The 82851-nt window shown below is 54.2% G+C and carries 80 protein-coding genes, 1 other RNA gene and 1 pseudogene (1 of these 82 only partly in view); 28 read left to right on the top strand and 54 right to left on the bottom strand.

What is annotated here, in order from left to right; genetic code table 11:
- The 3 genes from M3G15_RS03410 to M3G15_RS03400 form a co-directional block, all read right to left on the bottom strand.
- The coding region (locus M3G15_RS03410) for an AAA family ATPase (RefSeq protein WP_260070068.1) at positions 1-1648 on the bottom strand (1648 nt) is incomplete at its 3' end.
- A complete protein-coding gene (locus tag M3G15_RS03405) occupies positions 1645-2964 on the bottom strand; it encodes a metallophosphoesterase family protein (RefSeq protein ID WP_260070067.1) in 1320 nt (439 codons plus the stop codon). The genes M3G15_RS03405 and M3G15_RS03410, both read right to left, overlap by 4 nt.
- An 18-nt stretch (positions 2965-2982) precedes the next feature.
- Positions 2983-4104, bottom strand: a complete 1122-nt coding sequence (locus M3G15_RS03400) for a glycosyltransferase family 4 protein (RefSeq protein WP_036643689.1) — start codon at positions 4102-4104, stop codon at positions 2983-2985.
- 337 nt (positions 4105-4441) lie between these two features.
- Here M3G15_RS03400 and M3G15_RS03395 point away from each other — a divergent pair, with 337 nt between their 5' ends.
- The 4 genes from M3G15_RS03395 (at position 4442) to M3G15_RS03380 (ending at position 8230) form a co-directional block, all read left to right on the top strand.
- Entirely contained in the window at positions 4442-5878 is a 1437-nt protein-coding gene (locus M3G15_RS03395; RefSeq protein ID WP_260070066.1) for an RsmB/NOP family class I SAM-dependent RNA methyltransferase, read from the top strand.
- A 126-nt stretch (positions 5879-6004) separates the two neighbouring features.
- Positions 6005-6100: a YjcZ family sporulation protein gene (locus tag M3G15_RS03390; RefSeq protein ID WP_260070065.1), complete on the top strand. Its 96-nt coding sequence runs from the start codon at positions 6005-6007 to the stop codon at positions 6098-6100.
- A 138-nt stretch (positions 6101-6238) separates the two neighbouring features.
- Positions 6239-6823 carry a DUF2087 domain-containing protein gene (locus M3G15_RS03385; protein ID WP_260070072.1) on the top strand — a complete coding sequence of 195 codons (585 nt, stop codon included), beginning with the start codon at positions 6239-6241 and terminating at the stop codon, positions 6821-6823.
- 135 nt (positions 6824-6958) lie between these two features.
- Positions 6959-8230, top strand: a complete 1272-nt coding sequence (locus M3G15_RS03380; protein WP_260070064.1) for an MFS transporter — start codon at positions 6959-6961, stop codon at positions 8228-8230.
- Between the two features lie 65 nt (positions 8231-8295).
- Here M3G15_RS03380 and M3G15_RS03375 read toward each other — a convergent pair whose 3' ends face one another.
- From M3G15_RS03375 to M3G15_RS03350, 6 genes are all read right to left on the bottom strand, one after another.
- Positions 8296-9099: a Cof-type HAD-IIB family hydrolase gene (locus M3G15_RS03375; RefSeq protein WP_260070063.1), complete on the bottom strand. Its 804-nt coding sequence runs from the start codon at positions 9097-9099 to the stop codon at positions 8296-8298.
- A 534-nt stretch (positions 9100-9633) separates the two neighbouring features.
- Positions 9634-10407: a pseudouridine synthase gene (locus tag M3G15_RS03370; RefSeq protein ID WP_260070062.1), complete on the bottom strand. Its 774-nt coding sequence runs from the start codon at positions 10405-10407 to the stop codon at positions 9634-9636.
- Between the two features lies 1 nt (position 10408).
- Positions 10409-11950 (bottom strand): RsmB/NOP family class I SAM-dependent RNA methyltransferase, encoded by a 1542-nt coding sequence (locus M3G15_RS03365; RefSeq protein ID WP_260070061.1) that lies wholly within the window; start codon positions 11948-11950, stop codon positions 10409-10411.
- 127 nt (positions 11951-12077) lie between these two features.
- On the bottom strand, positions 12078-12569 hold the full coding sequence (locus M3G15_RS03360; RefSeq protein WP_260070060.1) for a DUF309 domain-containing protein: 492 nt from the start codon (positions 12567-12569) through the stop codon (positions 12078-12080).
- A complete protein-coding gene (gene yjbM, locus M3G15_RS03355; RefSeq protein ID WP_260070059.1) occupies positions 12559-13374 on the bottom strand; it encodes a GTP diphosphokinase in 816 nt (271 codons plus the stop codon). The genes M3G15_RS03360 and yjbM overlap by 11 nt, the downstream gene beginning before the upstream one ends.
- 50 nt (positions 13375-13424) lie before the next feature.
- Complete coding sequence (locus tag M3G15_RS03350; RefSeq protein WP_260070058.1) at positions 13425-14519, bottom strand: quinone-dependent dihydroorotate dehydrogenase; 1095 nt, start codon at positions 14517-14519, stop codon at positions 13425-13427.
- Between the two features lie 200 nt (positions 14520-14719).
- On the opposite strand from M3G15_RS03350, the gene M3G15_RS03345 reads away from it, so the two are divergent.
- The gene (locus M3G15_RS03345; protein ID WP_260070057.1) at positions 14720-14851 is read left to right on the top strand and encodes a hypothetical protein; all 132 of its coding nucleotides are present in this window, start codon (positions 14720-14722) and stop codon (positions 14849-14851) included.
- A 1-nt stretch (position 14852) separates the two neighbouring features.
- Here M3G15_RS03345 and M3G15_RS03340 read toward each other — a convergent pair whose 3' ends face one another.
- The 3 genes from M3G15_RS03340 to M3G15_RS03330 all read right to left on the bottom strand — a co-directional run bounded on the left by M3G15_RS03340 (position 14853) and on the right by M3G15_RS03330 (position 18397).
- Positions 14853-16313, bottom strand: a complete 1461-nt coding sequence (locus M3G15_RS03340) for a L,D-transpeptidase family protein (protein WP_260070056.1) — start codon at positions 16311-16313, stop codon at positions 14853-14855.
- Between the two features lie 404 nt (positions 16314-16717).
- Positions 16718-16960 (bottom strand): ferredoxin, encoded by a 243-nt coding sequence (locus tag M3G15_RS03335; RefSeq protein ID WP_009222802.1) that lies wholly within the window; start codon positions 16958-16960, stop codon positions 16718-16720.
- Positions 16961-17089: 129 nt separating this feature from the next.
- Entirely contained in the window at positions 17090-18397 is a 1308-nt protein-coding gene (locus M3G15_RS03330; protein WP_260070055.1) for a DNA polymerase IV, read from the bottom strand.
- Between the two features lie 193 nt (positions 18398-18590).
- On the opposite strand from M3G15_RS03330, the gene cimA reads away from it, so the two are divergent.
- A complete protein-coding gene (cimA, locus tag M3G15_RS03325; RefSeq protein WP_260070054.1) occupies positions 18591-20210 on the top strand; it encodes a citramalate synthase in 1620 nt (539 codons plus the stop codon).
- Between the two features lie 64 nt (positions 20211-20274).
- Here cimA and M3G15_RS03320 read toward each other — a convergent pair whose 3' ends face one another.
- Entirely contained in the window at positions 20275-20853 is a 579-nt protein-coding gene (locus M3G15_RS03320) for a TlpA family protein disulfide reductase (RefSeq protein ID WP_260070053.1), read from the bottom strand.
- Between the two features lie 139 nt (positions 20854-20992).
- Here M3G15_RS03320 and M3G15_RS03315 point away from each other — a divergent pair, with 139 nt between their 5' ends.
- Complete coding sequence (locus tag M3G15_RS03315) at positions 20993-21475, top strand: M67 family metallopeptidase (RefSeq protein ID WP_260070052.1); 483 nt, start codon at positions 20993-20995, stop codon at positions 21473-21475.
- A 12-nt stretch (positions 21476-21487) separates the two neighbouring features.
- Here M3G15_RS03315 and M3G15_RS03310 read toward each other — a convergent pair whose 3' ends face one another.
- Genes M3G15_RS03310 through M3G15_RS03300 form a run of 3 tightly spaced genes read right to left on the bottom strand, consistent with a single transcriptional unit; the run spans position 21488 to position 24768 of the window.
- Positions 21488-22225, bottom strand: coding sequence for an exonuclease domain-containing protein (locus M3G15_RS03310; protein WP_260070051.1), 738 nt, complete (start codon positions 22223-22225; stop codon positions 21488-21490).
- Positions 22222-23313: a DUF294 nucleotidyltransferase-like domain-containing protein gene (locus M3G15_RS03305; protein WP_260070050.1), complete on the bottom strand. Its 1092-nt coding sequence runs from the start codon at positions 23311-23313 to the stop codon at positions 22222-22224. The genes M3G15_RS03310 and M3G15_RS03305 overlap by 4 nt, the downstream gene beginning before the upstream one ends.
- Before the next feature lie 54 nt (positions 23314-23367).
- Complete coding sequence (locus M3G15_RS03300; RefSeq protein WP_260070049.1) at positions 23368-24768, bottom strand: ammonium transporter; 1401 nt, start codon at positions 24766-24768, stop codon at positions 23368-23370.
- Between the two features lie 306 nt (positions 24769-25074).
- On the opposite strand from M3G15_RS03300, the gene M3G15_RS03295 reads away from it, so the two are divergent.
- Positions 25075-25500 (top strand): MerR family transcriptional regulator, encoded by a 426-nt coding sequence (locus M3G15_RS03295; RefSeq protein ID WP_198136143.1) that lies wholly within the window; start codon positions 25075-25077, stop codon positions 25498-25500.
- A 63-nt stretch (positions 25501-25563) separates the two neighbouring features.
- Entirely contained in the window at positions 25564-26244 is a 681-nt protein-coding gene (locus M3G15_RS03290) for a zinc metallopeptidase (protein ID WP_009222793.1), read from the top strand.
- A 107-nt stretch (positions 26245-26351) separates the two neighbouring features.
- On the opposite strand, the gene gltC is transcribed toward M3G15_RS03290, so the two are convergent.
- Positions 26352-27269, bottom strand: coding sequence for a glutamate biosynthesis transcriptional regulator GltC (gene gltC / locus M3G15_RS03285; RefSeq protein ID WP_009222792.1), 918 nt, complete (start codon positions 27267-27269; stop codon positions 26352-26354).
- Between the two features lie 96 nt (positions 27270-27365).
- The gene (locus M3G15_RS03280; protein ID WP_260070048.1) at positions 27366-27980 is read right to left on the bottom strand and encodes a rhomboid family intramembrane serine protease; all 615 of its coding nucleotides are present in this window, start codon (positions 27978-27980) and stop codon (positions 27366-27368) included.
- Between the two features lie 105 nt (positions 27981-28085).
- On the opposite strand from M3G15_RS03280, the gene tpx reads away from it, so the two are divergent.
- The gene (tpx, locus tag M3G15_RS03275; protein WP_009222790.1) at positions 28086-28607 is read left to right on the top strand and encodes a thiol peroxidase; all 522 of its coding nucleotides are present in this window, start codon (positions 28086-28088) and stop codon (positions 28605-28607) included.
- A gap of 81 nt (positions 28608-28688) precedes the next feature.
- On the opposite strand, the gene M3G15_RS03270 is transcribed toward tpx, so the two are convergent.
- The 3 genes from M3G15_RS03270 to M3G15_RS03260 form a co-directional block, all read right to left on the bottom strand.
- A complete protein-coding gene (locus tag M3G15_RS03270; protein ID WP_016312740.1) occupies positions 28689-29087 on the bottom strand; it encodes a DUF1499 domain-containing protein in 399 nt (132 codons plus the stop codon).
- A 179-nt stretch (positions 29088-29266) separates the two neighbouring features.
- A non-coding RNA gene (ssrS, locus tag M3G15_RS03265) (6S RNA) lies at positions 29267-29456 on the bottom strand.
- Positions 29457-29530: 74 nt separating this feature from the next.
- Positions 29531-30337: a YesL family protein gene (locus M3G15_RS03260; RefSeq protein ID WP_260070047.1), complete on the bottom strand. Its 807-nt coding sequence runs from the start codon at positions 30335-30337 to the stop codon at positions 29531-29533.
- A gap of 186 nt (positions 30338-30523) precedes the next feature.
- Between M3G15_RS03260 and M3G15_RS03255 the strand changes: the two genes are divergently transcribed.
- Positions 30524-30625 (top strand): hypothetical protein, encoded by a 102-nt coding sequence (locus tag M3G15_RS03255; protein WP_009222787.1) that lies wholly within the window; start codon positions 30524-30526, stop codon positions 30623-30625.
- A gap of 75 nt (positions 30626-30700) precedes the next feature.
- Here the strand turns inward: M3G15_RS03255 and cshA are convergent, their stop codons facing one another.
- Positions 30701-32257: a degradosome RNA helicase CshA gene (gene cshA, locus M3G15_RS03250; protein ID WP_009222786.1), complete on the bottom strand. Its 1557-nt coding sequence runs from the start codon at positions 32255-32257 to the stop codon at positions 30701-30703.
- A gap of 287 nt (positions 32258-32544) precedes the next feature.
- On the opposite strand from cshA, the gene M3G15_RS03245 reads away from it, so the two are divergent.
- From M3G15_RS03245 to M3G15_RS03230, 4 genes are all read left to right on the top strand, one after another.
- Positions 32545-33372 carry a YitT family protein gene (locus tag M3G15_RS03245; protein ID WP_260070071.1) on the top strand — a complete coding sequence of 276 codons (828 nt, stop codon included), beginning with the start codon at positions 32545-32547 and terminating at the stop codon, positions 33370-33372.
- Between the two features lie 171 nt (positions 33373-33543).
- Positions 33544-33744 (top strand): hypothetical protein, encoded by a 201-nt coding sequence (locus tag M3G15_RS03240; protein WP_009222784.1) that lies wholly within the window; start codon positions 33544-33546, stop codon positions 33742-33744.
- A 179-nt stretch (positions 33745-33923) separates the two neighbouring features.
- Entirely contained in the window at positions 33924-35117 is a 1194-nt protein-coding gene (locus tag M3G15_RS03235) for a putative glycoside hydrolase (RefSeq protein WP_009222783.1), read from the top strand.
- Positions 35118-35215: 98 nt separating this feature from the next.
- Positions 35216-36589 (top strand): MATE family efflux transporter, encoded by a 1374-nt coding sequence (locus tag M3G15_RS03230; RefSeq protein ID WP_260070046.1) that lies wholly within the window; start codon positions 35216-35218, stop codon positions 36587-36589.
- A gap of 45 nt (positions 36590-36634) precedes the next feature.
- On the opposite strand, the gene M3G15_RS03225 is transcribed toward M3G15_RS03230, so the two are convergent.
- From M3G15_RS03225 to M3G15_RS03190, 8 genes are all read right to left on the bottom strand, one after another.
- Complete coding sequence (locus M3G15_RS03225) at positions 36635-36847, bottom strand: DUF3906 family protein (RefSeq protein WP_036643682.1); 213 nt, start codon at positions 36845-36847, stop codon at positions 36635-36637.
- A gap of 126 nt (positions 36848-36973) precedes the next feature.
- Positions 36974-37993 carry an ABC transporter substrate-binding protein gene (locus M3G15_RS03220; RefSeq protein WP_260070045.1) on the bottom strand — a complete coding sequence of 340 codons (1020 nt, stop codon included), beginning with the start codon at positions 37991-37993 and terminating at the stop codon, positions 36974-36976.
- 33 nt (positions 37994-38026) lie between these two features.
- Entirely contained in the window at positions 38027-39373 is a 1347-nt protein-coding gene (locus M3G15_RS03215) for an LLM class flavin-dependent oxidoreductase (protein WP_260070044.1), read from the bottom strand.
- A 94-nt stretch (positions 39374-39467) separates the two neighbouring features.
- Positions 39468-40292, bottom strand: coding sequence for an ABC transporter permease (locus M3G15_RS03210; RefSeq protein ID WP_260070043.1), 825 nt, complete (start codon positions 40290-40292; stop codon positions 39468-39470).
- A 21-nt stretch (positions 40293-40313) separates the two neighbouring features.
- Positions 40314-41123 (bottom strand): ABC transporter ATP-binding protein, encoded by an 810-nt coding sequence (locus M3G15_RS03205; RefSeq protein WP_260070042.1) that lies wholly within the window; start codon positions 41121-41123, stop codon positions 40314-40316.
- 251 nt (positions 41124-41374) lie between these two features.
- Positions 41375-42346 carry a 6-phosphofructokinase gene (gene pfkA, locus M3G15_RS03200; RefSeq protein ID WP_009222776.1) on the bottom strand — a complete coding sequence of 324 codons (972 nt, stop codon included), beginning with the start codon at positions 42344-42346 and terminating at the stop codon, positions 41375-41377.
- Positions 42347-42395: 49 nt separating this feature from the next.
- On the bottom strand, positions 42396-43475 hold the full coding sequence (locus M3G15_RS03195) for a tetraprenyl-beta-curcumene synthase family protein (RefSeq protein WP_260070041.1): 1080 nt from the start codon (positions 43473-43475) through the stop codon (positions 42396-42398).
- A gap of 90 nt (positions 43476-43565) precedes the next feature.
- Entirely contained in the window at positions 43566-43883 is a 318-nt protein-coding gene (locus tag M3G15_RS03190) for a hypothetical protein (RefSeq protein WP_260070040.1), read from the bottom strand.
- A gap of 150 nt (positions 43884-44033) precedes the next feature.
- Here M3G15_RS03190 and M3G15_RS03185 point away from each other — a divergent pair, with 150 nt between their 5' ends.
- Together M3G15_RS03185 and M3G15_RS03180 are read left to right on the top strand one after the other, a co-directional pair.
- On the top strand, positions 44034-45227 hold the full coding sequence (locus tag M3G15_RS03185) for an MFS transporter (RefSeq protein WP_260070039.1): 1194 nt from the start codon (positions 44034-44036) through the stop codon (positions 45225-45227).
- Between the two features lie 133 nt (positions 45228-45360).
- The gene (locus M3G15_RS03180) at positions 45361-46008 is read left to right on the top strand and encodes a nitroreductase family protein (RefSeq protein ID WP_009222772.1); all 648 of its coding nucleotides are present in this window, start codon (positions 45361-45363) and stop codon (positions 46006-46008) included.
- A 63-nt stretch (positions 46009-46071) separates the two neighbouring features.
- On the opposite strand, the gene M3G15_RS03175 is transcribed toward M3G15_RS03180, so the two are convergent.
- From M3G15_RS03175 to M3G15_RS03160, 4 genes are all read right to left on the bottom strand, one after another.
- Entirely contained in the window at positions 46072-46950 is an 879-nt protein-coding gene (locus M3G15_RS03175) for a prenyltransferase/squalene oxidase repeat-containing protein (RefSeq protein WP_260070038.1), read from the bottom strand.
- Between the two features lie 23 nt (positions 46951-46973).
- Positions 46974-47396 (bottom strand): VOC family protein, encoded by a 423-nt coding sequence (locus M3G15_RS03170; protein ID WP_009222770.1) that lies wholly within the window; start codon positions 47394-47396, stop codon positions 46974-46976.
- A gap of 68 nt (positions 47397-47464) precedes the next feature.
- Positions 47465-48412: a helix-turn-helix transcriptional regulator gene (locus M3G15_RS03165; RefSeq protein WP_260070037.1), complete on the bottom strand. Its 948-nt coding sequence runs from the start codon at positions 48410-48412 to the stop codon at positions 47465-47467.
- A 180-nt stretch (positions 48413-48592) separates the two neighbouring features.
- On the bottom strand, positions 48593-48790 hold the full coding sequence (locus M3G15_RS03160) for a cold shock domain-containing protein (protein ID WP_009222768.1): 198 nt from the start codon (positions 48788-48790) through the stop codon (positions 48593-48595).
- A gap of 240 nt (positions 48791-49030) precedes the next feature.
- Between M3G15_RS03160 and M3G15_RS03155 the strand changes: the two genes are divergently transcribed.
- From M3G15_RS03155 to M3G15_RS03130, 6 genes are all read left to right on the top strand, one after another.
- Positions 49031-49264 carry a hypothetical protein gene (locus M3G15_RS03155; protein ID WP_009222767.1) on the top strand — a complete coding sequence of 78 codons (234 nt, stop codon included), beginning with the start codon at positions 49031-49033 and terminating at the stop codon, positions 49262-49264.
- Between the two features lie 40 nt (positions 49265-49304).
- Entirely contained in the window at positions 49305-49475 is a 171-nt protein-coding gene (locus M3G15_RS03150) for a hypothetical protein (protein ID WP_009222766.1), read from the top strand.
- Positions 49476-49723: 248 nt separating this feature from the next.
- Complete coding sequence (pepF, locus tag M3G15_RS03145; protein WP_260070036.1) at positions 49724-51514, top strand: oligoendopeptidase F; 1791 nt, start codon at positions 49724-49726, stop codon at positions 51512-51514.
- A gap of 85 nt (positions 51515-51599) precedes the next feature.
- Complete coding sequence (locus M3G15_RS03140; protein WP_260070035.1) at positions 51600-51977, top strand: LapA family protein; 378 nt, start codon at positions 51600-51602, stop codon at positions 51975-51977.
- Between the two features lie 43 nt (positions 51978-52020).
- Positions 52021-53058, top strand: coding sequence for a M42 family metallopeptidase (locus tag M3G15_RS03135; protein WP_260070034.1), 1038 nt, complete (start codon positions 52021-52023; stop codon positions 53056-53058).
- 22 nt (positions 53059-53080) lie between these two features.
- A complete protein-coding gene (locus M3G15_RS03130) occupies positions 53081-53818 on the top strand; it encodes a hypothetical protein (protein ID WP_260070033.1) in 738 nt (245 codons plus the stop codon).
- A 185-nt stretch (positions 53819-54003) separates the two neighbouring features.
- Here the strand turns inward: M3G15_RS03130 and M3G15_RS03125 are convergent, their stop codons facing one another.
- The 10 genes and pseudogenes from M3G15_RS03125 to hemE form a co-directional block, all read right to left on the bottom strand.
- A complete protein-coding gene (locus M3G15_RS03125; RefSeq protein WP_260070032.1) occupies positions 54004-55371 on the bottom strand; it encodes a helix-turn-helix domain-containing protein in 1368 nt (455 codons plus the stop codon).
- A 221-nt stretch (positions 55372-55592) separates the two neighbouring features.
- A pseudogene (locus M3G15_RS03120) lies at positions 55593-56305 on the bottom strand (ABC transporter permease).
- Positions 56306-56582: 277 nt separating this feature from the next.
- Complete coding sequence (locus M3G15_RS03115) at positions 56583-58565, bottom strand: ABC-F family ATP-binding cassette domain-containing protein (protein ID WP_260070031.1); 1983 nt, start codon at positions 58563-58565, stop codon at positions 56583-56585.
- Positions 58566-58580: 15 nt separating this feature from the next.
- Positions 58581-59408: a DUF92 domain-containing protein gene (locus M3G15_RS03110; RefSeq protein WP_260070030.1), complete on the bottom strand. Its 828-nt coding sequence runs from the start codon at positions 59406-59408 to the stop codon at positions 58581-58583.
- Positions 59409-59410: 2 nt separating this feature from the next.
- Positions 59411-60052, bottom strand: coding sequence for a fumarylacetoacetate hydrolase family protein (locus tag M3G15_RS03105; RefSeq protein ID WP_260070029.1), 642 nt, complete (start codon positions 60050-60052; stop codon positions 59411-59413).
- Positions 60033-60833, bottom strand: coding sequence for a glycerophosphodiester phosphodiesterase (locus M3G15_RS03100; protein ID WP_260070028.1), 801 nt, complete (start codon positions 60831-60833; stop codon positions 60033-60035). Before M3G15_RS03100 ends, M3G15_RS03105 begins: the two co-directional genes overlap by 20 nt.
- 37 nt (positions 60834-60870) lie before the next feature.
- A complete protein-coding gene (locus tag M3G15_RS03095) occupies positions 60871-62298 on the bottom strand; it encodes a CapA family protein (protein WP_260070027.1) in 1428 nt (475 codons plus the stop codon).
- A gap of 184 nt (positions 62299-62482) precedes the next feature.
- Positions 62483-63907 carry a protoporphyrinogen oxidase gene (gene hemY / locus M3G15_RS03090; RefSeq protein WP_260070026.1) on the bottom strand — a complete coding sequence of 475 codons (1425 nt, stop codon included), beginning with the start codon at positions 63905-63907 and terminating at the stop codon, positions 62483-62485.
- 6 nt (positions 63908-63913) lie between these two features.
- Positions 63914-64855: a ferrochelatase gene (hemH, locus tag M3G15_RS03085; protein WP_009222753.1), complete on the bottom strand. Its 942-nt coding sequence runs from the start codon at positions 64853-64855 to the stop codon at positions 63914-63916.
- Positions 64856-64912: 57 nt separating this feature from the next.
- Positions 64913-65974, bottom strand: a complete 1062-nt coding sequence (gene hemE, locus M3G15_RS03080; RefSeq protein WP_260070025.1) for a uroporphyrinogen decarboxylase — start codon at positions 65972-65974, stop codon at positions 64913-64915.
- Between the two features lie 253 nt (positions 65975-66227).
- On the opposite strand from hemE, the gene M3G15_RS03075 reads away from it, so the two are divergent.
- Positions 66228-67445 (top strand): MFS transporter, encoded by a 1218-nt coding sequence (locus M3G15_RS03075; RefSeq protein ID WP_260070024.1) that lies wholly within the window; start codon positions 66228-66230, stop codon positions 67443-67445.
- Between the two features lie 312 nt (positions 67446-67757).
- On the opposite strand, the gene M3G15_RS03070 is transcribed toward M3G15_RS03075, so the two are convergent.
- The 4 genes from M3G15_RS03070 to M3G15_RS03055 all read right to left on the bottom strand — a co-directional run bounded on the left by M3G15_RS03070 (position 67758) and on the right by M3G15_RS03055 (position 71958).
- Entirely contained in the window at positions 67758-69152 is a 1395-nt protein-coding gene (locus M3G15_RS03070) for an ABC transporter substrate-binding protein (RefSeq protein ID WP_260070023.1), read from the bottom strand.
- Positions 69153-69194: 42 nt separating this feature from the next.
- Complete coding sequence (locus M3G15_RS03065; protein WP_127575776.1) at positions 69195-70019, bottom strand: carbohydrate ABC transporter permease; 825 nt, start codon at positions 70017-70019, stop codon at positions 69195-69197.
- Positions 70016-70993, bottom strand: a complete 978-nt coding sequence (locus M3G15_RS03060) for a carbohydrate ABC transporter permease (protein ID WP_260070022.1) — start codon at positions 70991-70993, stop codon at positions 70016-70018. Before M3G15_RS03060 ends, M3G15_RS03065 begins: the two co-directional genes overlap by 4 nt.
- Positions 70994-71187: 194 nt before the next feature.
- Positions 71188-71958, bottom strand: a complete 771-nt coding sequence (locus tag M3G15_RS03055; RefSeq protein WP_260070021.1) for a class I SAM-dependent methyltransferase — start codon at positions 71956-71958, stop codon at positions 71188-71190.
- A 136-nt stretch (positions 71959-72094) separates the two neighbouring features.
- On the opposite strand from M3G15_RS03055, the gene M3G15_RS03050 reads away from it, so the two are divergent.
- On the top strand, positions 72095-72931 hold the full coding sequence (locus M3G15_RS03050) for a LysR family transcriptional regulator (RefSeq protein WP_260070020.1): 837 nt from the start codon (positions 72095-72097) through the stop codon (positions 72929-72931).
- A gap of 14 nt (positions 72932-72945) precedes the next feature.
- Here the strand turns inward: M3G15_RS03050 and M3G15_RS03045 are convergent, their stop codons facing one another.
- Positions 72946-74115, bottom strand: coding sequence for an alanyl-tRNA editing protein (locus tag M3G15_RS03045; RefSeq protein ID WP_260070019.1), 1170 nt, complete (start codon positions 74113-74115; stop codon positions 72946-72948).
- Between the two features lie 253 nt (positions 74116-74368).
- On the opposite strand from M3G15_RS03045, the gene shc reads away from it, so the two are divergent.
- Positions 74369-76297: a squalene--hopene cyclase gene (gene shc / locus M3G15_RS03040; RefSeq protein WP_260070018.1), complete on the top strand. Its 1929-nt coding sequence runs from the start codon at positions 74369-74371 to the stop codon at positions 76295-76297.
- Positions 76298-76604: 307 nt separating this feature from the next.
- Here the strand turns inward: shc and M3G15_RS03035 are convergent, their stop codons facing one another.
- On the bottom strand, positions 76605-76826 hold the full coding sequence (locus M3G15_RS03035; RefSeq protein ID WP_028538772.1) for a DUF2905 domain-containing protein: 222 nt from the start codon (positions 76824-76826) through the stop codon (positions 76605-76607).
- A gap of 177 nt (positions 76827-77003) precedes the next feature.
- Between M3G15_RS03035 and M3G15_RS03030 the strand changes: the two genes are divergently transcribed.
- Positions 77004-77705 (top strand): cupin domain-containing protein, encoded by a 702-nt coding sequence (locus M3G15_RS03030; protein ID WP_036700008.1) that lies wholly within the window; start codon positions 77004-77006, stop codon positions 77703-77705.
- A 60-nt stretch (positions 77706-77765) separates the two neighbouring features.
- Here the strand turns inward: M3G15_RS03030 and pfkB are convergent, their stop codons facing one another.
- The 4 genes from pfkB to M3G15_RS03010 all read right to left on the bottom strand — a co-directional run bounded on the left by pfkB (position 77766) and on the right by M3G15_RS03010 (position 82005).
- Positions 77766-78683: a 1-phosphofructokinase gene (gene pfkB / locus M3G15_RS03025; RefSeq protein WP_260070070.1), complete on the bottom strand. Its 918-nt coding sequence runs from the start codon at positions 78681-78683 to the stop codon at positions 77766-77768.
- Between the two features lie 6 nt (positions 78684-78689).
- Entirely contained in the window at positions 78690-79439 is a 750-nt protein-coding gene (locus M3G15_RS03020; protein ID WP_260070017.1) for a DeoR/GlpR family DNA-binding transcription regulator, read from the bottom strand.
- A 210-nt stretch (positions 79440-79649) separates the two neighbouring features.
- On the bottom strand, positions 79650-80999 hold the full coding sequence (locus M3G15_RS03015; RefSeq protein ID WP_028538775.1) for a lytic polysaccharide monooxygenase: 1350 nt from the start codon (positions 80997-80999) through the stop codon (positions 79650-79652).
- A 376-nt stretch (positions 81000-81375) separates the two neighbouring features.
- Positions 81376-82005 (bottom strand): O-methyltransferase, encoded by a 630-nt coding sequence (locus M3G15_RS03010; RefSeq protein WP_260070016.1) that lies wholly within the window; start codon positions 82003-82005, stop codon positions 81376-81378.
- Positions 82006-82144: 139 nt separating this feature from the next.
- On the opposite strand from M3G15_RS03010, the gene M3G15_RS03005 reads away from it, so the two are divergent.
- A protein-coding gene (locus tag M3G15_RS03005) for a THUMP domain-containing class I SAM-dependent RNA methyltransferase (RefSeq protein WP_028538777.1) crosses the window boundary here: on the top strand, positions 82145-82851 show its 5' portion. Its footprint extends 439 nt past the window's final position; only the first 707 of its 1146 coding nucleotides appear in the window; the start codon lies at positions 82145-82147; its stop codon lies beyond the right edge, outside the window.

Genomic DNA, 82851 nt, shown 5'->3' with positions numbered 1-82851 from the left:
GTGCGCTGCGGAAGGCGGCCCGCGCCAGGGCCGCGTCCAGGCCCAGCAGCGCCGCCGCTGTGGCTGCGGCCGCCCAAGGCGCATCCGCCGTCAGCCACAGGATGACGGGCAGCGCCACCGTCAGCAGGCCGCAGCCGGCGAGCAGCTTGCGGTACAGCGCACGCATCTGCGCTGCGGCCAGCGCCCTGGCGTCAGCCGCCCGCTGCTCGGACGCGAGCCGCCCTTGGCCTTCCCGCCAGCGGTCCAGCTCGCCGCGCAGCTCGCTCCAGAGCGCGCGGATTTCGCTCGGCTGCTGCGGGACCAGCATGGCGAACTGCCGCCGCCCCTCCGCCGCGCTGGCCTCAACCCGCGCGACCGCCGCCGCGGCGGCCTTCTCCGCGGTTGCCGCGGCCCGCTCCTGCTTGGCACGCTCGCTCCGCAGCAGCTCCATCTCTTTGTCGTACGCGGCAAACCGCGCCGCAAACCGGCGAACGCTCTCCCGTTCGCCCACTGTCCCGGCAAAAGCGCGCAGATCCTCCGCGCCCCATGCCGGGTTGATGCTGCGCAGGCACTCGGCCAGCCGCCCTTCGAGCTGGAGCGCTTCCGCCGCCAGCTCGGCGAGCTCGCCCTGCCGGGCCTCGTAGCCCGGCCGGCGGCCGGCCAGCTGCCGCAGCGCCGGCTCCTGCGCCAGCACCGCCGCATCCGGGCGGTGCCGCGCCAGCTCCGCCTGCAGCGCTTCCCGCCGCCGGGCCCACTCGCTGCGCTCGAGCTGCAGGCGCTCGCGTTCCGCCTGCAGCGCCTGCCAGCGCGCCGCCCCCTGCGCGAGGAAGCGGGCGACCGGCGGCAGCGCCGCCAGCTCCGCGCGGAGCGCCTCGCGCTGCAGCCAATCGGCCCGGCTGGCCGCCGCCCGCTGCAGCCGGGCCGTCTCCCGGCCCCGCGCCGCGCGGGCGGCTTCGGCTTCCGCCAGCTGCGCGGCCAGCCGCTCCAGCTCCTCCAGCACGTCGTTGTACCGCGGCAGCAGCGCTTTGGCCGCCTCGGCCTCGCGCTCCAGCCGCTCCACCGCCTGGAGGAGCTGAGCGATTTCCTGCGTGCGCCCGCGCGGCCGGTACAGCTTGTCCATGTCCTGGACCAAGCGTTTCTCCCCGCGCAGCACCGCCGCTCCGCCGCCGATCCCGGCGTGGAACAGGTAGCGGCTGAGCTCCTCCGACTGCAAGGCGCCAACTTCTTGCAGCTCCGTCAACGACACGGCGAACAGCTGCTTAAACATCGCCTTGGACAGACCGCCGAGGAGCTCCCGCTGCATCTCCTCTTGCGACGCCTCCCGCACGCCGCCGCGTTCATCGCTGCGCGTGATCCGCAGCCGGTCGCCGCGTGTGCCGGGCAGGTTCCGCCCCTCCGGCGGCTGCGAATACCGCTCGATCATCCAGCGCGTCCCGTCGTCGCCCAGGATCGTCAGCACCCCGCCATGCGCTCCGCCCCGCAGCGGCTCATACCGTTCGGCCGCCGCTGCCCGGGTGGGGATGCCAAACAGCATCGCCCGGACGAAGCCAAGCAGCGTGCTTTTGCCCGCTTCATTGGGGCCGTACAGCACCGTCACCTGGCCGGGCAACTCCACGTCGAGCCCGTTCAGGCGGCCGAAGCCGCTGATCTGCATCCGTTCCAGCTTCATGAGACGCTTCTCCCTTCCCGCGACGACGGCGTATCTTCATTCAGCAAGGTAGCCGCCAGCTCCTCAGCCCGGCGTACCAGCTCCAGCTTGGCTTCCGAATTCAGCTCCTGCAATATACGCCGCAGCTGCCGGTTGTCCGCCAGCGGGGCCAACGCGGTGCCAACCAGCTCCTCCACCCGTTCAGGCTCCGCTGCCGTCCGTTCTCCTAACCGGAACAGCTCACCGAGGAAGCTGTCCTCCGCAAGCAGCCCCTCGCGGTCCAGCTCCATCCCGGTTTCCAGCTTGAAGCCCGCTGGCCATACGATTCCTTCGCCCAGCCCTGCAGCCTCGAAGCGTCCCAATTCTTTGCGCCGCAGCTCCTGCAGCAGCTCCGCCGCTTCCGGTCCTGATTGAAGCATCCCATGCAGCAGCCCGCGCCCGGTAAAAATCAACCGAACCACCGTGATCCGATCAGGCTCGGCTTCCCGCAGCTCGTCCAGCCGCTCCTCGACGCTCACCTTCAACGCTTCTTCCGTAGCCAGACCGTCGATCGCCAGGCCGCTCTCCAGCCACAACACTTGATCGAGGCGCCGAAAGGACAACTCCGCTTCTCCGTTCTCCGCAACCTCCACCAGATAGCAGCCCTTCGGGCCGGTTTCCTTTAAGCTGCGCCCTTGAATGTTGCCTGGGTACACGACCCACGGCGAGTCGCAAAGAATCTGCCGCTTATGGATATGACCCAGCGCCCAATAGTCGTATCCCGAGGCCTGTAAATCGCGAAGCGAGCATGGCGCGTAAGCGTCATGCCCCTCCTGGCCGTCCACGTTGCCGTGCAGCAGCCCGATGTGGTAGAGCGCCGAGCCCGGCTCGCGCCGATACTGGATCGCCAAATTCTCATGCACCGCCGGGGTCGGATAAGAAGCCCCGGTCAGCACCGCCACCGGCTCCCCGTCGCTGCGCCGTACAGCGATCACGCTTTCCGCCTTGGGACCAAACTCCGTCACATGATCGGGCAAGGCTAACCTGAGCCTCCGGCCGGACAAAGGGTCATGGTTCCCCCGGATCAAATATACCGGAATGCCGTGCTCCCCCAGCTTGTCCCAGCCCTCTCGCAGGCGCAGCTGTGCGCGAAGCGAAGAATCTGAAGCGTCGTAAATATCGCCGCTGATCACCACGAAATCAACGGCTTCCTCGATCGCAAGCCGAATCAACCGCTCGAACGCGGTAAAGGTAGATTCCCGCAATAACTCGCGCAGCCGATCCGGCACACCGGACATCCCCGAAAATGGGGTATCCAGGTGCAAATCGGCCGCGTGTAGAAAACGAAAGGCTTTCATCCGCACAACAACTCTTTCCTATTTGAATTGCAGGTACAGCTTCTTCAGCTCGTGGACCACCCGGTTCAGCGAGTAATGAGTTTTGGCCTTCTCCGAGCCGCTACGGGCCAGCTGATAACGGTAATCCGGATCCACGATCACTTTCTCCAGCGCCTCGGCTAAGGCCTTCGGATCTTCCGGAGGCACCAGCAGACCGTTCACACCGTCCTCAATTTGCTCGGCAATCCCGCCGATCCGCGTTCCGACGAGCGCAAGACTGCACAGCGCCGCCTCGGCAAACACATTGCCAAATGCCTCCGCCCGGGAAGGCAGCACGAAGATATCAAAGAACGGCATAAATTCCTCGGGATGCAACGTATACCCGTAAAAAATCGTCTCGTCATAAATGCCCAATCGCTGCGCCAGCTGCTCCAGCTCCTGACGGATCGGACCGTCGCCGATGATGTGCAGCACATAGTTATGACCGCGCTTCTTCAGCTCCGCGCATGCATGCAGCAACGTATCCAGTCCTTTGGCCGGCACGAGACGGCAGACGGTGACGAGCTGAGCGACTTCATTTTCATGAGGGACCGGTTTAAACCGCTTCTCGTCAAACCCGTTGGGAATCACGCCGATGGCCGCAGGATCGTCCACGTACGGCGCCAAATATTCGGCAAAGGATTTCGATACGGTGAACAACCGGTCGGTGCGATGCTCCAGTTCGCGATACAGCGACGTAAGAAACCGGTGCTCCGGCCCGTTCTCCCGGATGCGGCCGTTTAGAATAAGTTCTTTTTCATAACTCGAATGAATGCTTTGGATGACCGGCGTCTGCGGAAACACTTCCTTCATCGCCAGCCCCGCGATCGGGTGATGGGCATGGATGAGATCGTACGGCTGCTTCAGTCGCAGCTTGGTCCACCACAGATAGTCGCGATAGGTTTGCACGTATTTTTGCACGATCGGGCTGTCCCCGTATTGCTGCCAATCAAAGGTATGAAAAATAACGGGATCGCTCCCCTTCGAACGGATCCGTTTTGGCAGAGAAAACAACTCCATCTCCCAATGAGGAGGATTAAACCGGTCTTGCAGGTACGGAATCATCGACGATACGCCCCCGGGCTGTTCCGGTGGAAAAAATAAAGCCTGCAGCAGTTTCATTGTGCTTCTCCTTTGCATGTCGTTACGTTTTGGCGAAAAGTCCGCTTCTTTTTCCATTATGCCATAGGCAGGAAGGAACATCCATTCCCCTTTTTTGCGAGTCATAAGAAAAACGTCTATCGACGTACATTCAAAGTAGACAGACCGCGTTTAGCGGATGTTTTTCTTGCGATATCACGATGCCAATCCCACGAAGTTTATACTTTCTGATATCTTCAAAAAGTCACTGCTTTATCAACTGCCTCTTTTGTGAATAAAAAGCGATATGATAAACTGCTGAAGTAGAGATGATCCGGCCTCCGATGGCCTTTTTTAGATTTTGGAAGGAGCAACAACGATGAGTAATCCATCCCTGCCGGCCGCATACCTTGAGGCGGTAACGGCCCTGCTCGGCCCGGCCGAGACCGAGGCGTTTCTGGCAAGCTATGATGCGCCTCGCACCTATGGACTAAGATTAAATACGCTAAAAATCACCCCGTCCTCCCCGGCGGCAAACCAGCTCGCGGAGCTGTTCGCCTTGCGTCCGGTGCCCTGGTGCGGGACGGGCTATTATTACGAGGAATCCACGCGGCCGGGGAAACACCCATACCATGCTGCCGGTCTCTATTATATTCAGGAGCCGTCAGCGATGTCCGCCGTGGAGCTGCTTGACCCGCAGCCCGGTCAGACGGTGCTGGATCTAGCGGCTGCGCCCGGCGGCAAAACGACCCAAATCGCTGCAAAAATGGCCGGGCAAGGCCTGCTGATCAGCAACGAAATTCACCCGCAGCGCGCGCGCATTCTAGCGGAAAACGTGGAGCGCCTGGGCATCCGGAACGCCGTCGTGACGCAGGCGGCACCGCCGGCGCTCTCCGCCCGCTTCCCGCTTGCCTTCGACCGCATCATGCTGGATGCCCCTTGCTCCGGCGAGGGGATGTTCCGCAAGGATCCCAACGCGATCAGCGAGTGGTCGCCGGAGGCCGTGGAGCTGTGCGCTGCCCGGCAATGGGACATCCTTCAGGACGCGGTCGCGATGCTGAAGCCCGGCGGCCGGCTCGCCTACTCGACCTGCACGTTTAACCGCCATGAGAACGAGGACACCATCGCCCGTCTGTTAGCGGAGTACCCGTTCCTGCGGCTGATTGCCGAGAAACGGATCTGGCCGCACCGCGAGCAAGGGGAAGGCCATTACGTCGCCCTGATCGAACGGGATAATGACGAGAGGGACAGCGCGATCACACCTGCCGGCGCCGGACGGGCGGGGGCAGACGGAGTTCGCAGCGGCGGACGTGAGCGCGACCGCAAGCGCGGCGCCCGCTCCGGTCCGTCCGAGCGAAGCGCCGCCGCGGCCTGGGACAGCTTCCGCGCTTGGGCGGCGGACGAGCTGCCTGCCTTCGCGCCTCCCGCTGGAGGCACCCCGCTCCTGTTCGGCGAGGCGCTTTATCTGCTGCCGGCCAGCGGCGGTTTGGCGCTGACGCCGGAACACCTGACCGGCCTGAAGGTTCCACGCGCCGGGCTGCACCTCGGCGACGTCCGCAAAGGCCGGTTTGAGCCCGCCCATGCGCTGGCCATGGCGCTGAGCGCGAACGAAGCCGACCCGCGTCTGTGGACGCTGGACGAGAATTCGCCTCTCGTCGCGGCCTACCTGCGCGGCGAGACGCTCGAAGTGCCCGCCTCCTTACGCGGCTGGCACCTCGTGACCGTCGCCTGCGGCGACGGCCAATACCCGCTGGGCTGGGGCAAAGCCAGCGGCGGACAGCTGAAAAATCACCTGCCCAAAGGATTGCGGCATTAAAATTTCGGATTTGCCTATTTGCAGGTCACTCCTGCCGGATGTCCAAACGTATACCTCCTTGGCAACATACAATGCACTATCTCGTTTTTAAACGGGAAACCATCCTGACGTAAGGGAGGAATAACAATGAGTGGAATCTACGGAGGGGGCTTCACTTCAACGGCAGCCATTCTGGTCCTTTTCATCTTGCTCGTTATCGTTTCCCGTTCGCTTCTGGTTTAATGCTGCAATGAGCCTGTAAAGCGGTTGGAATCCGGCCTGGATTCCACCGCTATTTTTTTATCCCTTGACAAGAAACAGCTGAGGATGAAATAATACAGTCATCTAATTAAACGATTATCGAATTAGCGAGGGATGAGTATGCAGCTCGACCGGTTAGTTAATTTTCATAAAGCCGTTGGCGATGTGACCCGCATCCGGATTATCGCCTTGCTTCAGAACGGCCCGTTGCACGGTCAGGCGCTGGCCGGAAAGCTTGGCGTCACGCCGCCGACGATTACCCATCATATGACCAAGTTAAGGGAGGCGGATTTGGTGTACGAACGCCGCGATAAGAATACGATTTATTTTTATTTGAACGAAAAAAGCCTCACCCAACAAGCCCAAGCGATTCTGAAAGTCGGCAAGGCGAATCCCGCAGCCGAGGACAAGCACGATGAGGCGGCACGTAAAGCTGCCATCCAGGACAACTTCTTTAATCGAGACGGTACCTTAAAGCATCTGCCGGCCCAACGCAAGAAGAAGCTGATCGTGCTTGAGCGTCTCGTCAAGGGCCTGGAGCCGCACCGCAAATATACGGAGAAAGAAATCAACGAATATATTCGGCAATACCACGAGGATTATGCTACGATTCGCCGCGAGTTTATCATGAACCATTTAATGTACCGCGAAAATGATATTTACGAGCTGAACCCGCCGGAGCTCTGGGACAAGAGCCCATCCTGATCGCAGCAGCAGCGCATCGGGTTATATCTCGCCATGCAATAAGGCAGTGCCTTTTCGCCTTGTTGCCTTTTTTTGCACTAGTAATTAGATGACTATTTAATTAGATTGATATATAAAAGGAGTTGGCCTCATCCCATGAAATCTTTACGAATCCTGCGCCAGGAACCCTCCTATCGCCGCCTGTTTGCGGCTGGTCTGGTCAACGGCATCGGCGACCGATTCAGCCAGGTTGCTGTCCTCGGCTTGCTATTATCGTTGACCGGCTCGGGTCTGGCCGTCGGCATCACCTTTGCGGTTCGCCTGGTTCCCTACCTCGTCTTCGGACCGCTTGGCGGGTGGCTCGCCGACCGTTTCACCAAAAGAACGATCATGCTCTTCACCGACGCGATCCGGATCTTCTTTGCGTTAACACCGCTTCTTGTCCACGATGCCGGAGACGTCTGGATCATCTATGTCAGCTCGTTTGCCTTGTCTGCGGGCGAAGCCATCTACGCCCCGGCCCGCATGTCGCTGATTCCCCGGCTCGTCCGTCGGGAGAACTTACTAGCAGTAAACAGCTTGGAGCAGGCCATGGTGGGCTTTGTGCTCATCGGCGGCTCTGTCACGGGCGGCATCCTAGCCGCTGCGGTTGGCAGCCAGGTGTCTTTTGTGCTTAACGCCCTGTCCTTCCTCGTCTCCGGCCTGCTGCTTCTTCGTTTGAATCCTGCCGAGCAGCCCGCAGCACGGGCAGACGCGACAGCAACGGATACCGCTGAGCCAAGCCCGAAACCCGCGATTCACCCGTCCACCGCATTTCGCCGGCTGGTGAGCCAATCCTTCTTTTTGCGAATTATGCTGATTGTCTTTACCATTTGGCCGATCGGGGACGGGATCTTTAATGTGCTGATCAGCGTATACGCCTCTGAAGTGTTCCACATGGGAGACGTCGGCATTGGGCTGTTGTATGGGGCGCTGGGGGCCGGGATGCTGATCGGTTCCGGACTCGCTGGCAAGATGGCCCGTCATATGCGAACTGCTGCGGTTCTTGCACTTGGGCTCGAAGGAATCTTTCAAGTGATCAGCAGCCAATCGCCTTCATTTCTCCTGCTGCTTGGGCTGCTGACTTTCTCAGCGGTCATCACCAGCGTAGGCAACGCCTGCAACGAAACGGTTCTGATGCAGTTGATTCCAAGCGAATGGCAAGGCCGGTTCTTCGGCGGCCTGGCCACCCTGCAAAATACCGTAATGGGCGTCGCCATGCTCGCTTCCGGTTTTCTGCTGGAAGCCGTGACCCCTAGAACGTTGGGACTCGCCGGGGGAACGTTCCTCGCTTTGCTGGGCTTTGGCCTAGGCCTCGTCTGGCTGCTGCACCGCCCCAAATCCCGTCCCCTGCCGGACGCCGAGCAGCCGCGAATCTCCCTAGACTGACCATTTATGAGCACCCAAAAAAGCCGAACCCGTTTCCGGGCTCGGCTTGATCTATCTTCATGCAGTTAGACTTCTAAACAATATTTTTCCAACGCCCGCTTCACGCCTTCCTCGTTATTCGTGGCAGTTACGGCATTGGCGGCAGCTTTCACCTCGAGCGGAGAATTGTCCATCGCCACGCCCAGTCCGGCATAGGTGAGCATCGTTAAGTCATTATAATAATTACCGATCGCCATGACGTTTTCCGCCGGGATTCCGCGTTTTTCCGCCAGCTTCCGCAGAGCCGCTCCTTTCGAGGCCTCTTTATGCATCAAGTCGATGAAAAAATCGCCGCTGCGCAGCATATTAAACTCCTGCGTCCACTGGCTCCAGTCGGCGTACACCCGATCCAGCTCCTCCATCCCGCCGGCCGCGGTGAACTTTACGATCGGTTTGCTGAAATCCGCCCAAGCCGGCATATCCTCCGGTTCCATAAAAAATTGGTGGTACACGTCCAGAGTCTCCTGGGTCAGCCCAGCCAAATTTTCCACATACAATGCAAAGGTAGTATTCACGTCAAAATGGACGTTGTGTTTGCGGCAATACTCCATATACGGTTCCAGCCCATGCGGATTCATCGCAAATTCGTGGACGACCTCCTCGGTCCGCACATCCACCGTGGCCGCGCCGTTATGGCAAATCACGTAACCGTCCAAGCCAATCTCGCGCATATATGGGATCGAGCTCCGAGGAGCCCGGCCGGTGCACAACACGAACTCCGTCCCTTGCTCCGCGATGGCGCGGATCGTCTCGATGGTTCCCGGCGTCAGGACGTGGTCATCCGTCAGCAACGTGCCGTCTACATCCAAAGCAATCAGTTTATATTTCATGTATGGTGGTGTCTCCTTTCTGTCTCAACCCTCCCCATCCCTCCCTTACCGTAAGGGAGGGGGCCCGAGGGCCTGCTGCCCTCTGGTCTCCCGCAATGGCGAGGAACGTGGGAGGCACAGAGGCGCTCCTGCACGCTCTCCCCTTTGGGGAATCGCTTAGGTTGGCTCGTGGAACGCTTTTCCCCCTTCGGGTACGTCTTACTTTTGGCGCTCCCGGGTTCCCTGGTGAACCGTGCTGCTCAACTCTGCTTCTGTCGGCGCACCCGGGCAGACTTCGTGCGTTTAGCCGCTTGTCGCCCTGCAGGCATGCTCTGCTTGGGGGCGCTCCTGCTAACTGGCGAACACTGCGACGTAGGGCTTTTTATCCTTCTACTCCGTGCAAACAAACCGCTGTCCCTTCGGGATTCGCTTACTGTAGCGCAAACCGCTGGTTTGTTGGGGCTACTACGTGCTTCTTTGCCTCATTCCTGCAAACCCGGCGCTCTCCCTGCGGGATTCGCTTACTGTGGTGCTAAGTTTGAGTTACTTTGAGGGCTACTTTTTTGTCGCTCCGGGGCTTTTGTATGTTCGCAGCGACTGTAGCTCGGACTCGGTCAGCTCGCGGAAGGCGCCAAGCGGCAAGCTCTCGTCGAGCACGAGCGGGCCCATCGATAGGCGCTTGAGGTAGGTGACCCGCGAGCCGACGGCCTCGAACATCCGCTTTACCTGATGGAACTTCCCTTCCGAGATCGTCAGCTGGATGCGTGAGATAGGAGTTCCGTCGGTATCTACGCGGTGCTCCAGCACCTTCAGCTCAGCGGGCAAGGTGATATAACCGTCGTCGAGCTCGACGCCTTCCCGGAAGCGTGCAGCTTCCGGATCTCCCACATGGCCGAGAACAACGGCTTCGTACGTTTTCGGCACATGCTTGCGCGGAGATAACAGATCGTGTGCCAGCTGACCATCGTTGGTCAACAGCAGCAGGCCTTCAGTATCCTTATCTAACCGCCCGACAGGAAACGGGGAGAACACTTGAAAATCCACCGGGAGCAAATCAATGACGGTTCTCTCTCTCATATCCTCCGTAGCTGAAATAACACCGGGCGGCTTATGTAACATCAAATAAACGAATTCGCGGTAAAATATCTGCTCACCATCCAGCTCCACAACATCAACTTCCGGGTCACATTGCATGCCGCTGTCCTTGACAACCGCACCGTTGATTGTGACCCGACCTTGTTTGACGTATTTTTTAATCTCCGATCGGGTGCCGTAACCCAGATGGCCTAATATTTTGTCCAACCGCTGCGTCTTCTTGCCTTTACTCATCTTATGTCCACCTCCACCCGGCGGGATATTCATTCTTCAGCAACCCTTCCTGCCATTTGCCCCAGCCCAGCGAGTAGTCGTCAACCGTGACCAGCACATAGCCTTTGGGGCTGGCGCCTTCCTGGCAACGAATCCGATCCTTGTCCACCTGCAGCGTCTCGCCTTTCAGGTATCGGATCGCCTCACCGTCCGCAGAAGAGAGATCCAATACCCGCGCCGCTTCGGTCGGAGACAGTGCCGTGGCCAAAGGTTGTCCAGGTGTCAAACGCCCGTTTTTCACAGTTCCGACGTACCATCCGGGACGCACGACTTTTAAGCCGTCCAGCCGCTCTTTAGCCAGCGGGGACAGATAGACGTTGCCGCCAAATAGCAACGGTTCCCCCGGCAATTCCGCTCCATCGAGTTGTTCCTGGGCAAAAGTCCGCCAGCTCTCCAGCACCTCCCGATCATCCACAGCCTTCGAATCACGACCAGTACCGGGACGGGACCGATGGGGGTGACGGGGATTCCGTTTATCTCGAGCGCCCCCTCCCCATTTCGAGGAGACGTTACGATCTTCTTCGGCTTCCTTCTGGAACTTCTCCGCCCCATGCCGCTCCAGTACAGCGAGAAAATGTCCCTCGCCCTCCACTTTGTGCGGCCAGAGCCTGCCGCAGCCGGCGGTTTGTGCAGCGATTTCCGGCGGATACATCTTGCCCTCACCCCACTCAGCGAGCCAAGTGAGCCACTCCGGCCGCCCGGGGGCGATGCCGTCATCTAAGCGCAAAGGCACAACCCGAAATTCCGGGTGCTCCAGCAGGAACTCGGCGATCGTCGCCTCATTCTCTTCCGGCGCAAACGTGCAGGTGGAATACACGATTCTCCCGCCCGGCGCCAGCATCGACGCAGCCGATTTCAAAATCTCCTGCTGCATGCCGGCATATTTCCGAACCCATTCCGGTTCCCAATGCCGCGCCATATCCTCGTCCTTCCGGAACATGCCCTCGCCGGAGCAAGGCGCATCGATCAGAATTTTATCGAAAAAAGAAGGAAACGCCCGCGCGATCCGCTCCGGCGACTCACCCAGCACGACGGCGTTTCGGACGCCGTACAGCTCGATGTTTTTGGCCAACGCCTTCGTCCGCTCCGCGTTGATGTCGTTGGTGACCAGCATACCGCGTCCGCGCAGCTTCGCCGCGATTTGCGTTGACTTCCCGCCGGGGGCCGCGCAAAGGTCGAGCACCCGCTCCCCGGGAGTGACGTCCAGCAGCTCCACCGGCGCCATCGCACTCGGCTCCTGAATATAATATAGCCCGGCATGATAATACGGATGTTTGCCCGGCTTTGCCTGCTCCTCGACGTAGTACCCTGTCTGGCACCAAGGGATCGGCCGCAAATCAAACGGCACCACCGCCTTAAATGCCTCCGGATCGATCTTCAGCGTATTGACCCGGATTCCTGCAAACCTGGGACTGTCATAGGAAGCGTAAAAGTGCGCAAACTCTTCCTCGCCCAACAGCTCGCGCATCCGTTCTATAAATTCCTTTGGTAGTTGTACCGCCATGCCTGTCCCATCCAATCTTTATCTCAATCCTATTGCAGCCTTGCGCAAACGGCAAATAGCAAACAGCAAACAGCATACGGCATACCGCAAAACGCCCGTCTCCCCAACACCGGGGGACGGGCCGCTCTCAGCCTTGTTCACGCGCTTTCCTTTGCTCCAGCTTCTGCTGTCGTTCCTCATGCTTCTCCCCGCGCTGCGGCGTGCGCCGCTGCGGAATGTTCGGGGCGATGTTTTTCGAGGCCTCCGCCACCAGGCGAACCAACTCCGGGTCCAGCACATGGATCGTGAGGTCGTAATAAGTAAAGGCTTGGGGATCCCCCTCCGTCAGCTGCCGGACGTACACTTCCGTGTCCCGGCGCAGCTTCCCCAGCTCAATACCAAGCGTGTGTTCCGGATAGGGTGCTAGCCGCTCTAAAGCGGAACAAAGCATCTTCCGCCCGCCGGACAAATTGCCGCGCCGCGCATGGAACAAGCCGACAGCGACCTGCAGCAGCCCCTTGTACAGCGGATCATACCCCTGCTCCAGCCACAATTCCTCGAGCACCTCATGGCACTCGAAGTAATCGCGGTCACGGTTGAAGTAAACGAGATACGCCACAAACAGCGGCTCATAGCTCATCCCCGGGCTCCTCCACTTTTTTGTGCAGCTTGATCAGATCCTTCAGTTCGACCTGCAGCTGCTTCAGCCCATCAAAATCCTTCGCCTCCCACAGCCGGTTAAACCGATCCTGTGCTTCGATGGCTTCTGAGACCAGATGGTAAAAATATAATTGATGAATCGACGCAAGCACGGAGGAAACCACGTTGGATTCATCCTCGAAGCTCTTCTGCGCCTGCAAAATCTCCTGGCGGATGCTGGACATTTCGTTATCCAGTACGAATGCAGCTTCGGCAGCCTTTTTGAGCCGGCCCCGCATTTCTTCAGGCAGACTTTCCCGATACTTGTAATTCAAAGAATGCTCAATCGTCGCCCAAAAATTCATCGCCAGCGTACGAATCTGAATTTCAGCCAGCACTTGCTTTTGACCCAGCGCGGTTTGCACCGGGTATTCCACGATCATATGGAAGCTGCGATAGCCGCTTTCTTTGTAGTTCGTGATGTAGTCTTTTTCGTAAAGAACCTTAAGATCCTTACGCATGCGAATATATTCCGCAACCCGGCGGATATCCTCAACGAACTGACACATAATGCGAATGCCCGCGATATCCTCGATCCCGGTCTCCAGATTCTCCATCGACACATTTAACCGTTTCGCCTTGTCCAAAATGCTGGAGATTTTCTTGACCCGTCCGGTCACGAATTCGATCGGTGCATACTCTTCGCGTTTCTTCAGCTCGGAGCGCATCGTCTTGAATTTAACCTTCAGTTCTTCTACGGCTTGTTCATATGGAAGCAAAAATGTTCCCCAATCCCTACTGTCCATCCTTATGCCTCCTGTCTTCTGTCCCCCGGCTTGAATCTAAGCCGGCCCGCTTATCGGTGATCTGCCCCAACCGCCTCGGAGATATGGCGATAGCCGTCCCGGCGCAGCAATTCCCGCAGGCCGCGATGCAGCCTGCGATTGATTTCCGGGCCTTCGTAGATCAACGCGGTGTAGATTTCAACCAAGCTGGCGCCAGCCCGGATTTTGGCGTAGGCATCTTCCGCCGTGAAAATCCCGCCCGATCCGATGATCGGCAAGCGGCCTTCCGTTTGCCGATAGACGCGCGAGATGATCTCCGTTGACCGCGCGTTCAGCGGCTTCCCACTTAGGCCTCCGGCTTCCCGGGCGTTCTTGTGTGTGATCCCGTCCCGCGACAACGTCGTATTCGTGGCGATTAAGCCAGAAACGCCGCTGTTGCGGATGGTGTCGACGATATATTCCAGCTCATCAAAGCTCACGTCCGGCGCGATTTTAACCAGCACTGCCTTCGATTTGCCATGCCGCTTTGCTTCGGCCGCCATCCGGTCCTTTACAGCAGTCAGCAGCGAAGCCAACTCATTACCATGCTGCAATTTACGTAAGTCCGGCGTATTTGGTGAACTGATGTTCACAACGAAAAAATCGGCGTATTCATATAAGTCCGAAATGCATTTCTCGTAATCACGGTAGGCTTCTTCGTTGGGCGTGATTTTATTTTTGCCGATGTTGACGGCGATCGGAATCGGGCGGTGCTTCAGCGCCTTCAGACGCTGTGCCATCGCCTCTGTTCCGCGGTTATTAAAGCCCATCCGGTTAATCAACGCTTCGTCGGAAGGCAAACGGAACAACCTTGGACGGTCATTGCCGGGCTGTCCCAGCGGCGTCACCGTACCCACTTCCATAAATCCGAATCCGATCGCGGAGAAACCTGGCACCGCGTCGGCATTTTTATCAAGACCGGCAGCTAACCCCACCGGGGAAGGAAAATGAATTCCAAATAAGTCCGTCGCCAGCTCCGGCGCTTCCGGCACGCCGTACATTCCGCGTAAGAGCGGCAACACTCCAGGGACGGCAGCGGCAGTATGTAATCCGTTGATAACGAGATGATGGGCATTCTCCGGATCCATCCGGAAAAACACCGGTTTTCCCAATGCGCGATACAACACGTTGTACAGTTCACTCCGATCTTACGCTTTGCATTTTTGCTATTATCAGTTTAGCTGTTTCTGTTAGAAAAGAAAAGTTTAACCTAAACCGCACGTGAAAGAAACAACAAGGTGATGGAATTTTGCCGTGAAAGCCGTTACAATAAGGGGGAAAGCATCTCTAATATCGCTTTAAACTAGGCTAGAGAGGGGAAATGTTCATGTCTGCCAAGCGCAAACCGCCTACACTCCAGAAGAAAAAGGACGAAGTCAACAAGAAAGCGCTCATCTGGTCCATTTCCATCGTTGCCGCGCTGGTCATCGTGACTACCGTCCTATTGATCGTAACCTAAGCTAGTTCAGCCAATGGTAAGTGCGGTGGGGATTAGTCTGATCCTGTCTATCGCCCAGGGCGAAACGCTCCGCCGGGACGTTCTTCAGCTTCGGCAAAATCCCCTTCCCAATCCTCACCCTCGTCCCCTTCGGAACCAGATCAAACAGCTCTTCCACATCCTTCGTGCCCATCCGGATGCAGCCTAGCGACTCATCCTTTCCAATACTGTCCGGCTCATTCGTTCCGTGAATCGCGTAGTTTGTATCCGACAGCTGCATGCCGCGGCTGCCAAATTCCCCGCTATCCCTTCCGTTCGGGTTGATCACTTTTTCGGAGATGACAAACGTGCCCTCCGGCGTTCGCGAGCCGCCCAATCCAACCGGATAACTCCGAATCAAGACGTTCCCGCTGACCACCGCCAATGTGTGCGTCTTCGTATCGACGATAATTTCATAAGGTTCGGCAAAAAAAGGCCGCTGCCCCGGAGCCATCCCCTCCGCGAGCACTTCTTGCGCATTCGCATTTCCCGTTGCGCCTGTACCCTCGAGTTTTAATTGCGCAAGCAGCGGTTTAAACGCCCGCACCATGGTCGGATCGGTCCCGGCAATCCAGTTGTCGGGATACGGCCCGGCCAGGTCTTGCAGGCTAGCAGGCCATACACCGTTAGCCTGCTTGTAGTGGATCATCGCCGAGGCAAGCACGCCCAGCGATTCCTGCTGCGGGATCCACTGCCGCGCGCGCTCCTGCAGCGCGGCCGAATCCGGCGGCGCGCATTCGCACGCGCGCGCATCATAGGCTTGGAGCGCCGTCCGACCATCAGCCGGACTCTGCTCCAAGCCAAACGCGACGGGCAGGTCGTCCGACCAGACCAGCCAGTCGCCAGCCTGCTCCATGCCCAGCGCTGCGGCATGGAGCAGGGGAACGGCGGTTTGCCGCTGCAGCGCGAGCAAACCGCCCAAGGCCTCCGCCTGCGTCCCGGCAGGGTCGCCGCCGAAGCCGATGGCGGTGAACGCCGGCTCCGAGAAGGCCGGCGTCCCCGCAGGCGCACCTTCGCCCGCCTCATCCCCGGCGGGCTTCTGCGCTTCCGCCGATGCCTCCCCGAGGTCGGCATCGTCACCGGCACCTGCATCGGCGGCGTTCACGGGCACCGCCGCCTGCCGATCCCCCGGCGCATGGGCGGAAGGAATCCACACCAGCAGCGCAATCAACAGCGCAAGACTGAGCTTGCGCAGGAAGCGGCTTCGTTTCTCCTTCCGGTGTGACTCCTGCAACAGCCCTTCCTTATAGCCGGCCAGCACTTCCTCCGGTAGCGGAATTTTGCTGGATTCAAACGCCTCGTACACGTTGCCCGCCTGAATATAACAATAGTGGGCTTTCCCCGCTTGCCCGTTCGCTTCATATTCTTTGCCCAGCAGGTACCAGGCCATTTTATTGTTCGGGTGGTTTTCCACGTATTTTTTAAGGTAAGCCGAGTTCCCCATCAGTTCCTCCAGATTAGAGAGTAGTTGAGAAATCCCCTTTCATTACTTATATCGGCAAAAAAATCCGCGTTCCTAACCCAATTCTCGCCAATCCCGCAATTTTGCGACTTAGTACCTACCAGCAGGTCGGTATCAAGGTAAAAACGCCGCCGTTCCTCAGTCGTATCACTGCACAGCTCTTTGCATGATTATCCCTTTCGTTCAGAACTCATCAGGACCCAACGGGATAATCCCTCAAAGAGCCGCACAAAGCGACCTGAGCCAGCGGGATAATCGTGCAAAGGGGGGCAGCAGAGGTAGTAGACCCCAGCCCCCCGATCGCGATCACCGCATCATCTAATAAAAAAAGAGCACCCCCGCCAAAATCGGCGCAGGGTGCTCCTTATCCCAGTTATTCCAAAGGTTTAGCCTTCTTTATTAAATGGCTCATCTGCAACTTTGATGGAATCCGTTGGGCAGCCGTCGCAAGCGTCTTGGAGATCGTCGTACAAATCTTCCGGAATCTCCGTGATCCCGCGGTTGCCGTCATTGCCGTAAATCACTTCGGCCAAACCCTCATCGTCATAATCGTAGATATCCGGTGCTGTTGCGCCGCAAGCGCCGCAAGCGATGCATGTGTCCTTCTCAACCCAAGTATATTTCGCCATCTCTTATCTGCCTCCTGAATAAACGGTACGAGTCCGGTGCTTTTTATATCACCATGACCAATATAATATAAATAGTTTACAATTTCAATGCGTTTTCCGTATTATTCCAATTCCAATACGTGATCATTCCTACTCCGAACGTGGACCGTCCGAATCGTCCCGGTTCTGGCGAAGAAAGTCGGTTTGCAGCGAAGTCCCGCGAATGCGATGATTGCGGATCAATGCCGATGGATCATCGGTCAGCATTCCTGCCGTCAGCACGGCGTCTTCCCCGAACTTGTCTCTTAGCATGTCCATTGTGCGCGTTAATGACTCTTTTTTGGGCTGCCGCTCATAATCAAACAGATCGAGCTGCAGCGCGGATTCCTCCTTTGGAACCAAATTTTGTAAAGTGATCCCTAGGAGACGAACCGACTTGTCTTCGCTCCAATGGCGGCGGTACAACTCACAGGCTTCCCGGTAAATCACCTCCGCCTGCTCGGTTACCGTATCCAGACTGTGCGAGCGGGTGATCGTCTTCATGTCCGGGGTGCGGATCGTAATTTGGATCGTCTGTGCCATCAGATTTTGCCGCCGCAGTCGGCGCGCGACTTGATCCGCGATGTTCAACAGCACGCGTTGCACGTCCTCCATCCGGCTAATATCGCGCGGCAGTGTGGTGGTGTGGCCAATCGATTTATTTCGCTCGCGCTCATCGCTCACCGGCGAATCATCCCTGCCGTTCGCCGCCTGTTTCATCCAAGAACCGGCCACCCCAAATCGCTCGATCAGCTTGCGCTCGTCCGCAGCCGCCAGCTGCCCGATCGTATAGATCCGCATCGACTTCAGCTTCTCGGCCGTCTTTCGGCCGATGCCAAACAAGTCGCTGCACGGTTTGTCCCAAAGGAGCTTCGGCACGTCCCGGATGCGCAATACAGTGATGCCGTTTGGTTTTTTCATATCTGAAGCCATCTTGGCTAACAGCTTGTTGGGAGCAATCCCAATCGAACAGGGAAGGCCCAGTTCGTGACGGATCCGCTGTTGGATTTGACTCGCAATTTCGAGCGGGGTTCCAAATTGCTTGGAGCCGGTGATATCGAGATAACATTCGTCGATGGAAACCGCTTGAAGGAGCGGCGTGTATTCGTACGCAATGTCCATAAACGCCCGGGAATATTTGCGGTATAGATGGAAATCCGGCTGGATGACGATCAGCTCGGGACATTTCTTCAGCCCTTGGCTGACGGTCATTCCGGTCGACACTCCCATTTTACGCGCGGTATACGAGCAGGTGACGATCACTCCTTTGCGCAGCTCCACGCTTCCCGCTACCGCCGTAGGACGGTTCCGATATTTCTCCGGTTCTTCCGCCTCATGGACCGAACAATAAAAGGCGTTCATATCGACATGCAAAATGACTCTTCCCCGCGCAGGGTAAAAATCAGCGGTATCTCTCATTTCCTACCCCTCGTTTATCATACGTTACTCCTAAGTTCAGCATACCTGTCCCCGGAAAGACGGTCAATATCGCCTGATATCTTAAAAAAGCGTGTTCCATTTAACATGTTGATGTTATAATTATTAATTAAAAACTAAACATTCGGGGAGAGCTAACCACCCTCATCCACGGCTAAAGGGGGATACTTCGATCATGTCAAAGCCAATATCCATCTTCGACACAACCTTACGCGACGGTACCCAAGGCGAGGGCATCAGCCTGTCGGCGGACGATAAGCTGAAGATCGCCAAAAAGCTGGATTACCTTGGGGTCCATTATATTGAAGGTGGAATTCCGGGCAGTAACGGGAAGGACATTGAATTTTTTAAGCGGGTCATGGAGCTGAAGCTGCAGGCCAAGATTACCGCTTTTGGCAGCACACGCCGAAAAGACAGCCTAGCCGAACATGATGCTGGTCTCAATAAGATGATCGAAGCCGGTGTTCCAGCGGCGACGCTGGTCGGAAAATCGTGGGATTTCCATGTGCATACCGCGCTGCAAACCACGCTAGAGGAAAACCTCGCCATGATCTCCGATTCGATCGCTTATCTGAAGCGGCAGGGGCTGGAGGTCATTTTTGACGCGGAACATTTTTTTGACGGGTATAAAAACAATCCGGAATACGCCCTCTCCGTCTTACGCAAAGCGGAGGAGGCTGGTGCCGACTGGCTGGTCATGTGTGACACGAACGGCGGAACGATGCCGCATGAGGTGTATGATATCGTCAGCGCATTGTGCGAAGTGATTCCCGGCTCGAAGCTGGGCATCCATACCCACAACGACTGTGAGCTGGCCGTCGCCAACTCGCTTAGCGCCGTCCGGGCCGGCGTAACCCAAATCCAAGGGACGATGAACGGGTACGGGGAGCGTTGCGGCAATGCCAACCTTTGCTCGATTATTCCAAATCTGCAGCTGAAGCTGGGCTACGAAGTGCTCGAGCCCGACCGGTTAAAGCAGCTGACCAATACCGCCCGTTACATCAGCGAGATCGCTAATGTGCACATGCCGGTCAACCAGCCGTATGTCGGGAACGCCGCGTTCGCCCACAAAGGAGGCATTCACGTCTCCGCCATCCTCCGCGATTCGCGGACATATGAGCACATCGCTCCCGAATTGGTCGGTAACCGCCAGCGCGTGCTTGTCTCCGAGTTGGCCGGGCAAAGTAACATCCTGTCCAAGGCGCAGGAGATGGGAATCGAATTCAATCCGGAGAACGAGAACACCAAACAAGTGATCGCCAAGATTAAGGAACTGGAGCATCAAGGGTATCAATTCGAAGGTGCGGACGCCTCGCTCGAATTGCTGCTGCGTCAGGCCAATGGCGATATGAAGGAACTGTTCGTCTTTGAATCGTTTAAGATGCTCGTTGAGAAAACCGCTGACCGTCCTGTCGTTTCCGAAGCCTTCGTCAAGCTGAAGATTGACGGAGTCAGTGTCTACACCGCTGCCGAAGGCAACGGCCCGGTTAACGCTCTCGACAATGCGCTTCGCAAAGCCTTGATCACTTATTACCCGGGCTTGAAGGATATGCATCTGTCGGACTACAAGGTGCGCGTTCTTGACGACAAAGATGCCACCGCTTCGAAGGTACGTGTACTGATCGAATCCCAGGATTATCACAACTCCTGGAATACCGTTGGCGTGTCCAGCAACGTCATTGAAGCGAGCTGGGAAGCGCTCGTTGACTCGATCCGTTACGCGCTGCTGGGGCAGACAAAACGGGAGGACTATGAAGAGATTCCTTCCGCCGGATGGGGACTCGTCAACCATTAAGCATCACCTCTTAAGCGAAAAGCCCAAATCTCCGTTACTGACGGCGATTCGGGCTTTTTACTTGTTAAATCAGGCTTTTAATCTTGGCTTCCAACTCTTCCGGCGAAATGACACCAACGATGACGTCGCGAATCACGCCTTGCTCGTCGATCAGCACGTTGGTTGGAAAGGCAATCCCGTTATATTTCCGGTAAAGCTCCTCCTTTTCGTCCAAGAGGACCGGGAAGGTGTAGCCATATTTTTTGACGAAGGCCTTAGCCTCATCCAGATTATCGTACAATGTAACGTTCACGGCATAAATGTCCAGCGAATCCTTGTATTTCTCAGATAACGCCTTCAGCTCGGGCGCTTCCTCCTTACACGGATCACACCAGGAAGCCCAGAAGTTCAGAAGCAGCACTTTATCCCGCTTGCCCCCAACCTCATATGTCTTGCCATCCAATCCTGTCAACGCGAAAGTTGGCGCAGCCGTTCCCGGCTTTGGAGCCCCTTCTGCTGCCATAGCGCTAAGCGAAGGTTCGTTATTGTCCTCCTTGGAGCCGCTGAGGAAGCTGCCAAACCAGCCCTCCTGCCCCCCGCGGTCCAGCAAGGCGATAACCAGCAACACCAGCAACCCGGCGAGTATCCATCGATTACGTTTCATCTTTTGCCCGTCCTTTTATGACCTCATCTGGTTTTGAAGATTTAGGTTTACCGTAATTATTGTACCCTTTTTTAACGATTTGTTACAATGGATCGAGAAAAAGGTGAACTCTATCATTTCATCGATGGGAGCATGCAAAATGAATCAATCCTGGATATTGCCGCCGGATATTCGTGACGAAATGCTGCAGGATGGGCAACAGCGTTACCCGGAGGAAGCCTGCGGGCTGTTGCTCGGAACATTTGACGGCCGCATCGGCAGAATCGAACGTTATTTCCCCGTGGCGAACCATTCGCAGACTCCGTTGCACGCTTTTGAACTCGACCCGGTCTCCTGGGTCCGAAGCTGCTTTGATCCGCAGTTGATCGGCGTCTATCATACCCACCCCAACTCACCGCCGCGGCCTTCGCCAGAGGATCTGCGCCAGCTTCCGAATTTTGCCGATCGCCTTCGCTTGTACCTGATCGGTGGTCGGATGCACTCGTTCAACGACAAGCCAAACGCAAATCCGTCAAACGATAAGCCGCCCGGCGAACCGGACGGCTTCACGCTTCAAGCATATGGTATAAGTGCTCATACAGGAGGTTATAGTCTGCTGCCCGTCAAGCTTCGGGAAGACTAAGACGGCAAAGGCTTACGTTCTGCTTAAAAAAGTGTACAGATCACCCAAAGTAATCACGTTTTGTTCTTTCAACCGTGCGATTAACGCAGTCCACAGCTGAGCCGTCATCTTGGAGTCCTCCAGCGCGTGATGGCGCTGGGCCACTGGAATCCCATACACTTCCAGCCATTCGTCCAGGCTGCCGGAGATCCGCCGATCCGGTTCCAGCTTACGGGCGATCATCATCGTGTCCAGCACCCGATGCCCGAGATGAGCTTTGCTTGTTTTCCATAACGCCACGTCCAGAAAAGCTTTGTCATGCGCACTGCCGTGGGCAACAAGCACCCGGTCATCCACAAATGCCATAAATTCGCGCAACGCCTCCAGCAAGGATGGAGCCGACTGGGCCATCTCCTGCGTAATTCCGGTTAGATCTATAATCCGCTCAGGAATTTGGCAAGCGGGTTTGGCAAGCGAGTAATACACCTCATCGGTGATCCGCTCCCCTTCCACTTTCACGGCTCCAAAGGACAAGATTTCATCACCATAATGGTAATGAAATCCTGTTGTCTCCAAATCGAAGACGGCCGTTTTTAATTCAGCCAGCGGAACGTGAAGCGTCTCCGGACGGCGCTGTCCTTTGGTTAATGAACGAACGAAAGCGATCTGCTGTGCGCTGGGAGCACCAAGCATCGAGGCGATCCTTGGCGACACTCCGCCGCCCTTAAAAGCATCCCAAAAACCACCATTTCCCTTCATCGGTTCTTTCATAACCATTTCCTTTCCGCATACCGGTGCTGCCTTTGGAGTGTGCGGTACATGACCTTGACCGTACTGAGCGATTCCCGCAGCTCGCGCCGGAGCTCTTTCTGTTTTAGCATGTCTTGGGGCAAGTAGTGAGAACCCGTGAGCAAGCCGTCTTCGATAACCGGCGATACAAGCGATCTCAACTTGACCGCCGTGTTAAACGCGCGACTGCACGATTCCAGCCACCGCGTCGGAACAGCCTCAAGCTGAAGCAGTTGAGCGATCCGTTCCCAGGTGTTCGAGGCTTCGATCCCGTATTGCAAAGCCAAATAACGCACGGCGTTCACGATCGGGATGTACAGCCCGTATTTCACGTCAAATTCCCCGGCATGTTCACCGCTTTGCTCTGTGATCACTTGCCCCAACACATTTAGTGCCGCTTTGTGACGGACGGTATTACGCAGAATTGCCGCCACCACATCGCGTTCTCCGCCTTGATCCGCCTCCATAATCCGCTTCATGGTCTTGCGCAAGCCAGCGGTTAGCTCCGCATTCCCGCAGATATGGCGCAAATCGGCGGCAATCATCAAGTAGCGAACCTGTTCCCAAGCCAGAATGTCCCGCCATTCCAGCAGTTGCTTCTCCCACGAAGCGAAGTTGCCGCGCCATAACGGATTGGACACCATGACCCTGCCCGGGCATGGGGGATAACCAACCTGCTCGAGAATCTCTGACAGCTTCTGACCAAAGATCTCAAAGTAGACTTCCAGCTGATCCGCATCACCATCCCCGTAGATCAAACCGTTATCCTGGTCGCTCCATAACGTGGGTTCCGCCCGACCGGCGCTTCCAAACGCAATAAAGGCATAATGCGAAGGAGGAGGGCCGAAGCCCTCCTGGATCATTTCTTCTTCACAGCATCGGCAAGCTTGGGTCATGACGGCATCATGCAGGTCCGAGACCTCACGGTTCCAATCCTGAATCGGCATCGATGTCAGCTTGCTATACAAGCGATTCTGCTCATCGATTCTGGCCGCTCTTAGCAAACCGGGAGTTGCGGCGGACCGGATCGCGCTTAAATTTGCGTTGTTCATGGCCGTCTCATGACTCATAAGCCCAACTTCCTTTCTCTTCCGGACGCCTCACGTCAGGATATCAATCTTCAATTATTCTGCAGGAATACCAGACGAAGTTGTTTTATTCAGTAAGCTCATTTGCTCCGGATATCCGTAAGTACCGTGTTCGCTGATATCCAGCCCCATCGTTTCTTCTTCTTCCGTGACGCGCAGCCCCATCGTCCATTTCATAATTCCGAGAATCAGGAACGACAGTACCAATACGAAGGCGAAAGTCCCGATCACGCCAAGCAGCTGAACCCCTAATTGTCCAAAACCGCCGCCATAGAACAAGCCTGCTTTACCTACACCTGTAGTCTCAGCCAGCTCCGGCGTTGCAAAGAGACCGGTAGAAATCGCCCCCCATACCCCGGCGATCCCGTGTACAGAGAAGGCATAAATCGGATCATCCACACCAGCGCGTTCAAACCATCTAGCCGTAAAGAAGGTCAAGATCCCAGCAACCGCACCGATGATGACGGAAGCCCAAGCATCAACGAACGCACAAGAACCAGTAATCGCTACGAGAGCCGCCAGCACACCGTTCAGCATGCTTGGAATATCCGACTTGCCCAGAACTGCCCAGGAAATGAGCAGTGCAGCAACTGCACCAGCTGCAGCAGCCAGGTTTGTTGTCATCAACACATAACCAAAGAATCCATCACCCAAAGGAGTTAATGCACTACCTGGGTTGAAACCAAACCAGCCAATCCACAAAATGATCACACCGAGTACCGTCAACACTTGGTTGTGACCTGGAATGTTGTTCGGTTTACCATCTTTATTGTATTTGCCAAGACGCGGTTTGAGCAGAATGGTTGCTGCAAGCGCCGCTGTAGCACCAGTTAAGTGAACTACCGTCGAACCAGCGTAGTCTTGCATCCCCAAGTTACCAAGCCAGCCGCCGCCCCATACCCAGTGAGCGACAATCGGATAAATCAGAACGATAAAGATCGTGCCGAAGATAATATAAACGCTGAGCTTCGCACGTTCTGCCATCCCGCCGCAAGCGATCGCCAGCGATACAGCAGCAAATGCCATTTGGAACAGGAACATCAGATTTAACGGTACGCCAATTTCAGCAAATACGCCGAACGAACCGATATCCCCTTCGCCGCCGAACAGGAACCCGGTTGTACCCAGGAAGCTGTTGCCGTCGCCAAAAGCGAAGCCAAAACCAAATAGCCACCAAGCAAGAATAGCAATTCCCAAGGTGAGGACGGTTTTGCCGGCAACGTGTCCGGCGTTCTTCATCCGAACCGTACCTGCTTCAAGAAGAGCAAAGCCTGCTTGCATGAAGAATACCAGCATGGCTGCGACGAATACGAAAAGCGAGTTCAGGCCGAGCTCCAGAACCGGAGCGGTAACCTCTCCCTCCGCTGCGAATGCCGAGACCGGAAACGCAAACGATGCAAGAAAAATGAGTACTCCGTAAAGCCATTTCTTCTTCATTTTGAACACTCCCCTAATGTTAAGTTTCCTAACACATAATGAATTGTTAATGTGATTATAAGAGAAAGCTTCAGGGATGACAATACTTTTTTCAAAAAAAATCGCTAAATTGTATGTATTATTACATTTAATGTAAGGTTTTTTAATGAATCCTCCTTTAACGAATCCTCCTATAGTTACTGACAAAAATAAAGTATGACGTTTGACTGTATGCTTGTTGTTAAGTATTATGGGGATAAATAGAATAAATATAGAACTCAATCCTTTGGAATTGTCGGGAGAGGTGATGAACTTGGAGTAAAGAAACTGTACCGGATCGGAGAGTTAGCGAAGGCAGCTGATGTGAGTGAGCGTACGATCGATTATTATACGAAGCTCGGGCTGATCTCCCCGGAGAAGCGAACCCAGACAAATTATCGTTTATACAGTGCTGAAACCTTGATCAGGCTGGAACGTATTAATCAATTGAAACAGGAGAAATATACGTTGGAAGAGATCCGTGAGAAGCTGGACCAGTGGCACCGAGTTTCTCCGGAAGAACAAGTGACGGAGAAGCTAAGCTCATTAGAGCTCCATATGCAGCAGCTGGAACGCGAAGTCAAAGAGCTGGAGCCGCTCATTTCCAGCTTGCAGCCCAACCAGGCCAAACGCGCCTTCGCGAATTTGCTGCCGCAAAGCTTGGCCTGCATGGAAGCCATCCGGCTGTTATTGAATCACGGACCCTTTTCCTAACTTTTACTCCTGAAACAACCTCAGTTACTTCTTTGATAACTAAATCATATGGAGGAATGATTCATGTATTCAGACGTGATGCTGATCCCCATTCTGCTCGCATTTGGGTTGTCCCTGTGGGCGCAGTTTCGGGTCAAAGGCACATTTAACAAATGGGCGAAGGTCCAGAACCTCTATGGCTTAACCGGCCATGATGCCGCAAGACGTATGCTGGATGCGAACGGTCTCTATGATGTCCCGATCGAGCCTGTGCACGGCGCCCTGACGGACCACTACGACCCGATTCACCGCGTGGTCCGCTTGTCAGAGCCGGTGTATTATGAGAGCTCCATCTCTGCGGTAGCCGTCGCTTGCCACGAGGTAGGACACGCAATCCAGCACAAGCAGAAGTACCCGATGCTGGTGCTGCGTCATCGGATGTTCCCGGTGGTGAACTTCGCCTCGGGGGTTGCTCCTTTCTTGCTTCTGGCTGGTTTCCTGTTCGGCGCGCTGAACCTGATCGGTCTGGGGATTATCTTCTTCTCCGCGGCCGTTTTGTTCCAGATCGTGACGCTGCCGGTCGAGTTTAACGCCAGCAACCGGGCCCGCAAGATCATGCTTCAACAAGGCTTTATTTCGCCTAATGAAGCACGCGGAGTTGGCAAAGTATTAAACGCCGCGGCTTTGACTTATGTAGCTGCCGCTTTGATCTCCATTTTGGAGCTGCTGCGTTACATCCTGATTTTCACAAGCAACCGCGAATAACAAGTAAACCAAACAAAAAGGCTGCACGGTACCGAGCCCATGGGCTCGAGATCGTGCAGCCTTTTTTTTCGTCCCCACATCTCGGAGAACGTTCCATGATGATTCAATTACTGCTGCTGGTTTGGCGGCGTATCCACCTGAAGCCCAAAGTATTCCAGCAGGAACATTCGGAACGATTGGGCTACCAGCGGCAGTTTCTCGTCGACCCGATGAATCAGCCCAATGGTGCGGGTGACCTTAGGTTCCGAAATCCGCACACGGATCGGCTGAAGCGTAAAGCTCTGAAACAGCGCCATTTCCGGCAGCAGACTTACGCCCATCCCAGCCGCAACCAGCCCCCGGATCGTATCGGTCTCTTCGCCCTCGAAGGCGATTTTTGGCGTAAACCCTGCCTCCAGGCAGGCATGCCAAACGATTGGCCGCAAGGAATAGCCTTTGCTGAACAAAATAAACTTCTCGTCCTTAAGCTGGCTGAGCTTGATGCTTTGCTCACCAGCCAAAGGATGCCCCGGCGGAAGGATGGCCACCAAATCCTCGGTTAATACCACATTGCCGGTGACTTGATCATGATTTTCCGGAAACGGAGAAATAAAGGCTAAATCCACTTCCCCTGAAACCACATCCCGAATTAACGTAGGATAAGTGCCTTGCCTAAAACGAAACTTCACATTGGGATACAGCTTGCGGAATTCCGCCACCACGCTGGGAATCATATGAATACCTAGGCTATTGGGGAAGCCTAAGCGAATTTCCCCTTGCTCCGGATCGAGAAATTCGTGCACCTCGCTCACGGCCCGGTCGAGATCCTTCAGAATCATCTCCACCCGGCTGCAGAATAGCTGCCCCACAGCGGTAAGGTGGAGATTCCTGCCCTTCTGCATAAACAAATTAACGCCAAGCTCCTGCTCGAGCTGGTGAATTTGCCGGCTTACCGCCGATTGGGCGACGTGCAGTTCCTCGGCAGCCTGAGTCACGTGCTCTTTCCTCGCCACTTTTACAAAATACTGCAGTTGTCTTAATTCCACGAATCTGATCGCTCCATTTCGCATGTGCTACGAACATCGAACATCTTCTGATGACATAATACTCTAAATTTAATGTACCATTTACAATCCATTGGTTCAACGCCGTTTTAACAAGCGGACAATGAGTCCATAGATAAAAAAGCCGCCGACAAGCCCGCCAAAATGAGCGGCCAGGTTGATCTTGGGAACCAATACCGAATAGATCACCCCGATAATGAGAAGGCTGTACAGCGTTTTTCGCGAGCTTTCATCCATCAGGTGACGCTGCAGCAAGGCAATGTAGAGAAACGCGCCATACACACCATAGACAGCGCCTGAGGCCCCAACCGAGATATGAGGGACCGAGCTAAACTGGTACACCCCCATACTGATGAGGTTTCCGACCAGTCCGCTGCCCAAATAGACCAAGGCATATCGCCACCAGCCGAGCAGACGCTCCAGCGGCGGCGCAAATACCAGGATCGCAAACGAGTTGGAAAACAGGTGATCAAACCCGTTGTGAAGAAACATCGCCGTAAACAACCGCCAGCTTTGTCCGGCAAAGGGCTCGATGTCGCTCATTGCCCCGAACCTTAGCAGGGTGAGCCCGTTCCTCGATCCCCCATTCAGCGTAAGCACGATAAACATCACGATGTTGGCCGCCAGGAGCAAGCAGGTAACGGGATAATATCGCAGGTAACTTCGCCAGTTTTCGTATCGTATGAAAATCATCGGATCCTCCTTACCGTTGTTTTTCCTAATGTTGGACATTTTCTTTTCAAAACGATTATAATTAAATTTGATTGAATAAATCCATCTGACTAGGAGGAAATAAACATGGCCCAAGAACGCGCAAATGTAGCTACATTTAAAGGCAATCCGATCACGCTGATCGGCCCGGAACTTAAAGTTGGCGATACGGCTCCGGATTTCCGCTTGAATAAAAACCTGCTGGAAGAAGCCACACTCCAGGACTTCGCCGGCAAAATCAAACTGATCAGCGTGGTTCCTTCGCTGGATACAGGCGTCTGCGACGCGCAAACGCGCCGGTTTAACCAAGAAGCTGCCGGCCTTGGCGATGACGTCGTTGTGCTGACGGTCAGTGCCGACCTGCCTTTTGCCCAAGCCCGCTGGTGCGGCGCCGCTGGCGTGGATCGCGTCATCACGTTGTCGGATTACAAAGACAACTCCTTTGGCAAAGCCTACGGCGTGCTCATCAAAGAGTTCGCGCTCGACATGCGTGCCGTGTTTGTCGTCGATAAAGACAACAAGATCCAATACGTCGAAGTATTGAAGGAAATGACCGAGCATCCGGATTATGAAAAACCGGTGGCTGCCGTTAAAGCGCTGCTTTCTTAATCGAAGGCCCTTCGGCACAAACGAAAAGCGAGTAGGAGAGGAATCTCCCTGCTCGCTTTTTTTTGTCGTAGTCAAGCGGATTTACTGGTTCGAGGACACTTTATAAGCCGCCAGCTTCTTATCCAGCACAGAGAAAAGTTGAAGAATGTTACGGTAATTTGCGCCGAGATCCCCCATCGATCCACGTGTCGCCGAGTAAATATCAATCGCGCTCCGTACCGGCCCGGTGCCCACGATCGATACGGTAATGTCCATCACGCGTCCGAGGCTGGTCCGTTTCTCCAGCGTAATCTCGCCGACGGACGGCACTTCATGCAGCACCTTATAGCCCGGAATTTTCTTTAAGGTTGAGGAAACTTCCTCCCAGCATTTCTCTTTGGATAATTGATAATATCTTGTTTTGAGTTCGGGCATCTTCGCACGGTCGCTGGTCCCTTCTTGGCTGCGGAAAATGCCGATTAACGTTCGCTTGAATGACAACTGTTCTTCCTCCTTCACGATCCTGCCCCATGTGACTTGGGTATGCGTTTTCTTAATTTCTAGTTTAACATTCTTGGCAGACAAACAAAAGCGAGGCTGAACATTTTGGCACAAACAAAAAAGCACCTTGCCCCTTTTCTCAAGCGAAAAGAGTACAAGGTACCATTCTCATGCTTCATCATAGACCCGCCTATGCCGTCCGATTACATTATCTCGAACCTGCACCCGCAGGTGGGTGACCGCAACGACGCTTTTGAAGTCCCCTCATCCGATGGATAGGGCCTTTCAGCGGCGGCGCAATGTAGGTCTCCCGAGATAACTGTCATTGGTTCAAAATAACGGAAACCGAAACGCACATCGCAGGACGTACACCTATTATACGGCTTCATTAAGCAAATGTAAACTCATCTAACAAGGAAGATGATGGCAATTTAAGCCATTTTTCAATCCTTCTCTTTTTCCTCACTCGAAGGAAGTTCAAGCGCCAGGTCCTCGTCGTCTTGCTGGGTGTTACCATTATTCGAAGCGTCTTCGTTTTGGCGCATCCGCTCCACCTTCTCCTGGATCTTGTTATAAGCGATGTAGAAGTTATAAAACGCCACGAAGGCAGTTAAGCTGCCGAACCCGAAGAAGATCAACCAGCCGAAGCGTAAAGTCAGAAAACCAAGCACACCCGCGCAGATCAGCGTGGACAAGGTCCGAAACGGCCGAAGAATCGTAAACAGGATCGCATTCTTGATCAACTGAAGCGCACCCAGATGGTAATGCGCCACCAGCGAGAAGAAGTTAAACAACGACAGGGATAAGATCAACAGGAAGAACAGCATCACCATGCCAATCATCTGCAGGTTGTTCATCTGGTTCATGTAGACTTCATAGTCCACATACATAATCGCGAACAGGATCGTATAGAAAATACCGCCGACCATGCTTTGCTTGTAGTTCTCTTTGTACCCTTTGAAGTAGACTTTGATAATACTCAAGTCGCTTTCCCCCATCACCCATTTCCGAGTCACGGAAAATAAAGCGGCGGTTGCTGGAAACAGTGTAAACGGTGCCAAAACACCCATAACCCAAATCGTCAGCGTCTCCGGCTGAGGCGTCGGTGATTGCAACACCAAGAGCAGCTTCATCGCAAGGACGATCATAAATGGCGATGAGCACAGCAGCCACAGCAGGTTACTGCCGGCAATCCGCATAATCCATTCGGTAATTTTATAAAATCCGCCCATTAAACCTTTGTATTCCAAGTAAAGTTCCCCTCTCAAGCGTTGTATAGTGGATCGCTCTGCCTATATTAACTATACATGATTCGTCCAGCTCGTTCCAGCGCCTAATTTGTACTGCTTTGGGTAAGCGTCTAATCTCAACAGGCCGCTGTGCCATAGTATATACCGTAACTTCAAACCATCAACATCATCAAAGGAGGTTATCACATGTCCGGCGTAGGATATGGCGGTGGATTCTGGACTTCCACGGGTACGATTCTGGTTCTGTTCATTCTGCTCGTAATCGTGAGCCGTACAATTCATCTGTAATGAACAAACAAGAAGAAGACGGAGGTTCCTCCGTCTTCTTTCATTTAGGATATTCGAACAACCTCCAGGATCCGCTTAATTGTCGAACGAGGAGTTGTCGTCGTATTTCGAAGGTCTGCGGTCTCCGCCGCCCGAGCTGGTACGCGGCTTGCGGTCGGAGGAACGATAGTCACGGCCGTCGCGGTTGTATCCGCCTTTGCCATAACCTCCGCGGCCGCCTTGGGAATCACGCCGGTATCCACCGCCGCGATTGCCGTAACCTGACGGTTTCCGCCCGCTGGAACGGATGTCCGGGTTGCGGCGTTTCACGCGGATCGGTTCTTCCGGTGTCAGCTCGATGCTGACTTTCTCATTCTTGTCACCCGTGATCAGCTTAAACGCAGCCGCCAACAGGTTCACCGAATCGTATTGCTCCAAGAGCTGGATCGCAATGCCCTTGTTCTCGTTCAGTTCACCGTTCTCCACCAGCTCGATCAAGCGTTCCGCAATAATCCGTTGCTTGCCTTCGATCGCTTCAGCAATACTTGGCAGCGGCTTGCGAGCAATCTTATGACGGGTAATCCGTTCGATAAAGCGCAGGTGATCCATTTCGCGCGGCGTCACGAAGGACCACGCTACCCCTTCTTTCCCGGCACGGCCCGTACGGCCGATCCGGTGAACGTAACTTTCCGGATCCTGCGGCAGGTCGAAGTTCACGACATGGGTAACCCCGGAGACGTCCAAACCGCGCGCAGCCACGTCGGTTGCAACGAGAACGTCGATGCTGCCGTCACGGAATTTACGCATGACGTTGTCACGTTGGTTCTGCGACAGGTCCCCGTGCAGGCCGTCGGCGGAATAGCCTTGCTTCTGCAGCGCTTCGGACAATTCATCGACGCGGCGCTTCGTCCGGCCGAACACGATCGCCAGCTCTGGCGACTCCATATCCAGCAACCGGGTCAAAGCATCAAATTTCTGCCGTTCATGAACCTCGATGTACGCTTGATCAATGAGCGGCGCGCTGACCTGTTTCGGAATAACGGACACGTGCTCCGGATTTTTCAGGAACTGCTGAGCCAGCTTCTGGATATTAGCCGGCATAGTTGCGGAGAATAGCATCGTTTGACGATCTTCTGGAACCAGCTTCAGTATCGATTGAATATCGTCCATAAAGCCCATATCGAGCATTTCGTCAGCTTCGTCCAGAACGACGGTTTTCACATCGTCAAGCTTGATCGTTTTCCGGTTGATGTGGTCAAGCAAACGGCCCGGCGTACCGATAATAATTTGGGGCTTCTTCTTTAATGCGCGAATTTGGCGTACGATGTCTTGTCCGCCGTAGATGGGAAGAGAGCGGGTACCCTTAAAGCGGGACAGCTTGCCGATTTCTTCAGCGACCTGAATGGCCAGCTCCCGAGTTGGGGTCATAACCAGCGCAACGATACGGTCTTCTTCCTTAGGGATCTTGTTGATCAACGGCAGGCCGAAGGCCGCGGTTTTCCCCGTACCCGTCTGGGCTTGTCCGATTAAATCGCGACCGGACAATGCGATCGGGATGGATTTCGCCTGGATCGGTGTTGCTTCTTCAAATCCAAGTTCCGTAATAGCTTGCAATACTTTAGGCTCTAGGCCGAAATCTGCAAATGTGTTCAATGTATCATACTCCTTCTATATAGTGGACATTCCACCAGCTTAACGGTATTCTTAAGTAGCGTTTAGTCCTGCTTTGCCCACACTCAAAACCTGACCTCGGGGACCTTCAAACGTATATAGGCTGTCCAATCCGCCTGTAAATTTTACATAGTACTAGCTTGGTACTAGCTTGAAAAATGGAAAAGAGTACCTACTCAAGAATATCTCAAACATTATAGCACAAAACATAAATGGAATACCAGCAAGCAGGTTGGGATACTTCCTCTATTTTCGTGAGGTGAACGATGGTGTTAAAGGAAATTCGAAATGCGGTTGTCATTGTACTCGGGGCGGCTTTGATCGCTGCGGGTTTTAATCTGTTCCTTGTACCGCTTCATTTGCTCAGCGGCGGCGTGTCGGGGTTAGCGATGCTGACAGCCTACTTCACTCCACTCGATATTAGCACGATGTATCTGGCTTATAACGTGCCGCTCCTGATCGCCGGATTGTTTCTGCTAGGGAGACGATTTATCGGACTTAGCATCCTGTCGGTTGCCGCCACGACCTGGTTCATCGCCTTGATCCCGTCGCCGGACAAGCTGCTGTCGTCGGATACCCTGCTCTCTGCGGTATTCGGCGGCGTGCTGGTCGGCATCGGCAGCGGGATCTCGTTCCGCGTCGGCGGCTCGTCCGGCGGGTTCGATATCGTGGGTTCGATCGTGACCCGTTTCCGCGATTTCCCCGTCGGCAATGTGATCGTCGGATTAAACGGCTTCGTCATCCTAGCGATGGGGTATCTCGAGGGCAACTGGGATCTGGCTTTGGCTTCCATGGTCTCCATTTATATTACCGGCAAGGTCGTTGACCTGATCCATATCAGCCATATCAAAGTCACGTTGTTCATTATCACCGACAAAACTGAAGCGCTGCTGGAACGACTGCTGACGCTGCCGCGCGGGGTAACGCTGATGAAAACCCAAGGCGCCTTTTCCCATAAGGAAAAAGATATGCTGATGACCGTCACGACCCGTTATGAGCTGGCTGAACTGCGGGAAATCATCAAGCAAACCGATCCCGCCGCCTTCGTCAATATCGTGGAAACGGTCGGGGTCATGGGCTCGTTTCGCCGTCGTTAAGTGTTTTCTTGAAAGAAGCGGCCGTTTTCAAACAGCCGCTTCTTTGTTATAATAATCACAGCGGTTCCTTCACAATTTCAAAGGGTTCAGCTTTACCCCGTATTTCACAGGCTTTTTGCTTTTTCGATTTAGGATTGATTCCGCGGCGAATGATTCTGAAAGGAAAGGGTGATGGATGTGGAAATGGAAACGGTAAGACTGGAACAAATCGTAAAGAAATGGTTTCCGGATATGCTGCCTTTTCTGAACCAAAAGGAACTGAATTCTACGATTCTCCTCCGGGATGGCCTGACCATCTTGGAACCGCAGGATGCGCTGGAGATTATCCAATTCAGCATCTGCGAGCATCAAAACCCGGCGTTGCTTCATTAATATGTAACGCTTCCATGCAGGATGAGTCGTTTCTTCTGCTTATGCAGGGGAAACGACTTTTTGCGCTTTATCGTCTATGAAACTCTGAAACTTTTTACCAATTATGACATTCCTGTTCCCTCTGAGGGCCGCTCTTCCGATATAATTAACAGCGAGTGCAAACAAGGGAGAGATATCATGTGAACATCATCTGGACATTACTACTTCTGGCCTTGGGAACAGGCAGCGGAGCAGCGCCTCAGGAGCAGGCAACGGGGAACGAAGCCATACAGGCGGACACGATGTGGGCATCGGTCGCTCACACTTTTAAGGTAAATCTAGCAGAAGGCCGCCTGGACAATCCGATCAAACCATCGGAACTGAAAGTAAACCCGCAGGTGGATGCCCCTAAAGTGAAAGGCATTTACGTTACAGCTTATAGTGCCGGGGGATCCCGTATGGATCAGCTCGTTGATCTCGTCGACCAAACCGAGCTGAATGCGATGGTCATCGACATTAAGGACGATTTGGGATATATCACGTACAAGACCGATAATCCCGAGCTGAACAAATGGGGGAAACCGCAGCCGTTCATCCGTGACATCGATGCGTTAATGGCCCGATTGCAGAAGCATGATATTTATCCAATTGCCCGGATCGTCGTGTTTAAGGATACGATTTTGGCCAAGAAGCATCCGGAGCTCTCCTTCCGCCATAAGGACGGATCGGTATGGAGCAACGGTAAAGGAGACAGCTTCGTAAATCCTTATAACAAAGAGGTCTGGGATTACAATATCGCAATCGCGAAGGAAGCAGCGGAACTAGGCTTTAAGGAAATCCAATTCGACTACGTGCGTTTCCCGGAAGGCTTCGAGAAGCGCGCAGACAGTCTGAGCTATACGAAAAATGAGATGAGCCGCGTCGACGCCGTCTCCTCGTTCGTCAAATACGCCAAGGAGCAGCTGGAGCCGTTAGGGGTTCGAGTATCCGTTGATATTTTCGGGTACGCCGCATCCGTGCCTTCGGCCGAAGGCATCGGCCAGGATTTTGTGAAGATCTCCGACAACGTGGATGTTATTTCTCCGATGATTTATCCTAGCCATTATACAACCGGTTGGTTTAATGCGAAGGACCCCGACAAAGCACCTTATCAGACCATTAAGGGTGCGGTGCAGGATACACAAACGAAGCTCGCGGAACTAGGCGATAAGCAGCCGATCATTCGTCCGTGGATTCAGGACTTTACCGCCAGCTGGCTGGGAAGCGGTCATTATATCAAATACGGCAAGCATGAAGTGGAAGAACAAATTCGGGCGCTGAAGGAAATGAAGGTGGATGAGTTCCTGCTCTGGAACGCCTCCAACCGTTATACTTCCGGCGTCGATTATGAATAATAAAGCTGCACCGCCGTCAAACCCGGGCCCGCTGCCCGGGTTTGACGGTTGGTTGGGCTTGTACTCAAGTAACTAAATGATCGGAGTTAAGTTGGTTTATGAAACAAACGCATACGCTAAAGCAAAAATACGCTCAATTTTTACGCATATTGGTTCCGATTCTGATCACCCAGGTCACGATGTCGTTGATGACTTTCTTCGATACGATGATGTCCGGCCATGCGAGTCCGGCAGACCTGGCCGGCACAGCGATCGGTTCAAGCCTGTGGATTCCGGTGCAAACCGGACTCAGCGGCATCCTGATGGGCATCACGCCCATCGTTTCTCAGCTGATTGGTGCCGGGGCGAGGGACAAAGTAGGCTATCACGTCATCCAGGCGTTATGGTTATCGGTAGCCGTGAGCCTGGTCGTCCTGCTTGCCGGTGCGCTGTCCGTCTCCCCCGTGCTGAATTCGATGGATCTGGAGCCTAAGGTCCACCATGTTGCTTTCTATTTCCTAGTGGCGATTTCCTCGGGAATCGTACCCTTGTTTGGTTACATCGTGTTGCGGTCGTTTATCGACGCGCTGGGGCAGACCCGGGTATCGATGATGATTACGCTGATCTCGCTTCCGTTAAATGTGGGCGCCGGATACTTGCTTATTTTTGGCCACGGCGGCTTCCCACGTCTTGGCGGCATCGGCTCCGGGATCGCTACGGCTTTTACGTACTGGTGCATTTTTCTCATCGCCTTGTGGATCGTGCATCGGCAAGAACCGTTCGCGGCGTACGGCGTCTTCCGCAAGCTGCATCGCGTCTCACTGGCAAAATGGCGTGAGCTGATGCGTCTCGGCGTCCCGATCGGCTTCGCCATCTTCTTCGAGACGGCGGTCTTCGCCGCTGTGACGCTGCTCATGAGCCGGTTCGATACGGTGACGATCGCCGCCCACCAAGCGGCGAACAATTTCGCCTCAACGCTGTACATGATTCCGCTCAGCATCTGTCTGGCGCTGACGATCCTCGTGGGCTTCGAGACCGGAGCCGCCCGGCTGAAGGATGCCCGGCAATACGCGGCGCTTGGCATCGGCACCGCCGCCGCTATGGCTTTGGCCACCGCCGTCCTGCTGATGCTGTTCCGTCAAGGCGTCGCCCAGCTCTACTCAAGCGAACCCGAGGTCGTATCGCTGATCAAGCACTTTCTGGTGTACGCAATCTTCTTCCAGATGTCCGATGCCATTGCAACGCCAACCCAAGGCGTGCTGCGCGGTTACAAGGACGTCAGTCCCGGCTTCTGGATCTCGCTGCTCGCTTATTGGATCATCGGACTGCCGCTGGGGTTCGTCCTGGCCAACTACACCTCGCAAGGCCCTTACGGATACTGGATTGGTCTCATTACCGGTCTGGCCGTCGCCGCCGTTCTGCTGCTGTATCGCCTGATCGTGATCCAGCGCCGCCTGGCCAACCGTCAGATTCATCCTGCGGAAGCGCAATAAAAGCAGAGAAGCCCGTGACCTTCATTCGGTCACGGGCTTCTGTCATTAGCGCGGTTCGCCGATAGCCACCACGTACCCGGCCCCGGGCACGATCCGCTTCTTCTCCACAATCGACAGCTCCGTGATTGTGGGAGCGGGCAGCACCTGCCGCTGCAAATGCTCTTCCGCCGCGGCAAACGCCTTCTCCTCCCCTTCGGCAGCAATGATGATCGTAAACGGACCGGCGGAGGTGTCAGCCTCCAAACGATACAGGTACATGTGAGATCCTCCTCTGACCCTTAAGCTCAACTTATTATAGCAAACTTCCCCATATCGTGGAGTTTCATCAACGGGCATCAAGAAGAGGCCGCCCCAACAGGGAGCGGCCTCCTTCATCCATATCGGTTACTTGGCATAGGGATTAAATTCGTTGGTATACAGATCCTCCGGTTTCAATTGCCCCTCCTTCAGTTCACCCTCGTTAACCAACCAATCGATCCAGCGCTGGTATTCCTCCGGAGTAATCACTCCTCCTTCCGTAGCAATCCCTGGACTCTTCCAGTATTTCAAATTCAGGGTTGCGTCCTTGCCGTCTCTCTTCTCTACGATGCTTTCCATTCGCTTGATCACTTCTTCCCGCGGCGTGGTGCGTTCCCATTCGATCGCTTTTGCGACGCCTTCAACGAATTGCCTTACCGTGTTCGGGTTATTCTTAATGTACTCCTCGGTAAAAAAGTAATCGCCCGCCGTAAACTCCGTCTGATAAACGTCGATATCCCTGAATAATTCCACGAGGCCGCCCTTTTCCAAAGCCCGGTCTCTGGCCACGCCGCTCAATAGGACGACTTCGATCTGCCCGCTGCGCAAAATTTGCTCCGCATTTCCAGAGGGCACCGTAACCAAGGTGACTTGGCTGATTTCTTTCTCGGTTAATCCGCCTAGACGCAAGTAATCCTTGGTCATAAATTCCAAATGCGCGCCTAACGTGTTCACTCCGACCTTTTTGCCGATAAAATCTTTGGCCGTCCGGATGGAGCTGCTCTCCAGCACATAAGCGCCGATATACGTATCTTTATCGCTGCCGTACGAGCCGACCACGGATTTGATCTTTACGTTCTGGGCCACCGATTTAATGATCGCCCCGTTAAAAGCCGATCCAAAATCGGTCTGCTTCGTCGCCGTTAATTGAATGCTTTCCGGACCACCTGTCGTACTCCCGATCGACTCCAGCTTCACATCCCCCAGATAGCCGAGGTCCTCTGCCAGCTCCGGGAATGACACCGTGCCTGGGGACGAATTGTATTGGAGGACCTTATCTTCTCCTCCGTTCGCCCCGGCCCTGCCCCCAGCGCAACCCGCCAGCAAGGCCCCGGCAACCAGCACCACCGCCAGCAGCGTTATGGATTGTCTCCTTGGTTTATGCATTTACTTACACCGACCTTTATTTTTCGTTTGGATTTAGATCAAAGCGGATGGCGCTTCTTTGCGAGAGGGATAAGCGGGAACAGATAACCCTAGATTGCCGCGTAATGTGGTGCTCTCATATTCCGTGCGGAACAATCCGCGCCGCTGTAGCTCCGGAATGACCAGTTCGACGATATCCCGAAATCCTTCCGGGAACGTAGGCGGCATGATGTTAAAGCCGTCCGCCCCTTCATTCAGGAACCATTCCTCCAGTTGGTCCGCGATCTGTCCCGGCGTGCCCACAATTTCCCGGTGCCCCCGTGCTCCCGCAATATGCTCATACACCTCGCGGATCGTAGTTAACCCTTCACGTTCGGCCAGCGCACGGATCAGATTGGAGCGAATCTGCGGATTCGTCTTGTCCTCTGACGCCGCAAATTCCGGCAGCGGTGCATCCACATCATAGCCCGTCAGATCCGTCCCGATGAAGTTGGATAAATACTCCAAGCCGACTTCAGGCAAAATGTAGCTGTTTAACTCCTTCCGCTTGGCGATCGCTTCCGCTTCCGTCTTCGCCACCGTAATGAACACCCCCGGCATGATCTTCAGATCGTCCGGTTTACGCCCATATTTCGCAAGGCGGCCCTTCACATCCCGATAGAACGTTTGGGCTTCCTCCAGCGTTTGCCATGCGGTGAAGATAACCTCTGCGGTTTTGGCCGCCAGATCTTTTCCCGCCTCCGACGATCCCGCTTGTACGATGACCGGATGCCCCTGCGGCGTCGAAGGTGCGTCAAGCAGCCCCTGAACTTTAAACCACTCGCCTTCAAAATCCAACGGGTGGAGCTTCTCTACGTCCAGGATTCGGCCGCCTTCCTTGTCAAGAACAATCGCTTCCCGTTCGATGGAGAGCCAGAGCTTCTTCACGACTTCCACAAACTCATCCGCCCGTTCATATCTGCGGGCATGCTCGAGATGCTTGGGCTTTCCGAACAGCAGTGATTCCCGCTCATTGGCAGAGGTGACGACATTCCAAGCCGCACGCCCCTTGGATAAGTGATCGATCGCCGCAAATTTGCGTGCCACTTGATAAGGTTCGTTATAGGTCGTCGTCAGCGTCGCGGTGAGGCCAATATGTTTCGTGACGGACGCGAGCGCTGCGAGAATAATCAGCGGATCCAGCTTGAGTGCCGAAGCGGCCTGGTTACCGGAAGGGCGCAAGCCAAGGACGTCGGCGAAGAAGATCATATCAAATTTCCCCCGCTCAGCTAACCGCGCCAAATCCTGCAAATACTCGAGGTCGAACGTACGGTGAGCCTCGGTTTGCGGATGCCGCCAGCTCGCCACATGATGCCCTGGCAAATTAAAGAAAGCTCCCAATTTCATTTGCTTGTTTGACATCGTTCACCACTCCTAGTTTTCCAATTTGTTTAGTCATATTTTGACTATAAGAAAAACGTCGATTGACGTTATTCCAAACCCTAAATCTCGCCAATTAACTGTTCGTCTGCGTATTCCATTTCGATAACTTGTGCTCCAAACTAACTAAACCGTAGTTAATGATCAGACCAAGCAAGGAGATGGCGAGAATCCCCGCATACATTTTAGGAATTTCGAAATTGTACTGCGAATACGTGATCAGATACCCAAGCCCTTCCTTCGCCCCGACCATCTCGGCGGCAATTAATACGAGAATCGCCCCCGTCCCCGCCATGCGGATACCGGTAAAAATCGTTGGCACGGAGGCCGGTAAAATCACCTTCAAAAACAGCTTGGAAGAGGATAACTTCATTGACTTGGCGGACTTGATGAGCAAGGGGTCAACGTTACCAACGGCCGCGATCGTATTCAGAAGGATCGGCCAGGCGCAAGCGAAAAGGACAATCGCGATTTTGGAAGTCTCCCCGATGCCGAGCAGCAGCATAAACACCGGAAGCAAGGCCAGCGCCGCGGTATTCCGGAACAGTTCAAGGATGGGATTCAGCAGTTCTCGGGCTACCGGATACCAGCCGATGATTAGTCCTAGCGGAATGGCCACAATCAGTGCTAACAGAAATCCGGACAGCGAACAGACAATACTCGCCGAAAAGTGTTGGAGCAATTCTCCCGAAGTAATCAAGTGAACCAGCGATCGGATCACATCAGTGAATGGCGGCAAAAATGCCGGATCCACCAGCCCCAACCGGGGTGCTGCTTCCCATAACAGAAACAAACCAATCAGAACAATCGATTGCCGTACCAATTTGCGCAGACCTGCAACAAGAGCCACTTTTATATTCCTTGCCGGCAGGCTTGCAGGGACGGACTTTGCGGTTTCCATTCGTACCCACTCCTTTTTCGTTTAGATATAAGCTCCTTGATACACCGGCTCGTGAAGCAAATTCCAGACTTCATGACGGATCTTTACGAAATCGGGATGAGAGCGAACATCCGCATCGTCGAGTCTCGATTTGAGCGGTACATCAACGATATGTCTTACCGTACCCGGGCCCGGTGTGAGAACGACAACGCGTTCCCCTAGATAAACGGCCTCATCAATCCCATGGGTGATAAAAATAATCGTCTTTTTCGTTTGCTCCCAGATTCTCAGCAATTCCCCCTGCAAAGATTCCCGCGTCTGAGCATCCAATGCTGCAAACGGTTCATCCATAAGCAGCACATCCGGGTTAAACGCGAGGCTGCGAGCGATGGCGACACGTTGCTTCATCCCGCCGGACAGCTCATGCGGATATCGGTCGCCGAAGGAAGCAAGCCCGACAAGGGAGAGGAAATGATCGGCTTGTTCCTTCCGTTCCTGCTTGGGTACCCCTTTGGCCTCCAATCCAAACTCGATGTTGCCCCGGGCCGTCTTCCAAGGAAATAAGGCATATTGCTGAAACACGATGCCGCGATCTAAGCCGGGACCTGTAATTTCCTCGCCGTCCATCAGAATTCTCCCGCGGGTCGGAGCGGACAACCCGCTGATCATATCCAGCAGCGTAGATTTTCCGCAACCGCTTGGCCCGACTAGCGTTAGAAATTCCCCTTCCCTGACGGTGAAGTTCAAATCTTTGACCGCCGTAAACAGTTGAGCTGCCCCGCTTTTTTTAGGGTCACGGACGGTGAAAGTTTTCGTCACGTTCTCGAACCTGATTTTTGCGTTGTCTGACATCCCATCTACCTCCCCACAGTTTTTTGGAACAAAAAAAGCCCAGAAGACAAGACGCAAGCGTCTGTCTGCTGAGCCTCCGGTGACCCGGTCAGCGATATTTCAAATTCCAACTATTTCGATGTGATTATATTAACATTTTGGATTTCATTGTCAACCCCTCTATAGATTTGCATTTACAAAAAAAGAGCCAGGTTATAAACCTGACTCCCCTTAGTCAATTAGGCCTAACTCTGAGCAATCCGTGCGGATGCTTACTGCGACAACCGCGACGCCAGCTCGTACAGTTCCATGTTAAACGGCTTCTTCGTGCTGACAACCTTCTCGATGTCGGTCAATACCATTTCGCCGCCGATCACGCCGCAGGCTTTGTTCGATTCGCCGGCAATGAGGCTGCGCACGGCGAAGTCACCGAGACGGCTGGCCAGGTTACGGTCAAACGGCGTTGGCGATCCGCCGCGTTGAATGTGACCAAGAACCGTCGCGCGCGGTTCAACGGAAGGTTGGCGCTGCTTGATCGCCTGCACAACGTCCTCGCCGCTGCCAACGCCTTCGGCTACGATCACGATGCTGTGGCGTTTCCCTTTTTCAAAGTTTTGCTTCATGCGGTCCGCTACTTCGTCCAGGTCAAACGGTACTTCCGGTACAAGGATCGTCTCCGCCCCCGCAGCCAAACCGGCATGCAGCGCGATATCGCCGCAATGACGGCCCATAACCTCAACGACGGAAGCCCGTTCGTGAGAGGACATCGTGTCGCGCAGCTTGTTGACCGCGTCCACGACGATGCTTACTGCGGTATCAAAACCGATGGTGTAGTCCGTAAAGGAGATGTCATTGTCGATCGTCCCCGGCAGTCCCATCGTCTTAATGCCCAGCTTGCTCAGCTTCTCTGCCCCTTGATAGGAGCCGTCGCCGCCGATGACGACAAGGCCGTCGATGCCGTGCTCACGCAAAATTTCCGCGCCGCGTTGTTGGCCTTCCGGTGTCTTGAACTCCAGGCAGCGTGCGGATTGAAGAATTGTCCCCCCGCGTTGAATGATATCGCCAACGCTGCGGATGTCCATTTGGAAAATGTCATTATTCAGCAAGCCTTGATAGCCGCGTTGAATCCCGTACACTTCCAGGCCGTAGTACAACCCGCTCCGGACAACGGCGCGTACAGCTGCGTTCATCCCCTGGGAGTCTCCTCCGCTGGTAAGCACTGCGATTTTTTTAACTGCTGACATGATAATTCCTCCTAATTCAGTTGTAAGTAAGTTAACAATGCACTAAATCTTAAAGATGCTTGCGAATCCACAGGCTGTTAGCGAAAAAGAACAACCGCATCAGCGGGCTCCGGCGCATCAACCGTTTGGATACCTCGCGGATTTCGTCCTGCTGGGTGACCTTCGGATCAGATAAATACAAGGCCAGCAGGCCTTCAATGATCATTTTATGAAACGAGGAAGCCGGCAGCTTCCGGATATCCTGCCGCGCTCCCTCGACGATCAACGTGATTCGGCTCAACATCGTTTCCTTGCTATCGTAGTAACTGCAAAAGTTCAAGTCCCCGCCAAGCTCATCCTCCGCTTGGTCAATCAAGTAGTCCAGCAGGATATGCAGCCCGCAGACATGCGGAAAATAAGCCGCGTGGATCGTTTGTGCGCTTCGTTCATCCAGCCCTTTGTGGCTAGACGCCAGGAACAACATAAACACCCCAAGGGTGGAGCCTGTCGCTGCCGCGAACTCATTCCATCGCAAATGCGGGGCACGGTGCTCGTGCTCAGCCCACCAGCTCAGCAGCTTCGCTTCGCGTTCCTGCGGATCGATGTGCTTGTACACCTGCAGGTCGGTATAAAGTCCTACAAGATCAACGATGTACGGCATGGCAGCCGGGTAACCCTGCAGCTCGGCAATTTGCGTCTGACAAGTCTTCACCAGCCGGTGCAAATAACCTCCATCGTCCTGCTCCTCGCGAAGGGCGTAGTAATTTCGCAGCTGTGCCGCTGGATTCACCGCGTCGAGCATGCTCTGGTGCAACAGCCGGAAATCCTCAGGATCCTTGGAGGTGCTTCGGTCGCATAAATTGTCCAAATAATCGCTGATCGTTTGAAACGCAACGATAAGCGGAATCAAGACGTGACGCATCGGTAAATTGGCGGCCGCATACACGGCACCGCCCTGGCAATGGAACTTCTTCGTCGCGATGCTGGCCAAAGCCTGTCGCCTTAGCTCAGGATCGGGAATCGCATCGGCATCCTTCCGCCAACGCTCCAACTCCTTATGGACATCCGGCAAAATAAATTTATAAACCCGACTCATCAGCCGGATCGGCTCCTTCGGGAATTGGTTTCGGCTTTGCTCAAGTTCTATCAATGGCTTGCCTCCACTGCGTTGTTAATACGGCCTGTCTGAAAACCATTCTATATTATAATATGATCCAACTTTAAGCACAAATAAACAAAATCACATATGTCTTTTGGCCGAGGGCTCTTCCTGGACCGTACGGTACCAAATCAGCAAATCGTTGATCCGGCTGGCCAGCTCGGCAATCTCCCCATTCAGACGGCAGCTGCGCTCAAAGTCGGTCTCCTCGTTCATTTCGTTCAGCTTGTGCTCAATGAACTGTTCCAGCACCATCACTTTCGTTGGAATTCGGCCGCGGACTTCCTCCCAGTAGGCGATCATCGCCAGCCGTTCATCCAGCTCATATTCGTCAAAAGGGCGCTCCAGCATCGGCACATGGATATCCAGCCGCTCATCGTATACAAATCCTTCGATCATGGCGTTTCGCCTCCTTCTTAAGATTTAGTATAAAGGATTTTCGTCAATGAAAAGGAATTTTTATTGCCGCCGAACCTCTGGATTTCTGGTATACTTGCTAGCATAACGCAAAAAAATGATGTGACTGCAGAAACGGAGTACGTAAACCCCATGAATCGGAAAACCACGGCCCGCATGGATATCGCATGGCTGCGCGCCTTTACCTTTACAATATACGGAACAAGTGTCCTTGTTTCCTCCTACTTCCCGCTGTTTTACGCCCAGCTGGGATTTTCGACCAGCCAGATCGGCTTGCTGTACGCGCTGGGACCCATGATCTCCGTCGTCTCCAATTTGCTATGGAGTCTGGCCAGCGACCGTTATCAAACGATTAAGAAAGTCCTGCTCATCCTGTTGATCGGGCAAATTGCGCTGACGTTTCTTTTATCGGCGTCGACCTCGTTTTCTCTCATCATGGCGGTTATTACGTTGTTTTACTTTTTCTTCTATCCGGTCTTTCCGCTGTCGGATACAATCTCGATCACAACCGCCAAGCAGCATGGCATCCATTTCATCTCCATCCGGCTGTTTGGCTCGTTTGGATATGCTTTCTTTGCCTTGCTTATCGGTTACGTGCTCGCCCGGATCGGCTCCTCCAATACGATGTGGGTGTCGATTGCTATCGCCGGACTTGCACTCGGGTTCATCCTGTTCGTCAAGGACCAGCCAACAACCGTGGCGAAGATGGACCTGTCGGGCATATGGGGCATTCTGCGGCAAAAAGAGCTGCTATGGTTCTTTGGCTGCGTCTTCTGTCTGGCGATCGGCATGCGGATGAACGAAGCGTTTATCTCGATCAGCCTGAAGGAGCTGGGGGCTAACGAGAATCTGATCGGCTGGGCGATGCTGGCCTCGTCGCTGTCAGAAATCCCCGTATTCATCTACCTCAGCTTCCATGGGGAAAAATATAAAGAGCTGCCGCTCCTGCTGCTAGCCAGCCTGCTGTTCGCCGTCCGGTTCCTGCTGATGGGGCTGACGGGGTCGCCATACGGCATCCTCGCGATCCAGGCGATGCACGGCGTGACGTTTGGCATCTTCTATGTCACGGCTATCCGCATGCTCACCCGGCTGATCCCCGACGAATTTCGGGCAACGGGCATGGCCTTGTACACCATCGTCTGGTCGAGCCTCGCCGGACTGCTCAGCGGAACCTTCGGCGGCGTGATGTTTGAGCAGCTCGGCCGACAGCCGTTCTACCTGACGGCGATGGGCGCGGCGCTGGTCGCGTGCGTCGGGTTCGCCAGCCGTTATTTTCAGAAGGGGCCGGGAGAGAACACCCCCTCGAAATTCGAGCATAAAGCCTAATGAATCAAGGCGAAGTGCCGTCACGGCGCTTCGCCTCTTGTTTGTCTCTGTTCAAAGGACAAGTCTTCCTATATAATAGTTATTATCAGATGATAGTACCTGGTGTTAAATTTGATAAAGCAGGTGAAAACGCATGGATTTCGCTTTGTTTCGGGACATCCTTCAAACCCGCCGCAGTATCCGGGAATTTACCCAAGAGCCTGTCAGCGTCTCCGATATCAAGGATCTCATCGACTGCGCTCGCTATGCGCCCAGCGACACGAATTCGCAAACCTGGGAATTCATCGTCGTCATGAACGCAGATAAAATCAAGCAGATCGAGGATTTTACCTGGGAAAGCCTGCATGAAATCGCAGCACGCGCCACAGCACAGGGGAAGGATCGGGAAGCCAAGCTGCTTGTGAAATCGTTTGGCCCTTACGCAACCGCCTTTTCCGGCGCTCCGGCGTTAATCGTAGTTTTGTCTACGCCGTACACCTCGAAGTTCCGTGAGCGAATTTTTGACCCGATCTCCTTCGTCACTCCTGAAATTTGGGACGAAGAAGGCCTCAAGAGCAGCTGTCTGGCCGCGCAGAACCTGATGCTGGCCGCGCATGCCAAAGGCCTCGCCAGTTGTCCGATGACCGGACCGGTACTGCTCGCGGAAGATAAGCTGCGCGAATTCCTCGACATTCCTGCCGATCGCGGAGTGAATATGGTGATCGCACTGGGCCATCCGGCGATCTCACCGAAGCCGGTGCCGCGGAAGGAAGTATCCGAGATTTTGCGGATCGTTGAGTAAAGTCCATACATGAAGAGGCTCTTTCCAGCAACATGTTGGAAACGAGCCTCTTTCTAATCTGGCTTAGGACAAGCGGCCGTAAGCCTTCAGCGTCTTCAAATTCTCTATGGTCAGCCAACCGCGCCATTCCTGCTCGCCCGCCGGGCTTACTGCCGGAAACGTGAGCGCCCAACCGCCATCCTCCTGCTGCGTGCTTATCAACCAATTCAAGTGCTTCTCGATGTCTTGCTCCGAGATGAGCTTCGCCGCGTAACTCTCCGGCGTTGGTGCGTAGTCCAGCACTTTATGGACGTACCCCTCCGCCAGCGGATCCCGCTCAATCCCGTTTGGTCCGGTCAGCCAGGCATCCAACCTGGATAGCGCCTTCGCCGCCCGCTCCTGATCTGGCACATGCTGCAGGAAGGAAATCCACTGAACCGCGTCATGATAATCCTCGGGAAGGCCTTGCTCTACACATCCCCACAGATAGGCGACATTATTTTGGAACCAATCCTCACGGAAAAAATCGGTGCGTTCCTGTTGCCCCAGCAGCATGCCGATGATGCTTCCCGTCGGGTTGATCGAGGGACCCCCGTCCTGCTCGGTCGTCCACCACGGCGCATGCGGATATCGATTCACTTCCGTCGTTGCCCGCGGCAAGCCGCCTCCCGGCAGTGTCAAACTGCGCAGATAACGGATCACTCCGTCCAGCAGATCCGACCCGAATCCGCCCACCTCGCGAATCACCAGCAACGCCGTTTCGGTTGCCACCGGCTGGCTATGCGGACCGCGCATATCCGGCTCCAGCGCATGACCAAATCCGCCATCCCCGTTCTGGTACGGGCGAAGCACCTCCTCCGCGCTCCCTCCTTCAAAGTGGTAAGCAAACCGCTTGCGATCCAACAGCCGGGCATGCGAATAAATAAAAGTACTGGCCCGTTCCAATACGTCCCGTTTTTTCATAAAACTCTCGTCCCCTTCGCCACTCAGGCTTCGAATACCCATTCAGGATTGAAGACAACCTCCCACAAATGCCCGTCGGGATCTTGAAAATATCCGGAGTACCCTCCCCAAAACGTATCGTGAGGCGGAACCACGATCTTAGCTCCAGCTGCTTTCGCTTGCCCCATCACTTGATCCACTTCCGCTTTGCTCGCCACATTATGACCCAGCGTAATTTCCGTTGGACTTGGGGCATGAAGCGTTAGACCAGTGTCATGGGCGATATCCGCCCGCTTCCACAGCGCCAGCTTCAGTCCCGCCTGCAAATCGAAGAAGGCAACCGCCCCGTGCTCGAACTCTTGACCTACGATCCCCTCCGTCGCCCAGCCAAGGCCATCTCGATAAAATTGCACCGCTCTTTCCAAATCCTCCACACCAATCGTTAACACCGACATTCTAGGTTTCATGCATCCACCCTCCGTTCTTCTTCGAAATAAATAGGTCTAAGCTAAGCGTTCAAGTCGGCGGTATCAGCTTAAGTCCGGTACCGCTCGGCCAGCTCCACCGCGCGCTGATGCAGCTCCTCGCGCATCGCCTGGGGCTCGAGGACTTCCGCATCCCGGCCAAGACCAAAGAAATAGGAAACCGCCCAATCCCATTCCGAACCCGGCAGGGTGCAGTCGAGCTGCCACTCGGCCTTCCCCACCTGCTGCACCTCCTGACCAAAATGCGGATCCTGCTCCGCCAGCAGCGAACCGCGATACGTCAATTTCACGCGCAGCCGGAAATCCTCTCTCCCGGTTGCCGCCCGGGGAGGAGTCCCTTTGGCGGCCTCTCCCCTTCCGGCACCCGCACCCGGTGGGGGAGACGTCTCGGCCGCCTCGACGAAGCGATCGACGCGGAACGTTCGCTTCTCCCCATGCTCCAGCGACTCGGCTTCGCAGTACCAGAAGCCATGCGCGGCGTACACGCGCAGCGGCTTCAACGTCAGCTGCCGGCGATAATTCAGCGAGCGGTACTCTGCTCGGATCCACTTCCCGCCGGCAGCATATGCCATCAAGGCGCTGAGGAACGGCGCCTGGATGCCGCGCTCCGGCACCTCCATTTCCACGTGCCGGAGCAATGGAGCAATTTGCCCTAGCATTTGCTCGGGCAAAGCGGAGCGGATCTTGTCGGCGACAGTCCTTTTCGCCTCGCGAAAGGGGCTGTCGGCGTATTTGCCGATGCCGTCCAAAGCCAGCAGGACGGTCAGCGCCTCGCCGGCGTCAAGCTGCAGCGAAGGCAGCAGAAAGCCGTCCATGAGGCGGTAGCCGCCGCCCGGTCCTGGAAGCGCAACCAAAGGAATGCCGATTTCCGCCAAAGCCTGCATATCGCGAAGCACCGTCCGCTTGGACACCTCCAGCTTGTCCGCCAAGGATTGTGCGGTCTCCGGGCGCTGCTGCAAGGCCATCACAATCGCCATCATCCGGTCCATTCGCTTCATCGCGTTTGGTTCCCCTCCCGTTAACATCACTATAGCAGAGTAATGGTGACAACAGATTGTCACCAATTAATTTCATTCTATCTATGTATAGAAAAAAACACAGCCCTATAAAGAGCTGTGCCTTTCATTATCGCGCTTAGTACCAAACTTTATAAGTGATCCGCTAATACGGAAGTGATCTTATAATTTGATTACGTTAGCAGCTTGAGGACCACGGTTGCCGTCAGTAATTTCGAACTCAACGGCTTGGCCTTCTTCTAGAGTTTTGAAACCTTCGCCTTGAATAGCGGAGAAGTGTACGAATACGTCTTCGCCACCTTCAACTTGGATGAAGCCATAGCCTTTTTCTGCGTTAAACCATTTAACTGTACCTTTCAAATGAACAACCTCCTAAAAATAATCGCCATCATTGACGAATACCCATATTATACTCTATGCCCACCGACAATGCAACGTGTCAGTTCGCCCATAACTTTTCGCGCCAAAAACCGCCGCCAGAATCGTATGGTTTCATTTGCTTTCCTCGGGGGCGTGAGTTATCATTTTACATAAAATATTCCCAATATCCCGCGGGTTTCATACCTGTGGTGCAAAGCCAAAGATTGGAGAACGTCAGAGATGATCAAAAAACACGAAATATACAAAAAAGACAAATGGAATATGATGACGGTAGAGGTTCAAGGCAGATACATCGTTCTCCGCGAAATTTCCGACCAATGGGGCGAGGAATCGCATACGTTCCTCAGCCGCCCTGCCATGATGGATTGGGTGAAGCGCCGGTTCCCAAAAGAGGAATATGCCGGCAACGAGGCGGAATGGAATGAAATTATGAACGCGTTTAAGCAGGTGTAGCCCGCCGTCCAATCTCGTACGAAACGGAGCATTGATTTTGATGGACACTTCCAATCTCTTGATCTTCATCATTTGCGCTTTTGCGCTGGGCGTCGTGGTCATCCTGAACAAGGATCGGCTGGAGCCGCGTCTAAGGCGCAGTCTGGCCTTGGCCTCCGTCGTGCTAATTGCACTGGCGTTTGGGCTGATGATCTACAGCTTCCTTGCTTGATCCCCTATATTTCCCGCAGCAGGCGGCCATACTAGGAAAATGCCCAAAGCGAACCGGACCCTAAGGTACGAAAATCGCGTTGGGCTCCCGACATCCATAAGGGAGGTTTTCTTGGTATGCGACCTAAGCGCATCTCACGTGCGATTCCCCTGTTGCTCACCGGCGCCCTGCTAGCTGCCGCATTCCCTGGCAGTGCTGCGATGGGCCAGCCGGCATCATCATTTTACCCAGTCCAAAGGAGGATTCCGATGAGCACCGTAATGAAACGTTCTGAAGTACCGAAGGAGCACACATGGCAGCTCCAGGATTTATTCCCTGATCAAGCCGCTTGGGACAAATCGTATAACGACCTCAAGGCGCTGAAAGACAAAGCCGCCGAATTCGAAGGCAAACTCACGGATGCACAACATATCAAAGCCGTTTTCGAGCTGGAAGATGAACTCTCTTTGCAAATTGAGCGGCTTTACGTATACGCCCATCTTCATCACGATGAGGATACCACTAACCCTACATATCAAGCCCTTGTGCAAAAAGCGAAAAAGTTAAGCGTTGAAGTCAGCGAGTCCTTGTCTTTTATTACGCCGGAAATTTTGGCCCTGCCGGAGCAGGAGCTCGACAAGTTGATCAACGACCCTGTGCTGGCGGATTACAAGTTCACCTTGCAGGAAATCAAACGCGAAAAGGCGCATGTCCTGAGCAAAACGGAAGAAGCGCTGCTGGCCCAAGTAGGCAATTTGTCGCAGGCGCCTCAGCAAATTTTTGGCATGATTAACAATGCCGATATGAAATTCCCGAAAATCAAAGACGAAAACGGGAACGAAGTGGATTTAACCCACGGCAGCTACATCCAGTTCCTGGAGAACCCCAACCGCGAAGTACGCGAGCGGGCGTTCAAAGCCGTCTACGAAACCTATCGGAAGCAGAAAAATACCATCGCCGCTACACTGAGCGCGAACGTGAACAAGAACATGTTCTACTCGCGGGTCCGCAAATATCCTTCCGTGCTGGAAATGTCCCTATATGGCGACAACATTCCGAAGGAAGTGTATACGAACCTGATCGACGCGGTGCATGAGAGCTTGCCGCTCCTGCAACGTTACATGAAGCTGCGCAAGAAGCTGCTGGGCGTTGACGAACTGCATATGTACGATTTGTTCGCTCCACTCGTTGAGGAATATAAGTGGGAAATCCCTTATGAAGACGCTAAGAAAATGGTCGAGGAAGGGCTGAAGCCGCTGGGCGAGGAGTACCTGAAGGTCCTGCGTGAAGGCTTCGAAAGCCGCTGGATCGACGTGTACGAGAACGAAGGTAAACGCACCGGCGCTTATAGCTGGGGCGCTTACGGCACCCATCCTTACGTGCTGCTGAACCATAAGGACAATCTGAACAGCATGTTCACCTTGGCGCATGAGATGGGGCACGCGTTGCATTCCTATTTTTCGGATGAAGCCCTGAAGTACCGTGATGCCCAATATACTATCTTCCTGGCTGAGGTCGCCTCGACGACCAACGAAGCGTTGCTGATGGATTATCTGCTCAAGAAATCCACCGATCCGAAGCAGAAGCTGTACCTGCTGACCTACTACGCCGACCAGTTCCGGACGACGTTGTTCCGGCAAACGATGTTCGCCGAATTTGAGAAGCTCATCCATGAGCGCGCGGAAGCCGGCGAATCGCTCACACCGCAGGAGCTGTCGGAAATTTATTACGACTTGAATGTGAAATACCATGGCAAAGACATGGTCGTTGACCAGGATATCGAAATGGAATGGGCACGGATCCCTCATTTCTATACGAGCTTCTACGTTTATAAATACGCTACCGGCTTCTCTGCAGCGACCAGCTTCTCGAAGCAAATTCTTGAAGAAGGCAAACCGGCGGTTGACCGTTACCTCGGCTTCCTGAAGAGCGGCGGCAGCGACTATTCGATTAACATTCTGAAAAAAGCCGGGGTCGACATGTCCTCGCCGCAGCCGATCCGTGAAGCGATGAGCGTGTTCGAGAACGTGATCGAGCAAATGGAACAGTTGACGAGTTAACATGTCCTGGGCCATAGCGACTACAAAATCCCTTGCTCCAAGCGGACAAGGGATTTTATACTGTCCTAGAAGGAGGTGTACCCTCATGAAAATCCAATGGTCCCTAATTCTGGCTTTGTTCTTTGCCTTGATTACCGCCGTATTTGCGGTGATTAACGTCGAGCCGGTGCAGGTCAATTTGCTGTTTGGCTCCGTCAGCCTTCCGTTGATTTTGCTGATCCTTGGCAGTACGCTGCTTGGCGGTATTATCGTCGGGGCGTTTGGCATTTACCGCGGTTATCGGCTGCAACGCGAAGTCAAGGGACTGCATGCCAAGCTTGTACATATCCAGGAGGCTACCGGCTATGTTTTCCCGGAACCGGAGAAGCCAGAGCGCGGCAAGAAGAAGAAATCTGCCGGCAATGAAGCTGAAGCTGGAACGGGAGCCGAATCGGCGGAGGAGGACTCCCCCATCCAGCCTTAACGCGTAATGAAGAGTCCGACCTAACCCATAAAGGAGGTTTCCCATGAATATCCAACCGAATGAAACCTATATTTTAAATTTGCTCAAATCCTTGCTGGACACCCCAAGCCCAAGCGGGTTTACACACAATGTCATGACGTTCATCGGGCGTGAGGCCGAAGCCTTGGGTGTACCTTGCAGCTTTAATGAAAAAGGTGGAGCGATCCTGACCGTGCCTGGCCGCGATTCGTCGCGGCGCATTGCACTCAGCGGCCACGTTGACACGTTAGGCGCCATGGTGCGCGCCATCCGTTCGAACGGTACGCTGGCAATCACCTCCGTTGGCGGGTTCATGATGAACAGTATCGAGAACGAATACTGCCAAATTCACACCCGCAGCGGCCGAGTATATACCGGCACGATTCTGTCGACCCATCCTTCCGTTCACGTCTACAGCGATGCCCGCGATTTCAAACGTGAGGAGAAGAACATGGAGGTCCGGATCGACGAGGTTGTGGAAAGTAAAGAGGACGTGCTGAAGCTTGGGATCGGGGTCGGCGACTTCATTTCGTTTGATGCCCGCGCCGTGATCACGCCAAGCGGATTCATTAAATCTCGCCACCTGGACGACAAAGCCAGCGTAGCGGCCATGTTCGGGCTGATCGAATCGATCCGCCGTGAAGGCTGGACGCCGAGACATGATCTGGTGTTCCTCATCTCCAACTACGAGGAAGTGGGGCACGGCGCCTCCTGGATTCCGGACGGCGTGAACGAAATGATCGCCGTTGACATGGGCGCTATGGGCGATGATCTGAGCTGCAAAGAGACCGATGTCTCGATTTGCGCGAAAGACTCCAGCGGCCCTTATGACTACGAGATGACCACCCGGCTGATCGAGCTTGCCAAGGGCCTTGGCATCCCGCATGCGGTTGATATTTATCCGTATTACGGCTCCGATGCCTCGGCTGCCCTGCGCGGCGGCCACAATATCCGCGCTGCGCTGATCGGACCGGGCGTGCACGCCTCGCACGCCATGGAGCGGACACATAAACTGGCGGTCATTAATACGACCCGCCTGCTAGCCGCTTATGTTGCCGATTAAGGGGCAACGCTGGGGGATCACCATGGCTTCGGTCATGGCGATTTTTCTCGTCATCCTGCTGATGATCGGTTGGGGCAGCCGCTACCTGCTCCCCCGCCATTATGAATATCATGAGACTACCGCAGCAAACGGCGTCAAACTGCATGCCTTAGTTGTAGATCCGGAGCGCATTGAACTGCGGGCGGCGGATCAGCCACTGGGACGTTACCGCGTATATGGGATGAACGGCGGATTCTTTTACAACGAAGCCGTATTGTCGCTGGCGGTGAACAACGATCAGCCGGTCCAAGGCACGGCCGGCGCCTACGGGTCCGGGTGGTTCAACGCTAAATACGCCCGCGGCACGCTCGTGTGGGACGGCGCCACGGGCAGCTTCTCGGTGCAGGTGGTATCCGCCGCAAGCGAGCTGGCCGTTACGGACCGCACCCGCTATTTTGCCCAAGGCGGCGTCAGCATGAAGCTGCCGGATGACGCCGGATGGCGGGCTGCGGCGGTGGAGGCTGAGCACCTGCCGAATCCCGATGAGAACCGGCTCCGCTCCGGTCTCGCGTATGACGCGAACGGCCAGCTGTGGCTGATCGTCACCCCCACCCGCTGCACCGCCGAAGCGTTCCGCACCGCCGTCAAGGCGGCGTTAGCCGACGGCCAGCTCGTCGACGGCATCTTCCTCGACGGCGACGGCTCCGCGCAGCTGAACGCCGCCGAAACCAAGCTAAACGGCGATTCCCGGGATTTGCGGCAGATGATTGTGATTCGGTAAAAGAAAAAACGCCTGTTCGTTAAACTTAACGAATAGGCGTTAACTCTAATAGTCTCTTATGTAAGTTTTTTATGCGCCACCATTTTGAACATAAGTAGTGTAAGCAGGTTGATCTAAGTGAATCGCGCTAGGAGCAGTAAAAACTAAAGAAAAAAGTACCGCTAAAATAACAACGACTTTAGATTTCATAAACCTCGTTTCACCTCACTTACAATATTCTTAAAATTCTGACAGATCTCTACTGAAGCCATGTGCCTATGAAGTTCAAATAATATCATAAAATCTAGAAGGCCTTCCTTATTATTTATTATAACTGAATTCTCAAGGCCTTGCAGCAAATAATTAAACCCCAGTCTGTAATCTTTTTTACGTAGATAGTAATTGGTAAGATCATACAAAAATTGATTGTAACTATTAGGTAGAACCTGGTCTTTATATAAGTCATTCGTTTGTTTACGATTGATATATACCTCAATTTCCGACTTAAATTGATCTAGAATATGATCTACATTAATATGGTATCGGTTCGCAGCATACATCACATTCGAAATCGAATGTATGAATTCATCAGGGTTTTCTACCATAAACTCTACGTATTCAGGTAGATATTCGATTTCACCGCTCTTGAGTCGATTGACACAGATGTTGGCCCTCGACCATTTTTGGAATAAACTTAACCAATGCTTGGTATCCTCATCCGTTTCTCGTACCCAGCTCAAATCAGCATATTGATAAGTGTACTCCAACGCTTTAGCATAATCTTCTCTACCATCATACACTTCTGCACATAATAGTTTAGCATAAACAATGTATACAAACATCGGTCTGCTAAGCCGACGTTGCATTTCGTAAAATTCCTTTTCTGAGCGTCTGTTACTGAAATAGAGGAGGCGTGCCTTGCGCTCCATCTCGAGAGCTAGAACCTCAAGCCGGTCCCACTCACGAAGCGAGCGGTACAGGTTAGCCAAGTCCTTTAATGCGTCCAACTGCGTAACCTCATCCAGCCGATCTACGTAGGGTTCAAATTGGTAAGCAATTTTGAGATTGTGAGCCTGGTCCGACCCAATCCGAATCTTAAACAGCCGATACTGGCATAAAGCTAACCGCTCAGAATGTTGCTTTGTTTCGCTCATGGCCACATTTTCATACAGAATCTCCGCGGCACCATATAATCCCTTCTCGTAAAACTCCTCGGCCAGCTCGAATAAGGACGTAGAGTACGTCAAATTATCCAACAGCATGCATATCGTTCTGCGAATGCAATCCAGCTTGTTCAATTCAGCACATTTCCGAAGGAAAGGGGCCACTCTCCGCCAATCTGGATTTCTCTCTTGGAGATAATCGTTAATATAATGCTCATAATAATGCCCCATGGGTAAGCCCATGACCTCTGAAATCCGATCCAAATGATCGATGGTCAAGGTACGGTTACCGTTTAAAATATAACTTAACGTACCCGCATTAATATTTAACTTTGCCGAGAATTGACTTAAACTTAGCTCATTTTCTTTCATAAAGGAGTGAACTTCCGCCAGAATCGTAGCTGTACTCATTGGCTTTCTCACCACGCATTCTTTAGATAAAATGAGTTTGGAATTATATGTATGAAATAAATATATCTTCTTTTTATACTGCGGTCAATTTTGCATTTAATTTAGGAAGTAAAAAAATCCTTACTCTCCCTGTTTAAGAGATTGCAAGGATTTTCTAATTCTATGAAGTTATCCTAGTTGGCGTAAAAATAGCCCTTGTTTCCTTTAAATCTTAGCGCGTATTACCCTAACTTACTTTTAAAAACTCTACTCGCAAAGAAATATGCGATAACCGTGATGCCTACACACCAGGCAAGCGCGATCCAGATGTCATTCCCAACCGTCCCCTTGTACAGCAAGGCACGAACGGCATCGACAATGGAGGTAACAGGCTGGTTCTCAGCGAACGCGCGGATCACTTTTGGCATGGTTTCGGTGGGAACAAAAGCCGAACTAATAAACGGCAGAAAAATCAGCGGGTACGAGTAGGCCGTCGCCCCTTCCATCGATTTGGCCTGTCAAGCCAGGAATAATGGAAAGCCAGGTTAATGCCAGTGTGAACAGACCTAGTATCCCAGCTACCGCAAGCCACTTCAGAAGAGAGGCGCTGGAGCGGAAGCCCATCAAGAGGGCGACCAAGAACACCACCACGAGCGTTAATGCATTGGAAAAGAGCGAGGTCAGCACATGCGCCCACAATACCGACGAGCGCTTGATCGGCATGGTGATGAATCGCGACATCGGTCCGCTTTTGATATCATTAAACAGCCGCAGCGAGGTACGCGACGCCGGAAGCGATCGCCATCAACAGGATTCCCGGCAGCAGATAATTCACGTAGTTGTCCGTACCTGACTCAATGGCGCCGCCAAATACGTAGACGAACAACAGCATCATCATGATGAGCGTAATCGCCACCGTAATGATCGTATCCGGACTGCGCAAAATGTTGCGCATCAAATTTTCATTTTATATGAAAAATCGAACAGAATTCTCCCGTTTTGGGGATTTCGACGAAATGTATATGAAATTTCATATAGATTTCGGCTTCCGAAGGACAAATCCCTCAATTCTATATGAAAAATCGAATAGAATACGGGTTATCGCCGCAAAAGGGAACAATTGTATGCGAAAAATCGAATACAATGTTGTTGCTCTCATTGCTGTACCTGCCGCAAGTGTAACATCCAATGCTGAATTGCATCGCCGTATCCCGAAAAAGTTGCAACCACCCTCACCCGTTCCGCTGGGCTTCGATCTTCTCCGCCAGCTCGTTCAGATACGTCCAGCGCTCCATCAGCCGGTCCAGCTCGGCCTCCGCTTCCTGCTGCTGTTGCATCAGCTCCTGCAGGCGAACGGCATCGCTCGCCGCAGCTTCCATTTCCTCGGAAATAGCGGCAAGACGTTGCTCGGCTGCTTCGATGGTCGCGTCGATCGTTTCGAACTCCCGCTGCTCGTTATAGCTGAACTTCAGCTTCTCGCCACGCCCTGAATTGCGGTTGCCAGTGTTGGCTTGGGAGGCTGAACCTCTGGCAGCCGCTGAGTCCGAAGAACCTGCCTTCCGCGAGCCCGAAGCCGCTGAACTACCTTCGCTCCCTTTACCCGCGCCATTCGCACCGCTCCCCTGCGTCCGTTCCTCGTAATCGCTATAGTCGCCCACATGTACAGCAACGACTCCGCCGCCCTCAAACGCCATAATCTTGTCCACGGTCCGATCGAGGAAATACCGGTCATGGGAGACAACAAAGACGGCGCCGGGGAACTCATCCAAATACGCCTCCAGCACGGTCAACGTCTGGATATCGAGATCGTTAGTTGGTTCGTCCAGCAGCAAAACGTTAGGCGCTCCCATCAGCACACGCAGCAGATACAGTCGCCGCTTCTCACCGCCCGACAGCTTGCCGATCGGCGTCCATTGCATCTCCGGCGGGAACAGGAACCGCTCCAGCATTTGCGATGCGGTAATCCGCGAGCCGTCCGCCGTCGTCACAACCTCCGCTGCTTCCTTGATATATTCGATCACCCGTTGCTGACTGTCCATTTCCTGATGCTCCTGAGTAAAATAACCCAGCTTCACCGTCTGGCCCAGCACAATATGGCCGGCATCCGGTTCGATTCGACCGGCGATCATGTTCAACAGCGTCGATTTCCCGCTGCCGTTAGGCCCCACGATGCCCACGCGGTCGCCCGGGACCGCCGTGTAGGTCAGATCCCTGATGAGCAGCCGACCTTCAATTGATTTACGCAGCCCTTCGATCTCCAAAATTTTGCGCCCCAATCGAGTTGAAGCCACCGAGATTTCGAGGTTGTCGCTTTTGTATTCCGTCTTGGCCGCTTGCAGCTTCTCAAACCGTTCGATCCGCGCCTTCTGCTTGGTCGAACGTGCCTTGGCTCCGCGGCGAATCCAAGCGAGCTCACCCCGCAGCAGATTTTGCCGCTTCTGTTCGGAGGCGGCTTCACGCTCCTCACGCTCGCTCTTGAGCTCCAGGAAACGGCTGTAATTCGCCTCGTAGCGGAACAACCGGCCGTGATCGAGCTCCAGCATCACATTGCAGACGCGGTCCAGAAAATAACGGTCATGCGTAATCAGGAGCAACGCCCCGCGCCGTTTCTGGAGATACGTCTCCAACCAAGCGACGGATTCATTGTCGATGTGGTTGGTGGGCTCGTCCATAATCAATAGCTCCGATGGGAGAATTAACGCTGAGGCGAGCGCAACGCGCTTCCGCTGACCCCCGGACAAGCTGCCCATATTCTGGGTAAAATCGGTGATGCCCAGCTTGGACAAGACGCTTTTGGCCTCGCTGACCAGGGTCCATGTCTGCAGTCGGTCCATCTCCTGGGACAGCCGCGCCAGTTCCGCTTGCCGCCCCGCATCCCCCGGTTCCCGTTCGATCGCTTCCTCTGCCTCCATATAAGCAGACACCAATTGGAGCTCAGGCCCGCCGCCTTGGAACACGCCGCGCAACACGGAGATGTCCGGATCATAGTCGGGATTTTGCGCCAGAAACGTCACGCGGACGTCCCGGTTGATGGCGACTTTGCCGGAATCGGCTTGTTCCAGACCGGCGATGACCTTCAGGAACGTGGATTTGCCCGTTCCGTTGACGCCGATGATGCCGATTTTATCGTTTTCGTCCATGCCAAAGGAAGCGTCCTGAAACAACACTTTCTCCCCATAGGTTTTGGTCAGATGCTCCACCGTTAATATGTTCATGCTCGAATCCCTACTTTATCCTATCATCCCGATTCCCCAAGCCAGCAAACCCGCCGCCAGGGAACTGAGTAAATTCACCATATCATTATCTATCCAGCGAAAACCTCGCAGCACCACGGTCTCCTGACCGCAATGCGTCGCCACCTCAACCTCTTTGCCGCAAACGACGCAGCGATGCATATATTGAACCGTCGCGCCCAGCCAGGAGTCGGCAAAAGCCCCGGCCAAGCCGGAAATCCCGCCGATCAGCCCCCATTTCACCAGCGCAAGCAACGCGGAACCTACTCCGGCATAAGTGTCATCTCCGGTCCACATGCGCAGCAGCCATGCAGCCCCGCCGATGCATACGGCCCCGGCCAGCGCCGCCGTGCTACCCAGCAGCGTCACCCCGCCCGATGTTCCCGGAGGAACCCGGCGGCCGTTCAGAATCGAACGCGGCTCGCTTTTGCTAAGGCCGCCCCATTCCGTTGCCCACGTGTCCGCCGTTACTGCGGCCATCGTGCTTACGAAGAAGTAGGCCCACGCCGGATCCGGCCAAAACAGGTTGCCAAGGCAAGCTAGCATCCCCAGTCCGCCGTTCGCCAGCACCTGCCCCGCGTCCCGGCGGCCGCTCTTGGCATACGATTTTTCTAGCTCCGCCTTACGATCCCCGCGAAAATGCGAAAAGACCGACGAGCTGACGAAAAATAGCAGCAAGATCCCAAACCAGAACAAGTTGCCGGCCCCGTAGTATACGGTTCCCATGATCCATGCGGCCAGCATGCCGGAGAGCGATAACGATCGCTTCTTATAGGCGGCTGCAGACACGATTAGGGCGCAAAGCGCCCCAATAATCCAATCCATCATCATTTTGCCGAAGGACCGACAGCCACTGTGCAGCTGCCAAGCACTTTATCGCCGTAGGACAGCTCCAGCTTGTCCCCTTGATATACCGGGCCTACCCCTTCAGGCGTTCCGGTGAAAATCAAATCGCCTTCGCCCAGCCCATAATGCTCAGCGATATAATCAACGATTTGCTGCAGCGGGAAAATCATCCGGCTGATATTGCCGCGCTGCACAATCTCCCCATTCTTCCGCAGCACAAAATCTTCATTTGCCGTCTCCACCGCGCCGGGGAAAGCGATGTATGGCGTGATTGGCGCCGATTGCAGGAAGCCTTTGGCCGGCGTCCACGGATTGCCCTTGTCTTTGACGATGTTCTGCACGTCGCGCAGCGTGAAGTCGATCCCAAACGCGATCACATCCACCAATTCGTCGACCGTCATCCCCGGCTTATAATCGCGGGCGATACGCAGCACCAGCTCAGCTTCATAATGCACCGAGCCCCGGTCCGCCGGAAGCTCCAGCCCCCTGCCGTCCATGGCGGTCACCGCATGGGACGGTTTCAGGAAGATCATCGGCTCAGTAGGCACCTCATTGCCAAGCTCCTCGGCATGTGCCCGGTAATTTCGGCCTACGCAATACACATTAGCGATTAATTTGTTCATCGTCATCTTCTCCTCCAGGGGATTGTGGTTTCCCAATCGAATTTTTCACTTTCCCGTTACCGATCGCTTGGCGCCAGACATCCGGCCGGTTCGTGCATAGCAGGATTTCAGGATGCATCGCCGCCACCTTCCGCAGCGACTTCACATCATCCATCGTCCAAGCCATCACCTCAATGCCGTGTTTAAACGCTTTGGCAGCCATCTCTGCGGTTAATGCGCGATAATAAATCGATAAGAACGAACAGTGCAACAGCTTCAGCCGCAGCAGCAAATCTTTGGGCTGCCGGTCGATGATCAGACCCGTGCGGATCCCCCGGCCGATCTCCTTGATCTTCGCCAGTATCCGTGGTTCAAACGAAGTCAGTACAACCTCGTGCTCCATATGCCGCCGTTTGACCGCAGCGACCACCTTTTCCTCCAGCCCCGGGTACATATTCCCTTCGGTCTTGATTTCCAGATTAACCCGCAGTCGTCCGGCAACGGCATCCAAAAATTCATCAAGGCTTGGCAGCCGTTCCCCACGGTAGGCCTTGGATTTCCAGCTCCCGGCATCCAGCGTTTGCAGCTCCGCCCAGGTTTTATCCTTGACCGGTCCCTTTCCGTTTGTCGTGCGGTTCAGCGTAAAATCATGAATCAGCAAAGGCACGCCGTCCTTTGAACATTGTACATCAACTTCGATCCAGTGGACATCCTCCTGCTCCATGGCGAGCTGGACCGCAGCCATCGTGTTCTCCGGGGCAATTCCAGAGAAACCGCGATGGGCAACGCATGGGTTACGCATGCTCTCGCCTCCTTCTTATCGGAAACGAACCTTCCACTTATGTCCGGTCATCCGCTGACAGCGAAGTACCGGATTCTTGAATCCGCCCGGTCTTCGAGGCGCTCACATCTCCGTCCTCCGAGATCCGTACCCCCGGCGAGAAGCCTTCGATTTCTTTCAACAGTTTGTTTCCGTCCTCGGCGCTCATCGGCACGGGCTGGCCCAGTTCTGTACGAAACGGGATCAGCTTGAGATCGCAATCCCCGTCGCGTGTGCAGGAAGCGGCAAACACTGCGGTTTCCCACGTCTTCGGATCCTTTGATTTCGTAAAAATAAAGTTACCCGTACTGTACGCAATCCATTTGCCTTTGTATTGCTCCAGCCCTTGCATCACATGCGGATGACCGCCGATGACCAGATCCGCCCCGGCATCAATGAAGGCGTGCGCCAGCTCTTGCTGGTGCTTCTCCAGTTTGGTCGTCCGCTCCTTGCCCCAGTGGGCGATCACGAACACAAGATCTGAGTTCTTGCGGGCCGCCTTAATGGCGTTCAGCGCAGCTTCCGGCGCATACACGGAGGCTACCCCCGGTTTGTTTGCTCCAGCGACCCACCCTGGCTCCGGGACGACCCGGCTAAAGCCAAACAGGGCGATCTTGATTCCTCTACGTTCGAGATAAACCGGAGCGTACGCTTCCTTGCTGTTCTTGCCAGCCCCGACATACATCACGTTTTGCTGCCGCAGAGCTTTCATCGTATCCAGGAGACCGGGAACGCCTTGGTCCAACACATGGTTATTCGCCAAATTCACCGCGTCCACGCCGGCCTGAACCATCGGTCCAATCGCCTTTGGCGGCGACTTAAACACATAGGTTTTATCCTCCGCCGGCTCCCCGCCGGTCGTCATAGGCGTCTCTAAATTCAGTACGCTTAAATCGTCGTTCTGGAACAATCCCCGCACGTACTCATACGGGAGCTCGTATCCCGCTTTCTCTAACCGCTCCTCCACTTTGCCGGAGAACATCGTATCCCCTGCAAAATGAACCAACAGCCGAGCCGCATCGCCGCCTGCCTCGCTTAAGTCTGCACCAGCATTGGATGGCAAATTCGTTGCTCCATCTTTATCCTCGTTACCTGTATCGGTGTTATTTTTTCCGGATGAGTTCTCACCTGTATTCGTTGGATTCTGCTCGCTCTCGTCTTCCGTTTCCGTCGACGCAGCATCGCGATCATCCGGCTGCACAATCGGCGTCTCTCCGGTCGTCGGATCGCCAACATCCGATCCGGTGTCGCTCCATGCGCCTGGCAGCTGCTGCTCCGTTCCCGAGTCCAATCCAGCCTGCCCGGTGCGTTCCTCCAAATAAAAGTAAGCTCCCAGCACGAAAATTAAAGTGATGAGAGTCAAGTTTAACGTCAGCCAAATCCGGTTTAGACGCCGCTTTTTTTCCTGCTGTTTCTTCTTGTATTTTTCCGATCTTGATGGGTACATTACGGACTCCTTTTTGCATAGATCTATCGTTACGATGGAAGGCGCTGTCTCCATTCCTTCGTGCTTAAAAGCCGACCGTTTGATTTTATTATATCAGGTCTCCGGAAATAAATAGAACCCCTCGCCTATTTTGCGGGCAAGGGGTCAGGAAGTCCTATGTCAGGCCGTTTAGCCGGCCTTTGGCTTAAGCTTGAGCGACCTTCAGCTGGTCTGCCATCTGCTCCGCCAGCTCTTTCGCTTGCTTGATACAGTCGGGCAGGCCAACGCCGTAAAATGCCGCCCCCGTCGCATATACGCCAGGCAGCTTCTCCTCCAGTTGGCTGCGCAGCTCAGCAACCTGCTGCAGATGGCCCACCGGATACTGCGGCATCGATTTTGGCAGGCGGGTAATTTCTGTGAACAACGGCCGGGCCGTGATGTTCATCAGCCGCTTCAAATCGCCGAGCACCAGCTCCAGCAGTTCCTCGTCAGGCAAAAACGTTTTCTCCTCGTCGCCGGAACGGCCAACGTAGCAGCGCAGCAGCATTTTGTCTTCCGGGCTCGTGTGCAGCCATTTGATGCCGGTCCACGTGCAGGCGGTGATGTTCATGCCTTCCTTGCGCGGCACGAGGAAGCCTGAGCCGTCGAACTGGCCGGTGACATCCTTGCGATCAAAAGCCATGACAACGTTAGCCACGGACACGTAGTTCACTGCGTCCAGCGCGGCCACATCCACATGCGGCCGCAGCAGCTCGGCGGCGGCAAACGCCGGCACCGTAACGATCACGTCATCCGCCGGGAGCGATTCGCCTGAGGCGAGTACGACCTCGTACGCGTCAGTTCCGGTGCGGCGAATTTCCACCACCTCGGTCCGCAAGCGGCAGTCCACATCCGACAGCGACTCGACCAGGCCGTTGACCAAGGTCTTCAGCCCTTTGCGGAACGTGAGGAAGGCGCTGCGTTTTGTGCCGGTGTGCGTCTCCGTGGGCTTCTTGCCGGACATCATGCCTTTAATCAGGCTGCCGTATGCCCGTTCCACCTCGCCAAACTGCGGGAAGGTCGATTGCAGGCTGAGGTTGTAAGTGTCGCCCGCATAAATGCCGGCGAGCAGCGGCTCGGTGATGTTTTGCAGCACCTCGGCACCCAGCCGGCGCTCGATAAATGCGCCAAGCGACTCATCCTCTTCGCTTTGCCGTGCCGGCATCACGAGGTCCAACATCGCCCGGGCTTTACCGCTCCAAGAGACAAGACCGCTGCGCAAGAACGGTCCCAGCTCGGTCGGGATGCCAAGCACCAGCCCCGAAGGCATCGGATGCAGCTTCCCTTCGCTGACGATGTACGTCTTCTTAGCCTCTGGGTTCATCGACACGAGCTCGCCTTCCAGCCCCAGCTCCTTCGCCAGGTCAATCATGGCCGTCTTGCGGGCCAGGAAGGAATCCGGACCTTTCTCGATCACGAAATCGTCCTTCTCCAACGTTTCAATTTTGCCGCCGAGGGTGTTCCCCTTTTCCAGCAGCGTAATTTGCGGGGTCACGCCCCGTTCTTTGTAGAATTTACGAACGTAAAAGGCCGCAGACAGACCGGTCAGCCCCCCGCCGATAACGACCACTTGACGTGAAGAATCACGCATGCCCTCTCATCTCTTTTCCCAAGATTTGATAATGACGTCGCTGAGCGCTTCCATATACAAAGGTTCGGTGTTCAGCGATTCGATCCGCTCCAGCCGCATATCCAGCTCTTTGGCGATCGTTTTGGCTTCGATGTCCAGATCGTACAGCACTTCCAGATGGTCCGACACGAAGCCGACCGGAGCGACCAGGACGTCCTCTACCTGCTCCTCGCTTAATTCCTTCAGCGTGTCCAAAATATCCGGCCCGAGCCACGGATCGGCGGTACGCCCGGCACTTTGCCACGTAAACTGCCAGTTCTTCACGCCGGCTTTCTCGGCGACGGCTTGGGAGGTCTCCAGCAATTGATCCCGGTAAGGATCGCCCATTTGCAGGATTTTCTCCGGCAGGCTGTGGGCGCTGAACAGCACTTTCACCTCATCCCGCAATGCGCCGGCTTCCTCGAACTGGTCCAGCTTGGCGGACACGCGCTGGGCAAAAGCCTCGATCAGCTTCGGATGCAAATGATAGCTCTCCACGAAGCGTGCCGACACTCCCAGCTCCTCCGCTTTTGCTTGCGCCCGCTTGATATACCCGCCGATGCTCATTACGGAATAATGCGGTGCGAGCACGATGCCAATCGCCTCACGGATGCCGTCCTTCGCCATCTGCTCTACACCATCTTCAATAAACGGATAAGCATGCTTTAATCCTTGATAGCAGATGAATTCGACGTCCATGTCCGCAGACATCCGGTTCAACGTTTCCTGCAAAGCAGCGACCTGCTTATCGGTATTGGCACGCAGCGGGAACACTCCGCCTACAATCGCCTCATACCGGCTGACCAGTTCCTGAAGTTGTTCCGCGGTTGGGGGATGTCCACGCCGAATATGCGTATAATACGCCTCGACCTGGTCCAAGCTCTGCGGCGTGCCGTAAGACATCACCAAAACTCCGATTTTTGTTTTCACGATATCAGTTCACCTCAAGTTGAAAGTTGTGTGTCCTTCATCCAATGCGGCTTATTCTTACGCACGCCGTACAGGTTGATGCACGATCGCTTCCGCAGAATATTCGTGCACGAATTCCGTCAGCTCGCGCAGTTTATCCAGCGAGGCCTCCGGGAACAGACCGTGGCCCAGGTTAAAAACAAATCCAGGGGCGTTCAGGCCGTCATCGATAATTTCCTTTGCCTGCGCCTTAATGACGTCCATTGGCGCGGTCAGCACATACGGGTCCAAATTGCCTTGCATTGCAAACTTTCCGCCCGTCCGGCGCCGGCCTTCCGAGATCGATACCCGCCAATCAAGACCAATGGCATCGGCAGCGATATCCGTTAACGTCGGCAGCAGCTCTCCCGAGCTGACGCCAGGAAAATAAATTTTAGGTACATCCAAATCCTGAAGTTCGGCAAAAATACGGGTAATCGTTGGGAGTACATACCGCTGGAAATCTTTTGGAGCGAGCGCGCCCACCCAGCTGTCAAACAGTTGGAACGCCTTGCCTCCACTTTCCACATGGGCCCGCAGGTAGGTGATCACCATATCGCCCAGCTTGTCCATCAGCTTGAACCAAGCTTCCGGATCGCCATACATCATCGCTTTGGTGCGGCTGTAGCTCTTGGACGGCCGCCCTTCGATCAAGTAGCTGGCAATCGTAAACGGCGCGCCGGCAAATGTGATCAGCGGCACATCCAGTTCCTTGTCCAAAATCGCGATCGTCTCCAAAATATGCGATAAATCCTTGTGAACGTCGATAGGCCGAAGCCGCTCAATATCCGCAAGCGTACGGATCGGTTGTTCGATGACCGGACCGATATTTTTGACGATGTCGAATTTGACGCCCAGCGAAGCAACCGGATTCATAATGTCGGAATACAAAATAGCCGCGTCCACGCCAAGCTTACGGACGGGCATCATGGTCACTTCCGCCGCCAGCTCCGGCTGCCGGCAAATTTCCAATAAGCTGTATTTCTCTTTGATTTTCCGGTAATCGGGATCATACCTGCCCGCCTGGCGCATGTACCAAACCGGAAGGCGATCCACCTCCTGCTTCCGCAGGGCCCGGATCAAGCGATCATTGTAAACCAAACCGCACGCCTCCAATACTCGTAGAAACCAAATTTTGATAACAAATCATTAAAGCTACACTATAAACATTCTAATTTACATTATGCCCTACTTAAAAATAAGTAACAACTATCACAACGTGGCGAACCTATGACAATCGGATGAAGATGCTATGAAGAATGCCCCGGACCCGGTTTTCAATGGTGTATACTGGTATAACTCTGATCTGGTTTCTCGCATCCTAGAATCCCAGCGAAAGGAAGTGAAAGCACAATTGAATACCTGGAAGATTAATCTCATTGTGCTTTGGTTCGGGCAGTTTCTGGTCAACGCCGGGATGACGATGATTACACCGTTTCTCTCGCTGTACCTGGCGCGGGATTTGCACGTGCAGGGAGAGCAGGCGATTGGGCTGTGGGCAGGAATGATTTTTGCCGCTAACTTCGCGACTTCGTTTATTTTTCAACCGATATGGGGGAAGCTCGCCGACAAATACGGCCGCAAAATTATGCTGCTGCGCTCCGGCTTCGGCATGGCCATCGTCATTACGTTGATGGGCTTCGCCACCCAGCCGTGGCACCTGCTTGGCCTGCGGTTGCTAAACGGAACGATCTCCGGCTTTAACCCCGCTTCCGTCGCACTGATCTCAGGTACAGCGCCGAAAGAGCGAATGGGTTTCGCGATGGGCACGATCCAGTCAGGCAACGTGGCCGGTACGATCCTCGGCCCTTTAATTGGCGGGTTGATGGCGGAGTGGATCGGATTTCGGCCGATATTTTACATTACAGGGGTGCTGCTGTTTATCGCATCCATGCTGGCGCTCCTCTTCGTACGCGAGAAGTTCGATCGGGAGGAGGCGCTGCACACGCCTCAACCATCTGTATTGCAAGGCTTCCTGGAGCTGAACAAAACGCCGCAGCTCACCGCGTTATTCGCCGTAACCTTCTTGCTGCAGTTTGCGATGCTGAGCCCGATGTCGTTGCTGCCTCTCTATGTGGAGAAGCTGCATGGACAAACCGCAGACGTGGCGTTCTGGGCCGGATTTGTCAGCGCCGTGACGGGCATTTCCAATATGATCACTTCGCCGATACTCGGCAGAATCAGCGACAAGCTGGGCGCTCACCGCATTCTGACCTTTTGCCTGATTGGAGCGGCGGCTACGCTGATTCCGCAGGCGTTCGTACAGACGGTGTGGCAATTGATCGCCATTCGGTTCCTGATGGGCGTGTTCATGGGGGGATTGCTGCCTAGCGTTAACGCGCTGATCCGCTTTTACACCCCGGACGGCATGGAGAGCCGGGCATTTGGGTTTAACAGTAGTACCCTCGCCTTGGGCAATATGATGGGCTCGCTGATTGGCGGCTTTCTCGCCGGGTATATCGGCATTGAGGGATTGTTTGTGATTTCCGGTATCCTGCTGCTGATCAATATGTTCTGGGTGCGCGTGAAGCTGTATTCGCATCCAAAGCCGCGAATGCCAGCGCCGAGGTAAGCTGTAAGGGACTGACTTATGTAAACAGAGTCGCCCAGTGTTCTCTCAGTTCGGAGAACCGAAGATAATTAACGGGAAAACCTGCTGTTATTTCGAGGCCAATCCTCCGTTTTAGCATCATTAACAGGAAAAAGTAACGTTATTTCGGACAAATTTGCGCGATAGTGCGCTTTTCCCAAAAATTAACGGCAGGTTTTACTGTTATTCTTCGCAGATGGGGAATACCTTCGATATTAACGTTAGGATTTACAGTTAAATATCCCAAGTAAAAAAGCCGGGACAATCTCCCGGCTCTCTTTCTAAAATATAAAGTTACTTCTGCACCGTCGCATTATACTGCTTGATCTTCTCGGTAATTTGCTTGGCGGCGTCTTCCATTGCTTGCTTCGGCGGTTTTTGTCCGTTCAGCACTTCCTCGATCGCACCTTCCACGAATTGACGCGCTTCCGGGAAGACGCCCATCAGCGCACCGGAGGTCGCCGTAGATTCCGTCGACGCATGCAGCTGATCAACAGCGGTTTGGAACTGCGGATATTTCGCCATATTATCCTTCAACACTTGCTCGTCGTAAGCCGCTTTCGTGATCGGGAAGTAGCCGGTGTTTACGCTCCATTTCGCCTGCGCAGCCGGAGAGGTTACGTATTTGATAAACTCCCATGCCGCTTTTTGCTCTTCTTCCGATTTGTTGTTCATGATATACAAGCTTGCGCCCCCAACGATCACGCCGCCTTCTTTGGCGCTGGCGGGTCTTGGCAGGAAGGCAGTGCCTACTTCGAATTTGTCGCCAACCGCTCCTACGATGTTACGCAGTGCCGCCGTTGAATTTAAGGTCATCGCCACTTGGCCTGCAGCAAAGGCAGCGTCCGTGTCATCGGTTTTGCGGCCCAAATTAGCGACAACTCCGTTGTCCACCATTCTTTTCCACCACTCCAGAATGTTCACCCCCGCCTCCGATGCGAGCAGCGACTCGGTGGCATCCGCTTCACGTCCGTTGCCATTATTCACGTAATCGGCATTTTGGCTGGCAAACCACTGCTCGATAAGCCAAGCATAAACAGCGATCGCAGCGCCCGGTTGCCCCTTCTTGCTCAACGCGGTAGCTGCCGCTTCAAACTCCTCAAACGTTTTCGGTGGATTTTCCGGATCCAGACCTGCGGCTTTGAAGGCATCTTTGTTGTAGTAAAGTATCGGGTTCGACGTATTAAACGGCATAGCATTTAACTGGCCGCCGATCGTGTAATAACGAATAATGTTAGGTTCTAACTGCGAGAGATCATAGCCGTCTTCATCAATAAACTTCTGCACCGGTGTGATCTCCCTGGAGTCGATCATAAATTTGCTGCCGATCTCGTACACCTGGATCAAGTCTGGGCCGCTGTTCGAGCCCATCGAAGCTTTCAGCTTATTTAAGCTCTCATCGTAACTTCCTTGGAACACAGCTTCCACTTCAATATCGGATTGGCTCGCATTAAAATCCGAGACGAGCTCGTTAATAGCCTTCTCATTCGCCCCTGACATCGAGTGCCACCAGGTCAGGTGAATCGGCTTCTTCCCCGAGCTGGCGCTTGCCGAATTGTCGCTGCGGGTATTGGTTCCCCCGGTTGCCGCACTGCTTCCTGCGTCATTCCCATTCCCGCCGCACCCGGCAATAACGACCATCAACGCTGCCATCACCAGCAGCATGCTTTTGAAGCGAAACCTTTTCATCGTTCGTACCTCTCCCTACGTAAAATGATTTTTGAGAATTTCTTAGCCTTTCAACGCCCCGGCCGCCATCCCGCGAACGAGTTGCTTAAGTCCAAACACCAGTAACAGCAGGGACGGTAGAATGACTAACGTAATCCCTGCGAATACGAGATTCCAAGAGGTTGTCTCCTGAAATTCCAGCATGGAGATGCCGATCTGCACCGTGCGCATCGATTTGCTGTTAGTGATCAGAAGCGGCCATAAGTAACTGTTGTACATATTCAAAAAAGAGTACACCGCCAGCGTTCCAAGCGCCGGTCTTGAAAGCGGAAGCACATGAAACAGAAAGTAACGGACATGCCCGCAGCCATCGATTTTCGCCGCCTCGAACAGCTCCTTCGGCAGCTGCAGGAAAAACTGGCGAAGCAGAAACGTCCCAAAGGCAGTGGCCAAAAACGGCACCATTAACCCCTGGTAACTGTCCAACCAATTCAGGCTGCGTACCGTTAAATAATTGGGGATCATCGTTACTTCCCAAGGAACCATCATCGTGGCGACAAATAAGCTGAACATCAAGCCTTTGCCCTTGAATTCCATCTTGGCGAAGGCATAGGCTGCCAAGCTGGCGGTGATCAATTGTCCAAGCATCACAATCCCGGAGACCAGAAAGGTGTTCCCGATAAACAAGGCAATCGGAACGATCTGTAGCACCTCGGCAAAGTTGCTCAAATGCAGCGAATGCGGCACCAGATGCGGTGGATAGGCGCTGGCTTCCTGCGGCGTCATGACGGACATAAACAGGCTGTAAACGATAGGATAAAGGACGAGAACTGCAGCTGCGGTCATGAACAACAACACAATGATTTGGTTAAAGGTCAGCTTGTTCATTGATAGTGGACTTTCCTTTCTACCCATTTGAACTGAATCAAGGTCAATAGCAGAATGACCAGGAAGAGTAGAAGCGCTTGGGCACTGCCCGTACCAAACCGGAAGTTGACGAAGGCTTCTTGGTAGATCGTGTAGACGAAGACGTTCGTCCGGTTCATCGGCCCGCCCGATGTCAGAATGTTGATCTGCCCAAACGATTGGAATGCACTGATGATGGACACCACCAACAGGAAAAATAACGTGGGCGACAGAAGCGGCAGCGTAATTTTGCGAAACGTTGTCATCGGTCCAGCTCCATCGATCTTGGCACTTTCGTACAGCTCGTCGGGAACTCCCTGCATCCCGCTGGACAGGATGATGTAATTAAAGCCCAAGTTCATCCAGACCGTCATCAGCGACACGGACCACAAAGCCCAGTCCGGGCTGATCAGCCAAGGTACCGGACCCACGCCGGCCAAGCCAAGTAAGTAGTTAAGCATACCTAAAGTAGGGTGAAACAGAAACTTCCAAATGACCGCCGCTGAACCAACGGAGAGTACCAACGGCAGCGAGTAGGCGAATTGGAAAAACCGTCTCCCCCGTCGAAGATGATGCGTGAATGCTGCGAGCACCAGCGCGATCAGCATTCCGGTTGGCACGGTGAATAAGGCAAAGAGCGCTGTCACCTTCATCCCGCTGACAAATAAGCCGGAGGCAAAAAGGCTGGTAAAATTGTCGAAGCCAACAAATGAGGCGATTCGACCAGTCGGGTCCGTGCTGTGTAAGCTCAAGTACACCGACTTTAGCAGCGGGTAGAACAAAAACACGACAAACAGGAGCAACGACGGAGCCAGAAACGTATAGGCCAGCGCATGTTCTCGAATGTTCTGTTGTTTTAAGGTTGCGGCGCGGGCAGATCGACGAGTCGCTGCAGAAGCCGATGCTACGGATTGGCCCCTTGATGGCAGACTCACCTGGTGATCCAGCTCGCTCATGAGGAAAGCCTCCTTTTTTTATGAAGGTTGAGATGTTCAAATTCCTCTGCTAGTGTATAGCTTGGATGTCACCGGAACGTTAGCCATGGATCAATGGAGTGTCAAAATCGTCATCGCACAGTAAAAGAAACGCAAAAAAGCCGCCTCCCACGCGTATGCGGTGAAGACAGCTTATAAGAATGTGGACTTTATCTTCATGCTTCGGATTCGCTGACGATCAGCCGGAGTGACCCTGTCATGGTTGGCATGTTCCGATAGTGCCCGTATTTGCAGTCCCATTCCCCGGATTTCAAAGCATCGGCCAAGCGCTGAACCAGGCGCTCCTCCACGCCTTCCGCCAAGAAGCCCCATGCTGACTGGGCCTGACGTACCTCGGGGATCAGGAACGCTTCCGGACGGCCGTAGAAAGCTTCCTGGAATCCATCAATACAATCCAGTGGAATGGGCAACGGAATGATCTGCCCTCCCTCTCCCAGCGCTTCAAGAATGTCCTGCGGTTTCGGATAACGCCGCCGCTCGGCTTCGATCAGCTCCGGAAAATACTCAGCCGTCCAGAACGAATCGAGTGCATCCGGATCAAAGGTCAAGACGATGACGTTCCCTCGCGTCACCCTTCTCAGCTCCTGAAGGCCATGGCGAAAATCAGGCCAATGGTGGACAGTGACCATCGCCATCCCTGCATCAAAAGCCTGATCATCAAAAGGCAGCGCATCTGCCCAGGCGTTGACGGCCGGAACTGCTCCGCGCGCCCTCCGCTGACTGCGCATCGTTGCGGAAGGTTCTACTGCGACGACATACCGGTCCTTCGGCTCATAGGACCCGGTTCCAGCGCCCACGTTGATGATCGTTTGGGCATCCCCCAACGCCTCGAACACATACCGCGCAATACGCGGATCAGTCCGCCGATATCCAGCGTAATTTGTCCCCTGTTGATCGTAATCATAAACGAGTTTTTCCAGGTTCATCCCTGCCTCAGCTCCTTTTGGCATACGATTATATTTCCTGCTGAGGACATTGTAGTTGATTTAGACCCATAAATATAATATATCTTTATAAGTAAATCATAGATATAAGTTATGAATTGAAATGGGCTTAAGTGGAATGAACTTACACGCCTTGCGGTTGTTCCACGTCATTGCGGAGACAGGCAGTGTGACGCGCGCGTCGGAGCTGTTAAACATCAGCCAGCCGGCCATCTCCGCCCAGATCCGTAAGCTGGAAAAGGAACTGGGACTGCCCCTGCTGAAAGCGCAAGGACGCGGCATCGCCTTAACCGATGTCGGGGACAAGCTGTTTACCTACAGCCGACGCCTCTTTGCGGTAGAGCAGCAGATCGAGCAGTTTTTGCAAGATTATAAAATGGGGGAGCTGGGGCATATCTTTAAATCACAATACGAGCATGTGGAGATGAGCATCAACACGACAAATTCGACGGATGCGCTAAAGCAACTGCTGAATTTGGAGGTGGATTTGGCGATCTACGGCGGATTGCCAGAAACCTACCCTGAATCGGTTCATGCAGAGGAAATGTTCCGGGACGAATTGTGGTTTGTCGTCTCCCCGAAACATCGGTATGCGGGACAGCGCGTCTCCCTCCACGACATGGTCAGGGAACCTTTTGTCATGCGGGAGATCGGCAGCTCCACACGGGAGCGGTTTATGGCATTATGCCGGACCTACAATGCACAGGCGCCGCGCATCGCCTTGCAATTTAACGGGTTAAACGAAACCGTCCAGGCGGTGATTGCCGGGTACGGGGCCAGCTTCGTTTCGGCGCTGGTGGTGAGGGAATACGTGGAGCGCGGACTACTGAGCCGCGTCTTCGTGGATGGCGTAGACCTGATGAATACGATCTCGGTCTATACGCGAAAAAATGAACCGCTGTCTCCAGCGGTCCAACGTTTTGTCGATTTGATCCGTGAGCATCCGCATGGATGACGCCCGATATTTTTTCACGATACAGTCTGCTTCACAAACTCATAAAAAGCCAGCGCATCCGCCCAACTGCTGAAGCCGGCCTGTGCCAGCTTGTCGCTGCCGCCGCCTTTGCCTCCATAAGCAGAGAGATGCTCCTTGAAGAAGGCTCCGCAGGACAGCGATAGGCTGCCGTTATGGGCCAGCACCACCTTCTGTTCCGCTTCCGTGGCCAGCAGGACCGCTGCATCAGTTTGGGCCGTCAGCTTTTGGGCAAGGCTTTGCAAATCCTTCAAGGACTTGTCCGCATAGATTTGCGCAATGATCCCGCCTTCGCGCTTCTCCAGCAGCTCACTTACGGTTACTTCGTCCATCGCTTCTTTTAACGTATCGTACTCCCGTTGCAACCGCTTCTGCTCATCTTCCCATTTGTCGAGGCGCTCCAGAATGCTGTCCCGACCTGTTTTTAATTTGGCGGTAATGGTTGCTAAAATGTGTTGCTGCTCCTGAAACTCTCTGAGGGCCCGGTACCCACATTTGAAAAAGATCCGAACATTCCCCTTCTGCTTCTCGGTCTTCAGCAGTTTAATCATCCCGATCGCACCGGTCGCCGCCACATGCGTACCTCCACAACCGTTGTACTCCACGTCTTCCATCTCCACGATGCGGACGCGGTCCACCGCCTTCGGAGGCTTCACCAGCGGCAGTCGGGACGCCTCCTCCTGGGTAACGAAGTAGCTGGAGATCTTGTGATTCAAATAAATATGACGGTTCGCTTCACGTTCAATCGCCTCCAGCTGTTCCGCAGACAGTTCGGGACGTTCTACATCAATGGTGCAATAATCTTCACCCAGATGAAAGCTCACGGTGATCGCTTCATACAGCTCGCGACAAACCGCGGATAGCAAATGCTGCCCACTATGTTGCTGCATGTGGTCAAACCGGCGATCCCAGTCGATTTCACAGCGTACTTCGGCCTCGTCTGGGAAACGCTCCACCTTATGCAACACGACATCGCCCTCACTGATCACATCCAGAACCGGAATCCCGCCAATCCGTCCGGTATCGTTGGGCTGACCGCCTCCATGGGGATAGAAGGCGCTCTCTTCCAGAACAACGTAAATGCCATCCTCCCGCTCCAGCTTGTCCTTGATGCGGGTGGTCCAATGGGTCAAATAGGCATCGTCGAAATATAGTCTTGTCGTCATCGCTTGGTTCCCTCTCTTTTTAGGTAACGTTCAATTTTGGATCCTCATCACCAAACTTCTTCCATCTACTATACCGAATAATCGCCGGACTTTACACCATTTCGTGATCTTGTCTGTTCGAAGAACCAAGCTCGCTTGTCGCCGTTGAGGCGCGGATCGTCCGGGTCCATCGAGGAACGGCTGCTCATGAATGGATCATGCCCACCCTTGCCCGCTCATATAATGAGGTGACAGGTCGAGGGAGGGAGCAAGGATGGCACAGTACATGGGCGAGATCCGGGGAGAAATCCAACGGTTAACCGAGGAACTGATCGAGCGGCAGGAGTTGGACGGAACGTGGCGCTTTTGCTTCGAAAACGGCATCTCGATTGACGCTTGCACAATCATTCTTTTTCGTACGTTAAACAATGACAAAGAAGATTTGATCCGACAGCTGCACGATCGCATCCTTGCGGCCCAGGAACCAGAAGGCTGCTGGCGTTGGTACCATGACGACAAGGAAGGCCACTTGTCCGCTACGGTTGAGGCTTATTACGCTTTGCTGTACTCCGGGTACAGCAAGCCGGAAGACGAACCGATTCAACGGGCGAAACGTTATATCCTGGACCGGGGCGGCATTGGGCACGCCGGAAGCCTGCTCACCAAAGCCATTCTGGCCGCCACCGGACAGAGAGATTGGCCGACCTCCTTATCGCTCATCCCCATCGAAATCCTGCTATTGCCTGAATCGTTACCTCTGAACTTTTATGATTTCTCCGGATATTCGCGGGTGCATCTCGCACCGCTGCTGATCATGGCCGATCGGAATTTTCGCGCCCGGTCAAAGCGAACGCCGGATTTAAGCGAGCTGTTTCTCGACGCGCGCAGCGAAGAGGAAGACCCGCTCACGCTTACTCCAGAAAGCCGGGAACCGCTGAAGCTCATCCAATCGGCCTTGGCGCATTTGGTAGGTACGCCGCAACGTATCCGCCATGCCGCCGTTAACCGGGCTGAGCAATATATGCTGGATCGAATTGAAAGCGATGGGACGCTGTACACGTACGCCAGTTGTACGGTGCTGATGGTGTTCGCTTTGCTGGCGCTGGGATACGAGCCGCAGCATCCGGTGATCCAGCGTGCGGTGGAAGGGTTATCTCAGATGAAGTTTGCGGTGGACCGCGGTGGCCAAGGGGGAACACGCTATGTCACGATCCAGAACTCTCCCTCTACCGTATGGGATACCGCGTTGATTTCCTATGCTTTGCAAAAAGCAGGGGTTTCACCTACTCATCCGGCCATCCAACGAGCCGCCGATTACCTGCGTGAGCGCCAGCATCACCGCCCTGGCGATTGGCAGATTCATAATCCGGGCATCGTCCCCGGAGGCTGGGGGTTCTCCGAGACGAATACGTTCGTCCCTGACGTCGACGACACCACCGCCGCCCTCCGCGCCTTGTCCGCCTTTCATGCCGACGATTGTGAGGTATTAGAATCATGGAACCGCGGGCTTAACTGGGTTTGGTCGATGCAAAATAACGACGGCGGCTGGCCAGCCTTCGAAAAGAACACCAACAAAGAGATGCTCACTTGGCTGGCGATTGAAGGAGCAAAGTCCGCAGCCATCGATCCTTCTGAAGCGGATTTGACCGGAAGGACGCTAGAGTTTTTGGGCAACTTCGCCAAACTGAGCGTTCGACAGGATTGGGTGGCCCGCGGAGCGGATTGGTTGCTGAGCCATCAGGAGGAAGACGGCTCTTGGTATGGCCGCTGGGGGATATGCTACATCTACGGAACCTGGGCGGCGCTCACCGGGCTGATGGCCGTGGGCATGCCCGCCGATCATCCGGGGATCGCGAAGGCGGCGGATTGGCTGAGGCGCATCCAAAACCCGGACGGCGGCTGGGGCGAATCATGCCGCAGCGATCAGTTGAGGCGGTACGTTTCGCTTCAGGCCAGCATACCGTCCCAAACCGCCTGGGCGCTTGATGCGTTGATCGCCGTCCATGATCAGCCAACGCCCGAGATCGAACGGGGCGTTGCCCGGCTGATCGCGATGTTGTATGAGGAGGATTGGCCCTCCACGTATCCAACGGGAGCCGGTTTACCGGGTTATTTTTACGTGCATTATCACAGCTATCGATATATCTGGCCGCTCTTGGCCTTATCGCATTACGTCAACAAATATGGAGACGGTACGCATTAGCTCATGGAACTGTCCCTTGAGTCGTTTTCAAGATTCCTTCTGCCAGGTATTAATGGCGTTAAGACGAAGAACAACTACCAGTAACGCGCCTCACTCGTTGCAGACGATGAAAAACTGCAAAAATACAGTTATTTTTTGCGATTTAACTCCAATCAACTGTTTCAAGCAAAAAAACCTGCACTTTTGCAGGTTTTTCCTCTACTTCGGCGACTTGGCCGAAAAAAACTGCACTTTTGCAGTCTTTTGACGGCGGTAGGGGCAGACAGAGCGGCGAGCAGCCAGCCCTTGACCCGCGAGACCCCAGGCGTCACTTCATCAACCACCGAATCACAGCCATGATTAAAGAGAACACAACGCTGAGCACGATACACGTCACGATCGGGAAGTAGAACCGAAAATTGCCCCGTTCAACCGCAATATCCCCCGGAAGCCGCCCCAGTTGCACGAACCTTCCCAAGAACATCCACAGCAAACCAATCACGATAAGAACCGCACCGGTAACGATCAGTATTTTCGGAACGTTACTCATGAACCCGTCTCCTTTTTATGTAAATGCTGTTTTGACCTCATCATACAAACCGTCTGCCGAAAAAGCAAACTCGAGGGCTCCTATAAGATTCCCCAAAACATACATATCAACCCGATCTCAAACATAGATATTCTGTAGAAGCAATAGTGCCTATACATAGGAAAGGCAGGGAACAACATGGCGGTTTCTTATATGGATTTCACATCACCCAACGCACAGTTCACGTACGACGTTAACCGGAACACAACCTTCCGCAAAGATCAACGGAACTTCATCAACATGCTTTCCATTCATCAGATAAACACGCTGGGGAATATGTCTTTTTTTGATACCTACCTCGACAAAGGCAACGTCGTCGAAATGCACATTCACCAAAACGCTTCAGAGCTAGTGTATTGCCTTTCGGGTGAAGTGGTGGTCTCAATCATCAACCCATTCACCAAAGAATTGAAGCATTACCCCACCCGTCCCGGATGGGCGACCAGTATCCCGCAAGGGTGGTGGCATTACGACACGGCGACGATGGATGGGACGCGGTTTCTGGCGATTTTTGATCAACCGATTCCAGAATTTATTCTCGCCTCCGATATGCTGCGGCTGACTCCACCTGAAGCGTTCGCCCATACTTATTGTCTGGATGTAGAAAAAGTAAGAGCTGCGTTCGCCCCTCTAAATCAATCGGTAATCATCGGTCCTCCGTTGGGCTGTCATCAACCGAACCCGCAAGCTCAAGCGCAGCAAACTTCGACGCCACATACTTATCATCCGCCTTATAATCAGGGTTACGGGCTGCGGCCTTACCAACAGAGCGACGGCAATCCTCGCCGGCCGCAGGTCATCGGTAACGGCTGGGCGCATTTGTATCACGACGGACCCTGAATCTACTTCGGTAAATGGCAAGACCCCCAATCTGCGGTTGGGGGTCTTATGTTTGTTTCCTTATCCAATCTTCTCAATACTCACCTTCGCCCGCAGCTCCTCGATCAGTGAACGCTCGGCCAAATCGTCGGAGAAAGCGGTAGCGCTGCCCGAGGCTACGCCGGCCCGGAACGCCTCCATGAAGTCTCCCCCTAAGGCGAGCGTCCCCGTAAATCCGGCGATCATTGAATCGCCAGCACCAACGGAGTTGCGCACCTTGCCGGGCGGAACATTCGCATGGAAGACCTCGTTATCACCGATCAACAGTGCGCCTTCCGCAGCCATCGAAATCAATACGTGCTGCGCCCCTTCTTCTAGCAGCTTGCGGCCGTATGCGATCAACTGCTCCCGTGTCTCTATCACGACGCCAAACAGCTCAGCCAGCTCATGATGGTTGGGCTTCACAAGCAGCGGGTGGTAAGGCAGCGCCCGGCGCAGCGGTTCACCTGTGGTATCGATGACGAACTTTGCTCCTTGCTTTTGGCACATCTTGATCAGCTGCTCATAGTAGTCGGCAGGAAGCGAGGAAGGCAGGCTGCCCGCCAAAATAACCAGATCACCTTCCTTCAAAACGGACAGCTTCTCCACCAAAGCATCGGCTTCTCCCGGTGCGATAACTGGGCCAGTACCGTTAATCTCCGTTTCACCGCCATGCTTAAGCTTAATATTGATCCGGGTCTCCCCGCCGCGAATGCGTACAAAATCAGCAGGAATCCCTTCATTATGCAAAGCTTCTTCAATAAAATCCCCAGTGAAGCCGCCAAGGAACCCCATAGCTGTCGTGTCCGCCCCAAGCCGCTTGAGGATGCGCGAGACGTTAATCCCTTTCCCGCCGGGCAGCTTCAGGTCTCGGTTCATCCGATTGAGCCCGCCGAGCTGCAGGCGGTCAACCTCCACGATATAGTCAATGGAAGGATTTAAAGTAAGTGTGTAAATCATCATGGATTATCCTCCAATTAGGTTTGTCATTTCCGAGATGGGCTTACGCCAGTGTTCCGTAACCTGCTCTGTAATGAGGGCCGCCCGCTCCAGCTCGAACATCTTGGCAAAAGCAACATTCCCGATTTTGCTGGAATCGGCAAGTACATAGGTGAGCGAGGACTGCTCATTCGCACGGCGTTTTAATGCGGCTTCCTCTGGATCCGGCGTCGTATACCCCGCCTCGGGATGAACCCCATTCGCCCCAAGGAAACACCGGTCAAACCGAAAATGCGTTAACTGCTCCAGCGCTAGGTTGCCGACCAGGGCTTTCGTGCGTTTTTTGCCCAGACCTCCAAGCAGGTACACTGGAATGTCTGCCTCAAGCAGCGCCTCCACTTGCGGTAAGCCGTTCGTCACGACGGTGATCGATTTCCCGCGCAGATAAGGGATCATGGCCAAGGTCGTCGTACCCGCGTCCAGATAGATCGCCTCCCCGCTGCGAACCAAGCCCGACGCAACTTCAGCAATTTGCTGTTTTTGCGGGAGATGGACGGCAGACTTCTCCGCCATCCCGGGCTCCAAACCTCCGGGCATCATCGGGAGCGTCGCGCCGCCATGTACCCGGCGAAGCAGTCCCTGTTCTTCCAAATCCGCCAAATCGCGCCTTACGGTGGATTCGGACGCTTCAAGCATGACGCATAGCTCCTGAAGCTTAAGCGTACCTGCCTCCTGCAACCGTCGCATAATCCGGCGATGCCTTTCTTCCGTTAACATCATTCCCCTCCCAACTCCACCGTCGGTTCGTATCCTCAGCATAAAACAATCATATTCTATCATAATAATTCAATTTCAATCAAATCCTTTCATTCACCATCACAGGACTTGAACGCTGTTTTCGTCCTCCAACGCTGTTCAAACCCCCGATAACTAATATTCGGCGAAAAAAATCCCCCGGCAATAAAGCCGAGGGATTTGAGTCTCAGATTATTTCAGCAGCCACAAAGCCGGCACGTTCGGCGGCTCCCAGCCGACCAGGGAAGTATGAGCCTGACGGCATTCGTAGATCTCCCCGTTGTAGCTGACCAACTCCCCTACCGCATACGCGGTATTTGGGGCCCAAGGTTGCGCAGCAGGAGCCGACGCTGTCGTCACTTGCACCGTGTTGCTGGCTGCAGATTCATTGCCGGCCGCGTCAATTGCACGTACGGTGAACGTATAGGAAGTTGCTGCGCTGAGTCCGGTTACCGTAAAGCTGGTCTCCGTCCCAGACACGGTTACAGATAAGGTGGATCCGCGATAAATTCGGTAGCCTGTGACCCCCACGTTATCAGTCGATGGGCTCCACATTAACGTCACACTGGAGGACGTGGGTGTCCCCATAACATGCAGGTTACCGGGAGCCGAAGGGGCCTGGGTATCGTTCACGGCCGGGCTTGTCGTCACGGTCACCGGGTTGCTCGGCGAAGAGCTGTTGCCCGCTCCATCCACCGCCCTGACGGTAAACGTATAGGACGTGTTCGCATTCAGCCCAGTCACAGTATGGCTCAGCGTGGATCCCGACACCGTACCTACCAAGTTGCTGCCATTATAAACCCGGTAGCCGGTGACGCCAACGTTATCACTGGAGGCGTTCCAGCTAAGCGTAACCGAGTTCGAGGTAACGGCCGTTGCCGCCAGCCCGGTTGGTGCCGTCGGAGCGGTCGTGTCTCCTGAGTTGCCGCCGCCAAAATCGACGTCAATCACGTTGTAGAAGGCGTTCGCCGTATCTGCGATCTCCCAGACAGCCAGGATCACATGGTACCCTGTCCGCTCCGGGACGTTGCACGTATGCGAGTACGTAAACGGAGGCTGCACCCCGCCATAGTTCACCGTGCAGAACGGTGTCAGATCAAAGGAATTGCGCGTTAATGGGGCATTAGGGTCCCAGCCCGGTTTCGTGATGTAATATTTCCAGTTTGCCGTGGCATGGGGGGCGGTAAATTTCCAGGTGAAGGTGTTCGTTCCGGCCGAAATGTTCACTTTGGTCCATCGGTTGGCCGATTGCTCATCCAGCTTAGGGAAGGCTCCATTAGCACTCGCGATCTTCCCATCTGCTGGTCCGGCATTCGGGAATCCCTTGGGCGCTTCCAAGCTCTGAGGCTCGTATACGATCGCACCGCAGTCCGTATTCTGGCCGTTTTTGCACAAGATCGCCCGGCTTGCCGGCCCGTCCACCCAGCCGTGAGCCGAAGCTTGTTCCGATAACAGGATCATTCCGATTCCAGCAATCACCATGACCAACAAAGAAGTAAGCGCCTTCAAAACTAACGATTGTGCTAGCCGTGTTGAAGTCATGCTTGTCCCTCCTTTGAAATTGGAAATGTGCCTTATGTCTGATCCTTGGCTGTGCATTTCAAATTCTCACTTTTACAACCTTCTGCAGGAACCCTAAACGCCCCCCCTTTCTGAAGGAAGTCTATATAAACTCCCAAAGGAGCTTATACCATAACTGCGTATCACATAAGATCATGAAGGGAATTAAATAAATAGAAGAGGATGCTAATACTGGGGAAAATTACTGATGTCCAAATTATACACGATTCGATGCATTTTTGTGAAGAATTATTTATTTTTTGTAAAATATAGTACATCCTTGGTAAATTGCCGCGTTAAAAAACCCGCCATTACAGCAGGTTCTTGTCTTACCCTATAGTTCTTTTTGTCGGAAGCCTTACTTCACCATCGCCAGCGCCAACCCGTCATATGCCGGCAGCAATGTGCTGATCAGACGCTCATCCGTGGCGATCATCTCGTTGAATCTGCGCATCGCTTGTACCGACGGTCCATTTTTGTCGGGATTTAACGTCCGGCCGCGCAGCAGAATATTATCCCCGGCAATCAGCGCTCCCGGTTTCGCCAACTTGATCGCATATTCGAGATAGTTCGGGTAGTTTTCCTTATCCGCATCGATCAAAAAGAAATCAAACTGCTCCCCCCGTTGCTCCAGGATATGCAAGCTGTCCAGCGCGGGGCCTACCATGTATTCCACTATCTGCCCGTATCCGGCTTCATGCAAATTGGTTCGTGCCAGTTCGGCGTTCTCTTCCTTCAACTCCAAGGACACGAGCCGCCCGTCCGCAGGCAATCCCCGCGCCATGCAGATGCCGCTGTATCCGCCCAGCGCGCCGATTTCCAACACGGATTTGGCTCCAGCCAGCTTGACGAGCAACGTTAACAGCCGCCCATATCCCGGCGCAATCGACACATCCCGCATCCCCTGGTTGGCGATGGATTGGGTTACCCGTTCCAGCACTTCATCCTTGGCGTATAATTCATCACCGTATTCCTCCGGCGTCAGCATCGAATAATCTTCCTTTCATCCGTTCATTCCTTTTACTTAAGAACCGTTTGTAACTTGTTAGACATTGGCCTATACTGAATTGTATGGTTTTTCCGCTATTCTCACAAGTCTATGCGAAGCTGGAGTGATTGACGTAAATATGGCTGGACCTTTGCAACTGATCGCCACCGCCCCGATGGGCCTGGAGGCCGTGGTGGCGCGTGAACTCAAAGAATTAGGTTATGAAGATACGGCGGTGGAAAACGGCAGGGTGAATTTCACCGGAGATCTCATCGATATTTGCCGCTGTAATTTGTGGCTAAGAACCTCGGATCGCGTCCTCATCAAAATGGGCGAGTTTACGGCCGTCACCTTTGACGAGCTGTTTGAAGGCACCAAGGCGCTGCCTTGGCAAGATTTTATCCCGGTAAACGGAGAGTTTCCGGTGGAAGGACGCTCGCACAAATCGCAGCTCAGCAGTGTGCCGGCGTGTCAGGGGATCGTGAAAAAAGCGATTGTCGAAAAGCTGAAGCAATCCTATCACACCGAGTGGTTCGAAGAAACCGGACCGCGTTACGTGATTGAAGTAAATCTGCTTAACGACAAAGCGCTGCTGACACTGGACACGACCGGTCCAGCACTGCATAAGCGCGGCTACCGCAAGCACGCGACCGAAGCACCGCTCAAGGAGACGATGGCCGCGGCGATGATTCTGCTCAGCCGCTGGAATCAAAACCCGGTGCGCCCGTTCTACGACCCGTGCTGCGGTTCGGGAACGTTGCCGATCGAGGCAGCGATGATCGGCTGGAACATAGCGCCGGGCTTGCGGCGCACGTTTAACGCCGAGCGATGGCCGGTTGTGCCGCC

Origin of the sequence: Paenibacillus sp. p3-SID1389 (assembly GCF_025151705.1) — a bacterium.
Classification (GTDB): Bacteria; Bacillota; Bacilli; order Paenibacillales; family Paenibacillaceae; genus Fontibacillus; species Fontibacillus phoenicis.
Note: the sequence above shows the minus strand (reverse complement) of the source record. Positions and strands in the feature narration are given on the sequence as shown.

Coding starts and splice junctions, on each gene's coding strand:
- M3G15_RS03405 (WP_260070067.1), bottom strand. CDS start 2,964: ATGAAAGCCTTTCGTTTTCTACACGCGGCCGATTTGCACCTGGATACC.
- M3G15_RS03400 (WP_036643689.1), bottom strand. CDS start 4,104: ATGAAACTGCTGCAGGCTTTATTTTTTCCACCGGAACAGCCCGGGGGC.
- M3G15_RS03395 (WP_260070066.1), top strand. CDS start 4,442: ATGAGTAATCCATCCCTGCCGGCCGCATACCTTGAGGCGGTAACGGCC.
- M3G15_RS03390 (WP_260070065.1), top strand. CDS start 6,005: ATGAGTGGAATCTACGGAGGGGGCTTCACTTCAACGGCAGCCATTCTG.
- M3G15_RS03385 (WP_260070072.1), top strand. CDS start 6,239: ATGCAGCTCGACCGGTTAGTTAATTTTCATAAAGCCGTTGGCGATGTG.
- M3G15_RS03380 (WP_260070064.1), top strand. CDS start 6,959: ATGAAATCTTTACGAATCCTGCGCCAGGAACCCTCCTATCGCCGCCTG.
- M3G15_RS03375 (WP_260070063.1), bottom strand. CDS start 9,099: ATGAAATATAAACTGATTGCTTTGGATGTAGACGGCACGTTGCTGACG.
- M3G15_RS03370 (WP_260070062.1), bottom strand. CDS start 10,407: ATGAGTAAAGGCAAGAAGACGCAGCGGTTGGACAAAATATTAGGCCAT.
- M3G15_RS03365 (WP_260070061.1), bottom strand. CDS start 11,950: ATGGCGGTACAACTACCAAAGGAATTTATAGAACGGATGCGCGAGCTG.
- M3G15_RS03360 (WP_260070060.1), bottom strand. CDS start 12,569: ATGAGCTATGAGCCGCTGTTTGTGGCGTATCTCGTTTACTTCAACCGT.
- yjbM (WP_260070059.1), bottom strand. CDS start 13,374: ATGGACAGTAGGGATTGGGGAACATTTTTGCTTCCATATGAACAAGCC.
- M3G15_RS03345 (WP_260070057.1), top strand. CDS start 14,720: ATGTCTGCCAAGCGCAAACCGCCTACACTCCAGAAGAAAAAGGACGAA.
- M3G15_RS03340 (WP_260070056.1), bottom strand. CDS start 16,313: ATGGGGAACTCGGCTTACCTTAAAAAATACGTGGAAAACCACCCGAAC.
- M3G15_RS03335 (WP_009222802.1), bottom strand. CDS start 16,960: ATGGCGAAATATACTTGGGTTGAGAAGGACACATGCATCGCTTGCGGC.
- M3G15_RS03330 (WP_260070055.1), bottom strand. CDS start 18,397: ATGAGAGATACCGCTGATTTTTACCCTGCGCGGGGAAGAGTCATTTTG.
- cimA (WP_260070054.1), top strand. CDS start 18,591: ATGTCAAAGCCAATATCCATCTTCGACACAACCTTACGCGACGGTACC.
- M3G15_RS03320 (WP_260070053.1), bottom strand. CDS start 20,853: ATGAAACGTAATCGATGGATACTCGCCGGGTTGCTGGTGTTGCTGGTT.
- M3G15_RS03315 (WP_260070052.1), top strand. CDS start 20,993: ATGAATCAATCCTGGATATTGCCGCCGGATATTCGTGACGAAATGCTG.
- M3G15_RS03310 (WP_260070051.1), bottom strand. CDS start 22,225: ATGAAAGAACCGATGAAGGGAAATGGTGGTTTTTGGGATGCTTTTAAG.
- M3G15_RS03305 (WP_260070050.1), bottom strand. CDS start 23,313: ATGAGTCATGAGACGGCCATGAACAACGCAAATTTAAGCGCGATCCGG.
- M3G15_RS03300 (WP_260070049.1), bottom strand. CDS start 24,768: ATGAAGAAGAAATGGCTTTACGGAGTACTCATTTTTCTTGCATCGTTT.
- M3G15_RS03290 (WP_009222793.1), top strand. CDS start 25,564: ATGTATTCAGACGTGATGCTGATCCCCATTCTGCTCGCATTTGGGTTG.
- M3G15_RS03280 (WP_260070048.1), bottom strand. CDS start 27,980: ATGATTTTCATACGATACGAAAACTGGCGAAGTTACCTGCGATATTAT.
- tpx (WP_009222790.1), top strand. CDS start 28,086: ATGGCCCAAGAACGCGCAAATGTAGCTACATTTAAAGGCAATCCGATC.
- M3G15_RS03255 (WP_009222787.1), top strand. CDS start 30,524: ATGTCCGGCGTAGGATATGGCGGTGGATTCTGGACTTCCACGGGTACG.
- M3G15_RS03240 (WP_009222784.1), top strand. CDS start 33,544: ATGGATGTGGAAATGGAAACGGTAAGACTGGAACAAATCGTAAAGAAA.
- M3G15_RS03230 (WP_260070046.1), top strand. CDS start 35,216: ATGAAACAAACGCATACGCTAAAGCAAAAATACGCTCAATTTTTACGC.
- M3G15_RS03225 (WP_036643682.1), bottom strand. CDS start 36,847: ATGTACCTGTATCGTTTGGAGGCTGACACCTCCGCCGGTCCGTTTACG.
- M3G15_RS03220 (WP_260070045.1), bottom strand. CDS start 37,993: ATGCATAAACCAAGGAGACAATCCATAACGCTGCTGGCGGTGGTGCTG.
- M3G15_RS03215 (WP_260070044.1), bottom strand. CDS start 39,373: ATGTCAAACAAGCAAATGAAATTGGGAGCTTTCTTTAATTTGCCAGGG.
- M3G15_RS03210 (WP_260070043.1), bottom strand. CDS start 40,292: ATGGAAACCGCAAAGTCCGTCCCTGCAAGCCTGCCGGCAAGGAATATA.
- M3G15_RS03205 (WP_260070042.1), bottom strand. CDS start 41,123: ATGTCAGACAACGCAAAAATCAGGTTCGAGAACGTGACGAAAACTTTC.
- pfkA (WP_009222776.1), bottom strand. CDS start 42,346: ATGTCAGCAGTTAAAAAAATCGCAGTGCTTACCAGCGGAGGAGACTCC.
- M3G15_RS03190 (WP_260070040.1), bottom strand. CDS start 43,883: ATGATCGAAGGATTTGTATACGATGAGCGGCTGGATATCCATGTGCCG.
- M3G15_RS03185 (WP_260070039.1), top strand. CDS start 44,034: ATGAATCGGAAAACCACGGCCCGCATGGATATCGCATGGCTGCGCGCC.
- M3G15_RS03180 (WP_009222772.1), top strand. CDS start 45,361: ATGGATTTCGCTTTGTTTCGGGACATCCTTCAAACCCGCCGCAGTATC.
- M3G15_RS03175 (WP_260070038.1), bottom strand. CDS start 46,950: ATGAAAAAACGGGACGTATTGGAACGGGCCAGTACTTTTATTTATTCG.
- M3G15_RS03170 (WP_009222770.1), bottom strand. CDS start 47,396: ATGAAACCTAGAATGTCGGTGTTAACGATTGGTGTGGAGGATTTGGAA.
- M3G15_RS03165 (WP_260070037.1), bottom strand. CDS start 48,412: ATGAAGCGAATGGACCGGATGATGGCGATTGTGATGGCCTTGCAGCAG.
- M3G15_RS03155 (WP_009222767.1), top strand. CDS start 49,031: ATGATCAAAAAACACGAAATATACAAAAAAGACAAATGGAATATGATG.
- M3G15_RS03150 (WP_009222766.1), top strand. CDS start 49,305: ATGGACACTTCCAATCTCTTGATCTTCATCATTTGCGCTTTTGCGCTG.
- pepF (WP_260070036.1), top strand. CDS start 49,724: ATGAGCACCGTAATGAAACGTTCTGAAGTACCGAAGGAGCACACATGG.
- M3G15_RS03140 (WP_260070035.1), top strand. CDS start 51,600: ATGAAAATCCAATGGTCCCTAATTCTGGCTTTGTTCTTTGCCTTGATT.
- M3G15_RS03135 (WP_260070034.1), top strand. CDS start 52,021: ATGAATATCCAACCGAATGAAACCTATATTTTAAATTTGCTCAAATCC.
- M3G15_RS03130 (WP_260070033.1), top strand. CDS start 53,081: ATGGCTTCGGTCATGGCGATTTTTCTCGTCATCCTGCTGATGATCGGT.
- M3G15_RS03125 (WP_260070032.1), bottom strand. CDS start 55,371: ATGAGTACAGCTACGATTCTGGCGGAAGTTCACTCCTTTATGAAAGAA.
- M3G15_RS03115 (WP_260070031.1), bottom strand. CDS start 58,565: ATGAACATATTAACGGTGGAGCATCTGACCAAAACCTATGGGGAGAAA.
- M3G15_RS03110 (WP_260070030.1), bottom strand. CDS start 59,408: ATGGATTGGATTATTGGGGCGCTTTGCGCCCTAATCGTGTCTGCAGCC.
- M3G15_RS03105 (WP_260070029.1), bottom strand. CDS start 60,052: ATGAACAAATTAATCGCTAATGTGTATTGCGTAGGCCGAAATTACCGG.
- M3G15_RS03100 (WP_260070028.1), bottom strand. CDS start 60,833: ATGCGTAACCCATGCGTTGCCCATCGCGGTTTCTCTGGAATTGCCCCG.
- M3G15_RS03095 (WP_260070027.1), bottom strand. CDS start 62,298: ATGTACCCATCAAGATCGGAAAAATACAAGAAGAAACAGCAGGAAAAA.
- hemY (WP_260070026.1), bottom strand. CDS start 63,907: ATGCGTGATTCTTCACGTCAAGTGGTCGTTATCGGCGGGGGGCTGACC.
- M3G15_RS03070 (WP_260070023.1), bottom strand. CDS start 69,152: ATGAAAAGGTTTCGCTTCAAAAGCATGCTGCTGGTGATGGCAGCGTTG.
- M3G15_RS03065 (WP_127575776.1), bottom strand. CDS start 70,019: ATGAACAAGCTGACCTTTAACCAAATCATTGTGTTGTTGTTCATGACC.
- M3G15_RS03060 (WP_260070022.1), bottom strand. CDS start 70,993: ATGAGCGAGCTGGATCACCAGGTGAGTCTGCCATCAAGGGGCCAATCC.
- M3G15_RS03055 (WP_260070021.1), bottom strand. CDS start 71,958: ATGAACCTGGAAAAACTCGTTTATGATTACGATCAACAGGGGACAAAT.
- M3G15_RS03050 (WP_260070020.1), top strand. CDS start 72,095: ATGAACTTACACGCCTTGCGGTTGTTCCACGTCATTGCGGAGACAGGC.
- M3G15_RS03045 (WP_260070019.1), bottom strand. CDS start 74,115: ATGACGACAAGACTATATTTCGACGATGCCTATTTGACCCATTGGACC.
- shc (WP_260070018.1), top strand. CDS start 74,369: ATGGCACAGTACATGGGCGAGATCCGGGGAGAAATCCAACGGTTAACC.
- M3G15_RS03035 (WP_028538772.1), bottom strand. CDS start 76,826: ATGAGTAACGTTCCGAAAATACTGATCGTTACCGGTGCGGTTCTTATC.
- M3G15_RS03030 (WP_036700008.1), top strand. CDS start 77,004: ATGGCGGTTTCTTATATGGATTTCACATCACCCAACGCACAGTTCACG.
- pfkB (WP_260070070.1), bottom strand. CDS start 78,683: ATGATTTACACACTTACTTTAAATCCTTCCATTGACTATATCGTGGAG.
- M3G15_RS03020 (WP_260070017.1), bottom strand. CDS start 79,439: ATGTTAACGGAAGAAAGGCATCGCCGGATTATGCGACGGTTGCAGGAG.
- M3G15_RS03015 (WP_028538775.1), bottom strand. CDS start 80,999: ATGACTTCAACACGGCTAGCACAATCGTTAGTTTTGAAGGCGCTTACT.
- M3G15_RS03010 (WP_260070016.1), bottom strand. CDS start 82,005: ATGCTGACGCCGGAGGAATACGGTGATGAATTATACGCCAAGGATGAA.